Here is a 115,343-nt window from a genome sequence, read left to right as displayed (position 1 = left end):
CGCGTTCTTCGTCGACATTGACGCGCCGGCGCAGCGCCCGATCCCCGCCGCCGCCTCGTCTCGTGACGCTTCGGCGTCGTCTAGCTCCTCCGTCGTCGGCTCTGATCCCGTGGACCCGCCCGTCGCGCGATTCACCCGACCCGTCGCCGCCGGCACGTATTGTCGCGCTCGCGGAAGCGATATCGCGGCGGGCAGCCTGCTCCTCGCCGCCGGCACGCGACTGGGGGCCGCCCAATGGGGTGTCCTCGCCGCATCCGGCGTCGCCACCGTGCCCGTGCGTCGCCGCGTGCGCGTCACGGTGCTCTCGACGGGCCACGAATTGCGCCAACCCGGCGACGCCCTCGGCCCCGGCCAGATCTTCGACGCCAACAGTGCAGCCCTGACGCGCGCGCTCGCCGAGGTCGGCGCCGACGTGCGCACGGTGGCGGCAGTTTCCGACGATCCCGAGGCATTCTCCCGTCAACTGGCGGGCCTCGGCGCCGAGACCGATCTGCTCGTCACCACGGGCGGCGTCAGCGCGGGCGCCTACGAGGTGGTGCGCGAAACCCTGGCGGGTGCCGGGGTCGACTTCGCGGGCGTGCGCATGCAGCCGGGCGGTCCGCAGGGGTCGGGCGCCCTGCGCGACACGGGGATGCCGGTCGTCACGTTCCCGGGAAACCCCGTGTCCGCGCTCATCTCCTTCGAGGTGTTCCTCAGACCGGTGTTGCTCGAACTCGCCGGGGCTCGAGCATCCCATCGTCAGCGCCTGCGCGTGACCATCGCCGAGAACGCGACGTCGCCCGTCGACAAACACCAGATCCGCCGCGGGCGCCTGCGCGAGGACGGGCGCGTCGAGCTCGTCGGCGGCCCCGGATCCCATCTCTTGCATGCCTACGCCGCCTCGGCGTTGCTCGTGCACATCCCCGCCGGTGTGGCATCCGTCACGGCCGGCGACACTCTCGAAGCCTGGAGGATCGATGACTGATCAGCCCCTCACCCACCTGCGACCCGACGGTTCGGCCCACATGGTCGACGTCAGCGACAAGCCGGTGACGACGCGCATCGCCACCGCCCAGGCCGTGCTGCACACGCGGGCCGACGTGGTGGCGCAGGTGACGTCGGGCACGTTGCCGAAGGGGGAGGCGCTCGGCACGGCGCGCATCGCGGGCATCATGGCCGCCAAGCAGACGTCCACGCTCATCCCGCTGTGCCATCCACTGCCGATCAGCTCGGTCACGATCGACATCGAAGCGCAGGGGGCCGATCTGCTGGTGCTTGCGTCGGTGAAGACGTCGGGTGTCACGGGCGTCGAGATGGAGGCGCTCACGGCCGCCAGCGTCACCGCGCTCACCCTCTACGACATGATCAAGGCCGTCGATCGCGAGGCCGTCATCGGCGAGATCCTCGTGCGACAGAAGTCCGGCGGACGTTCGGGCGATTGGAGCCGGTCATGATCGACGAACGATCGGATGACGTGGGCGATACGCCCTCTGGTCATGCCGCGGGTACACCGGGGGAACACGCCGCGACCGGCGGGGGCACGGGTGCCGGCGCTGGCGCGGCGGACAGCGGCGAGTCGTCGTTCGTGTCGAGCACGGGCGCGTTGTCGCTCGAGGATCTGTCCATGCCCGGCTCTGGCGGCCCCGACGAGGTCGTCGACGGCGTCCCCTCGGCCGCCGCTGCGGGGCGCGCGCGGGTGATCGTCGCCTCCACGAGCGCGGCCGAGGGCACCTTCATCGACCGAACGGGCCCGCTCATCGAGGCGTGGCTGCGGCAACGCGCGTTCGACACCCCCGACCCGCTCGTGGTCGCGGACGGTTCGGCCGTGGGCGACGCGCTGCGTCAGGCGCTCGCGGACGACGTGGACATCGTCGTCACGACGGGCGGCACGGGCATCTCGCCGACCGATGCGACGCCCGAGCAGACATCCGCTGTACTCGACCGGACGATCCCCGGTTTCGCCGAGGAACTGCGCCGGCGCGGGGCCCAGGTGTCGTCGCGTGCGCTGCTCAGCCGCGGGGTCGCGGGGGTTGCCGGGCACACGCTCGTCGTCAACCTGCCGGGTTCGCCGGGCGGGGTCGAGGACGGCCTGCAACTGCTGGGCGAGATCCTCGAGCATGCCCTCGACCAGCTGTCCGGCGGCACGCATGACGCCTGACCCGAGCGCCGTGGGCGTCGTGGCGCTCGCCGATGTCGTCGACCGTCCGATCTCGATCGCGGAGTGCGAGACGCACGTGGCCGACGACCGTTTCGGGGCCGTCGTGACCTTCGCGGGTGTCGTCCGCAACCACGACGAAGGTCGAGGCGTACTCACGCTCTCCTATACGGCTCACCCCACGGCCGCTTCGGTCATCGCGGATGTCGCACGCGACGTCGCCGCCCGTTTTCCCGACGTCTCGCTCGCCGTTCTGCACCGCGTCGGCGACCTCGGCATCGGAGACCTCGCCCTCGCCGCGGCCGTCGCTTCGGCCCACCGGGCGCCCGCCTTCGAGGCGGCGGGTTTGCTCGTCGACCTCGTCAAGGAGCGCGTGCCGATCTGGAAGGAACAGTCCTTCGACGACGGGCAGACCGAGTGGGTGGCCGCCCTCGGTTAGAGCGCTTGCGGTCAGGGTGCGACACCGCCGACGCTGTGTGCGGCGCTGGAGTTCTGGCTCTTCGTCGCCACCGATTCCCGTCCGGTCGGCCGTCGATACTCGCTACTCCGGCCGAGCGCGTTCGCACGGCGCCCGGCCGGAGTCGGTCAGCCCACCTTTTCGGTGATGATCTGCATAACGGTCGTGTCGGCCAGCGTGGTGGTGTCGCCGATCTCGCGGCCTTCGGCGACATCGCGCAGCAGTCGCCGCATGATCTTGCCCGAACGCGTCTTCGGCAACTCGTTCACGACGAAGATCTGGCGGGGCCGGGCGATGGGCCCGATCTGCTCGCCGACATGCGTGCGCAGAACGGCCTGGATGTCTTCGACGGCCTTCGACTCTTCGAGCTGGCTCTCCTTGATGATCACGAACGCCACGACAGCCTGGCCGGTGGTCTCGTCGGATGCCCCGACAACGGCGGCCTCGGCCGTGAACGGATGCGACACGAGGGCCGATTCGATCTCGGCCGTCGACAACCGGTGACCCGACACGTTCATGACATCGTCGACGCGGCCGAGCAGCCACACGTCGCCGTCTTCGTCGAGGCGCGCGCCGTCACCCGCGAAGTACTTGTCGCCGAACTTCTCCCAATACGTCTCCTTGAACCGCTCGGGGTCGCCCCAGATGCCGCGCAGCATGCTGGGCCACGGTTCGGTCACGACCAGCAGGCCGCCGTTGCCCTCGCCGACGGGGTTGCCCTCGTCGTCGACCACGTCGATCGCGATTCCGGGCAGGGGCACCTGCGCGCTTCCCGGCTTCGTTTCGGTGATACCCGGCAGTGCCGAGATCATGATGGCCCCGGTCTCGGTCTGCCACCACGTGTCCACGATGGGGGCCGTCTTGCCGCCGATGACCTTGCGGTACCACATCCAGGCCTCGGGGTTGATGGGTTCGCCCACCGAGCCGAGCAGGCGCAGCGACGACAGGTCGAACTGCTTCGGAATCTTGCGGCCGAGCTTCATGAACGAGCGGATGGCTGTCGGTGCCGTGTAGAAGATCGAGACCTTGTACTTTTCGATGATCTCCCACCAACGACCGGGATGCGGGCTGTCGGGCGTGCCCTCATAGATGACCTGCGTGGCGCCGTTGGCGAGCGGGCCGTAGGTGACGTAGGTGTGGCCCGTGATCCAGCCGATGTCGGCCGTGCACCAGTACACGTCGCTGTCGGCGTGCAGGTCGAAGACGTTCTTGTGGGTGAAGGCCGCCTGGGTCAGATATCCGCCCGAGGTGTGCAGAATTCCCTTCGGCTTTCCGGTGGTCCCCGAGGTGTAGAGGATGAACAGCGGGTTCTCGGCGGGAAAGGCCTCGGCCGTGTGATCGGGGGATGCCGCGGCGATCTCGTCGTGCCACCACCGGTCGCGCTCGGGGTTCCAGTCCACGGTGTTCTCGCCGCGCTTGACGACGAGCACGTTCGTGACGGTGTCCTGCGGTCCGAGGTCGCCGCGCGCCTCGAGCGCCGCGTCGACCGCGGGTTTGAGCGGCGAGACCTTGCCCTTGCGCCAGCCGCCGTCGGCCGTGATGACGAGCTTTGCCGAGGCGTCGTCGATGCGCGAGCGCAGGCTGTCGGCGCTGAAACCGCCGAACACGACGGAGTGCACGGCGCCGAGTCGCGCGACCGCGAGCATGGCGATGACGGCCTCGGGGATCATGGGCAGGTAGATGGCGACGCGGTCGCCCGCTCGGATGCCGAGGCCGGTCAGCACGTTGGCCGCGCGCTTCACCTCGGCTGTCAGCTCGGCATAGGTCAGGCTGCGGCTGTCGCCCGGCTCGCCCTCGAAGTGCAGGGCCACGCGGTCGCCGTTGCCCTGTTCGACGTGGCGGTCGAGGCAGTTGTAGGCCACGTTGAGCGTGCCGTCGTCGAACCACTTCGCGAAGGGCGGGTTGGTCCAGTCGAGCGTCTGCGTGAACGGCTTCTCCCACGTCACGAGCTCGCGCGCCTGCCGCGCCCAGAACCCGAGACGATCATCGGATGCCTCGGCATAGAGTTCGGCGTTCGCGACCGCATTGGCGGCGAAATCGTCGCTCGGCGCGAACCGGCGGTCTTCGTGTAAGAGGTTGTCGATCCTGTTGCTCATTGCGGCTCGGCGCTCCTTTGCGTTGCTGTTCGGACGGCGGTGTCCTGGCTGCAGACGACTGTACTCCGATTCGACGAACGGCTTGCCGACGTCCGACGAGGGTCTCCGCGCGCTAGTAAAAAACCGACCAGTTTGTTCTCAGGAAGCTCCCAGACGCTTGTCGGCATTTAGGGGGACACGCGGGTTTGCGCATCTGGTGTTTCCGCGTACACTTGAACACGGCCGAATCTTCGTATTCGTGCATGCGGCGCCCGGATTCCCCCCAATCCCGCGTCGCATCTGGCGGCACCCATTCCCCCCAATGGGTGCCGCCCCCTTCTTTTAAGCACTCGTTCGCGCTGCCGGGGCACCGCACATCGGGCCATCTCCTCGGGTCGTCCGCGTCTGGCGGCTTGCGCGTGCCTTCTCCGCCGATTTCAGTTGCCCCAATTCGGGTGTTCCCCGTTCGGGTCGGCAATTCGTTCTCCACAAGCGGCATTTGCTGGATTTGTCCACAGCTGGGCCCTCTCCGCCTCCTGCGGTAGCAAGCGCGCATACCGTCACAGGCATGAACCTTCTCCTCGAGCAAAAGCGCGTCAGCGATCGTGCCCGGGCCGCCTTCGGCTCCCGGTCGCGCCCGGCGCCCGGGCTCTCGGCGCCGCACACCCCCGTGACCGTGCGGTCCATTGTCGCCGACCCGTCGCCCATCGCCGAGCGGTCGCGGCCGGACGGGCGGGCGCTTCCCCCCGACCGGTCCCTCCTCAGCGAGCGGTCCCTCCTCACCGAGCGGTCTCCCCTCACCGAGCGGTCCCAAAAGATCGCGCGCTCCCTTCTCGCCGAGCGGTCGACGGCGATTGCACGGTCTCTGCTGGCCGAGAAGTCACAGTCGGTCCCGCGGCCGCTCCTCATCGAGCGATATCGCGATCGTGCTCTGTGCTGTAGCGGCGAGGGCTGTAGCGGCGAGGGCGGCAGCGGCGAGGGAGGCAGCGGCGGGGGAGGCGCTTCGATGTCGAGCGTCGTTCCGGCCGTGCCCGTTGCCCCGCTCCGTATCGATACGGCGTCGCGCTTCGGCGACCTCGGCCCCTACCTTCTCCTCGACGACGTGACAGATATCGTGATCACGGGGTCGAGCGGCGCCTGGGTCGATCGCGGCCGGGGCTTCGAGCGCATCGACGAATGGAGCGGGGGCCACGAGGTCGTCCACCGCCTGGCCGTTCGTCTCATCGCCGAGGGTGGCAGGCACGTCGACGAGGTGAGCCCGTTCGTCGATGTGCGCCTGCCCGGGGGCATCCGTGTGCACGCCGTGCTGCCGCCTCTCTCCGTCGGGGGTGCGGCACTCAGCATCCGGGTCCCGGCGCAGCGGCCCCTCCTGCTCGAGCATCTCCAGGCACGCGGCATGTTCGCTCCGCGCGGCGATGCCCTGTCGCAGCGGTTGCGCGAGGCCGTGTCCTCTCGCACCAACGTGCTGATCTCGGGCGGTGCCGGAACAGGGAAGACCACCTTGCTCGCCGCCCTCCTGTCCCACGCCGACTCTTTCGAGCGCATCATCTGCGTCGAGGATGTCTCCGAACTCGTGGTCGATCACCCCCATGTCGTCTCCCTCGAAGCGCGCCAACCCAACGCCGAAGGCAGCGGAGGTGTCGACATCGCCCGGCTCCTCCGCGAGTCGCTACGCATGCGACCCGACAGGCTCGTGCTGGGTGAATGTCGCGGCAGCGAGATCCGAGACATGCTCGGTGCGCTGAACACCGGCCACGAGGGCGGTGCCTGCACGGTGCACGCCAACTCGCTCACCGATGTGCCCGCGCGCCTCGAATCGCTCGGTGCGTTGGCTGGGCTGTCCTCTGAGGCGGTCGCTCGGCAAGCGGTCAGCGCCATCGGTCTCGTCATTCACCTGCAGCGCGTCCGCGGCATACGACGCGTCGCGGCACTCGGGCGCTTCACACGCGACGAACACGGCCGCCTCACCATCGCTCCGGAGGTCTCCTCGTGACCGTCCACCGCCTGTCGGCTCGTCGCATCCCCGCCGTTCGACGAATCATGCATGCGGCAGCCGTCGACGAACGCCCGCATGCCGAGAACATCGCGACGGTCGTGCAACGGCTCGCCGTCGTTCTCGAGGCAGGAGTCTCGCCCGGTTCGGCCTGGCGCTACCTCGACGACGACTCCGCAGCCGTGTCCTCAGACAGCGTCGCGCCGGTCGTCCGTGCGGTGCGCGAACTCCGCCCAGGGGGAAGCGTCGTGCCCGCGCTCCTCGGGGCCGCGCCGAAGACGGGCCCGGCGGCCCCGCTCTGGCGGGCGGTCGCCGCCGCCTGGCAGGTTTCCGAGGTCACCGGGGCGCCGCTCGCGCCCTGCCTCTCGTCGATCAGTGAATCCCTCCTCGATATCGGATCCACCGAACGTGCGGTTCAGATCGCGCTGGCCGGGCCGACGGCGTCATCTCGTCTCGTGCTCGCGCTTCCCCTCGTCGGCCTCGTCTTCGGAGCCCTCCTCGGTTTCGATACGCTCCAGTTCCTGTTCACCTCGATCGTCGGGGCCGTCTGCGGCATCACCGCCGTCCTTCTCGTGCTCATCGCGCACCGATGGAGCAATCGCCTGGTTCTCGCCGTGGCGCCACGCGGTCGTGCGCCCGGTCTCCTGCTCGATCTGACGATCGTTGCGCTCGCCTCCGGGCGGTCCGCGCTCGCCGCCGTGGCAGCGGTGACGACCGCCGTCTCGGATTGCGAGCTCGAGTCGGCCACCGACGAGGCCGAGCGTCGTGACCGTGAAGCGGTCCTCGTGCTCTCGAAGCGCGCCGGAATCCCGGCATCCCTTCTCCTCGCCTCCGAGGCGCAGGCCTACCGCCGAACGGCCCGCACCGTCGCCGCCCGCAACGCCGAAAAGCTCGGCACTCAACTGCTTCTCCCGCTCGGGCTGTGCATCCTCCCCGCCTTCATCCTCCTCGGCGTCGTGCCCATCGTCGCCGGCATCCTCTCGAGCGCCGTCAGTTCGCTCTAGCCGCGTTCTCGCCACCCGCCCACAACACCGTTCGGAGCCTCATGAATCTCTTTCCGCCACTCACGCCCAACAGCGCACCCACCCGTGGGCTGTCGCCCCGGCCCTCGTCCGTCCCCGGAAGCGGCCGGTCGCTCGCCGATGACACCGGAGCAGCCACCGCCGAATACGTGATCACGACCATGGCCGCCGTTGCATTCGCCGGTCTGCTGGTCGTCATCATGCGCAGCGACGAGGTGAAGGGCATCCTGCTCGACCTCGTCCGCCGCGCGCTGAACGTCGGTTGATCGTGGGCGACGAACGTGCCGCGCCCGGGCCCGTGCGAGCAACCGAGTGCGAACGAGGCTCGGCAGCAGCGGAGTTCGCGGTCACGATGCCCGCGGTGTTGATCGTGCTGGCCATGACGGTCGGAGCGTTGGGCGCCGCGGCGCATCAGGTGCGGCTCGCCGACGCGGCCGCAGATGCCGCGCGCGCGCTCGGTCGCGGCGAGTCTGTAGCCGTCGCCGGTGTCCTCGCCGCGAGGTTGGCGCCCGGTTCCGAGCTCTCCACCTCTACCGAGGGTGAACTCGTCTGCGCCGAGGTCGCGAAAGCCTGGGCGCTGCCCGGCGGTCGCGCAACGGGCATCCGATTGGTCGCCCGCGCCTGCGCTCTCGGGGGTGGGCGATGAACTCGCTACTGCGCAACGTGGCGACAGGGCGGCGGGTCGCCCGCGAACGGCCGCGTCCGCCCTCCCGATTCCCGACGGCGGCGCGGCGTCTCGGCGACATGCGCAATCTCGGCATACGCGGTTCGGGCACCCTGCTGTCCGTTGCAGTGATCGCATGCGGAGCTTCGACCGCTATCGCACTCACCGCGTCGAGCGCGGCGGTGCTGTCTCGGCAGAACTTGATTCACGCTGCCGACGCGTCGGCGCTTGCGGCGGCCGACTCACTCAACGGATTTTCGGCCGGCGCCTCTTGTGACGACGCGGCGCGTGTGGCGGCGGCGTTCGGCACCCGCGTCTCCCTGTGTCAGCCCTGTGCCGACGCGATGTGCGTCGAAGTGAGTGATGTCTTTCTCGGGATCGCGTTCACGGCGCGTGCACGGGCCACCGGGGCGGCGGCATGAACTGCCAGGCCGCGGTCACACGCCGCCTACGAGAAGTTCGTGGTGAGGAACCGATAGGCGACAGCACTCGGCAGAGCCGACCCCTCGGACTCGAACTCCTGGCCGGCAGATCGTGCATAGACATAGGTCTTGCCGCCCGGGGCCGGGATCTCGACCGTGGGCTTCGGCCGACCATCGTCGAGGAAGCCGGTGGCAACCGTGCGACCCTCGAGGGGGCCATCGGTGAGCTTGGCGGTGTACGTCGTCTTCGTCGTGTCACTCATACCTCTTATTGTCCTCACAACCGAAACGGGCACAAGGGGTCAAGGCCGTTCGCGGCGGAATCACGCGGCAGCCGATTAGGTGGAGGCCCAGTGGGTGTGTGTATGGTGTGGCTGACGAGAGGAGTCTGGTGACAGGCACAAAGAAGCTGGTCATCGTAGAGTCGCCCACCAAGATGAAGTCGATTGCCGGCTATCTGGGCGACGGATACGAGGTCCTGAGTTCGGTGGGGCACATTCGTGACCTGGCCGAGCCGAAAAACCTGCCCGCCGACCTCAAAAAGGGCGGCCTCGGCAAGTTCGCCGTCGATGTCGACAACGGCTTCGAGCCGTACTACGTCGTGTCCGACAGCAAGAAGAAAACTGTCGCCGAACTCAAACGAGCCCTGAAAGACGCCGACGAGCTCCTGCTCGCCACCGATGAAGACCGCGAAGGCGAAGCCATCGCGTGGCACCTGCTGCAGGTCCTGAAGCCCAAGGTTCCCGTGCGCCGCATGGTCTTCCACGAGATCACCAAAGACGCCATCCTCGCGGCCACCGACAACACGCGTGAACTCGACGTCGCCTTGGTCGATGCGCAGGAGACACGCCGCATCCTCGACCGGATCTACGGATACGAGATCTCGCCCGTGCTCTGGCGCAAGGTCGGCCCTGCGCTATCCGCCGGGCGCGTGCAGTCCGCCGCCACCCGTCTCGTCGTCGATCGTGAGCGCGAGCGTCTCGCCTTCACCGCGGCGAGCTACTGGGACCTCACGGCCCACGTCGCCGCCGATGACGCCACGCCGTTCGAGGCGCGTCTCGTGCGACTCAACGGCGAACGCGTCGCCACCGGCCGTGACTACGACGACACCGGTGCGCTGAAGAGCAAGGCCGTTCCTCTCGATGAGGCCACCGCCACCAGCCTGGCCGCCGCTCTCTCCGCTCCCGCCACGCCGGTTCGCGTGAGCAAAGTCGAATCGAAGCCGTACTCGCGCCGACCGGCAGCCCCTTTCACCACGTCGACGCTGCAGCAGGAGGCCGCGCGCAAGCTGCGGTTCTCGGCCCGTCAGACGATGAGCGTCGCACAGTCGCTCTACGAAAACGGTTACATCACTTATATGCGAACCGACTCGGCATCGCTGTCGAGCCAGGCCATCAACGCGGCTCGTGCGCAAGCGACCAGCCTCTACGGCGCCGAGACCATCCCCGACAAGCCGCGTCAGTACGCAGGCAAGTCCAAGAACGCCCAAGAGGCGCACGAGGCCATCCGGCCCTCCGGCGACACCTTCCGCACACCGTCGTCGCTTGCGTCGACCCTGCACGGCAACGACTTCAAGCTCTACGACCTCATCTGGAAGCGCACCGTCGCCAGCCAGATGGCGGACGCGAAGGGTCAGACCGCCACGGTCACCATCGAAGCGACCGCCGACAAGGTGGCCGAGTTCACCGCATCCGGCACCGTGATCACGTTCCGCGGGTTCCTCAACGCCTACGAAGAGGGCCAGGACGAAGACCGCAACGCCGACGCCAGCGCCAAAGAAGCGAAGCTCCCGCCGCTGACCGAAGGCCAGCAGGTCGCCTTGCGCGACGTCGAGGCGAAGGGTCACGAGACCAGCCCGCCGCCCCGCTACACCGAAGCAAGCCTCGTCAAACAGCTCGAAGAGCTCGGCATCGGCCGGCCTTCCACCTATGCGCAGACCATCGCGACGATCATGGATCGCGGATATGTGACGCAGCGTGGGCAGGCGCTCATCCCCAGCTGGATCGCGTTCAGCGTCGTGCGTCTGCTCGAGCAGCACTTCGGCGACCTCGTGCAGTACGACTTCACCGCCGCGATGGAAGAAGACCTCGACCGCATCGCCAATGGCAGCCAAGATCGCACGGCCTGGTTGCAGAACTTCTACTACGGCGGAGACGACCACACCGGCCTGCGCCAGGTCATCGACAACCTCGGCGAGATCGACGCGCGCGACATCAACTCTCTGCGCATCGACGACGACATCACCCTGCGCATCGGCAAATACGGCCCTTACCTCGAGGTGCCAGACCCCGACAACGCTGAGGGCACGCCGCGCCGAGTCAACATCCCCGAAGAACTCGCACCCGACGAGCTCACCCCGGCCAAGGCGCGCGAATTGATCGACGCGCCCGTCATCGGTGACCGAGTTTTGGGCGTCAACCCCGAGAACGGCAAGCAGGTCGTCGCGAAGGACGGTCGCTTCGGCCCCTACGTCACCGAGGTCGACCCCGAGCCCGCAGAAGGCGAAACTGCCGAAGCGGATGCTGCCACCGTCGATCAGGCCACCGGCGAAGTGCTCGACGGCGCCAAGAAACCCGCCAAGAAGAAGGCACCCGCCAAGAAGGCCGCCGAGAAGCCGCGCACCGCGTCGCTGTTCAAGTCCATGTCGCCCGAGACGATCGACTTCGATACGGCCATGCAGTTGCTCAGCCTCCCGCGCGTGGTCGGCAACGACCCCGAGAGCGGCGAAGAGATCACGGCCCAGAACGGTCGCTACGGTCCCTACCTGAAGAAGGGTGCCGACACGCGTTCGCTCACGAGCGAAGACGAGATCTTCACGATCGACGTTCCTGGAGCCGTCGAACTCTATGCGCAGCCCAAGTACGGCGCGAAGCGCGCCTCGAGCGCGCTGAAAGAGTTCGAAGCCGACCCCGAGAGCGGCAAGCCCATCAAGGTGAAGGATGGCCGATTCGGGCCCTACGTCACCGACGGCGTCACCAACGCAACCATCCCCAAGGCCGAATCGGTCGAAGAGATCACGTTCGACCGCGCCGTTCAGTTGCTCGCCGACAAGCGCGCAAAGGGTCCGGCGAAGCCGCGGGCGAAGAAGGCCCCGGCCAAGAAGGCGCCCGCGAAGAAGGCACCCGCCAAGAAGCCGGCCGCCGCCAAGCCGGCTGCTGCCAAGACGACCGCAGCGAAGACGACCGCTGCCAAGTCGACCGCGGCCAAGGCGCCGGCCAAGAAGCCCGCCGCCACGAAGCCGGCCGCCGACGCGAAATGAGCGAGCGACCGCATCCCGGCCTCTTCGTGACGATCGAAGGAGGGGACGGCTCGGGTAAATCGACCCAGGCCGCCCTCCTCGAACAGTGGCTGACCGACGAGGGCTACACCGTCGTTCGCACGCGCGAGCCCGGTGGCACCGAGGTCGGGCTGCTGCTGCGCGAGATCGTGCTGCACCATCGGGGAGACATCCCGCCGCGCGCCGAAGCGCTTCTCTACGCCGCCGACCGCGCGCAGCACGTGGCCACGCTCGTCCGTCCCGCCCTGCAGCGGGGCGACATCGTCCTCCAGGACCGGTACATCGACTCGTCGGTGGCCTATCAGGGCGCGGGGCGCACGCTCGGAGGCGAAGAGATCCGCGCGCTGTCCGAGTGGGCGACCGACGGCCTGACCCCGGACGTCACGCTGCTCCTCGACCTCGACGAAGAAACCGCGCGAGCGAGAATGGGTGCCACCGAACGCCGCTTCGACCGCCTCGAGGCCGAGAAACAAGACTTCCACCGACGGGTCCGCGGCGCCTTTCTCGCGATCGCCGACAACGAACCCGAGCGGGTCGCCGTGATCGACGCGGCCGAACCCGTCGAGCTCGTCGCCGAGACGATCGCCGCACGCATCCGCCCGCTCCTCCCGTAGGCCTGCACCGCCACACGCATCCGCCCGCTCCTCCCTTATGGCTGCGCCGCCGCAGGCATCGGCCCGCTCCTCCCGTAGGGCTGCACCGCCGCACGCATCTGCCCGGGTTTGCCTGGGGAGCGCGCGCATCCAGCTCCTGGGGCCGGGGCCGGGGCCGGTGAGGCTACGCCCGCCGGTTGTCGGAGGCCGCCGGTAAGGTGGAACCGTGGGAGCTTGGGACGACATCATCGGGCAGACGGACGCCGTCGAGCTGCTGACCGACGCCAGCCAGAACCCACAGGCCATGACGCACGCCTGGCTCATCACGGGCCCCCCGGGCTCGGGGCGCTCCAACCTGGCCTATGCCTTCGCCAAAGCCCTGCTCAGCCGTGTGCCGGGCGGCGACGAGCAGACCGACCAGCAGGTCGACGCGCGCACACATCCCGATCTGACGTCGCTGTCGACGAGCAAGGTCATCATCTCGATCGACGAAGTGCGGCACCTCGTCACGGGCGCGTCCTACGCGCCATCGGTCGGCCGCTACCGCGTGCTCGTCGTCGAAGACGCCGACCGCATGGCCGAGCGCACCTCCAACGTGCTCCTCAAGGCCCTCGAAGAGCCGCCCGAGCGCACCGTGTGGATCCTGTGTGCGCCGAGCGAAGCCGACCTCATCCCCACCATCCGGTCGCGGGTCCGCAGCGTGCGACTGCGCGTGCCCGACGTCACCGAGGTCGCCGCGCTCCTGCAGCGCCGAGACGGAGTCGACGCCGAGACGGCCGAGCGCGCCGCCCGGCACGCCCAAAACCACATCGGCATGGCACACCGGCTCGCCACCGACGAGACCGCACGCCAGCGGCGCGAAGAAACGCTGCGCGTGGCTTTGACGGTGCGCACCGTCTCGGACGCCGTCGTGGGGGCCGCCACGCTGCTCGAGCTCGCGGGCTCCGACGCGAGCGCCTACACCGAGCAACGCGACGCCGAAGAACGTGAACACGCGCTGCGTTCGCTCGGCATCGAACCCGGCAAACCCGTTCCGCCCGCCCTGCGCGCACAGATCCGCGGCCTCGAAGAAGAACAGAAACGCCGCGCCACCCGCAGTCTGCGCGACGGCATCGACCGCATCCTCGTCGACCTGCAATCGGTCTACCGCGACATCGCGCTGCTGCAATTCGGCATCGACGACACCATCATCAATCGCGAGCTGCTGCCGCACCTGAGACAATCAGCACAATCATCGAGCCAGGCCAGCACCATGGCCACGCTCGACGCCATCGCAACCGCCCGACACCGCATAGAGGGGAACGTCGCACCAGCCCTGGCTCTCGAAGCCATGCTCGTCGCGGCACAACGCTGACATGAATAACGACGACATGGGCAACGAAGACATGCGCAACGCCGACAGCCACAACGCGCCGGGCCCCAGCCGCAACCCGCAGGGCTCCACGCCGTGGGAGCTCGCTTCCGCTGACGCATCCGTCACGGGCCGACGCCCGCGCCGCTCAGTTCGCCGCCGCGCCGCCAGCGTCGTCGCCACCGTCACGGTCGCCGCCCTCGCTCTGAGTGGCTGCGTCACGGCCTTCCTGCCGGGGGATCGCAACGGGGGAGGCAGCAGCACGTCCACGCCCGTTGCCGAAGACGTGGCCGCCGATCTGAAGCCCTTCTACGAACAAACCCTCACCTGGAAGAGTTGCGAAGGCGGCGAGCTCGAATGCACCACCTTCGACACGCCCGAGAACTGGGATGACCCCGCGGCCGGCTCGGTCGAGATCGCCGCCGTGCGCTCCCGAGCGACCGGTTCCGACCGCGTCGGATCGCTGCTCGTCAACCCCGGCGGACCCGGCGGCTCCGGTTACGACTTCGTCGCCGACAGCCTCGACTTCGCCACCGACCAGAAGCTGCAAGAATCCTTCGACGTCGTCGGCTTCGACCCGCGCGGCGTCGGCCGGTCGACGCCCGTCACCTGCTTCGACCCGGAGGGGCTCGACGCGTACCTCTACGACATCCCGGCCAACGCGCGCGGAACAGAAGCCTGGCAGCAGGAGAGCGCCCAGAGCGCCGCCGACTTCGGCAAGGCCTGTGCCGACAAAACGGGTGACTTCCTGCACTACGTGAACACCGTGCAATCGGCCCACGACATGGACCTGCTGCGCGCACTCGTCGGCGACAGCAAGCTCTACTACCTCGGCTACTCCTACGGCACCTTCCTCGGCGCCACCTACGCAGAACTCTTCCCCGACAAGGTCGGCCGCCTCGTCCTCGACGGCGCCATCGACCCCTCCGTCAGCAACTTCGAGGTCACCAAGACCCAGTCGATCGGCTTCGAGAACGCCCTCAAGGCCTACCTCGAGAGCTGCCTCGGCGGCTCCGACTGCCCCTTCACCGGGTCGGTCGACCAGGCCATGACCCAGATCCGGGCGCTGCTCGAATCGGTCGACAAGACGCCCATCCGCAACTCAGACGGGCGCATGCTCGGCTCGGGCACGCTGGTCACCGCCATCATCTACCCGCTGTACTCGCAGTCCAGCTGGAGCTACCTCACGCAGATGTTCGACGACGTCATGAAGGGTTCGGCCAGCGTCGCCTTCACGCTCGCCGACGGCTACAACGGGCGCAACCCCGACGGCACCTACGCCGACAACTCCACCGAATCTTTCACGGCCTACAACTGCCTCGACTACACCTACGACGCCGACCCGGCCGTCATGGCCGAGCAGGCCGCCGAGATCGAGAAAGCCGCCCCGGTCATCGGCAGCTACATGACCTACGGCGACATCGGATGCGCCAACTGGCCCTACACCGACGGTGCCGAACGCGCCGCCATCAACGCCCCCGGCGCCCCGCCCATCATGGTCGTCGGCACCACCAACGACCCGGCAACGCCCTACGAATGGGCCGTCTCGCTCGCCGACCAGCTCGAGAGCGGATTCCTTCTCACCTACGAGGGCGAGGGGCACACGGGTTACAACAAGGGCTCCGAATGCGTGGACGACGCCGTGGATGACTACCTCGTCAACGGCACCGCGCTGACCTCCGATCCGAAATGCACCTGATCAACAAATAAATGACACGCGGATGACCGCGGCGGGGCTGGGCCCGATTCACACTCGGGCCCAGAAACCGCTAAGATCATTCCTTGTGTTGCCGTACACGCGAAAGCGAACGGCAAACACGCCGCCCTAGCTCAGTCGGCAGAGCGATTCACTCGTAATGAATAGGTCAGGGGTTCGATTCCCCTGGGCGGCTCCACTTCTTCATCCCCTCGTGCGACCCGTGCCCACGTACCAAGGCCCACGTACCAAGGCCCACGCACCAAGGCCCACGCACTAAGCTGGCGCCGTGACTAAAGACGGCACGCTCCGCTGGGGCATCCTCGGACCAGGCGGCATCGCACACGCGTTCACCGCAGACCTCATCCAGAACGGCCTCATCGTGCAGGCCGTCGGCTCGCGTCAACTCATCAAGGCGCAAGAATTCGCTGACGAATTCGACATCGCCAATGCGCACGGAAGCTACGAAGACCTCGTGGCCGACCCCGACGTCGACGTCATCTACATCGCCACGCCGCATCCGTTCCACGCCGACAACGCCCTCCTCGCGCTGAACGCCGGCAAGCACGTCCTCGTCGAAAAACCCTTCACCCTGAACCAGGCCGAAGCGGAGCGCGTCGTCGCGCGCGCCGACGAGCTGGGCCTCGTCGTGCTCGAGGCGATGTGGACCCGCTTCCTGCCGCACATGGTGCGCCTGCGCGAGATCCTCGCCGAAGGCCTCCTCGGCGAGCTCGTGGGAGTCGTCGCCGACCACACGCAGTCGCTGCCGCAGAACCCCGAACACCGCATCAACAACCTCGAGCTGGGCGGCGGCGCCCTCCTCGACCTCGGCATCTACCCGGTGTCCTTCACGGTCGACGTGCTCGGCATCCCCGACACCATCCAGGCGTCGGCGGCCTTCGCCGAGACGGGCGCCGACTCCACCGTCGCCACGGTGTTCGGCTATGAGGGTGGGCGCACCGCAACAAGCTTCAGCACCAGCACGGCCAAAGGCACCAACGTGGCCGCGGTGCTCGGCACGCGCGGCCGCATCGACCTCGACGCCGTGTGGTATTCGCCGACCACGTTCCGCCGCTACGACGCCGACGGTGAGCTGCAGGAGACGTACACATCGACGGTCGTCGGCCGCGGCATGCACTACCAGGCGCTCGAGCTCGAACGGCTCGTGGCCGAAGGACACCTCTCGGGCGACATCCTGCCGACCAGCGAGACCATCGCCATCATGGGCGTGCTCGACGAAGTCCGTCGCCAGATCGGGCTCGTCTACCCGGGGGAGCGCAACACGGCCGTCTGACCGTGGGCCCGGTGTGCCGATACGCGCACCGGTTCCACATTCGATGGGGCGAAAACGTGAGCCCCGGTTTAGGATCTTCGGGTGCGCGAAACCTCTGACGACACCACCGAGCAGACTTCAGGACCGTCGTCGAACCCGAGCGGCGTCGGAGCCTTCTTCGCCCGCCACCGCACCGCCTGGCTGATCACGGCCGCCACCGCCGGCTTCGCACTCATCGGATCGGGGGCCGTGGCCGTCGGCGCAGCTACCTCGCCCGTCGTCACGCCGAGCGCTCAAACCGCAGAGGTGCAGGATGTCGCGCCCTCGACATCCGCGAGCCCTGCGCCCACGCCGACCGCCACCACGCCGCCGCCGCGGCCCGTGCCCGCCAACGCCGTGCCGGCCTCGAAACTGCGCACCTGCTCGGTGCAGGGCCTCACCACCGACCCCCGCTTCGGCAACATGCAGGCGCAGGCCCTGAACGCCGACACCGGTGAGGTGCTGTTCGACCGCGACGCCGGCACGCCCAACCGCACCGCCAGCGTCTTGAAGGTGCTGACCACCTCGGCCGCCCTCGCCGCCCTCGGGCCCGACTACCGCGCGACGACGCGCGTCGTTCAGGGTTCCGAACCGGGCACGATCGTGCTGGTCGGCGGCGGAGACGTGACGCTCACGCGACTTCCGACGGGCCAGGAGTCGATCTACAAGGGTGCCGCGCATCTCGACGACCTCGCCGCGCGCGCCAAAGCCGCCTATGAGGCAGCCAACCCCGGCGTGCCCATCACGAAGATCGTGCTCGACGCGAGCTACTTCGGCGGCGACGGCTGGCAGCCCAGCTGGGAGACCTCGGAGCGCTGGAACGGTTGGATGTCCATCATCACGGCGTTGCAGGTCGACGGCGACCGCGACAACCCCGTTCTGCAGGATTCGCCGCGCAGCACCGACCCGGTCGCCCGCGCAGGCACAGCCTTCGCCTCGTACTTCGGCGGCGCGCCCACGGTCGTCGGCACGGCCCCGGCCGGCGCCGCCGAACTGGCACAGGTGCAGTCGCAGCCCGTCTCGGTGCTCGTGAAGCAGACGCTCGTTCCCTCGGACAACTCGGTTGCCGAGATGCTCGGGCGGCTGACGGCCATCAAGATGGGCGTCGGCAACACGTTCGATGCCATCCGCCAGGCCACACCGCAGGCGCTGCAGGCCTATGGAATCGACACGTCGGGCATCGTCACGGTCGACGGTTCCGGCCTGAGTGACAACAACGCCGTGCCTCCCAAGTACCTCACGCAGCTCATGCTCAAGGTCAACAAGCGCGAGGGCAACCTGGGCAACATCTACGACGGCCTGCCGGTCGCGGGTCGATCGGGCACGCTGTCTTTCAGCGACCGCTTCAACGGCGGCAACACCGTCGCGCGCGGGCACATCTTCGCCAAGACCGGTTCGATCAAGACGGGTTACACGCTCTCGGGCATCGTCAAGGCCAAGGACGGCAGCACCCTCGTGTTCGCGATCTTCGCCCTCGGCAAGGTGTCGGCAACGGCCCGTCAGGCCATCGACACCCTCGCGACCGGCTTCTACAATTGTGGAAACAATCTCTCGAACAACTAGAGCAGGGTAGTGAGCGGATGTCGCGGGCACTCTTCATCGTCGACGTACAGAACGATTTCACCGAGGGTGGCGCTCTGGGGGTCGACGGCGGCATCCAGGTGGCGGGCGCGATCACCGAGTACCTCACCGACCATGCCGGCGACTATGCGCTGATCGTGGCGTCGCGCGACTGGCACGACGCCGACAACGACAACGGCGGGCACTTCGCGGTCGAGGCCGACCCGAACTTCGTCGACACCTGGCCCGAGCATTGCGTCGCCGGCACACCCGGGGCGGACTACCATCCGGCTTTCGTCACCGACGAGGTCGACGTGCACGTGCACAAGGGGCAGGGCGAGCCTGCCTATTCGGCTTACGAGGGTGTCGCCGAGGATGGCAGCGCCGTGCCCGCGCTCGTGGAGGAGCGGGGGATCACCGACATCGACGTGGTGGGCATCGCCACGGACCACTGCGTGCGCGCGACGGTGCTCGACGCGCTCGCGCACGGCCGGCGTGTGCGCGTCTTCGAGGACCTCGTCGCGGGTGTTGCGCCCGAGAGCACCGTCGCCGCGCTCGAGGAGATGAAGGCCGCGGGGGCGGAGATCGTCGGTCGTCCCACGCTCGAGCTCGTCGAACCGTCGCTCACGACCGAGCCCCGCTGACACCGCTGGCTCGCTGGCGCCGCAGAGTCGCTGACACCGCTGGCTCGCTGACGGCGGGGCCCCGATATCGGCTGAGCCGCGCCGGCGCCAGAGCCGCGCCGTCCCGCTAGCCTGCCCGCTCGTCAGGCTGCTGGCCCGGCAGCACGCTACTCGCCCTCGTGCCGCTCCAGGAACGCGTACACCTCGGCGTCGTCGACACCCGGGAACGTTCCGCTCGGCAACGGCGACAGCACGTGCGCGTGCAGTCGCGCGCTCGGCCACGCCTGGTCGGCCCAGCGATCGGCCTGCTCGGGCCGCGGGGTCTTGCAGCACGCCGGGTCGGGGCACGTCGAGACCGCACGCGTCACGGTCTCCCGCCCACGGAACCACTTCGCCTGCGCGAACGGAACGCCCACCGAGATGCTGAACTCGCCGTCGCTCGTCGTGCCCGTCTGGGTGGCACACCAGAACGTGCCGGCGGGCGTGTCTGTGTACTGGTAGAGCTCGGTGGTGCGGTTCGTGCGGTCGAAAGCCGCTCGCGCGCTCCACCGCCGGCACAGGATCTGGCCCTCAACAGCGCCCGTCACATCGGTGGGAAGGGGCAGCCCGTCATTCTCGTAGGCCTTCGCGATCGCGCCATCCCCGTCGACCCGCAGAAAATGCAGCGGCATATCGAGCGTGGATGTCGCGAGGTTCGTCATGCGCAACGCCGCCGCCTCGTGCGTCACACCGAAGGCGTCACGAAAGTCCTCGACGGCAAGGTTGCGATCTTTCTTCGCCTTGGCCAGGAACTCGACCGCCGCCGTGCGCGGCATGAGGCAGGCGGCCGAGAAGTAATTGATCTCGAGGCGCTGCTGCAGGAACTCGGCATAGCTGCTGGGGCGTTCGTGGCCGAGCAACCGGTGCGCCATGGCCTGCAAAGCCATGGCGCGCAGGCCGTGTCCGCCGGGGATGGAGGCGGGCGGCAGATAGATGCGACCGTTCGCCAGGTCGGTCACGCTGCGCGTGGAATGCGGCAGATCGTTCACGTAGAGCAGCTGGAAACCGAGTCGCTCGGCCATGATGCTGACCGTGCGGTGGGTGACCGCGCCGATGGTGTGACCGGCCGCCTTGATCTGCTTCTCGGCGAGGGCGTCGATGTCGGGGAGGTAGTTGTTGCGGGCACGCATCCCGGCGCGGAGTTCGGTGTTGGCGCGCCGGGCCTCCTCGGGGGTGGCGATGGCGTCTGAGGCCCGGCGCTGCAGCTCGCGGTGCAGGCCCACGAGCGCCGTGAGCGCGTCATCCGCCATGCCCTTGGTCGGTTTGACGCGGGGGAGCGCCAGGCCGCTGTAGAGGGGGCTGCGTTGTGCGCGGTCGAGTTCGATTTCGAGGGCGGCGCGCGGGCTCGGGGGTGCGCTGTCGAGCAGCGTCGCAAGGCTGACCCCGAGGGCCTGCGCGAGTTCGCCGAGTTGAGACAGCCTCGGTTCGCGCTTGCCGTTCTCGATGAGCGAGAGCTGGCTGCCCGCGAGGCCTACTCGCGTTCCCAGGTCGTCGAGGGTGAGGCCGCGCTCGAGGCGGTGATGGCGGATGCGGTGGCCCAGGGTGACCGGATCGGTGGCGTCGCTGCTCATTTCTTCACGATAGCGAAAGATCAGCGATTCTTAACAGCTCTTTATCGCGAAACTGTGGCGATTGCTGCATCAGGCTGGAGTCACGGATCACCGACGACCGGCCAGACGCCGAGAAGGAGACGCGACCATGACGATCGCCCCCGACCGAAAAGAACGTGCCACGACCGAGCGCGCGAACGCCGGCCTCGGGTACGCCGGGCGTGTTCGCACCGGGTCATCCGCGGGCCGTGTCGGGGACACCGCCACCCGAACCACGGTCGCTCGCGCCACACGGGCTGAGCGCATCACTCAGGCCGGGAACAACCCCTACGAGGGCCGAGGTCTGGCCGGCCTGCGCGCCTGGGTCGCCGAGGTCGCCGCGCTGACGACGCCCGACAGCATCCACTGGTGCACGGGTTCGACGGCCGAGAATTACGAGCTCACGCGCCAGGCCGTCGCCGACGGTTCGCTCCTGCAGCTCAACCCGGAGTGGCGCCCCAACAGCTACCTGGCGCGCTCGGCGGCGTCCGATGTGGCCCGCGTCGAGGCCCGCACGTTCATCTGCTCGGCCGACGAGGCGGATGCGGGGCCCACCAACAATTGGCGAGAGCCATCCGCCCTGCGCGCCGAGCTCGACGGTGTCTTGGCCGGTAGCATGCGAGGCCGCACCCTCTACGTCGTCCCCTTCTCGCTCGGCCCCGTCGGCGGCCCGCTCTCGCTGATCGGCGTGCAGCTGACCGATTCGCCGTACGCCGTGCTCTCGATGGGCATCATGACGCGCACGGGTGACCGCGTGCTCGACCAGATCGCCGCGGGAACGCCCTGGGTGCGCACGTTGCATTCGCTCGGCGCGCCGCTCGAAGACGGTCAAGCCGATGTCGCCTGGCCCTGCAACGACGACAAGTACATCGCCCATTTCCCCGACAGCCGCGAGGTCATCTCCTACGGCTCGGGCTACGGCGGCAACGCGCTGCTGGCTAAGAAGTGTGTGGCGCTGCGCATCGCGTCGGTCATCGGCCGCGACGAGGGATGGTTGGCCGAGCACATGCTCCTCATCCGCATCACGTCGCCCGAGGGCAACCGCTACCACGTGGCCGCGGCGTTCCCCTCGGCGTGCGGCAAGACGAACCTGGCGATGCTGCGCTCGTCGCGCCCCGGATGGCGGGTCGAAACGCTCGGCGACGACATCACGTGGATGAAGCCGGGCGCCGACGGCCGCCTGTGGGCGATCAACCCCGAGGCGGGCTTCTTCGGCGTCGCGCCGGGGACGGGCGAGGCCACCAACCGCACGGCCGTCGACACGCTCTGGGGCAACACGATCTTCACGAACGTGGCCCTGCGAGACGACGGCGACGTGTGGTGGGAGGGCCTCACCGAAACGCCGCCCGCCCACCTCGTCGACTGGACGGGTGAGGACTGGACGCCCGACGCAGGCCGGCCGGCCGCGCATCCGAATTCTCGGTTCACGGTGTCGGCGTCGCAGTGCCCCACGCTCGCCGAGGGATGGGATGAGCCCGTCGCCCTCGACGCGATCGTGTTCGGCGGGCGGCGCGCCACCAACGTGCCTCTCGTCACGGAGGCGAGCGACTGGGCGAACGGCGTTTTCTTCGGCGCCACGATCTCGTCCGAGAAGACCGCGGCGGCCGAGGGCACGGTGGGCGAGTTGCGCCGGGATCCGTTCGCCATGCTGCCGTTCTGCGGTTACAACATGGCCGACTACTGGGCGCACTGGTTGCGGGTCGGCCGCACGCTGTCGCCGTCGGGCACCCCGAAGATCTTCCAGGTCAACTGGTTCCGCAAGGGTGAGGATGGTTCGTTCCTCTGGCCCGGCTTCGGCGAGAACATGCGGGTGCTCGAGTGGATGGTGCGTCGCATCGAGCGCGCCGTGCCCGCCGCCGAGTCACCGCTCGGTCGCGTGCCGGTGCCCGGCGACCTGAACGTGGACGGTCTCGACGTGGCGCCGGATGCTCTCACCGAACTCTTCGCGGTCGACCGCGAGTCCTGGCTGGCCGAGGCGCAGCTGACCGAGGAGTTCTTCGACACCTTCGGGTCTCGGGTGCCCGCTGCCCTGCGCGCCGAACTGGCCGCCCTGCGCTACCGCCTCCGCCAGGCGGACTAGCGCCCCACAGACGACGAAGCCGGACTGCAGCCCGCTGGGGGCATGTGCAGTCCGGCTTCGTTTTGGTTCTCGCGGGGTGCTGGCGGCAGCGTTCGTGGCACAGCCGAGCCGAGCCGAGCCGCGCCGCGCCGCGCCGCTACACGAGCAGCTGGTGCTTCGCGAGGTCGCGATAGAGCGGCGTGGTCTGCACGAGCTCGGAATGCGTTCCCACGCCGACGACCTTGCCCTGGTCGATGACGACGATCTGGTCGCTGTCGACAACGGTGGAGAGGCGGTGCGCGATGACGATCATGGTGCGATCTTCGGCCACGGCGTCGATGGCTTCGCGCATCTTCTGCTCGTTGGCGCCGTCGAGGGACGACGTCGACTCGTCGAGCAGCAGGATCGGGGGAGCGGACAGCAGTGCGCGGGCGATGGCGAGGCGCTGACGTTCGCCACCCGACAGCATGATGCCGTCTTCGCCGACGAGGGCGCTGAGGCCGGCGGGGTCGCGGTCGAGCACGTCGCCGAGGTTCACCGAGCGCAGCACGTGCACGCACGCCTCGTCGGTGGCGTTGGGCGAGGCGAGCAGCAGGTTGTCGCGCAGCGTTCCCGCGAGAACGGGCGCATCTTGTTCGACATAGCCGAGTTGTCCGCGCAGCGCCGTGCGCTCGAGGGTGCGGATGTCGACGCCCCCCATGCGCACACTGCCGGACTCGGGATCGTAGAAGCGCTCGATGAGGCCCAGGATGGTCGACTTGCCGGCTCCGGAGGGCCCGACGAGGGCCGTGCGCTTGCCGCGCGGAACCTCGAAGCTGATGCCCCGCAGGATGGGGTCGCCCGCGACACGTTTGGTGACCGCGGAGGGGGTCGCTGAGGCATCCGGGTCTTCGGCGCCGGCGATCTGGGCCTCGACGGCGGCGAGTTCGGCCGCACGCTTCTCGTCGCGCGCGATCGTGTCGACGCCGCCGATCGCGTCGGCGACGACCGCCGAGGTGGGCTCACCGGCGGGGGCCGACGCAGACTCGTCCGCACCCGGCGGGATGGCCGCGGGGGAGTAGCGGAACGTGACGTCGACGAACTCGATGGCGGGCGCGTCGTGGTTCCACGAGCCGGGGTCGGCGACGGTGCGGGCGATCGCTTCGTCGTTGGCGTTCTCGAGGGGGAGGTCGATGATCTCTTGGATGCGGCCGAGCGCGCCGAGGGCCTGGTTGGTGGCGCTGATGGCTCCGAAGGCCTGCCCGAGCGGCATGATCATCATGAAGAGGAACAGGATGAAGGCCACGAGGTTGGCGACCGTGATGGCACCAGAGGCGACGCGGAAACCGCCGACGCCCAGCACCACGAGGAATGACACCTGCATGGCGACGCCGGCGACGGGCACGACGAGGGCCGAGATCTTGGCCACGTCGATGCCCATGTCGAAGGCACCCTTGGCGTCTTTCTCGACGCTGGCGATCTCGCGCTCGGTGGCGTTGGAGGCGCGCACCGTGCGCACCGAGCTGATGGCGCGTTCGACGGCCGCGGCGAGGTCGCCGACCTTGGCCTGCGCGCGGGCGCTGGCCTGGCGGATGCGGCCCGAGAGCACGGTGACGACGACGACCGACACGGCAATCACCAGCACGGTGAGGCCGAGGAGGACGGGGTCGATGATGAGCATGGCGATGAGCGCGCCGACGAAGGTGAGCGAACCGCCGATGGCCTCGACGAGCCCCTGCGTGAGCACGGCGCGCAGGAGCGTGGTGTCGCTGCCGACACGCGAGACGAGGTCGCCGGTGCGGCGCGTGTCGAACTCGGAGATGGGCAGGTGCAGCATGCGTGCCACCAGCCGGCGACGGCTCGACAGCACCACGCCCTCACCCGTGCGCTGCAGCAGGTAGTGCTGGTAGCCGGAGATGATCGACGACACGACGACGAGCGCGATGAGCGCCCAGACGAGACCACCCAGCCCGTCGCCCTCGCCCACGACCGAGATCACCTGCGACACGAGCAGCGGCTGCGCCAGGGAGGCGGCCGCGCCGAGGATCGACAGGCCGATCACGAAGTAGAGCACCTTCTTGTGCTCGAAGAGATAGGGCAGCAGCTGGCCGAAGGTGGCGCGCGGCCCCTCGGGGGTGTTGCCACGGCGCCCGAAGGGGCTGCGGCGGGCGGAGGACGTGCGCGGGGTCTCAGAGGATGACATCTGTTCTTTCATCTGTCGTGGTTCGTGATCGACCCCTCTAATCTACGTCCCTTTCGTTCTCACGCGGTTGGTGTCGTGACGCCTGGGGAGAACACGCCGCGAACGAGCCTGTGCAGAACAGGCGGACGACGAAAAACGGGGGCGGATGCCGGGCCGAAGCTCCGACATCCGCCCCCGTTCGGCCGCGCGAGGCGGTCAGGAGGTGTGCTGACTAGGCGACGTCGTTCTCGTAGTCGACGTCCTTGGTCTCCTTGCTCAGGAAGAGCGCGATGAGCGTGAGCACGGCGGCGGCGCTCAGGTAGGTGCCCACGAGGAATACGCTGCCGTCGGCGAGCTGCCACAGGAAGACGGCGATGAACGGGGCGACGGCCGCACCGAGGATCGACGACACGTTGTAGCTGATGGCCGAGCCCGTGTAACGCACGTTGCCGGGGAACAGCTCGGGCAGCTGCGCACCCATTGGGCCGAAGGTGAGGCCCATGAGCGTGAAGCCGATGACGAGAAGCGCCATAACGCCCACGAAGCCGGCACCGAACAGGGGCACCCAGAGCAGACCGAAGACGAGGATGCCGAGGGTCACGGTCATGAGCATCTTGCGACGACCGAACTTCTCGGCCAGCGGCCCGGCGACGAGCGTGAAGATTCCGAAGAACACGACGCCGACGATGAGCATGATGAGGAAGTCGTTGCGGGCGTAGCCGAGCCCGGGCACGAACGTGTCGATCGCCTCGGCCGACATGGGCTTGCCCTTCGCCTCGGCGCCCGCCTGAGCGGCCTCGAGCGTGGATGCAGTCGTGCCGAACGTGAGGGTGAACGTGGTCATCAGGTAGAACAGCACGTAGGTGGCCAACATGATGAAGGTTCCGAGGATGAGCTGACGCCAGCTCGTCTTGAACACGCGGGCGAGCGGCAGCTTGGCGACCTCACCCTTCTCGACGACCTTCTGGAACGCGGGCGTCTCGACGAGCTTGAGGCGCACGTAGAGGCCCACGATGACGAGAACGGCCGAGATCAGGAACGGGATGCGCCAGCCCCAGGCGGCGAACGCCTCGGGGGAGAGACCCACGCTCAACCACAGGAAGATCAGGTTGGCGATGATGAAGCCGATGGGGGCGCCCAGCTGCGGGAACGTTCCGTAGATGGCGCGCTTGTTCTTGGGCGCGTTCTCGGTGGCGAGGAGGGCCGCGCCGCTCCATTCGCCGCCGAGGCCGAGGCCCTGCGCGAAACGCATGATGACGAGGAGGGCCGGGGCCCAGAACTCCCAGCCGGGGACCTGGGCGGTGGGCAGGCATCCGATCAGGACGGTGGCGATGCCCATGGTCAGCAGGGAGGCGACGAGCGTGCCCTTGCGGCCGATGCGGTCACCGAAGTGGCCGAAGAGGATGGAGCCGATGGGGCGCGCGACGAAGGCGGCACCGAAGGCGGCGAACGACGAGAGCAGGGCGGTGGCCGGGTCCTGGTTCGGGAAGAAGAGTGCCGGGAAGACGAGCACGGCCGCCGTGGCGTAGACGTAGAAGTCGTAGAACTCGATCGACGTGCCGACGAGGCTCGCGATGACGACGCGCGAACGCGGATTGACGGGGGCCGGGGCGGCGGATGCGGATGACGAAACTGTTGTGGACATTGACCTGTGCTTACCTGCGTAGCTGTGAAGGTTCGCGCGCCGAGCGGCGGCGAAACCACGAAACACCGTTGGGCGGATGCGCCGGTCTCGCGCGGGCCGCCTCGGAAAAGGGGGAGATCCGCTTGTGGCGGACCTGAAAACCATACGCCAGCGCGGCGTGTCGCGCTAATCGGCGCGGATCTCAGGTCCGCCGAGCAGACGACTAGCCGCGCAGCTCGCGCAGCAGCACGGCCGTCGCCACGGCCGCCTGGGCCGCTTCGCGTCCCTTGTCCTCTTTCGAGTCGGCGAGGCCGGCACGGTCGAGCCCCTGCTTCTCGTCGTCGAGCGTCAGCACACCGAATCCGACCGGCTTGCCGGTCGCGATGGTCACCTGCGTGAGACCCGAGGTGGCGGCATCCGACACGTATTCGAAGTGCGGGGTGCCGCCGCGGATGATGACACCCAGCGCCACGACCGCGTCGGCCCCGGATTCGAGGGCCACCTTCGAGGCGACGGGCAGTTCGAAGCTTCCGGCCACGCGCACGAGGCGGTGGGTGACGCCCATCTCGTCGAGCGCCTTCTCGGCCCCCGCGATGAGCCCGTTGGTGATGACCTCGTGCCACTGGCCCGCGATCACGACCACGTTCAGGCCGGTTCCGTCGACGTGCAGATCGGGCTGTCCTTCGCCACTCATGTGTTCCTCTTTCTCTGTTCGGTGTTCTGTGTTCTGTGTTCGATGCAGACCGCATCGGATGTCGGGTGTCTAGTTGTCGTGCAGCGCGATGATGTGTCCCATGCGATCGCGCTTGGTGTTCAGGTAGGCCTCGTTGAACGCGCCGACGCCCACGATGAGCGGCACGCGTTCCGACACCGCGACGCCGTGCATCGTGAGCTGGCGCTCTTTCTCGGGGTTGTTGGTCAAGAGGCGCACGGATGTCATGCCGAGATCGTCGAGGATGGCCGAGGCGGCCTCATAGTTGCGGGCGTCGGCGGGCAGCCCGAGCGCGATGTTGGCGTCGAGCGTGTCGAGCCCGTCCTCCTGCAGGCGGTAGGCGCGCAGCTTGTTGACGAGTCCGATGCCGCGCCCCTCCTGCCCGCGCAGGTAGATGACGACGCCGCCGTGGCGTTGGATGGTGTCGAGTGCGGTGTCGAGCTGCGGCCCGCATTCGCATTTCAGCGACCCGAAGGCCTCGCCCGTCAGACATTCGCTGTGCACGCGCACGAGCGCGCCCTCGGCGGCCGGGTTGCCCGAGACGATGGCCACGTGATCGGCGCCCGTGCGGCGGTCGTGGTAGGCGCGCATGCGGAAGCTGCCGTGCGTGGTGGGCACGGTCGTTTCGACCTCGAAGCGCACGGCCGGGTCGGCGGGCGTCTGGTCTTCGCCGGGGGCCGTGCCGTCGCACACGGCCTGCGCGTCGGGGTGTTCGACGATGTAGGCGATGAGGTCGGCGATGGTGATGACGGGCAGGCCGAATTCGGCGCCGAGCGCGATGAGCCCGGGCAGGCGCGTCATCTCGCCCGTGTCTTCGACGACCTCGCAGATGGCTCCGACGGGGGTGAGGCCCGCGAGGCGCATGAGGTCGACGGCGGCCTCGGTGTGGCCGGGGCGTTCGCGCACTCCGCCGTCCCGCGCGCGGAGCGGCACGATGTGGCCGGGGCGGATGACGCTCGTGGCGGTCGACAGCGGGTCGCCCAGCACGCGCAGGGTCTTGGCCCGGTCGGACGCCGAGATGCCCGTCGTCACGCCCGTCGCGGCATCCACGGTCACGGTGTAGGCCGTCTGGCGCAGGTCCTCGTTGCGCGCCACCATGGGCGGCAGCTCGAGCCGGTCGGCGTATTCGTTCGACATGGGCGCGCAGATGTAGCCGCTCGTGTGCCGGATGGTCCACGCCAACCACTCCTGCGTCGCATATTGCGCCGAGAGGATGACGTCGCCCTCGTTCTCGCGCCCCTCATCGTCGGCCACGAGCACGGGTTTGCCCGCGCGCAGCGCTTCGAGCGCCTCGGGAATCGTCGACAGGCTCATGAGTGGGTTTCCGTTCTGCGGGTGGTGATGGCCAGCATGCGTTCCATGTGGCGGGCCAGGATGTCGGTCTCGATGTTCACGGTGTCGCCCACGACGCGCTCGCCGAGGGTCGTGGCCGCGAGTGTCTCGGGAATCAGCGACACCTCGAACCACTGCGCGGGTTCGGCCGGGTCGCTGACGGCCGAGACGGTCAGCGAGACGCCGTCGATCGCGATGGAGCCCTTGTCGACGACGAGCGGGGCGTGCTTCTCGTCGAGGCTGAAGCGCAGCACACGCCAGGCGCTGCCCTCGGTGATCGAGAGCAGCTGCGACGTGCCGTCGATGTGTCCCTGCACGATGTGGCCGCCGAGACGGTCGCCCACCTGGGCGGCGCGTTCCAGGTTGACGCGGCGCCCGACATCCGCCCCGGAGAGGGTCGACATGGCCAGGGTCTGCGCCATGACATCCGCCGTGAACGAGTCGGGGGTCTGGTCGACGACCGTGAGGCAGACGCCCGAGACCGAGATGGAGTCCCCGTGCGCGGCGCCCGTGACGGCGAGTGGCCCGCGCACGGTGAAGCGCGCGGCGTCGCCCGTGTGCTCGATGGCCGTGATCGTGCCCGTTTCTTCGATGATTCCGGTGAACATCAGTGCGTCCCTTCTGGGCGGGCGGTGACCACGAGGTCGTCTCCCAGCCGTTCGATCCCGTCGATGACGAGGCGTCGTTGTGCGTCGATGGTGCCGACCCCGAGGTCGGTGGTGGCGAGGCGCCCGCCGCCCAGCAGCGTCGGCGCGAGATAGATGAGGTAGTTGTCGACGAGGCCCGCGCGCACGAAGGCGCTGGCCAGGGTGGGCCCGCCCTCGACGAACAGGGTGCGGATGCCTCGGGCGCGCAGTTCGGCGAGATCGGCCGCGAGGTCGCCTCCCGACAAGGTCACGAGCTCGTGCGGATGCCGGCGCACGGCGGCGTCGGCCGGAACGGGTCGCGTGCCGAACACCACGGGAACGGGCTGCGCGCCGAGTAGCGAACCGTCGTCGGCGCGCGCCGTGAGCGAGGCGTCGTCGGCCAGGATCGTGCCCGTGCCGACGGCGATGGCATCGGATGCCGCACGCCGGCGGTGCACATCGGCCCGCGCTTCCGGGCCCGTGATCCACTGGCTGGTGCCGTCGTCTGCTGCGGCGCGCCCGTCGAGGCTCGACGCCCACTTCACCGTCACGAGCGGACGACCCAGGCGGGCCGTGACGAGCCAGTCGCCGAGCAGCGCTGTAGCCGCTGCCTCTTCGACGCCGGCGATGACCTCGACCCCGCCGGCGCGCAGCCGTTCGGCGCCCCCGCCGGAGTGGCGACCCGGGTCGGCGACGGCGTACACGACGCGTGCGACCCCAGCGGCGAGCAGAGCTTCTGAGCAGGGCCCTGTGCGGCCCGTGTGGTTGCAGGGCTCGAGCGTGACGACGGCCGTGGCGCCGGCCGCGGCGCCCGCGGGCAGCTGCGACAGCGCGTCGACCTCGGCGTGCGGCGTGCCGGCGCCGCGGTGCCAGCCTTCGGCGATGACGGCGAATTCGCCCGTCGCGGCATCGGGCCGGGCGGCCAGGATGACGCAGCCGACCTGCGGGTTGACCCCGCGCGCCGGCCCGTTGCCCGCATCGTCGATGGCGCGGCGCATGGCGCGTCGAAGCTCCGCCTCGGTGGGGGCTGGATTCCCGGTCATGTCGTCCTTGTGGTCTCTGTCGAGACGGACTCCGGGTGCGTTCTGAGCGCTCGCCGTCTGGGCGCGCGCTCTCGCCGGCCGTCGACATCGGTCGACGACCCGTGCTTCCTCTCATCCGGACTCGAGCCTGCTGGTGCAGACCCATAACCGTCGGTTCCGGAATTCCACCGGATCGGCCCTCGACGCGTTCTCGTCGCCGTGGGCAGGAGCCTCGGGCGGCAGGAACGTTTCTCGGGTTCGCGGACTATAACCGCCGGTTCGGACTCTCACCGACCCCGGAGCACGTTTCTGTTGCTGACTCTACCGAACGCCGCCGGCCACAGGGTTATTCCAAGCGTCTTCGCGGCCTAATCCGACGAATTGTGACGGCGCCAGCGCTCGGCCTGCGTGGCGTCGGCGGGCGCCCCGTCGACCAGTTCGCGCGCCGTGCGGGAGTCGAGGATCAGGTCGGTGATGAGGCCCGCGGCGAGGGCTCCGCGCAGGCTCGCGAGCTTCGAGGTGCCCGCGACGATGCACACGCGGCGCGACACACGGCGCAGCACCTGCAGATCGGGGCCCGAGGAGCGTTGGTTGAGGGCGATGCCGTCGTCCGAGCCGTCCTCGCGGAAGAAGACCGTCGCCACGTCGCCGACCACCTTGGCTTCGGCCAGGGACGCGAAGTCGTCGTCGTCGAGATAGCCGCCGATGTAGACGTGGCTCGGCACCCCGGCGAAGGGCGAGCCGAGGCCGAAGACCGCGACATCCATGCCGGCCTGGATGTCGATGACGCGGTGGATGCTGCGCTCACGCCACAGCGCCTTCTTGGTGCCCGGGTCGTCGAAGAACGCGGGCACGGGGAACTGCTGCACGTAGGCGCCATACGCCCCGCCGAAACGTTGCAGGATCTCGCTGGCATAGAGGATGCCCGTGGTGCGCGGGTTCGCGGCGCCGTTCAACTGCACGATCGACGAGTTGTGGGTCGCCTTGGCCACGAGGTGTCGCGAGACGGCGCTCATGGTGCTGCCCCAGGCCACGCCCATGGTCATGTTGGAGTCGAAGAAGCTGCCGAGAATCCGTGCAGCCGAGATGGCCACGCGTTCAAGCCGGTCGACGTCGCTCGTGAGTTCGGGAACGGGCACCACGTGGGCGACCACGCCATACCGTCGACGGATGTCTGCTTCCACCTGCCGCGGCATGTCGAGGGGTGAGCGCACCTGAATCTCGACGAGGCCGGTTTCGCGGGCGTGACTGAGCAGGCGGGAGACCGAGGAGCGCGAGGTGTGCAGCTCGGAGGCAATGGCCTCCATCGTGAGGTCTTGCATGTAATACAACTGCGCGGCGGTCAGTGCGTCACGCGTTTTCGGCGTCAGTGCCGTGGTGGGCGAAGGAACCATGAGGCCATCCTTGCACGTTTGTGCACGAGATTTGACCGAGTGTGATCGAGGGCGTTCACTGATACGGACACAGACACAGTGCCGTGCTCCACACCCCCTGAAGCAATGGCGCGTAACAAGAGGAGTGACCGTCGTGAACGCCGCATCATCTTCATCCGCAACCCGTTCCAGCGTCCAGAGCCTGACCGAGCGTCCCCACGCCCAGGTTCTCGTCATCGGCGGCGGCATCAACGGCATCGCAACTTTCCGTGACCTGGCGCTGCAGGGCGTCGACGTCGTACTCGTCGAGCGCGGCGACTACTGCTCGGGCGCCTCGGCCGCCTCGTCGCACATGATCCACGGTGGCGTGCGCTACCTGGAGAACGGCGAGTTCCGCCTGGTCAAGGAGTCGGTCACCGAGCGCAACGGTCTGCTCAAGATCGCGCCGCACTACGTGAAGCCGCTCGAGACCACCATCCCCATCTTCACAACCGTCTCCGGCGTGCTGTCGGCTCCCGGCCGCATCCTCACCCACAAGGGCGGCAAGCCGAAGGAGCGCGGGGCTGCGCTCATCAAGATCGGCCTGACCATGTACGACTCCTTCTCGCGTGACGGCGGCGCCGTTCCCCGCCATCGCTTCCACGGCCACAAGAAGTCCATGGCCGACCTGCCGAAGCTCAACGACAACCTCAAGTACACGGCCACCTACTACGACGCCTCGGTGCACGACCCCGAGCGTCTGGCCCTCGACGTGCTGCGCGACGGCCTGGCCCAGGGTCCGCACGCCCGCGCCGCAAACTACGTCGAGGCCGTCGGCGCCTCGGACGGCGGTGTCGTGCTGCGCGACGTCGTCTCGGGCGAAGAATTCACCGTGAAGGCGGATGTCGTCGTCAACACGTCCGGCCCCTGGACCGACCTCACCAACGAGGCCCTCGGCGAGAAGACGGCCTACATGGGCGGCACCAAGGGTTCGCACATCGTGCTCGACAACCCCGAACTGCTCGCCGCCACCAAGGGTCGCGAGATCTTCTTCGAGAACAACGACGGCCGCATCGTGCTGATCTACCCGCTCAAGGGCAAGGTCATGGTCGGCACCACCGACCTCGAGGCGGATGTGCGCGAACCCGCCGTCTGCACCGAGGAAGAGGTCGACTACTTCTTCGGGCTCGTGAAGCACGTCTTCCCGACCATCGACGTCAACCGTGAGCAGATCGTCTACCGCTTCTCCGGCATCCGCCCGCTGCCCGGCCACGGAGACACGGCCCCCGGCTTCGTGTCCCGCGACTACCGCATCGTGCCGTCGACCTTCGGCACCGCCACGCTGCTCAGCCTCGTCGGCGGCAAGTGGACCACGTTCCGTGCCCTGGCCGAGCACCTCAGCAACGAGGTCCTCGAGCGCCTGCACCAGACCCGCAGTGTGTCGACGCTCGGCATGCCCATCGGTGGCGGCCGCGACTACCCGACCACGGATGACGCGCGCACCGTCTGGGTCACGAGCCACGGCCGCGAGGTGAGCCGCGCCCGCGCCGACATGCTGCTCGAGCGTTACGGCACGCGCGCCGCCGCCGTGATCGACGAGCTCGCCGAGTCGGGTGACACCCCGCTCGAGAACGCCGCCGAGTACAGCGTGCAGGAGATCGAATACCTCGTGCGCACCGAATCGGTCGTGCACCTCTCCGACGTGCTGCAGCGCCGCACGAGCCTCGCCTTCACGGGCCAGGCCACCGACGCGCTGCTCGCCGAGCTCGGTTCGATCACGGCCGGTGTCCTCGGCTGGTCGAGCGACGAGACCGCCGCCGAGATCGCCGAGGCCGCGCGCATCCTGCGCGAAGCACACGGTGTCGCGGTGGGCAGCACCAGCGCCAAGGAGGACGCGCTCAGCAAGTAGTCGGTCTGCGGGGAGGCCCGACGCCCTCGGGCGCGGCCTCCCCGCAAACCAACATTGAACGCATTCTCACGCGGAAGTCTTGTTTGCACGCTAGCGCGGTCGCTAGCGTGCAGATAGGTCGATATATAACCCGGAAGGGTCCCCCGCCAGGGGAGGCCCGAGAGTACTCGCAAGGAAGGTCAACGTGGACGTCAATTTGGGAACGATATTCCTCTCGGAAACCGTGGGAACGGCAATGCTGCTCCTGCTCGGTGGAGGTGTAGTCGCAAACGTAGTACTCGCTAAGTCCAAGGGCTTCGACGGCGGTTGGTTGCTGATCAACTTCGGATGGGGCCTCGCGGTCTTCTCCGGTGTGATCGTCTCCTACGCCTCAGGGGCCCACCTCAACCCGGCCGTCACGGTCGGCATCATCACGTCGGGCGCCGAGAACTTCGTGCCCGGCATCCCCGTCGACTTCTTGTCGACGATCGTCTATCTCGCGGCGCAGATGCTCGGTGCCATTATCGGTGCGGTGCTCGTGTTCCTCGCCTACAAGAAGCACTTCGACGAGACGGAAGACGCCGGCGCCAAGCTCGGTGTGTTCTCGACGGGCCCCGGCATCCGCAGCTACGGCTGGAACTTCCTCACCGAGGTCATCGGCACGTTCGTTCTCGTTTTCGTCGTTCTCGGCTTCGGCCGCAACGGTGACGCCGCCGGTCTCGCCTCGCTGGGTGCCCTGCCGGTCGCCCTCGTCGTGATCGCCATCGGTGCCTCGCTCGGTGGTCCCACCGGTTACGCCATCAACCCGGCCCGTGACCTCGGACCGCGTATCGTGCACGCCCTCCTCCCCATCAGGGGCAAGGGCACGAGCGACTGGTCCTACGCGTGGGTTCCGGTCGCCGGCCCCCTCGTCGGTGGTGCCATCGCCGGTCTCGCCTCGCAGGTCCTCCTGCCCGTCCTGACCTGATCTGATTTCTCTTCACCTGATCGACCCGGTGCGGATGCGCGCCTCAACCCCGACGCGCATCCGCCCACCCGAATAACCCTCTACAAAGGAGTAACTCTCATGACGGACTACGTCATCGCCATCGACCAGGGAACGACCTCGACGCGTGCGATCGTTTTCGACAAGAACGGCAACATCATCTCGACCGGTCAGCTCGAGCACGAGCAGATCTTCCCCAAGGCCGGTTGGGTCGAGCACGACCCGAAAGAGATCTGGAACAACACGCGTGAGGTGATCGGTACCGCGCTGTCGAAGGCGAACATCACGCGTCACGACATCCAGGCCATCGGTATCACCAACCAGCGCGAGACCGCCGTGGTGTGGGACAAGAACACCGGCGAGCCCGTCTACAACGCCATCGTCTGGCAGGACACCCGCACGCAGTCGATCGTCGACCGCCTCGCCGGCGACGAAGGCCTCGAGCGCTTCAAGCCCAAGGTCGGACTGCCGCTCGCCACCTACTTCTCGGGCACCAAGATCGTCTGGATCCTCGAAAACGTCGAGGGTGCGCGCGAAAAGGCCGAGGCCGGCGACCTGCTCTTCGGCACGACCGACAGCTGGGTTCTCTGGAACCTGACCGGCGGCACCGACGGCGGCGTGCACGTCACCGACGTCACCAACGCCAGCCGCACGCTCTTCATGGACCTCGAGACCCTCAGCTGGGACGACGAGATCCTCGAGATCTTCGGTGTGCCGAAGTCCATGCTGCCCGAGATCAAGTCCTCCTCCGAGATCTACGGCCACGCGTCGGGCCACAGCCTGCTGCGCGAGGTTCCCATCGCCGGCATCCTGGGCGACCAGCAGGCCGCCACGTTCGGTCAGGCGGCGTTCCAGCAGGGCGAGGCCAAGAACACCTACGGCACCGGTAACTTCCTCATCTTCAACACGGGTGAGGAGATCATCCACTCGGAGAACGGCCTGCTCACGACGCTCGGCTACAAGCTCGGAGACGCCAAGCCGCACTACGCGCTCGAGGGTTCGATCGCCGTCACCGGTTCGCTCATCCAGTGGTTGCGCGACAACCTGGGCATCATCAACTCGGCGCCCGACGTCGAGAAGCTGGCCGCGACCGTCGAAGACAACGGTGGCGCCTACTTCGTGCCCGCCTTCTCGGGTCTCTTCGCGCCGTACTGGCGTTCGGATGCTCGCGGCGCCCTCGTCGGTATGACCCGTTACGTGAACAAGGGTCACATCGCTCGTGCCGCCCTCGAGGCCACGGCCTACCAGACCGCCGAGGTGCTGGATGCCGTCAACGCCGACTCCGGCGTTCCGCTCACCGAGCTCAAGGTCGACGGCGGCATGACGGCCAACGACACGCTCATGCAGTTCCAGGCCGACATCCTCGGCGTTCCCGTCGTGCGCCCTGTCGTCGCCGAGACGACCGCGCTCGGTGCCGCCTACGCGGCCGGCCTCGCCGTCGGTTTCTGGAGCGACCTTGACGACCTGGCCAAGAACTGGCAGGAAGACAAGCGCTGGGAGCCCTCGATGGACAAGGGCGAGCGCGACCGCCTCTACCGCAACTGGAAGAAGGCCGTCACGAAGACCTTCGACTGGGTTGACGAGGACGTGCAGTAATTCTCAGGCAGTGATGCTCGGATCGGTTGCGATCCGCTGAGACAGAGAAGGAGCCCCGAGGCAGATGCCTCGGGGCTCCTTCGCGTGCGTGCGGGGACGCCGCGCCGGAACCGTACGCGGGGATCGCGCGTTGAGACCGGTGGCGCGGCCGCGCAAGGTGACTGCGCGCACGGCGGGGCGCCCACGCCGACGCCTGATGCGCAGACTCCGCGCGGAGACGTGCGGCGCGGGGGAGTGCCAGAGCCGGTCGGTCTAGAGGACGCCGGCGGTGGCGAGGCCCGCGAGGGCGATGAGGGTGGTCGAGACGGCGGCGATGCCCGCGGCGGCCTCGAGGATGCTCTGACGGCGCTGGCGCAGTTGAAGGGTCTTTTCGAGCGAACCGGGTTCGAGGCTGGCCTGCGCCTCGCGGCGGGTGTCGAAGGTGCCGATGACGTTGCCGCGCGCGTCGGTGGCGATGTAGCGACCGTTGAGATGCTCGATGAGGCCCGCGTAGTTGCCACCGGCGTTGCCGACGGTGAGTCGGTCGTCGATCTCGGTCCAGCTCGCGGGGGCGAAGGTCGTGCTCATCGTCGGTGATCTCTCTCTGTGTGCGCCAGTGCTGACATCACTCAGAGTATAGGTAGTTAGAGACTCTAGCTAAATAAAAAGTGGTGGTTGCGGAAGCGGCCGTTGTCGTGCGAGTGGCGCGCCGACGTGCGCCGTTGGCCGTCCTCCACGTCGCCTAGCGGCGGGGGAGGAGCCCGACCCGGTCGTAGACGGTGCGCAGGGTCGTGTTGGCGTGCTCGGCCGCGCGATCTGCGGCGGCGGCGAGCAGCCGGTCGAGCTCGGCGGGGTCGGCAAGCAGTTCGTTGGTGCGCGCGCGGATGGGCTCGAGAGTGGACGTGACGACCTCGGCGACGCCCTTCTTGAGGTCGCCATATCCGCGGCCCGCATACTCGTTCTCGAGCGTCTCGACCGAGGTGCCCGAGAGAGCGGAGAAGATCGTGAGCAGGTTGGAGACGCCCGGCTTCTCGTCTCGGTCGAAACGGATGGTGTTGTCGGTGTCGGTGACCGCACGCATGATCTTCTTGGCCGTGACCTTCGGATCGTCGAGCACCCGGATGAGACCCGCGTCGGTGTCGGCCGATTTCGACATCTTGGCCGTCGGGTTCTGCAGGTCGTAGATCTTGGCCGTGGCCTTCAGGATGTAAGGCTCGGGCACCGTGAACGTCTCGCCGAAGCGGTGGTTGAATCGGCCCGCGAGATCGCGCGTGAGCTCGAGGTGCTGGCGCTGGTCTTCGCCCACCGGCACCACATTGGTCTGATAGAGCAGGATGTCGGCTGCCATGAGCACGGGGTAGGTGAAGAGGCCGACAGAGGCTTGGTCGGCACCCTGCTTCTGCGACTTGTCCTTGAACTGGGTCATGCGCCCGGCCTCGCCGAAGCCCGTGATGGTGTTCAGGATCCACGCCAGCTCGGGGTGGGCCGCCACGTGCGACTGCACGAACAGCGTCGACTTGGCGGGGTCGATGCCCGCAGCGATGTATTGCGCGGCCGTGGTGCGCGTGCGCTCGCGCAGCTCGGCGGGGTCTTGCGGCACCGTGAGCGCGTGCAGGTCGACGACGCAGTAGTAGGCGTCGAATTCGTCTTGCAGCGCGACCCACTGGGTGAGCGCGCCGATGTAGTTGCCGAGGTGCAGCGACGACGACGACGGCTGCATGCCGGAGAAGATGATGGGCTTGGTCATGAGGTTCTGGTCTCTCTAGAGGGCGTAGTCGACGACGACGGGGGCGTGGTCGGACCAGCGCTTGTCGTAGGCCTCGGCCCGGTCGACCGTGTAGTTGGTGGCGACGGCCGCGAGGGCCGGGGTGGCGAGGTGGTAGTCGATGCGCCATCCGGTGTCGTTGTCGAAGGCCTGACCGCGCCACGACCACCAGGTGTAGGGGCCTTCGACCTCGCCCGCGGCCTGACGGCCCACGTCGACCCAGCCGAGGCCCGTGCCGGTCGACCCGTCGGCGCCCTCGACCGGCTCGCCCTCTGCGCCCAGGAAACGGTCGAAGTAGGCACGCTCGCGCGGCAGGAACCCGGAGCGCTTCACGTTGCCCTTCCAGTTCTTGATGTCGAGCTTCTGGTGGCCCACGTTGAGGTCGCCGAGCACGAGCGCGTAGTCGGAGTGTTTCGCCAGCTCGGGCAGGCGCTCGGACATGGCGTCGAGGAATTTCCACTTCTCGTCTTGTTTCGGCGTGTCTTGTTCGCCCGAGTGCACGTAGGTGCTGACGACCGTGACGACCGTGCCGTTGACCTCGTAGTCGGCCTCGAGCCAGCGACCCGCGCTGTCGAACTCGGCGGCACCTAATTCGACGCGATGGATGTGGGCGCGATCGCGGCTGGCGAGTGCCACGCCCGCGCGGCCCTTGGCGGTTGCCGGGTCGTGCAAGATGTTCCAGTCGGGGCCGAGCAGGCCCTCGAGGTCTTCTGTGGAGGCACGAACCTCTTGCAGCGCGAGGATGTCGACGCCGCGCCCGTCGAGCCACTCACCCATGCCCTTGCGGAACGCGGCGCGCACGCCGTTCACGTTGACACTGGCGATGCGGAGGGGAGCTTTCGACGACATGGACCCAGCTTATAGGGGCCCTCCGACACCCGTTCGGCCGGTCGTACGGGCGGATGCGGTGCCGACCGGCGAGCCGTTCGGGGAGGCCTCGGCGAGGGCGTCGCGCGCGGCCTGCCACTCGCGGTGGGCCTGACGGAGGCGGCGACGGGAGAGGGGCCGCGACATCCATGATGCGTGTTCGTATTCGTCGCGGGCATCGCGCAGTTCCGCTTCGGCCACGACGAGGCGCGCGCGGCGTTCGGCGTCGAGACGCTCGGCGCGCGACATCCGATGCAATTGCACACCCTTGTCTTCGACGCCCACGGCGATCCACGACGCGGCCAGCAGGATGATGCGGCAGATCGCGTTGAACCAGATCAGCAGACCGATGAAGACCGCGAATGTGGCGAGCAGCGGGTTGCGCGACGCAGCCTGGATGACCCACCCGCTGAACACGCTGAGCGCGGAGAGGGCGACGCTGCCGATGAGGGCCCCACCGGCCAGATCGCGCCAGGGAATGGGGATGCGGCTGAGGATGCGGTACATGGACCCGATGGTGATCAGGTTGACCATGACGGCGACGAGCAGGCCGATCGCGCCCGCGGCGACAGTGCTCCCGCCCGCGTTCGAATCGACGCCGATGAGGAAGAGGAGCCACGTGACGGCCTGTGTGCTCAGCACCGAGAAGACCGCCGAGGCGAACAGCATGACGCCGAAGACGAGGGCGAGCCCCAGGTCGACAGCCTTCTGAAGGAGATAGGGGCGGCTGTCGCGGGGGAGCGAGAAGACCGAGCGAATGGCCTGACGCGTGTAGGCCAACCAACTGATGGCGGTCCAGAGCAAGCCGACGAGGGCGACCGTGCCCGTCCAGCCATAGAGCCCGAGCCCCAGCAGGTCGTCGGTGTTGATGAGGCCGCCGGGGCCGATGAGGCCGGGGATGGCGCGGTCGATGATGTCGACGAGGGCCGAGTAGATGGCCGCATTCGAGGTGAGCCAGATGCCGGCCACCGAGAACACGACGACGAGGGCCGCGAAGACGGCGAAGAGGGACTGGAAGCTCATACCGGACGCCAGGAGGTTGCCGTCGTTGAGGTTGTAGTTCATGACGACGCGGTAGATCTTTTGGCGCTGCACCCAGCGGGTCACGCGCGTGGCCTGTTTCACCGGGCGATCGAGGCGTTTAACGAGCGCGTTGTCGCTCTGCTCGATGGCGCGTTCGAGGGGTGTGACGCCGGGGCCGTCGGATGCGGCGGGCGAAACACTCTCGTCGCGGGGTGCAGGCACCGTCACAGCGTAGCGAAACCGTTCGGCGGATTACCCGGCAGAGGCGGCGAACTCTTGGCAGAATGGGGGAACCGCGACTCGCCCAGGGTGGCGGGCCGCATCGACAGAGGCCACAGGGATCATCACATTGAGCATCGCCGACACCACCACATCTTCGTCATCGACGTCGTCGCCGACCGCGCCGGCTGGCGACGCCCGGGCCGTTCGTTACACGCTGGCCGAGCAGGGCTCGCCCTGGATCTTCGTGGTCGCCGAGCGCAGTGCCGTCGCCATCAAGGCGCCCTCCGAGCCCGATGTCGTCGAGGGTTTGTGGGCCCTGATGCGCAGCGGCGAGGCTCGTGCCGACGCGTTGGCCGCCGTCATCCCCGAGTTCGCGGGCGAGCGGCGCACAGCCTTCGCCGTCGTGGGTGACGACGAGCCGAACGCGGTTTCCGGCACCGTCGACGGCGCCGAGAGCTTCACGGTGATCGCGCACGGCCGGGCGGCCGTCGACGCCCTCCTGGCGTCCGACGAGCAGCGTGCCGGGCGCGCGGGTGGCGGCTGGAAGCGCATCGAGGCCGACGGCGACGCGCCGTGGGCTCGCGAGGTTCTCACGGGTTCTCGCAAATTCGCACTGGGTGATCTTGCACAAGAGGTGGGCGTGGATGCCGCGGGCGTGTCGTTCCCGCTCGACGCCGGTGTCGTCGTCGCGAACCGCCTCGACGTCGCTCTGGCTGGGGCTTCGCTCGAGGGTGAGGCCGAGGCGTTGGCGGCGGCGGTGGCGGCCGAGCGCGAGCCCCAGCCGCAGGCGCAGCCGCTCGAGGCAGAGCCCGAGGCAGAGCCCGAGCGTGAGCCCGTGCCCGATGCTCCCGATGAGACCACCCGCATCCAGCCGCTCGAGCAGAGTCGGGGCGTCGAGGACGACGTGTTCTCGGAGGAGACGATCCTGACCCGCCGTCCGGCGCCCGCGGCCGAACCGCGCGTGCTCGACGTGAGCGAGCAGGCCGGTGGAATGGATGGCGCGCCGTTGACCAAGGCGCCGGGCGTCGCCGCATCCATCGAGGCCGAGACCGAGACGGTTATCCGTCCGCGCCGCAGCGTCGTGCCGCGCCTGGCCGACGACAGCCTGCTGCAGCACGACGGCGAGACCGTGCTGCGCCCCGACATCGCCCGCCCGGTCGAAGACGAGACCGTTTTTCGCCACGTGCCGTTCGTGCCCGACGACCCGCAGACCGTCATGTACGGATTCCGCGTCAACGGCGGGCAGGCCTACCCGCTCGACGCCGTGCACTACTTCGGGCGCAACCCGCGGCAGCCGCGCATCCCGCTGCCCGACCCGTCGCGGCTCGTGCCCGTCGTGTCGTCGACCAAATCGGTGTCGGCCACGCACCTCGAGATCAAGCAGGTGGGCGACTCGATCGTCGCCACCGACCTGAAGTCGACCAACGGCACGAGCGTCAACCTGCCGCATAAACACTGGCAGCGCCTGCGTCAGGGAGAATCGATCGTGGTCGTGCCCGGCACGCTCATCGACATCGGCGACGGTAACGTGATCGAGATCCTCCCGCCTTGGCGCGGCGAGTAGGAACGCGCCGCCAGAACCAGAGCCAGACCCGAACAAGGAAAGAGAACCGTGGGGAGACGACTGCCGTCACAGCCGCCGACGCTGCCCGGTTTCTCGTTCGTGCGCATTCTGGGGTCGGGTGGGTTCGCCGACGTGTTCCTCTATGAGCAGGACAGCCCGCGGCGGCAGGTCGCCGTCAAGGTGATGCTGGCCGAATACGTGAACAATCACGTGCGGCAGATGTTCGCGGCCGAGGCCGACCTGATGGCGCAGTTGAGTGCGCATCCGTCCATCCTCACCGTCTATCAATCGGGTGTTGCGGGCGACGGTCGGCCCTACCTCGTGATGGAACTGTGCTCGCAGACGCTCGGCACGGGATATCGCAACAACCGGCTCTCGGCCGCCGAAGCGCTGCGCGTGGGCATCAAGATCGGCGGCGCAGCCGAGAGCGCCCACCGCACCGGGGTGCTGCACCGCGACATCAAACCGTCCAACATCCTCATGACGGCATATGGCAATCCGGTGCTCAGTGACTTCGGCATAGCGGGCGCGGTCGACGAGATCGACGACGACGCGGTCGTGGGCATGAGCGTGCCATGGACCGCAGCCGAGGTGCTGCGCGCCGACACCAACGGCACCATCGCGAGCGAAGTCTTCTCCCTCGGCGCCACCGTCTATACGCTGCTCGCCGGGCGGTCGCCGTTCGAGATCGACGGCGGCGACAACTCGTCCGCGCAACTCATGTCGCGCATCAACCGCGGGGTCGTCACACCCATCGGCCGCGACGACGTGCCCGAGAATTTCGAGCGCGTGCTGCGCAAATCGCTGGCCCGCAAACCCGAGAACCGACACCGCTCGGCCATGGAGTTCATTCGCGAACTGCAGGCCGTCGAGGCGTCGATGGGATTGGCGCAGACACAACCCGATGTGAGTGTCGACGAGTGGGCGGATGTCGCGCCCGACGACCCCGACGACCGCACGCGTGTGAACCCCATCCGCGATGTGCAGCCCGTCGCGCGCCGACGCCGTGCACGCGGTGGGCAGTCGGTCGGTGAGCCGAGCGGGGTCGCCGGGGCACCGGTCGCACCCGCGACGGGAACGGTGGGCGCCGGTGCACGGGCCGCCGGCCGCGACGTCGCCGCATCGACGGGCACACGGGCGCGCGGCACCGCCGCCGATGCGCAGTCACGCTCGCGCCGCCGGGGAACGGCGACCGGGGGCCCCGGGGCTTCGTCCGTGCCCGCCGCAACGTGGCGATCGGGCCGCTGGTTCGTGGCCGCCATCGTCGCGTGCGCGGTTCTCGTGCTCGCCTTGGCCGCGACGGCCGTGTACGTCGTCGTGCGGGCGGGAAGCGCCGAGGCGGTGCCGGCGGTGCGGGATGTGTTCGCGACATCCGCCGACGGATCGTTGACATTCAGCTGGCCCGACCCGGGCATCGGAGCCGACGACCTCTATGAGATCGAGGTCGACGACAGCAGCTCGAGCACCCAGCGCAGCACCACCTTCGTCGTGGCGGGCGAACCGGGCGATACGGTCTGCATCACGGTGCGCGTCAACCGCGACGGCTCGCTCGGCGATCGCAGCCCCGAGAGTTGTGGCGTGGTTCCCGAGGCGGGCACGGGCGCCGGATGATCCGCGCATTCCTCGCTCGACGCGGCGCGGCCCTCGCCACCGTGCTGGCCGGCGTGCTCGTGGTCGCGCTCATCGCCGTGATCTCCCTCGTGAGCACGGGCTATCGTGCCGACAAGCTGAGCCTCGACGACGACTCGGTGTGGGTCACCAACCAGAGCCGGCAGGCGATCGGGCGCGCCAATGTGCGCGTGGGCGAACTCAACGCCGCGCTCGCCGTCGAACGCGCGGGCACCGGCGAAACGGGTGTCGACGTCGTGCAAGACGCGTCGACCGTCCTGCTCGTCGACCGTGCGGCCGGGAGCGTCGGCCGCGTCGATCTGGCCACGGCCACCGTCGACGAACCGATTCCGCTGCCGCCCGGTGCGTCAGAGGTGCATGTGGCCCGTGGCCGCATCGTCATCGCGCGCGGTGGCGACCTCTGGCTTCTTCCCACGGCCTCGCTCGAGGATTTCCGCTCCGACGACGAGCCGACGGTGTCGCTCGGCGCCGATGCGCTCACCGCGGTGGCGCCGACGGGAGACATCTTCGTCTACCGCGCCGAGACGGGCCGTTTGTCGCACCTCGGGCCGGGAAGCGACCGGGTCGACGACGCGACGACGATCGACACGGGCGCGACCGATGCCCCTGAGGACGGGGGAGTCGACGGTGGTGCGGATGGCGGCGCGGAGGGGACGCCAGCGGTGGCCGATTCCCCGGGGGCCCTGCAACTCACGGCCACGGGCGATCGGTATGCGCTGCTCGACCGCGATGCCGGGCTGCTGCACACGCCATCCGGCCAGATCGACCTGAGCCGGATCAACGGGTTAGATGCCGCAACGGCGGTCCTTCAGCAACCCTCGGCCGCCCGCGACGGCGTGCTCGTCGCAACCGCCGAATCGCTCATCGATGTGCCCCCCTCTGGCGCGGCGCGCGTGCTCGCGACGGGAGCCTTCGGACCGGCCGTTGCCCCCGCTATCGCTCCGAACCCCGCCGCGGGCACCGTCGGCGAATGCCTCGTGGGTGCCTGGCAGAGCGGGACCGTCGCAACCCTCTGCGGCCGGCCGTCGAGCGACGCCGACGCCCGCGTGTCGACCGTCAGCGGCATGGCTCCCGGCGCCGACCTCGCCTTCCGGGTGCTCGAAGACCGTGTCGTGCTGAACGACCGGGTGGGCGGTGGTTCGTGGGCGGTTCTCGACGGCAACCGGTCGATCGACAACTGGGACGACCTGCTGGCCGATACCGAGACCGAGGAACAGGTCGAGGAGAACACCGACGACACCCCTCCCGAGTTCGACGAGCAACAGAAGCCCCCGGTTGCGGTCGCCGACAGCCTCGGGGCGCGGCCCGGACGCTCGACGCTGCTGCCCGTGCTGCTGAACGACTACGACCCCAACGGCGATGTGCTCGTCATCGGCAGCGTCGGGGAGGTGCCGACGGACGCCGGGCGTGTCGACCTCGTGAACGACGGCCAAAGCATCAAGCTGACTCTGACACCCGAGGCCCGGGGCGACATCCGTTTCGCCTACTCCATCAGCGACGGCCGGGGCGGCACGGCGACGGCCGATGTGACCGTGACGGTTCGGGGGGATGACGAGAACGGCCCGCCCGCGCAGGTGCGGCCGACGCGCACGACCGTCGCGGCCGGCGGACGGGTGAGCACGCAGGTGCTCGGCGACTGGGTCGACCCCGACGGCGACCCGCTCTACCTGACGCGGGCGAGTGTCGACGCACCCGACCTGACGCAGTTCACGCCCGCGGGTGAGGTCGTCTACACCGACGGCGGCACGGGAGCGGAAGCCCGCGACATCCCGCTGCTGGTGTCGGACGGCCGGGCCGAGGGCGCTGGCGTGTTGACGGTGAGCATCAAACCGACGGGTCAGGTGCCCATCGTCGCCGACGGGTTCGCCGTCACCGCCTATGCGGGCGAGGATGTGCGCATCGCGCCGCTCGATCACGCGCGCGGAGGCTCGGCACCCCTGCGTCTCGTCAACGTTCCGAGCCGCGACGGATCGACCGTCGTGCCCGACTACGACCTCGGCACGTTCCGATTCACGAGCGGCGAGGCGCGCACCCACCTGCTCGAATACACCGTGACCGACGGCGTGCTCACCGAGACCGGCCAGGTGCGCATCGACGTGCTGCCGAATCCCACCGGCGCGGCACCCGTCACGGTTCCGCACACGGCTTTCGTGCGCGAACAATCGAGTCAGGACGTCGCCGTGCTCGAGCAGGACTTCGACCCGGCCGGTGGCGTGCTCGTCGTCACGGGCGTCGACGACGCGCCCGCCGAGAGCGGCATCCGCGTGGAGGTCGTCGAACAGCGGCTCGTGCGCATCACCCTGACGCGGCCGGCCTCGGCGCCGACGCCCATCGGCTACCACGTGTCGAACGGCACGGCCGAGAGCGCCGGCACGATCACGGTCATCCAGGTGCCGACGCCCGCCGTGCGACAGGCGCCCATCGCCAACCCCGACTCGGCGTCGGTGCGCGTCGGTGACGCCATCGACATCCCCGTGCTCGCCAACGACCGGCACCCCGACGGCGACGCCCTCACCCTCGACGCCACCCTCAGCCGACAGGTTCCGGGCAACGCGGGTCTGCTCTTCGCCTCTGGCACGGTTCTGCGCTACCTCGCTCCGCGCGAACCCGGAAACTACACGGCGACCTATCGCGTGCGCGGGCCCGACGGGCAGTGGGCCGACGCCGACGTCACCCTCACCGTGCGCGAGGCCGACGCGGCCGGCAACCGTCCGCCCGTGCCCAAGACCGTGACGAGCCGCGTGCTCGCGGGCGACACCGTCCGCGTGCCGATCCCGCTGCAGGGCATCGACCCCGACGGCGACTCGGTCAAGCTCGCGGGGCAGGCCAGCAACCCCGAAAAGGGCGCGGTGACGGCATCCGGAACCGATTGGTTCGAGTACGAAGCGGGCGCCTATTCGACGGGAACCGACGAATTCTCGTACACGGTCGTGGACACACTCGGCCAGACCGCGACGGGAACCGTGCGCATCGGCATCAGCCCGCCGCGGGACGGCGCCCGCAACCCCGTCGCGACCTCCGACGAGGTGACGACGCGGCCGGGCCGCACCATCACGGTGCGCCCGCTCGACAACGATTCCGACCCCGATGGCGACACCCTCACCATCACGGGCGTCACGCCGACGACTCCGGGGGCTGCGGCCGAGGTGCGCGGCAGCACCATCCGCGTCACGGTTCCCGACGGGCGCGGTCGCTACGGTTTCGTGTACGACATCGAGAACGGGCGCGGCGGCACGGCATCCACCTTCCTCACGGTCGTGGCCGACCCGGATGCTCCGGCCGCCAGGCCCCTCGCCCGCGACACCGTGCTCTCGCTCAGCGATATCCAAGACGCCGACGAGGTGACCGTCAACGCGCTGAAGAACGTGTTCTTCGCCGAGGGCGAGGTGTCCTCGCTCGACCTCACGATTCCCGGTGACTTCGCCCAGGCGGCGCGCGTCACCGGGGCGAAACGTGTCGTGGTCGCGGTCACGAACGAGAGCCAGATCATCCCCTTCGTCGTCGCCCACCCCGACGACGCCGACGTCACGGCCACGGCTTTCATCTGGGTGCCTGGCACGCAGGATGCCGTGCCGCAGCTCAAGGCCGGCGTGAAACCGATCAGCGTCACGAGCGGCGAGAGCGTCGACATCCGGCTCGCCGACTATGTGATCGCGCCAGACGGACGCGACGTGCGCCTCACCGACACCGCCACGGTGCGGGCCACCCACGCCGACGGCTCGGCCCTCACAGTGGATGATCGCACGCTGCGTTTCCGCAGCGCCGACGGGTACTTCGGGCCGGCATCGATCTCGTTCGAGGTCACCGATTCGGGCGGGGGCGGCGCAGGGGGTGCGGCGAAGGCGGCCACGCTCGTCCTGCCCATCGACGTCGTGCCCACCGAGAACCAGCCACCCGTCTTCACGGGGGGCCAGATCGACTTCGAACCCGGGCAGTCGAAGGACATCGACCTCACGAAACTCACGCGCTATCCCTACGCCGACGACCTGGACCAGCTCGCATTCAGCGTGCTCGACCCGCGCGCCACCGGTTTCGACGTCGCGCTGTCGGGCAGCACCCTGACGGTCACGGCCCGTGCCGACACGCCGAAGGGGTCGGCATCGAGCGCGCTCATCGGCGTGCGTGACAACGCGAACCCGGGTCAGAACGGGCGCCTCGACCTGCGCGTCGTCGCCTCGACGCGTCCGCTGGCTCAGCCCGCCACCGACCAGGTCATCGCGCCCCGCGGCCAGACCACCACGGTCAACGTGCTGCAGAACGACCAGGCCACCAACCCCTTCCCGGGTGAACCCCTCACGGTCGTCGCGGTGCGCGGCGCCGACGGGCAGAACGTGCCGGCGGGCGTCAGCATCACGCCGTCGGCCGACCGCTCGACGCTCTCCATCCAGGTCTCGGGCGATGCGGCCGCGCGCGACACCACGGTGCAGTACCAGGTCGCGGATGCCACGGGAGATCCGGCCAGGCACACGTGGGGCACCGTGCGCATCAGCGTTCAAGACGCGCCCGACCCGGTCAGCGCCGTGCGCGTCACCGGGTTCGACGACCGCGGCATCACCGTCACATGGGTTCCGGGCGCCGCCAACAACGCGAGCATCACCGGATTCCGGGTGGGCGTGCGTCCCGCGGGCGGCGGGGCCGCAACGACCACGGCCTGTGCTGCGACCACCTGCCGCGTGCCGACCCCCGGCAACGGCAGCGACAACGCCGTCACGCTCGAGGTGGTGGCCGAGAACAGCATCGGGGCGTCGACGCCGACCGGGCTGGCCGAACGCGTCTGGTCCGACGTCATTCCGGCCGCACCCGCCGGCATCTCCGCCGAACCCCTCGACGGTGGCCTCCGTATCGGCTGGGATGCCGTGAGCATGCCGTCCGGCGCAAGCCCCGTGCGCACCTATGTGGTCACGGTCGGCGGCCGCGAACGCAGCATCGCCGCCGCCGGAAGCTGTTCGGGCGGCCGGTGCACGACCGAGGTGCAGGGGCTGCCCAACGGCAGCCGTGTCGACCTCACCATCTCGGCGCGAAACGACGCCTATCCGGCCCTCTCGAAGTGGAACAGCGCCGCAAGCCAGGGCACACCCTTCGGCGCCCCGAGCGGCGGCGGCGTGCGCGCCGACGGCGACTCCGGCAGCGGCACCGTGACGGTGTCGTGGTCGGGCTTCGGGTCGAACGGCGACCCCATCGCCGGGTACTTCGTCGAGCGGCTCGCGAACGGACAGACCCCGACGGGTTCCGGCGCCTGCCGCGTGTCGAGTCCCGCGCCCGGCACCGTCACACCGCCCGTCGCCGGGGGATCGGTCGTCGAGGTCCGCTCAGAAGGGGCGGGCGCGTCATCCACCGTTTTCACCGGTCTCGACGAGGCGAACGCGACCTACTACTTCGCCGTCTGGGCCTACAACCGCGCGGGTTGCGCCGTCTCGAACGTGACCGAGGTGCGCATCCGGCCGACGCCTGGCGACGCCCCGCGCGCCGACGGGGTCATGGTCGAGACCGCGCGCTCCACCTACGACTACCGCGTCACCAACCTGCAGCCACGGGCCGACCGCTACCAGATCGCCACGGTCGACGCGGCCGGCAACCGGGGAGGATCCTGGGTGTCGTTCGCCGCCGGATCGTTCCCGCGCGAGGTGCTCCAACTGCCCACCGGTCAGCGCGTGCAATTCGCGCTGCGCGCGTGTAACGTCTACGCCGTCGTCGAGGTGTGCGGCGACCCCGCGGTCATGACCGCGCCCGAGACATCCCTCGCCTTCCGGCCCGTCGACCTGCGTTACGACGGCGCGGCCGGTGCCTACAGTTGGACCGCGCTGCCCGTGAACGGGCCGGACTACCCGGCCGCCAGCGCGTGCGTCGACCAAGCCAACCCCGAGAACACGGGCACCAGCACCGCAACGGGATGCACGTTCCCTGCGCCGCCCGTCGATCCTGCGCTGTTCATCACCATCGGCGGCAAGAGGGTCCAGGTGACCCCGTGACGCGCGCCCCGGCATCCCACCCCCGAAAGGATCCCTCGTGACCCTCACCCCCGAAGAGGCGCGCTGGTTCGCCGGCACCTTCGACTCCCTCGTCGCGAACGTGGAGCAGGTGCTGCTCGGCAAGAGCCACGTCGTGCGGCTGGCCTTCACCACCCTGATGAGCCGCGGCCACCTGCTGCTCGAAGACGTGCCCGGCACCGGTAAGACGTCGCTCGCGCGGGCCATCGCGGCATCCATCGACGGCACGCATTCGCGCGTGCAGTTCACGCCAGACCTGCTGCCCGGCGACATCACGGGTGTGAGCATCTATGACCAGCGCAGCGGCAGCTTCGAGTTCCACCGAGGCCCGATCTTCGCGAACATCGTGCTCGCCGACGAGATCAACCGCGCGAGCCCCAAGACCCAGTCGGCGCTGCTCGAGGTCATGGAGGAATTGACCGTGACGGTAGACGGGACAACGCACCCCGTGCATCCGCCGTTCATGGTGCTCGCCACCCAGAACCCCATCGAACAGGCCGGAACCTACCGCCTGCCAGAGGCCCAGCTCGACCGGTTCCTGCTGAAGACGTCGATCGGTTACCCCGACCACCAGTCGACGATGCAGATCCTCGAGGGGGCGGCGGCTCCCGCGACTATCTCGCCCGTCGTGCCGGCGTCGACCATCCGTGACATGTTGGCCATCGCGCGCACCACCTTCGTCGACCCGACGATCAACGACTACATCGTGCGCATCGTCGAGGCCACCAGGCAGGCCGAAGAGGTGCGGCTCGGCGCGAGCGTGCGCGGAGCCCTGGCGTTGCTCGCCGCGGTGCGCACGTGGGCCGTGTCGCAGGGTCGCACGTTCGTCACCCCCGACGACGTAAAGGCGCTCGCCGAACCCGTGCTCGCGCACCGGCTCGTACTCGACGCCGAGGCGGAATACGACGGGGTGACGCCGTCGAGTGTCATCTCGCAGGTGCTCATCGACGCGCCGCCGCCCGGAGACGGGGTTGGCCGTGCCGGCTGAAGAACGGATGACGGGGGAGGGGACCGAGCGGAACACGAGCGGCCGCGCGAGTGTGCCCGTCGTCGCACGCGCGAGCGCCGAGACGCGCTCGCGTTCCCACTCCCACTCCCACTCGCGCACGAACGCCCGCGCATCGACGCGGACCTCGGCGCGCGGCGCGACAGGTCTGCGCGACCTGACGTCCACGTCCCTGCGAGCCGATGCCGCAGACGACGCGGGGCGGGCCGCTAGTGCTCGCCTGAGTGTGGCCCGCACGCTCCGTCGCGCACGCCGCGCCCTCGCGCACGCCTGGTCGGCCGTCACGGCGGTCGTCACGCCCCTCGGCTGGGCCGTCGCCGCGCTCGCCGTCGCCGGGCTCGGCGCCGGTTACGCGCTCGGGTGGGCCGAGTTCGTGGTCATCGGCTGGGCCGCCGTCATCGCCGCCGCGGTCGCCGCGCTGTTCCTCATCGGCCGCATCCGCCACCGGGTCACGCTGCACCTCGCCGACGACCGGGTCGTCGTGGGGTCCACAGCCGTCGGCCAGCTCACGATCGAAAACCCCGGCCTCCGGCTGTTGCCGGCCATCACGGTCGACGTGCCCGTAGGCGAGGCGACCCTCGACGTGTCCGTCCCGCCACTGGCCCCCCGGCAGCAGATCGAAGAACTCTTCCGTGTGCCGGCGACCAGGCGGGGGGTGTTCCCCGTCGGGCCTGCACGTGCCACCCGTCGCGACCCGCTCGGGCTCGTGCGCCGCGAACACGCCTGGACCGACGCATCCGCCCTGTACGTGCATCCGCTCACCGTGTCCGTGCCGAGCCTCAGCACGGGTTTAGTCCGCGACCTCGAGGGCAGTCCGACGCGCGACCTCACGAGCGACGACGTGTCGTTCCACGCGCTGCGCGAATATGCACCGGGCGACGAGAGGCGCAGCATCCACTGGCGGTCGACGGCGAAGACCGGGCGTTTCATGGTGCGCCAGTACGAGGAGACCCGCCGCAGCCACCTCATGGTCGCGCTCTCGGGCCGAGCCGACGAATACGCGAGCGACGAGGAGTTCGAGCTGGCGGTGAGCGTTGCGGCGTCGCTCGGCGTGCGCGCCATCCGTGACACGCGCACCGTCTCGGTCGTGACGGGTGAGGTGACCCCCGAGTTCTCGCGTCGCACCGTGCGGTCGGTGCGGGCCTTCGCCTCGGTCACGCCCACGCGCCTGCTCGACGATCTGGCGGCGGTCGAGCTCGAGGACCGCGCACTCGACCTCGCCGCCACGGCCCGCGCGGCCGCCGACACGATCGGTGGCATCTCGCTCGCGTTCCTCGTGTGCGGCAGCGCCACCGAACCCGCCGCCATCCGCGAGGCGGCTCGCCAGCTTCCCCTGGGTGTGGATGTCGTCGCCATCGTGTGCGAATCGGAGGGCGTGCCCACGCAACGTGTGTCTGCCGGCCTCACGGTCGTGACGATCGGATACCTCGACGACCTCCGTCCGGCCCTCAACCGCGCGGTGGCCCGATGAGCCGCCCTGACGCGCAGAGGGGCGCGCCGGGTCAGGCTCCCGCCTCGGGCGGCACGCCGCGGCCGACCCCGCGATCAACCCTTCGGGCGCGCGCCGAACGTCCGGGCTGGGCCCGGCTTCTCGTCGGCGCGCTCGCACCGCTCCTCGCGACGGCCGTCGCGCTCGCCGCCTTCTGGCCCGTCTACCAGTCCGTCGAGTTCACGCGGATGGCCGCCCTGACCGTCGTCGTCGCCGGTATTCTCGCGGTGCTGGGCGCCCGTTTCCGCTGGTCGCCCCTCCTCGTCGCGGCGCTCACGGCTGCCGTCGTCCTCGTCGCGGGTGTGCCCCTCGCCATCCCCAGCGAAGCCACCGCGGGTGGATGGCTGCCCACCGGGCCGTCGCTCCTGCATCTGCTCGAGGCCACGGCGCTCTCCTGGCGGCAACTCGTCACCATCGTGACCCCCGTCGGCGCCTACCAAGCCCTCCTCGTGCCCGCGTTCCTCCTCGGCCTCGTCACGGCTGTCTTGTCGGCCTCGCTGGCGTTGCGTTCGCGGCATCCTCGTCTGGCCCTCCTGCCCCCGTTACTCCTCCTCGCGGCCGCGATCGCGCTGGGGCCGACCGATGTGACGCCCGCCTGGACGATCGGCGTCGGCGCCCTGCTCATGCTCGTGTCGGCCGTCTGGGCGGTTCTCCTGCCCGCCGGTCCGACCGCCTCCGGGATCCCCGGCTCACGCCGCGCACGGCAGCATGCCGACCAAGCCGCCGCAACACCTCTCATCGGCCACTCGGTGAGTCGCCGCCGCTCCCTCCGCCTCGCCATCACACGTGTCGCCGCCATCGCCGTCGTCCTCGCCGTCGCCCTCGCGGGCAGCACCGTCTTGGCCACAACTCTCGCCCCGGCCTCCGATCGGGATGTCATCAGGGCCCATGTCGAGCAGCCGTTCGTGCCGCGGGACTACCCGTCCCCGCTCGCCGGGTTCCGCTCCTATCTCGACCCTGCCACGCGCGACGAGACCCTGCTGACGGTCGAGGGGCTTCCGGCCGATGCGCGCCTGCGTCTCGCGACCGTCGACACCTACACGGGAGTGGTCTACGCGGTGGGTGACGCCTCGGCTGGCGCGGGCAACGCCTCTGACTCCGGCAACGCCTCCGATTCCGGCAACGACGCCGGCGGTGAGACCGTTTCATCGTCCTCGGCGGATGCCGCGGGCTCGGCATCCGCGTCCGGCTCTGGCGTTTTCACGCGCGTCCCCTACCGCCTCACGCCGACCGCCACCGGAACCCGCGTCGACCTCACGGTGCGCGTCGACGGGTTCAGCGACGTTTGGGTTCCCGACGCCGGCGCGCTCGAGCAACTCCGCTTCCACGGCCCCCGCGCCGACGCTCTGACCGACAGCTTCAGCTACAACTCCGCCACTGGAACGGCCGCGGTCTCAGCAGGCCTCCGACCGGGAGACTCCTACCGCCTCACCGCCATCCTCCCGCCCGCGACAGACGATGTGGATGTCGCGAGCCTCCGCCCCGGCACCGCGCCCCTGCCCGAACCGGCCGCCGTGCCCGATGCGCTCACCGAGTGGTTGACGCGCAACGCCGCCGCTCCCGCTGCGGGCGACGAGCCTGCCGCCAGCGCGGATCCCGGCGCTCCCGGCGCGTCCCTGCAACGCGCCCTCGACGCCCTCGCTTCCAACGGCTACGTCAGCCACGGCATCGACCCCGACACCCCGCGCAGCGTCTCCGGCCACGGTATCGCCCGCCTCGAGACACTCTTCACCGAACAGCCCATGGTCGGCGATCAGGAACAGTACGCGACGGCCGCCGCCCTGATCGCGCGCCAGCTGGGGTTCCCGGCGCGCGTCGTCCTGGGTTTCCGTCCCGACGGGCCCGCCGCGGGCGATACCACCAGTCCCGTCGCCATCACGGGCGCCGATATCGACGCCTGGGTCGAGATTCAGGACTCCTCGGGCCGCTGGGTCACGATCGACCCCACGCCGCCCGTCCGCGACATCCCCGAGCGCGCGCCCGACGAGCCGACGCCCATCTCGAAACCGCAGACGGTCGTCCCCCCGCCCGTGGTCGAAGACCCGGAGGACAGCACCCCAGCGGCCCCCGACAGCGAGGTCTCCGACCCGCCCGCCGAGCAGCCGTGGTGGCTCGGGGCGCTCCGCATCATGCTCACGGTGGCGGGCTGGACGCTCCTCGCCGCAGCGATCCTGGCGGCCCCGTTCCTGGCCGTCATCGCCGCGAAGGCCCGTCGCCGCCACACCCGGCGCCGGCGGGGGAGTGCCGACGCCCGCATCCGCGCCGGCTGGCTCGAAGCCCGCGATACGGCCGTCGACTACGGCATCGACATCCCGGCCTCGGCGACGCGTCGCGAAGCCGCCGCCCGCATCGGCAGCAAGACCGCGGTCACGCTGGCCTCGGTCGCCGATCGGGTGTCGTTCTCACCCGCCCGCCCCGACGCCGACGACGCCGACAAGGTCTGGCAGGGCGTCGACGAACTCCGCCGCCGCGTCGCCGAACGACACACGCGACGCGAACGCCTCCGCGCCCGCATCGCCCTCACGTCCCTCCGCCGCCCGCGCTAGCCCGCCCGCGCAGAATGCCTGCTCGCGCCGGCCCGCGCCAACCCGCCCGCCCCAACCCGCCCACGCAAAACGCCCGCCCGCACCTTTCGGCACGAACGGGCGTTCTCAGCGGGGCTGACGCGTCAGGCGCGACCGCGCATCACGGCCTGCTTCACTTCGGCGATGGCCTGCGTTACCTGGATGCCGCGGGGGCACGCGTCGGTGCAGTTGAAGGTGGTGCGGCAGCGCCACACGCCTTCCTTGTCGTTGAGGATGTCGAGGCGCACGTTCGAGGCGTCGTCGCGTGAGTCGAAGATGAACCGGTGCGCGTTGACGATCGCGGCGGGCCCGAAGTACTGACCGTCGGTCCAGAACACGGGGCAGCTCGACGTGCACGCGGCGCACAGGATGCACTTGGTGGTGTCGTCGAAGCGCGCACGGTCGGCGACCGACTGGATGCGCTCTTTGCCGGCTCCGGGCTTCGACGTGGCCTGCAGGAAGGGCTGGACTTCGCGGTAGGAGGCGAAGAACGGCTCCATGTCGACGACGAGGTCTTTCTCGAGGGGCAGACCCTTGATGGCCTCGACGTAGATCGGCTTCGAGATGTCGAGGTCTTTGATCAGGGTCTTGCAGGCGAGACGGTTGCGGCCGTTGATGCGCATGGCGTCGGAGCCGCAGATGCCGTGGGCGCACGAGCGACGGAACGTGAGCGAACCGTCCTGGTCCCATTTGATCTTGTGCAGCGCGTCGAGGATGCGGTCGGTGGCGAACATCTCGACGTCGTAGTCGACCCACTTGGGCTCTTCGTCGACCTCCGGGTTGAACCGGCGGATGATGAGCGTGACGGTGAAGGGTTTGAGGGCGTCGTCGGCGGGGGCGTCGGCGGGAGCGTCGAGTGTGGCGGTGGCCATGTCTAGTACTTCCTCTCCATCGGCTGGTAGCGCGTGATCGTGACGGGCTTCCAGTCGAGCGTGATGTGGTCTGCCGCGTCGGACGACAGGGGGTCGCCGGTCAGGTAGGCCATGGTGTGTTTCATGTAGTTCTCGTCGTCGCGCTTCGGGTAGTCGTCGCGCATGTGGCCGCCACGGCTTTCCTTGCGGTTGCGGGCCGAGTAGACGACGACCTCGGCGAGGTCGAGCAGGAAGCCGAGTTCGATGGCCTCGAGCAGGTCGGTGTTGAACCGGCGGCCCTTGTCCTGCACGGCGATGTTGCGGTAACGGTCGCGCAGGTTGTGGATCGTCTCCGTGACCTCGGCGAGCGACTCGTCGGTGCGGAACACCTGGGCGTTGCGGTCCATGTGCTCTTGCAGCTCTTTGCGGATGGTCGAGAGGCGCTCGGTTCCGTTCGAGTTGCGCGCGTTCTCGACGAGCTCCTGCACGAAGGCGGCCGGGTTCTCGGGCAGCGGCGTGAAGTCGACGTTCTGCACGTATTCGACGGCGTTGTTGCCGGCACGCTTGCCGAACACGTTGATGTCGAGCAGCGAGTTGGTGCCGAGACGGTTGGACCCGTGCACGGACACGCAGGCGCATTCGCCGGCGGCGTAGAGACCGGGCACGACGGTGTTGTTGTCGCTCAGCACCTCGGCGCGCACATTGGTGGGGATGCCGCCCATGGCGTAGTGCGCGGTGGGCATGACGGGCACGGGCTCGACGACCGGGTCGACGCCCAGGTAGGTGCGCGCGAACTCGGTGATGTCTGGCAGCTTGGTCTCGAGCACCTCGGCGCCGAGGTGCGTGCAGTCGAGGTAGACGTAGTCCTTGTGGGGGCCGGCGCCCCGACCCTCTGCCACCTCTTGCACCATGCAGCGGGCGACGATGTCGCGCGGGGCGAGGTCTTTGATGGTGGGGGCGTAGCGCTCCATGAAGCGCTCACCCGATGCGTTTCGAAGGATGGCTCCCTCACCGCGCGCACCCTCGGTGAGCAGGATGCCGAGGCCGGCCAATCCGGTCGGGTGGAACTGGAAGAACTCCATGTCCTCGAGCGGCAGGCCCTTGCGCCAGATGATTCCGACGCCGTCGCCCGTGAGGGTGTGCGCGTTGGAGGTGGTCTTGTAGATCTTGCCGAAACCGCCCGTGGCGAAGATGATCGCCTTGGCCTGGAAGACGTGGATGTCGCCCGTGGCGAGCTCGTAGGCGACGACGCCCGACGGCTTCTTGACGCCGTCGACCTCGGTCATGATGAGGTCGAGCGCGTAGTACTCGTTGAAGAAGTTGATGCCGAGGCGCACGCAGTTCTGGAACAGTGTCTGCAGGATCATGTGTCCCGTGCGGTCGGCGGCGTAGCAGGCGCGGCGCACGGGCGATTTGCCGTGGTCACGCGTGTGGCCACCGAAGCGGCGCTGGTCGATCTTGCCCTCGGGTGTGCGGTTGAACGGTAGACCCATGTTCTCGAGGTCGATGACGGCGTCGATGGCCTCTTTCGCGAGGATCTCGGCCGCGTCCTGGTCGACCAGGTAGTCGCCACCCTTGACGGTGTCGAACGTGTGCCACTCCCACGAGTCTTCTTCGACGTTGGCGAGGGCTGCTGCCATGCCGCCCTGTGCCGCACCGGTGTGCGACCGCGTCGGGTAGAGCTTCGAGATCACGGCCGTCTTGGCGCCCGGGCCCGCCTCGATGGCGGCGCGCATTCCGGCACCACCCGCTCCGACGATGACGATGTCGAATTGGTGGTAGTGGACTCCGTCGATGACGGTGGATTCAGCGGTCGTGTCGGCCGAGAATGATGAGGTCACAGGTACATCCGTAATTCTGGTGGGTGGTGAAGCGGGGCCGGAACGCGTCGTGCAGAAGGACTAGCTCGTGGGGCAGAAGGACGCGACCAGGTCGGCGGGGGCGCCGGCGGGGCACGGGTCGAACGTGAAGACCACGAGCGTGCCGAGCACGATGAGCACGACGGCCGAGACGAAGATGGCGCCCTTCAGGATCTTGCCGACCGTCTGGTTGCGCGAGTAGTCGTTCACGAGCGTGCGCATGCCGTTGGAGCCGTGGATGAGCGCGAGCCACAGCATCGCGACATCCCACCACTGCCAGAACGGGCTCGAGAGCTTGCCGCCCACGAACGCGAAGTCGATGGCGCTGACGCCGTCGCCCACCATGAGGTTGACGAATAGGTGGCCGAAGATGAGCACGACCAGCACCACACCGGAGGCGCGCATGTAGATCCAGCCCCACTTCTCCCAGTTGACACCCTTCTTGGGTGCCGGGCGGATGGGGGTGCGGGGGGCGTCGATTGTCGTCGTCATGATCTGACCCCTTCTAGTGCGAGAACACGTTGATCAGGTGCCGGGGCACGAAACCGATCATGGTGACGACCCAGAGGCCGATGACCACGTAGAACATGACCTTCTGGTACTTCGAGCCCTTGGACCAGAAGTCGATCAGGACGATGCGCAGGCCGTTGTAGGCGTGATACGCGATCGCGCCGACGAGGGCGACCTCACCGAGGCCCATGATGGGCGTCTGGTAGGTGCCGATGACGGCGTTGTAGGCCTCGGGGGAGACCCGGATGAGGGCCGTGTCGAGGATGTGGACCAGCAGGAAGAAGAAGATGGCGACACCCGTGATTCGGTGAAGCACCCACGACCACATGCCTTCGCGACCGCGGTACAGAGTACCTGCGGGTCGTTTGGGACCGGACTGAGTTATCGGTGGAGTCCCTGCCGTCTTCAGTGACACGAACGACCCTCCCTGACTTTTGCGGCTGACGGTGGCCGTCATGGCCTCCGTCGCGTCAAATCGGCGCGTAATGCAAGTCTATGTCGTTCACCTGGGGAGCGCCGGTTAGGTGTGCCTAAGAAGGGGGGTCGAATGCGGGGAATAGACACGCGCCGCCGCTATGGTGAGGGCATGACGACTGCCCTCGAACGCTTCTACAGTGTGATCCCCGCCGGTGGGATCGGTTCCCGCCTCTGGCCCCTGTCCCGTGCCGATGCGCCGAAGTTCCTGCACGACCTCACGGGGTCGGGTCAGTCGTTGTTGCGCGCCACGTGGGATCGCCTCGAGCCGCTCGCCGGCCCCGATCGCATCATGGTCGTCACGGGCCGGGCCCACCGCGCGGCCGTCGAGGGGCAGTTGCCAGACCTCCACGATCACAACATCGTCCTCGAGAGCGACCCGCGCGACTCCACGGCCGCCATCGCCCTGGCTGCAGCCATCCTCATGAAGCGCGAACCGGATGTCATCATCGGCTCCTTCGCCGCCGACCACGTCATCCGCGGCGACCGTCTCTTCCGCAGCACCGTCACGCAGGCCGTGCAGACGGCCGAGGCGGGTTACATCACGACCATCGGCATCCAGCCCACCGAACCGGCCATCGGCTTCGGCTATATCAAGACGGGCACGCAGCTCGACGTCCCGGGTGCCGAGCTCGCCACCAAGGTCGACTCGTTCGTCGAGAAGCCCGACCTGAAGACGGCCAAGCGCTACCTGCACTCGGGGGATTACCTCTGGAACGCGGGCATGTACATCTCGCGTGCCGACGTGTTGCTCGCCGAACTCGAGCGGCACGAGCCCGAGATGCACGCGCTCGTCATCGAGCTCGCAGAAGCGTGGGACGATCCGGCCACGCGCGGACCGGCCGTCGACCACATCTGGCCGCGCCTGAAGAAGATCGCCATCGACTACTCGGTGGCCGAGCCCGCCGCCGCCGCGGGTCGCCTCGCCGTCATCCCCGGGCACTTCGACTGGGACGACGTGGGCGATTTCGCCTCGCTCGCCAAGCTCAACTCCTCGGGCCGCAAGACCGACCTCGCCATCCTGGGTGAGAACGCCCGCGTGCTCTCGGATGCCTCGAGCGGAATCGTCGTCAGCCAGTCGAACCGCGTCATCAGCCTCATCGGCGTGACCGACATCGTCGTGGTCGACACCCCCGACGCGCTCCTCGTCACCACGAGTCAGAACGCGCAGCGCGTGAAGAGCGTGGTCGACGCGCTGAAGCTCTCGGGCCGCGACGACGTCCTCTAACCTTCCGTATCGGTTTCGGCCGGGGTCTGGCATCGCGCCGCCCCGGCCGTTATCGTTGGTGCCATGAAGTTGTAACGTCGGCACATCCGGCCCGTTCGCGGTTGCGCTCCCCGTCCCCGTTCCCGAGGTCGTCGGTCGAGCAGAGCACCCGGCGGGCATTTCACATCCGGATGCCGACGCACGTGCCCAGCCCCGGGCGCCGTGTCTTCTGCCGCCGCCCGTCGCTCGTTGGCGCGTCCCCGTGCCCGAAGCGTCGTTCGCGCCCGGCCGAAAACGGCGACGTCCGGCATCCGCACGTGACGACCCCTCGGGTTCGTCGGCTCCGCCCCACGAAAGGCGGTCCCCATGCGACCACAGAACGACACCCCTTCATCCTCCCCGCGAGCGAACGAGGACCGCCCTGCGGCCGTGCCAGAGACCGCGGCCGCGACCGCGACCGCGCCCCGAACGTCAGCGCTCGTCGACCACCTCAAGGTCAGTCACGTCGACCGCCGCTTCGGCGACCGCCGCGTGCTCGCCGACGTCTCGTTCGCCGTTGCAGCGGGCACCCGCACGGGCCTCGTCGGCGAGAACGGCTCGGGAAAATCGACCCTGCTCAGCATCATCGCGGGCGAGGCAGAAGCGGATGCGGGAGACATCCTGCGCCCCGTTCGCACCGGCTACCTGCCGCAAGAGGTCCGATACGAACGCGGCGAGAGCGTCGGGGCGCTGCTCGAACGCGCGCTCGCCGAGGTGCGCGGTCTCGAACGCGAACTCGAAGAAGCGGCGGCGGCGCTGGGCGAGGGCACCGAGGCATCCGCCCGCCGTTTCGATCGAGCGTTGGCGGCGGCCGAACGCGCGGATGTCTGGTCGGCCGATGCGCGTCTCGCCGAGGCCGTGCAAGCGCTCGGGGTCGACTCGATTCCGCGGCGACGTTCGCTCGACGATGTCTCGGGCGGCCAACGCTCGCGCCTGGCCCTGGCGGCTGTGCTCACCTCGCGGCCCACGGCCCTGCTGCTCGACGAGCCGACGAACCATCTCGACGACGAAGCCGCGGCGTTCCTCACGCGCGTGCTGCACGGATGGTCGGGGCCCGTGCTCTTCGCGAGTCACGATCGTGCCTTCCTCGACGAGGCGGCGACGGCCCTTGTCGATCTCGACCTGCGCGATTCGGCTGACGGGGTGACCCAGTTCGGGGGCGGTTTCTCGGAGTATCTCTCGGAGAAGCGGCTGGCCCGGGAGCGCTGGGAGCGCCGCTTCGCCGACGAGCAGGACGAGCTGAACCGGCTCCGCGGGGAGGCGCAGGAGACGGCCCGCGCGGTCTCGCACAACGCTCCGATCTCGGACAACAACAAGATGGCGTTCGGGATGCGGGGCGACCGTGTGGTGCAACAGATCAGTCGCCGCATCCGCAACGCCGCCGGCCGGCTCGAACGCCTCGAGGCTGAGCAGGTGCGCAAACCTCCGGCGCCGCTCACCTTCCACGGGATCCCGACGGGCACGACGGTGTCGGCGAACGAGGGCGCGCTGGTCGACCTGCGCGACGTCGAGGTGCCCGGGCGTCTCTCGCTCGAACGCCTGACCGTCGCGCCGCGCACGCGGCTGCTCATCACGGGTGCCAACGGCTCGGGCAAGTCCACCGCGCTCGCCGTCCTCGCCGGGCATCTGCCGCTCGCCGCCGACCGGGGCACACGACGCCAGCGCCCGGGCCTCCGCATCGGCTTGCTCGAACAAGACGTGCGCTTCCCCGACGCGGATGCCTCGCCACGAAGTCTCTACGAACGCACGCTGGGCGAGCAACGAGCCGAGCGCACGCCCCTCGTCTCGCTCGGCCTCGTGGCGCCGCGCGACCTCGACCGCCCCGTCGGCGTGCTGTCGGTGGGGCAGCAGCGACGCCTCGCGCTGGCGCTCATCATCGCGCGGCCGCCGCACCTGTTCCTGCTCGACGAACCCACCAACCACCTGTCGCTCGCGCTCGCGACGGAGCTCGAGGAGGCGCTCGATTCCTACCCGGGCGCCGTGGTGTTGGCGAGCCACGACCGGTGGCTGCGGCGGCGCTGGGAGGGGGAGGTGCTCTCGCTCGTCTGAACACCGCGGTGCGCAGGCGCGCGGGCGACTTTCGTCAGCTGCTCATGTGAGCAGACCCGTGCACCACCCAATTGTTTCGGCCTAATATCCGGTGAGGAACTGCTTTGTAACGCTTCTGCGGCAAAGCCCGACCCGGCATCGTGGCCTCCGTAACATTGGGTAACGTATGCCCATATGGCTCCGAGAAATCTTCCGGAGCAGCATTCATGGAGGAAACCTTGACAATCACATTCCGTAAGGCAGCAGCGAGCTCCCTCGCCGGTGTCGGACTCGTGGCACTTCTGGCCGGCTGCGGATCAGCACCGTCGTCGGACAACACCTCCGGTGGTGCCGCCGCTTCCGACTTCCTGCCGTGCATCGTCTCCGACGCCGGTGGCTTCGACGACAAGTCCTTCAACCAGTCCTCGTACGAGGGCCTGGTCGAGGCGGCCGACACCCTGGGCGTCGAGCCCAAGGACGTCCAGTCCGACAAGGAAGACGACTACGCTCCCAACATCACCAACCTCGTCGACCAGGGCTGCGGCCTGATCGTCACGGTCGGATTCGCCCTCGCCGACGCCACCAAGGCCGCCGCCGAAGAGAACACCGACGTCGACTTCGTCATGCTCGACGACAACTCGATCGACCTCGAGAACGTCAAGCCCGTCGTCTACGACACCGCCCAGGCCGCATTCCTCGCCGGCTACACGGCCGCCGCCTACTCCAAGACCGGCGTCGTCGGCACCTTCGGTGGCAGCCAGTTCCCGACCGTCACCATCTTTATGGACGGCTTCGCCGATGGCGTCGCCTACTTCAACGAGCAGAAGAGCAAGGACGTCAAGGTCGTCGGCTGGGACGTCAAGGGCCAGACCGGTTCCTTCACGGGCGGCTTCGAGGCCAACGACACGGCCAAGCAGCTCGCCAACGCGCTCATCGACCAGAACGCCGACGTGCTGCTGCCCGTCGGTGGCCCGATCTTCCTGTCGGCCATCGAGGCCGTCAAGGACTCGGGCAAGGACATCGCGATGATCGGTGTCGACGCCGACCTCTACGAGACGGCTGCCGCCGACAACGGCCTGTTCCTGACCTCCATCCTGAAGCAGATGAAGTCCGGTGTCACCGACATCGTCGAGGCCGCCGGTAAGGGCGACTTCGACGCCACGCCGTACGTGGGCACGCTCGAGAACGACGGCGTGGGAATCGCCCCGTTCCACGACTACGAGTCCAAGGTCCCCGCCGACCTGCAGGGCGAGCTCGACACGATCAAGGCCGGCATCATCGACGGCTCGATCACGGTCGAGTCGCCGTCGTCGCCGAGCACCAAGTAACACCCGCACACAGCACCAAGGCGAGGGGGGCCCAGCCGCAGGCTGGGCCCCCCGACCCGTTCTCTACGACGTAGGATTCAACAACATGAAGCTCGAACTGCGCGGCATCACGAAGAGATTCGGATCTCTCGTAGCCAACGACCACATCGACCTGGTGGTCGAACCGGGAGAGATCCACTGCCTGCTCGGCGAGAACGGTGCCGGCAAGTCCACCCTGATGAACGTGCTCTACGGCCTCTACCAGGCCGAAGAGGGCGACATCCTGCTCGACGACAGCGTGCAACACTTCGAGGGCCCCGGTGACGCCATGCGCGCCGGCATCGGCATGGTGCACCAGCACTTCATGCTCATCCCCGTGTTCACGGTCGCCGAGAACGTCATGCTCGGGCACGAAGAAACCAAGGCCGGCGGCCGCCTCAACCTCGACGCCGCCCGCGCCCGCGTGCGCGAGATCTCGGCCCGCTTCGGCTTCGACGTCGACCCTGATGCCCTCGTCGGCGACCTGCCCGTCGGCATCCAACAGCGCGTCGAGATCATCAAGGCCCTGTCTCGGGATGCCTCGGTCCTCGTGTTCGACGAGCCCACCGCCGTGCTCACGCCGCAAGAGACCGACGAGCTCATGACGATCATGCGCCAGCTGAAGAGCGAGGGCACCTCGATCGTCTTCATCACCCACAAACTCCGCGAGGTGCGCGAGGTGGCCGACCGCATCACGGTCGTGCGTCTCGGCAAGATCGTCGGCGAAGCATCCCCGACCGCCTCGAACTCCGAGCTCGCCGCCCTCATGGTCGGCCGCAACGTCGAGCTCACGGTGCACAAAGAACCGGCGCGCCCGGGCGCCGCCAGCCTCGTCGTCGAACACCTCGACGTGATCGACGCCAACGGCATCAAGGTCGTCAACGACGTCAGCTTCGAGGTGCACGAGGGCGAGATCCTGGCCATCGCCGGCGTGCAGGGCAACGGCCAGACCGAGCTCACCGAAGCCATCCTCGGCATCCAGCCGCGCACCAACGGCTCGATCAGCCTCAACGGCACGCGCCTCAACGGCCAGAGCGTGAAGAAGGTGCTCAACGCGGGCGTCGGCTTCGTGCCAGAAGACCGCACGCACGACGGTCTCGTGGGCGAGTTCACGATCGCCGAGAACCTCATGCTCGACCGCAGCGACCAGCAGCCCTTCGTCAAGGGCGGCACGCTGCAGCTGAAGGCCCTCAACGACTTCGCCGAGGAGAAGAAGCGCGAGTTCGACATCCGCGCCGAATCGATCAACACGCACGCCGGCCGCCTGTCGGGCGGAAACCAGCAGAAGGTCGTGTTGGCGCGCGAACTGAGCCGCGAGCTGAAACTGTTCGTGGCGTCGCAGCCCACGCGCGGCATCGACGTGGGTTCGATCGAGTTCGTGCACAAACGCATGGTCGAGACGCGCGACGCGGGCGTTCCCGTGATCGTCGTGTCCACCGAACTGGACGAGGTGGTGGCTTTGGCCGACCGCATCGCCGTGATGTACCGCGGGAGCATCGTCGGCATCGTTCCAGGGGATACCCCGCGAGACGTACTGGGCCTCATGATGGCCGGAGAAACGGGAGTAGCCGCGTGAGCGACAACAACCAGCAGAACACCCCGGCGCCGGCCGCCACGGCCGCATCCGCGCCGAAGCCCGACACCGAGGCGCCCCGCTCGAACAAGATCCTCAACGAGATCCTCGGCGGCAGCTTCCTCATCTCGATCCTGGCCGTGCTGCTGGCGCTCATCGCCGGCGCCATCCTGATCGCCGCCACCAACGAAGACGTGCAGACGGCGTCCGGCTACTTCTTCAGCCGCCCCGGCGACACGCTCGGCGCGATCTGGCAGGCCGTCTCTGGCGCCTACTCGGCGCTCTTCCAGGGCTCGGTCTACAACTTCCGCCGCGACAGCTTCGCCGACGGCATCAAACCCCTCACCGAGACGCTCACCTTCGCCACGCCGCTCATCGCGGCCGGTCTGGGTGTCGGCCTCGCGTTCCGGGTGGGTCTCTTCAACATCGGTGGCCGCGGTCAGATGCTCATCGCGGCCGCGTGTGCCGGATGGGTGGGCTTCTCGTTCCAGCTGCCGGCGCCGTTGCACATCACCCTCGCCGTCCTGGCGGGTATCGCGGGTGGTGCCATCTGGGGCGGTCTCGTCGGCTTCTTGAAGGCCCGCACGGGAGCCCACGAGGTCATCCTGACCATCATGCTCAACTACGTGGCGTTCTACCTGATCAGCTACATGCTGCGCACGCCCGGCCTGCTGCAGGCCCCCGGTTCGCCCAACCCGAAGTCGCCGCCCATGGCCGAGACGGCCGTGTTCCCCGCGCTCTTCGGCTCGAAGTACAACCTGCACCTCGGGTTCATCCTCGTCATCATCGCGACTGCGCTGGTGTGGTATTTGCTGAACCGCTCGAGCCTCGGCTTCCGGTTCCGCGCCGTGGGTGAGAACCCCAACGCCGCCAAGGTCGCGGGTATCGACGTCAAGAACACCTACGTCTACGCCATGCTCTTCTCCGGCGGTCTCGTGGGTCTCGCCGGCGTCTCGCAGGTGCTCGGCACCGTGACGGGCGGATTCTCGGGCGGCATCGACGCGGGCATCGGCTTCGACGCCATCACCGTGGCGCTGCTCGGTCGTTCGAAGCCCATCGGCATCTTCTTCGCCGGCATCCTGTTCGGTGCGTTCAAGGCCGGCGGATTCTCGATGCAGGCCGCCGAGGGTGTCCCCGTCGACATCGTCGTGGTCGTGCAGTCGCTCATCGTGCTGTTCATCGCCGCGCCGCCGCTTGTGCGCGCGATCTTCTTCCTTCCGAAGCCCGGCGGCCGCGCCCGCAGAGTGCTTCCCAACGTTTCGAAGGAGGTGGCCGCGAAATGAGCGTCACCACACCCAACACCCCGCACGAGACGGTCGACCCCGTCGACGACGGCCTCGAGAAAGCCGTCGTCAAGAAGTGGAAGGCGCCCATCGCCTTCGCCATCTTCGTCGTCATCTCGGCTCTGCTGTTCTTCGTGGCCCGCCGCGACGGTGTCACCGAGCTGCGTCTGTCGGCCGAGAACGACGCCATCCAGCTGCCCTCGATCGAGGCCCCCGTCATGCCGACGGGCATCGTGGTCGTCATCCTGCTCGCGCTGATGACCGCCGCGGCGTTCTGGCTCGCGAATCAGGCCAAGCGCATCCCGCTGTGGCTGACCGCGGTCTTCGGCTTCGTCTTCATGTACGGCTTCCTCACCTGGGCCGGCGCCGACAAGTCCATCCCCATCACGGGTCTGCTGCTCGGCAGCGTCGCTCTTAGCGCGCCGCTCATCTTCGGTGCACTCGGTGGTGTCATCTCCGAGCGTGTCGGCGTGGTCAACGTGGCCATCGAGGGTCAGCTGCTGGCGGGCGCGTTCCTGTCGGCGTTCGTCGCCTCGATCACGCGCAACCCGTTCGCGGGTCTGCTCGCGGCCATCGTGGCCGGTGTGCTCGTGAGCTTCGTGCTCGCGGCCTTCGCCATCAAGTACCTGGTCGACCAGGTCATCGTCGGCGTCGTGCTCAACGTGCTGGTGGCGGGGCTCACGAGCTTCCTCTACTCGACCGTGCTGTCGTCGAACACCGAGGCCTTCAACACGCCCCCGCGTCTGCCGCGCATCCCCATCCCGCTGCTGAGCGACATCCCCATCTTGGGCCGCGTTCTGTTCGACCAGACGATCATCATCTACCTGATGTACATCGCCATCGCGCTCGTCTTCTACGGCCTGTTCTTCACCAAGTGGGGCCTGCGCCTCCGCGCCGTCGGTGAGCACCCGCAGGCCGCCGACACGGTCGGCATCCGCGTGAACTCGACGCGCTTCTGGAACGTCTCGATCGCGGGCGCCATCGCGGGCCTCGGCGGCGCCTACTTCACGCTCGGCTCGGTCGGCGGGTTCACGAAAGAAATGACGGCGGGTGCGGGCTTCATCGCCCTGGCCGCCGTGATCTTCGGCCGCTGGGACCCCATCCGCGCCACGCTCGCGGCCCTGCTCTTCGGTTTCGCGACCAACCTGCAGAACACGCTCGGCGCCATCGGCTCGGGCGTGCCGAGCGAATTCCTGCTCATGCTGCCCTACCTCGTGACGATCTTCGCGGTCGCCGGCCTCGTGGGCCAAGTGCGAGGGCCCGCGGCATCCGGAAAACCGTATATCAAGTCTTAGCAAGCGACAGGTCGGAGAACCACACGATGAGTCAATCAACCATGCATTCGAGCGACGAGGTGCACTCGGGCGATATCGACTGGGGCCAGCTGCGGGATGCCGCCATGGAGGCCATGCAGAAGGCCTACGTGCCCTACTCGAAGTTCCCCGTCGGCGTGGCCGCCATCGCCACCGACGGACGCATCATCGCGGGCTGCAATGTGGAGAACGCCAGCTACGGCCTGACGCTGTGCGCCGAATGCGCGCTCGTCTCCACGCTGCACCTGACGGGCGGCGGCCAGCTCGTGGCATTCACGTGCGTCGACGGCCAGGGCAACACGCTCATGCCGTGCGGCCGCTGCCGCCAGCTGCTGTACGAACACGCCGTTCCGGGCATGCTGCTCGAGACCCTCAGCGGAATCCGAACCATCGACGAGGTGCTGCCGGATGCGTTCGGCCCCCGCACCCTCAACGCCTACACAGAAGAGAACCATGAGTAACACGACCCCCGCCGCATCCGCTTCGTCCGCCGTCGAGTCCTTCGACGCCGTCGACCTCATCCGCACCAAGCGCGACAAGGGCGAGCTGTCGACGGCCGAGATCGACTGGCTCATCGACGCCTTCACGCGACGCTATGTGGCCGACGAGCAGATGTCCGCCCTCGCCATGGCGATCCTCTTGAACGGTATGACGCGCCGCGAGATCCGCGACATGACGCTGGCGATGATCCGCTCGGGCGAGACCATGGACTTCTCGAACCTCGGCAAGGTCACGGTCGACAAGCACTCGACGGGCGGCGTCGGCGACAAGATCACGCTTCCCCTGATGCCCCTCGTCGCGTCGTTCGGCGTGGCGGTGCCGCAGCTGTCCGGCCGCGGCCTCGGCCACACGGGCGGAACGCTCGACAAGCTCGAGTCGATTCCCGGCTGGCGCGCCGAGATCTCGAACGAGGAGATGTTCGCCCAGCTGCGCGACGTCGGCGGCGTCATCTGCGCCGCGGGCAAGGGACTCGCCCCGGCCGACAAGCGGCTCTACGCGTTGCGCGACACGACGGGAACGGTCGAGGCCATCCCGCTCATCGCCTCCTCGATCATGTCGAAGAAGATCGCCGAAGGCACCAGCGCGCTCGTGCTCGACGTGAAGTTCGGCTCCGGCGCCTTCATGACCGACTACGACAAGGCGCTCGAGTTGGCGCAGACCATGGTCGACCTCGGCAAGGATGCGGGCGTCAACACGTCCGCGCTGCTCACCGACATGAGCGTTCCCCTGGGGCTCGCCATCGGCAACGCCAACGAGGTGCGCGAATCGGTCGAGGTGCTGGAGGGCGGGGGACCGGCCGACATCGTCGAGCTCACGGTCGCCCTGGCCCGAGAAATGCTCACCCTTGCGGGCCAGCCCGATGCCGACGTGGAGGCCGCTCTGGCGGACGGTCGCGCCATGGACACGTGGCGTCGAGCCATCCGTGCCCAGGGCGGCGACCCGGATGCCGCGCTGCCCGTCGCGCGCAACACCCACACGGTCACGGCCGACGCCGACGGTGTGCTCGGCAAACAGGAGGCTCTGCCCTTCGGCATCGCCGCCTGGCGCCTGGGCGCCGGACGCGCGCGTCAGCAAGACCCGGTGCTGCACGCATCCGGAATCGACCTGCACGCCAAGCTCGGCGACACCGTCACGAAGGGCCAGCCGCTGTTCACGCTGTCGGCCGACGACGAGGCCCGTTTCCCGCGCGCACTCGAGGCGCTCGAGGGTGCCTACGAGATCCACGCGCCCGGAACCGTGGTGCACCGCTCGCCCCTCGTCGCTTCCCGCGTGTCCTAGTCCACGAGTACGCTGAGACCGTGACTACGACCGAAGAATTCCTGCTCCCCGGCGGCATCGACCTGCGCCAGCTGCCCAAGATCTCACTGCACGACCACCTCGACGGTGGCCTGCGCCCCCAGACCATCCTCGAGCTCGCCGACGCCCACGGCGTCGACGTTCCGGCCGGCACCTCGTCCGAGCTCGCGCAGTGGTTCCTCGACCAGTGCAATGCCGGCAACCTGCCCGACTACCTGAAGACGTTCGACCTGACCATCGCGGTCATGCAGACGCGCGAGGGGCTGGCCCGCGTGGCCCGCGAGTTCGTGCAAGACCTGGCCGAAGACGGTGTCATCTACGGCGAGATCCGGTGGGCGCCCGAGCAGCACCTGCAGCAGGGGCTGTCGCTCGACGAGACCGTCGAGGCCGTGCAAGAGGGCATCGAGCAGGGCATCGACGATGTCTCGCGCGAGGGCTTCGACATCCAGATCGGTCAGCTCATCACGGCCATGCGTCACGCCGACCGCGGCCTCGAGATCGCCGAGCTGGCCGTGCGTCACCGCGAGAACGGTGTCGTCGGCTTCGACATCGCGGGTGCCGAGAAGGGCTTCCCGGCGTCCAAGCACCGCGCGGCGTTCGACTACCTGCAGTCCGAGTTCTTCCCCGTCACGGTGCACGCGGGCGAGGCCGACGGCCTCGAGTCCATCAAGAGTGCCCTGATCGACGGCCGCGCGCTGCGCCTCGGTCACGGTGTGCGCATCGCCGAAGACATCCACACCGTGCGCTCCGATGACGAGAACCAGTACGTCTCGCTCGGCCCGGTCGCGCAGTGGGTGCGCGACCGCGAGATCCCGCTCGAGACGAGCCCGTCGTCCAACCTGCAGACGGGCGCCGTCGAGCAGTGGGGCGAAGACCTGATCGACCACCCGATCGACCTGCTCTACCAGCTGGGTTTCCGGGTCACGGTCAACGTCGACAACCGCACCATGTCGGGCACCACGCTCACGCGTGAACTCGGCCTGCTGTCCGACGCCTTCGGCTACGACCTCGACGACCTCGAGACGTTCCAGCTCAACGCGGCCGCCGCGGCCTTCCTGCCGATCGAAGATCGCGAAGAGCTCTCCGAGGCGATCGAAGAGGGCTTCGAGGACGCCCAGAACTCACTCTCCTAACAGCGGCGCCGACCCCGGACGGGCTACTCTGACAGGGTGGCCCGCCCGGGCCGAGCGCGACAGGATGTGTGATTTCATGACCCTTCCCCCTCTTCCGGACAACGCTGTGCGGTTGGGTGTCACGGTCGACGACTGGCGAGGAGCCATCCGTGCATCGGGTGACGCCCTCGTCGCGGCCGGCGCGACGCTCGACGGCTACACCGACCGCATGATCCAGGTGATCGACGAGTTCGGCAGCTACATCGTCATCGCCCCCGGGCTCGCCCTGGCGCACGCCCGGCCCGGCCCCGACATCCTGAGCGACGCGCTCTCGGTGGTCACGCTCGCCGAGCCCGTGTCGTTCGGCCATCCGCACAACGACCCCGTGCGCGTCATCCTCGGCCTCGCCGTGACGACGCCCGACAGCCACGTGACGAGCGTGGCGAGCCTCGCCAACGTGTTCAACGACAGTGCCGCCATCCCCGCCCTGGCCGACGCGCAGAGCGTCGACGAGGTGCGCTCGGTGCTCGGCATCCCGGCAGCGCCCATCGCCCTCGCCGAATCGGCCGCCCCCACCGGCGCCACCGGCCACCCCGAAGCCTGACCGTCTTTTAGGAAGAGAGACCACGATGAAGATCGTCGCCATCTGCGGTGCCGGGGTCGGCACCTCCGCCATCCTCAAACTCAACGCCGAGCGCGCGCTCGAACGTCTCGACCTCGAGGCGGATGTCTCGGCCACCGACGTCGCGAGCGTGCAGACGGTCGGCGCCGACGCGCAGATCATCCTCACCTCGCCCGAGCTGGTCGACCGCATCGGCAAGACCTATGCCGACATCATCGTCATCGAGAACTACTTCGACCTCGACGAGCTCACGCGCAAGCTCGAGATCGCGCTGGGCTGAGGGCCGGTTCGCAGACGACACGCCGCAACAGGAAAGGCCGCCCGATGGTATTCGGGCGGCCTTTCCTGTTGCTAGAAGCGACGGTGCTGCCCCCGCGCTCGCGTCTAGCGCGCGATGACCTCGTCGGCGATGCGCTGCAGATCGCTACGCAGGGCTTCGATACGGTGCGCCGCGGCTTCTGGCTCGCTCTGCTCGCTGCGCGCGTCGAGATAGAACTTCAGCTTCGGCTCGGTGCCGGAGGGGCGTGCCATGACACGTGACCCGTCGGCCAGGTGGAAGCGCAGCGCATCGGTGGGAGGCAGCTGCTCGAAACCGTCGCTCAGGTCGTCGATCTGCTCGACCTTCACCCCGCCGAGCTCGGCGGGCGGCTGGTCGCGCAGCGCCGCCATGATGCGGCCGATGATCGACAGGTCCGTGACGCGGATGGACAGCTGGCCGCTCGCGTAGACGCCGAACGTTTCAGCGAAGCGCGCGAGCAGCCCCGCAACGTCGGTGCCGGCCGTGTGTGCCTCGGACGCCAGGTCGAGGAACGCGAGCGCGGCCGAGATGCCGTCCTTATCGCGCACCACGCTCGGGTTCACGAGATAGCCGAGGGCTTCTTCATAACCGAAGACGAGCCCGGGCACGCGGGACACCCACTTGAATCCCGTGAGCGTCTCGGCGAAGCGCAGACCGTGCGCCTTGGCCACCTCGCCGAGGGCGGGGGAGGACACGATCGAGCAGGCGAGCACGCCGTCCACGCCGTCGCGTTCGGCCTGCTGTGCGGCGTGCCAGCCGAGCAACCAGCCGACCTCGTTGCCGGTCAGCTGACGGAAGCCGGCGGGCGCGGCGGTGTCGGGGATGGCGACCGAGAAGCGGTCGGCGTCGGGGTCGTTAGCGATCACCAGGTCGGCGTGCGCGTCGCGGGCGGCCTGGAACGCCAGGTCGAGCGCGCCCGGTTCTTCCGGGTTGGGGAACGACACGGTCGGGAACGCGGGGTCGGGGTCGCGCTGCTCGACGACCGGTTCGACGGGCGGGTAACCGGCGGCGTCGATCACGCGCGAGAACGTCTCCCATCCGACGCCGTGCATGGCCGTGTAGACGACGCGCAACGGCGAGTCGAAGGAGCGGACGGGGCCGGCGGTCGCGGCGACATAGGCGTCGACGACATCCTCGCCAGCCGTTTCATACGCCGTCGAGCGCGGCAACTCGAGCACATTGCCCGTCTCGGCGACGCGCTGGATGTGGGCGGCGATATCGGCGTCGGCGGGGGACACGATCTGCGAGCCGCGGTCTTCGTCGCCCAGGTAGACCTTGTAACCGTTGTCGGCGGGCGGGTTGTGGCTCGCCGTGACCATGACGCCGGCCGAGGCGTTCAGGTGCCGCACCGCGAACGCCAGCACGGGCGTCGGCAGCAGGCGGGGCAGCAGGATGGCGCGCACGCCGGCACCGGCCATGAGCTCGGCCGTATCGGTCGCGAAGACGCGCGAATTCTTGCGGCCGTCGTAGCCGATGACGACGCTCGCCGTCTGGCCGGGCGCCGCGCGCTCGATCAGGTAAGCAGCGAGACCCGCAGCGGCCTGCGACACGAGCACGCGGTTCATGCGCGCCGAACCGGCCTCGATGCGCCCGCGCAGACCGGCCGTGCCGAACTCGAGGCGCGTGTCGAACCGCTCGTGCAATTCGTCGAGCGCGATCTCGTTGCCGGCTTCGGCATCTTTCAGCAGCAGCTCGATCTCGGTGCGCGTCTCGTCGTCGGGGTCTTGCCCCGCCCAGGCGCGCGCGGCCTGCACCACCTGGTCGCGGTCGAGCGTCATTACAGCGCCCCCACGATGCGGGCGAGCAGGGCGCTGATCACGGGCTCGGCTTCGCGGCCGGCCTCGATGACCTCTTCGTGCGACAGCGGCGTCTTCTGGATGCCGGCAGCCAGGTTGGTGATGAGCGACATGCCCAGGATCTCCATGCCGGCCTGGCGGGCGGCGATCGCCTCGAGCGCCGTCGACATGCCGACGATGTGCCCGCCGATGGCCTTGGCCATCTGCACCTCGGCCGGGGTCTCGTAGTGCGGCCCGCGGAACTGCGTGTACACGCCCTCGTCGAGCGACGGCTCGATCTCGTGCGCGAGCTGGCGCAGGCGGCTCGAGTACAGGTCGGTCAGGTCGATGAAGGTCGCGCCCTCGAGCGGAGAGTCGGCCGTGAGGTTGATGTGGTCGCTGATCAGCACGGGCGTGCCGGGCTTCCAGTGTTCTTTGATGCCACCGGCGCCGTTGGTCAGGATCATGGTGGTCGCACCCGTCGCGGCGGCCGTGCGCACGGAGTGCACGACGCGGCGCACGCCGTGGTTCTCGTAGTAGTGGGTGCGGGCGCCGATGACGAGCGCGCGCTTGCCGCTCGGCAACAGGATGCTGCGCAACGTGCCGGGGTGGCCGGCCAGGGCGGGCTTCGAGAACCCGATGATCTCGTCGGCCGGGATGGTGGCCGTGGTCTCGCCGAGCAACTCGGCGGCCTTGCCCCAGCCGCTGCCGAGGGTCAGGGCGATGTCGTGGCGGTCGACGCCGGTCTTCTCGGCGATCTGGGCCGCAGCGTTGCGGGCGATCTCGAAGGGATCGGTGGCCGGATCGTCGAGGGGGTGAGAGAAGTGTTCAGACATGAATCCACTCTATTGGCTGGCGCGGGCGGGGCCAGGGCTTGACGCTCGCCTGAGCCGGTGTGGCGGCATCCGTGCGCGCGTGAGCGAATCCGTTTTGGTGCGCATCCGTGTCACCCGCGAGAATGGACCAATGGCATATGAGTTCGAGCGCAAACAGCGAATCGCCGTCCTGGGTGGCGGCCCGGGCGGTTACGAGGCGGCCCTCGCGGGCGCTCAACTCGGGGCGGATGTCACGCTCATCGAGCGCACGGGCGTGGGCGGTTCGGCCGTCATCACCGATGTCGTGCCCTCGAAGTCGCTCATCGCCACGGCCGAGGCCGCCATCAGCATCTCCGAGGCCGAAGATCTGGGCGTGCAGTTCTTCAGCCGCAGCGCCGAGGGTCGACCCGTTCGCCCCGAGGTGGCCGTCAACCTCGCGGCCGTGAACAAGCGCCTGCTGGGCCTCGCGCGCCAGCAGTCCGAAGACATGCGCACCAACCTCGTGCGCGAGGGCGTGCGCATCATCCAGGGCGAGGGCCGACTCGACGGGCGCAACAACGTGGTCGTCTCGACGGGCGGCGAGGCCGGCACCGACTTCGACGGCGTCGAGGCCGACACGATCGTCATCTCGGTGGGCGCGAGCCCGAGACAGCTTCCGTCGGCCAAACCCGATGGCGAACGCATCCTCACGTGGACGCAGCTCTACAACCTGAAGAGCGTTCCCGAGCACCTCATCGTCGTGGGCTCGGGTGTCACGGGCGCCGAGTTCGCCAGCGCCTACACGGCCCTCGGCTCGAAGGTCACTCTCATCTCGAGCCGCGACCAGGTGCTGCCGGGCGAGGACGCCGACGCGGCCGCCGTGATCGAGAAGGTCTTCAAGCGCAACGGCATGACGGTGCTCTCGAAGTCGCGCGCCGACAGCGTGGCCCGCACCGAGAACGGCGTCGTCGCCACGCTCTCCGACGGTCGCACGGTCGAGGGCAGCCACTGCCTCGTGGCCGTCGGGTCGGTGCCCAACACCTCCGGCATCGGGCTCGAAGAGGCGGGCGTCCAGCTCACCGAGTCCGGTCACATCCGCGTGAACCGCGTGGCGCGAACATCCATGCCCAACATCTATGCGGCCGGCGATTGCACCACGCTGCTGCCGCTCGCCTCTGTGGCTTCGATGCAGGGCCGCACGGCCATGTTCCACGCCATGGGCGACGCCGTGAGCCCCATCGAGGTGCGCAACGTGGCCGCCAACATCTTCACGCAGCCCGAGATCGCGACCGTCGGCTGGACGCAGAAGCAGATCGAAGAGGGTATCGCGCAGGGCGACATCTACAAGCTGCCCCTGGCCTCCAACCCGCGCGCCAAGATGATGGGCATCAAGGACGGCTTCGTCAAACTGTTCGCGCGCACCGGGTCTGGCACCGTCATCGGCGGCGTGATCGTGGCGCCCAAGGCATCCGAACTCGTCTTCCCGCTGGCTCTCGCGGTCGAGCACCGCCTCACGGTCGACCAGGTGGCGCGCGCCTTCGCGGTCTACCCGTCGCTCACGGGTTCGCTGGCCGACGCGGCTCGCGCCATGCACATCGTTCTCTAACGTATGGGTGGTGTGCTGGTCGGTTTCGGCATCATCGGCTTCGTCATCCTGGTGGGGTATATCGCCGGGCGGCTGAAGATCGGTGGGCCCGATGCCGGCTACACGCTCAACCGCATCGCGTTCTTCGTCACCAACCCGGCGCTGCTCTTCACGGTTCTCGCGCACGCCGACCTGCACGTGGTGTTCTCGTCGTTCATCCTGGTGGCCGGCATCGCGGCCGTCGCCATGGCGCTCATCTACGTGCTCGTGGCGCGGCTGTGGTTCAAGTCCGGTGCCTCCGAAACCACAATCGGCGCCATGGCCTCCGGCTACGTGAACGCCAACAACATCGGCATCCCCGTGGCCGTCTACGTGCTGGGAGACGCGCAATACGTGGCGCCCATCCTGCTGCTGCAACTCATCGTCTTCGCGCCCATCGCCTTGGGCGTGCTCGATGTGGCCGACCGCGGTTCGGCGTCGTTCCGCACCATCGCCACGCAGCCGTTCCGCAACCCGATGATCATCGCGTCGGTCATCGGCGTCATCGTGGCGGCGACGGGGCTGCCCGTGCCCGACGAGGTCTATGCGCCCTTCGAGCTGCTGGGCGGCGCAGCCGTTCCCCTCATCCTGCTGGCGTTCGGCATGTCGCTCAACGGCCAGCGCCCATTCCAGGCGGGCACGGGTCGCAAAGCCGTCCTCGTGTCCTCGCTGCTCAAGTCTGTGGGCATGCCTGTGGCGGCCTACCTCCTGGCCCATTTCGCTTTCGGGATGTCGGGGGCGCCGCTCTTCGCGGCCGTCGTGCTCGCGGCCCTGCCCAGCGCGCAGAACGTCTTCAACTTCGCGAGCCGCTACGGTCGCGGAGTCGTCCTCGCCCGCGACACGGTCCTCCTGACGACCATCGCCTCGGTCCCGGTGCTGCTCGTCATCGCCGCGCTCCTCGCGCCGCTCTAGCCCGCTAGTCCGCTAGCCCGCTGGCCCGCTAGCTCACGGGCGCGTCGCACCACGCAGAAGGCCGCCCCGGCTTTCGCGGGGCGGCCTTCTGCGTGATCGGGGCGAAGAGGTGGCTCTTACTCCGAGATGGTGAGCAACTGGTGGCCGCTCGACACGGTCGTGCCGACCTCGGCCTTGACGTTGCCGACGACGCCATCCTTGTGCGCCGTGATGGGCTGTTCCATCTTCATGGCCTCGAGCACGAGCAGCAGATCGCCCTTGACGACGCGTTCGCCCTCGGAGACCTGCAGCTTCACGATGGTGGCCTGCATGGGGGAGGAGACGCTGTCGCCCGTGGCGGTGACGACGGAGCCGGAGCCGCCGCCGCGACGACCGGGAGGCGTGGCCGAACGGCCCGCGCCCGATGCGCCGGCCGAACCGACCTGGCCGAGGCCTTCGGGCAGGCTCACGGCGATACGCTTGCCGCCGACCTCGACGACCACGGTGTCGCGGCCGCCCTGCGGCGACGAGGGCTCGAGTTCGCCGTTCCAGGGCTCGATGTCGTTCTCGAACTCGTTCTCGATCCACAGCGTGTAGACGCCGAAGGTGCCGTCGGCAGCCGTGAAGGCGGGCTCGCGCACGATCTTGCGGTGGAAGGGCAGCACGGTGGGCAGGCCGGCGACCTCGAACTCGTCGAGGGCGCGGCGGGCGCGCTCGAGGGCCTGTTCGCGCGTGGCACCCGTGACGATGACCTTGCCGAGCAGCGAGTCGAAGGCGCCCGAGATCTCGTCGCCGGCCGTGACACCCGAGTCGACGCGCACGCCGGGGCCGCCGAGCGAGGAGAACACGTGGATGGGGCCGGGCTGCGGCAGGAACCCACGGCCCGGGTCTTCGCCATTGATGCGGAACTCGAACGAGTGCCCGACGGGTGCGGGGTCGCCGTAGTCGAGCGTGCCGCCCGCGGCGATGCGGAACTGCTCGCGCACGAGGTCGATGCCCGTGACCTCTTCGGAGACGGGGTGTTCGACCTGCAGGCGCGTGTTGACCTCGAGGAACGACACCGTTCCGTCGCCGCCGATCAAGAATTCGCACGTGCCGGCACCCACATAGCCGACCTCTTTCAGGATGGCCTTGGATGCGCGGTAGAGCTCGGTGTTCTGCGCCTCGGTGAGGAACGGCGCGGGGGCCTCCTCGACGAGCTTCTGGTGGCGGCGCTGCAGCGAGCAGTCGCGCGTCGACACGACGACGACGTTGCCCTCGGCGTCGGCGAGGCACTGCGTTTCGACGTGGCGCGGCCTGTCGAGGTACTTCTCGACGAAGCATTCGCCGCGGCCGAAAGCGGCGACGGCCTCGCGCGTGGCCGATTCGAACAGCTCGGGGATGGAGTCGCGGTCGCGGGCCACCTTGAGGCCGCGCCCGCCACCGCCGAAAGCGGCCTTGATGGCCACGGGCAGGCCGTGCGTGTCGACGAAGTCGAGCACCTCCTGCGCGCCCGAGACGGGGTTGATGGTGCCGGGGGCGAGCGGCGCGCCCACCTTCTCGGCCACGTGGCGGGCCGAGACCTTGTCGCCCAGGCGCTCGATGGCCTCGGGGGAGGGCCCGATCCATACGAGCCCGGCGTCGATGACGGCGCGCGCGAAGTCGGCGTTCTCGGCGAGGAAGCCGTAGCCCGGGTGCACGGCGTCGGCGCCGGACCGTCGGGCCACCGAGAGCAACTTCTCGATGGAGAGGTAGGTGGTGGCGCTCGTGGCACCCTCGAGCGCGTAGGCCTCGTCGGCGAGTTTCGCGTGCAGGGCGTCGCGATCCTGATCGGCGTAGACGGCGACACTGCCGAGGTTGCTGTCGCGCGCGGCGCGGATCACCCGAACGGCGATCTCGCCCCGGTTGGCAATGAGGACTTTGGAGATAGCTGGCACAGTCCCTTAGCCTATTGCCCTTTTCGCGAGGCCCTTTGGTCATTCCTCACAAAAATGCCCGGCAAACCAGGGCGCACATCGACAAGCCGACGGTGGGCTTCAGCGGTTGCGCAGCGACGACCAGGAGCCACCCAGGGCGTTCACGGTGCGCCGGAGCGCGGGCAGCGACATCCCGACCACGGTCGACGGGTCGCCCTCGATGCGTTGGATGAACGGGGCCCCGAGGCTGTCGATCGTGAACGCGCCGGCGACCTGGAGCGGTTCGCCCGTCGCAATGTAGTCGTCGATCTCGTCGTCGGTGATGTCGTCGGCGAAGGTCACGGTGGCCGAGGTGGTGCCGCCCGTCGCGCCGTTTACGCGGCCGCCTCGGTGGTCGATGACCCAGAGGCCAGAGTGCAGGGTGCCCGTCGCGCCGCGCTGCAGCTGCCAGCGTTCGCGCGCCCGCTCGGGCGTGTGCGGTTTGCCGTAGGCCACACCGTCGATCTCGAAGGCCGAATCGCCCCCCACCACGAACCCGTCGAGCACGTCGGATGCCTCGGCCGCCGCCTCGACGACCGCCTCCGCCTTCACGCGCCCGAGCAGGGCGACCATCTCGGCGGGGGACAGGGCGCCGTGTTCGGCCTCGTGGCGTGCGACCGCGGCATCCTCGTCGACCTCGGAGGGGATGACGACGGGTTCGACGCCCGCCTGGCGCAGCAGCATGAGCCGGGCGGGGGAGGTGCTTGCCAGGTAGAGGGTCACGACGATCCTGTCTTCTTGTCGGGTGGGGCGGCCGGGCGTGGGCGCAGCAGTGTTGGTGTGCCGCGGCATCCGTGTAATGCTCGACGGATGAGCATTTCAGGTGACACCGCCGACAGCATCGTTCTCGAGATTAGCAATGTGGCCCACGGGGGCGTCTTCGTGGCGCGCCACGAGGGCCGCGTCGTCTTCGTGCCCGACACCATGCCGGGCGAGACGGTGCGCGCGCGCATCACGGATGACTCGAAGAAGAGCTTCTGGCGCGCCGAGACGCTCGAGGTGCTCACACCCGCGCCCGAGCGTGTGCCGCACATCTGGTCGGCGGCCTCGATCGACCGTGCGCCCGACGAGCGTGCCGGCGGAGCAGAATTCGGCCACATCGCGTTGCCGCACCAGCGCGAACTGAAGCGCCGCGTGCTCGTCGACGCCCTGCAGCGTTTCGGCGGCATCGAGCGCGACGTCGAGGTCGAGGCGGCCCCGGGCGACGACGAGGCAAACGGTCTCGGCTACCGCAGCCGCGTCAGCCTCCACGTCGACGAAGAGGGCCGCGTCGGTCCGTTCGCCGCGCGCAGCCACCGCGTCGTGCCCGTCGACGACCTGCCGCTCGCCACGAGCGCCGTGCAGCAGGCCGCGCCGCTCGGCACGCCCATGCCGGGCCTCGAACGCGTCGACGTCATCGCGCCGTCGGTGGGCGCCACGCGCGTCGTCGGCACCGACCCCGACGGCCGCCGTCGCGCGGGCGAGCCGCTCATCGAACGCGTCGGCACGCGCGAATTCCACGTCGCCGAAGAGGGTTTCTGGCAGGTCCACCGCCACGCGGCCGATGTGCTCACGCGCGCCGTGCAAGACATCCTCGTTGCCGACGAATTCGACCCCCAGGCCTTCAACCTCGACCTCTACGGTGGCGTCGGCCTGTTCGCGGCCGCGCTGGGCGACAAGTTCGGCCGCACCACGCGCATCACGACCGTCGAATCCGAGACCACGGCCACCGATTGGGCCGCCGAGAACCTGGCCGAGTGGGTGGGCGCTCAGGCCATCACCGACCGCGTCGACCGCTACCTGCAGCGCCTCGTGCGTTCCGTGGGAGCATCCGAGCGCCGTCGCCTGCAGGCCGCGACCGTCGTGCTCGACCCGCCCCGCTCGGGCGCCGGCAAGAACGTCGTGTCGGCCCTCGTCGACCTGCACCCCGCCCAGATCGTCTACGTGGCGTGCGACCCCGTCGCCCTCGCGCGCGACCTCGGTTCGTTCCGTGACGCGGGCTACGAGCTCGACCGCCTGCGCGCCTTCGACCTGTTCCCGCACACGCACCACCTCGAATCGGTAGCGCTCCTCCGCCCGACGAACCGTTAGGCCCGCCGTGTCGGGCTACGATGAGCACGTGGTACGCGTGGCGATTATCGACGATCATGAATCGGTCCGACTGGGGTTGGCCGCCGTGTGTGCGGCGTCCGGCTACGACGTGGTGCAATCCGTGGCCACGGTCAACGACTTCCTGAGCCGCTCGCAGGCCACGCACGGCCCCTCGGCCGATGTCGTCATCCTCGACCTCTCGCTCGGCGACGGTTCGCGCATCGCCGACAACGTGCGCCGCGTGCACGACACGGGTTCGGCTGTGCTCATCCACTCGATAGCCGATCGGATGGCCGGTGTGCGCGAGGCTCTGGCAGCTGGCGCGGCAGCCGTCATCCCCAAGTCGTCGCCCACGGGAACGGTCGTCTCGGCCATCCGCACCGTTGCCAACGGACAGGTGCTGAACAACCTCGAGTGGGCCAGCGCCATCGACGCCGACTCCGAGTTCGCGCAGGTGCAACTGGGGCGGCGCGAGCGCGACGTTCTGCACCTCTATGCATCCGGTCTGCCCATGAAAGACGTCGCCGCCCAGCTCGGCATCGCGCAGTCTACGGCCAAAGAGTACCTCTCCCGCATCCGCACCAAGTACGTCGATGTGGGACGCCCCGCGCCCACTAAAGTAGATCTATTGCGCCGGGCCGTCGAAGACGGCATCCTGCCGGATCTCGGTCCGAGCCAGAACGACGCGTAGCAACGCGGCTGACGGACGACGCAGCGTAGACACGCGGGCCAAAAACACACGGGGGGTGCTGGGTGACAACGGGAATTCCCGACAACATCAACCGGGTCGTGGCCCCACGGCAGCGGCTGTTCAGCACCGAGCGCGTCGAACGTCTCTACGACCGTTCCGTCGCCGCCATCTCGCTGTTGTTCGGGTTGCAGACCTTCTCGGTCGTCCTGAGCGATGGCAGCCTCATCGAGGGCCCCGCGGGCAATGCCACCCTCATCCTGGTCTTCGGCACGCTCACGCTCTTCATCGCCGCCGGTTTCGCAGGTCGCTTCGCGCGGCCGACGGCCACCCTGTTCGCGATCGTCTATCTCGTCGCCGTCATCGCGTGGCCGTTCCTCACGGGTGGCGCCCACGCGGCCTCCGACACCGAGCCGTGGTTGTGGTACCTGTGCGGCGCTGTCGCCTGCGCCACCGCCGCACTCGCCTTCCCGACCACCCTGGCCATCGTCTACAGCATCGTCACGCCCGTCGCCTACGGCGTGGCTCGCACCATCGGCCCCGGTGGCCAGATCGTCAACGCCGAGATCGGTGTTCTCGATGCGTCCTACGGCGCCATGATCGGCCTCATCATCGTCATGCTGGGTGTCACGTTCCGACATGCGGCGCGCGCGGTCGACGAGGCGCGCGTCACGGCTCTCAACCGCTACGACGAGGCCGTGCACCAGCACGCGCGCGAGGTGCAGCGCATCGAGGTCGACGCGCTCGTGCACGATATGGTGCTCGCCGCGCTGCAGGCCGCCGAGCGCGCCACGACGCCCGCGCAGTCTCGGGCCGCCGTCGCGCTCGCCGAGAACGCCATCAAACACCTCGCCACGCACGGCGACACGCTCACGGCATCCGCGCGCGACGACGGCGACCTCGAACCCACCTACGGCACGGGCGAACTGGTCGCCGCCATCTCGCGCGCGGCCCGCGCCCACCGCGTTCCCTTCGAGGTGCGCGACGAGACGAGCGAGCACTTCCCGCTGCCGGCCCGCGTGCTCGCCATCCTGTCGAGCGCCACCGAACAGGCCATGGCCAACAGCGCGCAGCACGCCGGCACCCGCGTGACCTCCCGCACCGTGACGCTCCGCACGACCGCGGGCCGCGTCGAGATCATCGTGCACGACGACGGCGTCGGCTTCGACCCCACGCGCGTCGACGAGAGCCGCCTGGGCCTGCGCGTCTCCATCATCGAACGCGTCGTGAAATCCGGTGGCAGCGTGACCATCGACAGCACGGCCGGGGCGGGCACGACCATCGTCATCCGCTGGGCGCCCAACCAGACCATCCAGGCTTCTCGGCCCCCGGCGGCCCCCGGCGAGCTGACCGAGCAGGGGGCAGCCTCGTGATCGCCCTCAACCGCTACGCGCTGTTGGCCCTGGCCGCCGCGTTCTCGATCTACAACGTCATCCGCGGCGTCATCACCTTGCCGCAGGCCGATTCGCCCTGGCCGAGCATCGTGGGCATGGTGCTCTACCTCGTCGTCACCATCATCAGCCTGTGGCCGTCGTCGCCGACCGCCATGCCGCTGTGGCTCGCGAGCCTCAACCTCGGCACGGCCGTGGCGCTGCCGTTGCTCGTCACGTCGCAGCTCGATCCGTCGGTCAACAACGGCTACGCCACCTGGCACGTCGCGTCGATCGGCGCGCTCATGACCATCACGGCCGTGCGGCGTCGCGAGGCGTTCGCCTGGATCGGCATCATCTTCCTGACCGCGCAGTCGATCCTGTGGGCCGGCGCGGGCGTGGCGCTGCAGATCGGCATCCCCGGCAGCATCCTGTGGGTGGCGCTGGCATCCATTCTCACGCGGTCGCTCGTGCGGGTCGGGCGCGACGAACAGAACCTCGCCATCGCCGAGCGCGAGGCCGCCCAGTGGCAGGCCGCGCAAGACGCGCACCACGAGGAGCGCCGCGTGCGCCTCAAGCAGGCCGAACGAGTGGCTTTGCCGACGCTCCGCAACATCATCCTGGCGGGCGGCTCGCTGAGCCAGCAGGAGCGTGCAGAGGCCAAGGTGCTCGAGGCCGGGCTGCGGGATGAGATCCGTGGCCGCATGCTGCTGAACGACGCCGTGCGGGCGCGCGTGGCCGAGGCCCGCCGCCGCGGAAGTGTCATCTCGTTGCTCGACGAGGGAACGCTCGACGAGATCGCCGAGGACGATCGCCAGCGCGTGCTCGACCGGGTGGCCGACGCCGTCGCGTCGACGAGCGCACACCGCATGATCGTGCGCACGGCGCCCGTCGACTCTCCGACGGCCGTGACGGTCGTGGCACTCGACCCGTCGGGCGACCCGGACGACGACGAAGACGAAGTGCAGCTGTGGCTCGAGATCCCGCGCAAGGCGACGGCCGACTCACACACCGAGGCTTAACAGTCGGAAGGGCCGGTTCCAGAGGAACCGGCCCTTCACAAACCCCAGGTCGAACGGTAACCCGAATACCAGTTCGACCCGCCCCCAGCCATTCGTACATACCCTTGTTCACACGAGTGGCTGGTGGTGAATCTCTTGCGAGAGCCACCTAGCAATACTCATTCTGGCGGTCGGCCGCGAAGCGTACCAGTCGGCATTTCGGAGGACACCCCCGCGTTCGCGGGACGATGTCGAGCGCCGGTCAGCGGAATCAGCCGCTGAAGCCGCGCCAGTGCCCGGGGCCGGGCACATGGGGTCGACGCAGACCGCGCTGGCTGCGCTGCCAAGCCGTCACGCGCACGGGTCGCGGCGTGGCGGCAGCGGCGGCCTCGCGCGCCCGTAGCGTGGCGAGCAACACGGCGGTCACGGCGGCGAGCTCGACATCGCTCGGGGCTCCTGAGACCACGCGGAAAGCGGGCGATGCCGCAGACGTCGTGGCCGCGGCATCCGCCGTCGTGTCGGTCGGAGAAGAACTCACAGCGGGATGTTCCCGTGCTTCTTGGCCGGCAGGCTCGCGCGTTTGGTGCGCAGGGCACGCAGCGCCTTGATGACCGATACGCGCGTGGCGGCCGGCTCGATGACGCCGTCGAGCTCGCCGCGCTCGGCCGCGAGGAACGGGCTGGCCACGTTGTAGGTGTACTCGTTGGCGAGCTTGGTGCGCACGGCCTGCACGTCTTCACCGGCCTCTTCGGCGCGTTTGATCTCGCCGCGGTAGAGGATGTTGACGGCGCCCTGGCCGCCCATGACGGCGATCTCGGCGGTCGGCCATGCCAGGTTGATGTCGGCACCCAGCTGTTTCGAGCCCATGACGATGTACGCGCCGCCGTAGGCCTTCCGCAGGATCACGGTGACGAGCGGCACGGTGGCCTCTGCATAGGCGTAGAGCAGCTTGGCGCCGCGACGGATGACTCCGGTCCACTCCTGGTCGGTGCCGGGCAGGTAGCCGGGCACGTCGACGAGCGTGAGGATGGGGATCGAGAACGCGTCACAGAAGCGCACGAAGCGCGAGGCTTTCTCGCCCGCCTCGATATTGAGCGTTCCCGCCATGGCCTGAGGCTGATTGGCGATCACGCCGACCGTGCGGCCCTCGACCCGGGCGAACCCGATGACGATGTTGGGCGCGAACAGCGGCTGCACCTCGAGGAAGTCGCCGTGGTCGACGACGTGCTCGATGACGGTCTTCACGTCGTAGGGCTGGTTGGGGGAATCGGGGATGAGCGTGTTGAGGCGGCGGTCCTCGTCGGTGGTCTCGAGCTCGACGACGGTGTCGAATTCGGGCAGTTCGGCCAGGTTGTTGTCGGGCAGGAAGCTCACGAGCGAACGCGCGTAGTCCAGGGCATCCTGTTCGTCGCTCGCCAGGTAGTGCGCCACACCCGAGCGCGTGTTGTGGGTGAGCGCGCCGCCCAGTTCTTCCATGCCCACGTCCTCGCCCGTGACGGTCTTGATGACGTCGGGGCCCGTCACGAACATCTGGCTGGTCTTGTCGACCATGATGACGAAGTCGGTGAGGGCGGGGGAGTAGACGGCGCCGCCGGCCGCCGGGCCCATGATGAGCGAGATCTGCGGGATGACACCAGAGGCGGCCGTGTTGCGGCGGAAGATCTCGCCGTACTTGCCGAGGGCCACGACGCCCTCCTGGATGCGGGCTCCACCCGAGTCGAGGATGCCGAGGATGGGGACGCCCGTTTTCAGCGCGAGGTCCATGACCTTGATGATCTTTTCACCGGCCACCTCGCCGAGAGACCCGCCGAAGACCGTGAAGTCCTGCGAGTAGACGGCCACCTGGCGGCCGTGGATGGTGCCCGTTCCGGTGACGACGGCGTCGCCGTAGGGCCGGGACTTGTCCATGCCGAAGGCGTGCGTGCGGTGGCGCACGAATTCGTCGAGCTCGACGAAGCTGCCCGGGTCGAGCAGCAGGTCGATGCGCTCGCGAGCCGTCATCTTGCCCTTGGCGTGCTGCTTCTTGATGGCGGCTTCGCCCGAGGCGGTCACCGCCTCGTGGTAGCGACGGGAGAGGTCGGCCAGCTTGCCGGCCGTCGTCATCATGTCGGGGGTGTCAGGGGCGCCCTGGACCTCGGTCGGTTGAGCAGCGTCTTTGGCGTTCACGTCAAGGTTCTCCGTCACGGGCTTCACTCTACCGTGCACGGAGGGGCCCCAACCGTTGGAGGAACCCCACAAGGTGCGCGCGCGAGCCTTGTCGGTATCGCGTTTCGGGGTGCGCCGGGGACCCGATCGCGTACGCTTCCGTACTCTTGGGCGCATGCCTCTCACCTCAGCCCTGCTTCCGCGGTCGTCGGCCGTGGCCGGCCGTCTCCTCGCGCTGCCGCACGCCCTGTCGACGAACGACGAGCTCACGGAGCGTGTCCGCACGGCGCCGTCGGAATGGCCACACCTCTCGGTCGTGGTCACCGACGATCAGCGTGCGGGAAGGGGGCGACTCGGGCGCGTCTGGACGGCGGAGGCGGGGACATCCCTGGCCGTCTCGGTCGTGCTGCGCCCGCATCCGGCATTCTCACCCGACGTCTACGGTTGGATCCCCCTGGCGGCGGGGGCCGCGATGACGGTGGCCGTGCGAGAGGCGGTGGCCGGCGCATCCGACAGCACTGCGCAAGCGCATGCGCAGGCGACGGCGCCAGGGCCAGGGCCAGCGACGGCGCCAGGGCCAGGGCCAGCGACAGAGCCAGCGGCATCCGCATCCCCATCCGCATCCCCATCCGCATACGCATCCGCATCCGCATCGGAAGCCGAAACCGCTGCCCGCCGGGTGCAACTCAAGTGGCCGAACGACGTGCTCATCGAGGGCCGCAAGGTGGCGGGAGTGCTGTCCGAGATGCTCGCCCTTCCGAACGCCCCCGCTGTGGTCGTCGGCGTCGGCGTCAACCTGACGATGACTGCCGATCAACTGCCCGTGCCCACGGCGACGTCGCTCGCGCTCGCCGGGGTGCACGAGATCGACGTCGACGCCGTGCTCGCCCGCTTTCTGACAGAACTCGATGGGATGCTGCACGCCCTCCAACGGGCGCACGGTGACGCGGTCGCGGCCGGTGTGCACGCGCGCGTCGCCGCACTGCTCGGAACGGTGGGCCGCGACATCCGCGCCGACCTGCCGGGGGGTGACGCGCTCGAGGGCCGGGCGACGGGTCTCGCCCCCGACGGCCGCCTGCTCGTGCGACGCCGTGACGTGCGGCCGGGACACCCCGCCGAGGTCGCCGTCGCGGCGGGGGACATCACCCACCTGCGGCTGACCGGATCGGGCGAAAGCCTCGGCTGACCGGCGCGTGCACCCGCCGCGGCATGCGCTGTGCGGTACAAAGGAGACATGGCCCAGCAGCAGACGAACACGGAGACTTCTGCGTTCGATGTGCTCTCGCGACCCGTGGTTCCCACCGAACGTGTCGTCGCCCGGCTGCGTCCACACGGTCGCGTGCTGCTCTGGCCGGCGCTCGCGTTGATCCTCGGATCGGGTGCCGCCGCCTACGCGTTCGGCCTCTTCACCGAGACGTGGCAGCTGTGGACCATCGCGGGAGTTCTCGCCGCCTGGGTGCTCTTCGCCGTTCTGCTGCCCTATGCGCTGTGGCTGAATCGTCGCTACATCATCACCACGCGGCGGGTCATCTCGCGCCGCGGTTTCTTCGTGCGTGAACGCACCGAGATCTTCCACGGCCGTGGCTATTCCACGGCACTGCGACGCGGGCCGCTGCAGTCGATGTTCCGTTCGGGCACGCTCGTGCTCACGTCCGGGATCGACAAACCGCTCGTGCTGGCCGATGTGCCGCGCGCCGACCTGGTGTCCGAGGCGCTCAACGAACTCGTCGAGCGCAGCCAGACCGCCGGCGCCTCGCTGCGTTCGTCGGCCGGTTCCATCGTGCCGCCGCGCCCGCCGCTGCCCGGTAGCTGACCGACTATCCCGGTCGGCAGCGCGGTCACCGCGTGGGCTCCGCAAATGCGGCAGGATGGTTCCTGGCGGAACGGCCGACCCCAGGCCGTGCGACGTGAGGAGCGATGATGGTGACAGTCGGTGTGATCGGCGGCGGACAGCTGGCACGGATGATGATCCCCCCGGCGGTGAACCTCGGGCTCGACATCCGCATCCTCGCCGAGCAGGACGGCATGTCGGCGGCACTCGCAGCGACGGCCGTCGGCGACTACCGCGACCTCGACACGGTTCTGGCGTTCGCCGAAACGGTCGACGTCGTCACGTTCGACCACGAGCACGTGCCGGCCCCGATCCTGCGCGAACTGCAGGCCCGCGGCATCCCCGTGCACCCCGGCCCCGACGCCCTGCACTTCGCGCAGGACAAGATCGCCATGCGCGAGAAGCTGTCCGAGATCGGGGTGCCCGTTCCCGAGTGGGCGGCCGTGACCGACGCCGACGAGCTGGCCGCTTTCCTCGCCGACAACGGCGGCGCTGCCGTGCTCAAGACCCCGCGCGGCGGCTACGACGGCAAGGGCGTGCGCGTCGTGCGTTCGGCCGATGACGCCGCCGACTGGTTCGCCGCCCTCGACGAAGACGGCCGCGGCGGCGCACTGCTGGTCGAAGAGCTCGTCGATTTCCGCCGCGAGCTCGCACAGCTCGTGGCCCGCCGCCCGAGCGGACAGATCGTGGCCTGGCCCGTCGTCGAAACCGTGCAGAAGGATGGCGTGTGCAGCGAGGTCTTCGCGCCCGCCCCGCGTTCCGCCGGCCGCGTCGCCGAGATGGCCGAGCAGATCGCCCTGACGATCGCCGAAACCCTCGGCGTGACGGGGGTGCTCGCGGTCGAACTCTTCGAGACCACCGACGACCGCATCCTCGTCAACGAACTCGCGATGCGCCCGCACAACTCGGGCCACTGGACGCAGGATGGCTGCACCACCAGCCAGTTCGAGCAGCACCTGCGCGCCGTGCTCGACCTGCCGCTCGGCGCAACCGGATGTCACGACGACTACACGGTCATGGCCAATATTCTCGGCGGCCCCACCGAGGGCACGCTCGCCGACCGCTATGCGGCCGCGCTCGAGGCCCACCCCACCGTCAAGGTGCACAACTACGGCAAGGAGCCGCGCCCGGGTCGCAAGGTCGGCCACCTGAACGTTTCGGGGCCCGATCTCGACGAGGTTGCCTACCAGGCGCGTGCCGCAGCCGCCTTCTTCCAGGACTGAACCTTACGATGGGGGCTATGTCTCAGCTCTCCTCAGCTTCTCCCGTCGTCGGCGTCGTCATGGGCAGTGACTCCGACTGGTCCGTCATGCGCGACGCGCGCGACGTGCTCGAGGAGTTCGGTGTGCCCTACGAGGTCGAGGTCGTCTCGGCCCACCGCACGCCCGAGAAGATGATCGACTACGGGCGCGAGGCCCGGGGCCGCGGCATCCGCGTCATCATCGCCGGAGCCGGGGGCGCTGCTCACCTGCCCGGCATGCTCGCGGCCGTCACGGTTCTGCCCGTCATCGGTGTGCCCGTGCCCCTCGCGCGCCTCGACGGCCTCGACTCGCTGCTCTCGATCGTGCAGATGCCGGGCGGCGTTCCCGTCGCCACGGTGTCGATCGGCGGCGCCAAGAACGCGGGGCTGCTGGCCGTCCAGATCCTCGGCACATCGGATGACGCGCTCGCCGACGCCATGGCCGCCTACCAGGTGGGGCTCGCCGACACGGTCGCCGAGAAGAACGACGCCCTCAAAAAGACCCTATGAGCACGTACACCGCGCTGCCGATCCGGCATCCCAACACCCAGTCGCGCACGGTGATGACGCGGCGTGCCTGGTGGCTCGTCGCCATGAACTTCCTCATCCCGGGCTCGGCCCAGGTGCTCGCGGGCAACCGCCGCCTCGGTCGCATCGGCCTCATCGCCACTATCACCATGTGGGTGCTCGTCGTCGCGGCCCTGCTGCTCTATCTCGCCACACCGCAGACGATCTACAACCTGGCGACGAACTCCTATGCGCTGCTGCTGGCCCAGATCGTGCTCGTGGCCTACGCGTTCCTGTGGATCGTGCTCACGATCAATACGCTCTCGCTCGTGAAGCTCATCCGGGCGCGGCCATCGTCCCGCGCGTGGATCGCGCTCGCCACGGTGGCGCTGCTCGTGGTCTCGGTCGGTGGTGCCGGCGCTGGCGCCTACTACGCGGGCATCACCCGCGGAACGCTGCAGTCGATCTTCGGTGGGGGAGCGGCATCCGTGCCTCCCGTCGACGGGCACTACAACATCCTGTTGCTGGGCGGCGACGCCGGCCCCGACCGCGAGGGTCTGCGCCCCGACAGCATGTCGGTGGTCTCGGTGGACGCCGAGACGGGGGCAGCGACCATGATCGGCCTGCCCCGCGACCTGCACAACATGCCCTTCTCCGACGGCTCTCCCATGCAGAAGCTCTACCCCAACGGGTACGGCTACAACGGCCGCTGCGATGTGAGCGCATGCATGCTGAACTCCGTCTACACCGAGGCCGAGGTGCGGCATCCGGATCTCTACCCCGACGCCATCAAGAACGGCTCGCGGCCCGGCATCGAGGCCACGAAAGAGGCCATCGAGGGCACGCTCGACCTCGAGATCCAGTATTACGTGCTCATCGACATGCAGGGCTTCAGCGACCTCATCGACGCGCTCGGCGGCGTGGACATCACGGTGCCGAAACGTGTTCCCGTCGGTGGCGACGAGAACCTCGTGGGTGTGGCCGAGTGGATCGAGGTGGGCGAGCACCACATGAACGGCTACTACGCACTCTGGTATGCGCGGTCGCGGCACGGTTCGAGCGACTACGAGCGCATGGAACGGCAGCGGCAGTTGCAGGCGGCCATTCTCAAGCAGTTCACGCCCGCTAACGTTCTGAGCAAGTTCCAGGTGATCGCGCAGGCCGGGTCGCAGGTCGTGAAGACCGACATCCCGCAGGACATGCTCGGCTACTTCGTCGAGTTGGCGCTCAAGACCAAAGAGCTGCCGATCACCAACATCGAGCTCACGCCGGCCTCGGGCATTCAGCCGGAAGAGCCTGACTTCGACAAGATCCGCAGCATGGTGGATGCCGCGCTGCACCCCGCATCACCCGCGCCGTCCGGCGGCTAGCGGTCACCGACAACGCTGAAGGGCCCTCACGCAGGATGTGAGGGCCCTTCAGTCGTTGCCGGGGGTTGTGTGGCCCCTAGAGGTCGGCGTGCAACTGCCAGACGCGCTCGGCCGAGTCGCGCCAGCTGAAGGCCCGCGCACGGTCGGAGCCGGCCACGCTGAGGCGCGAGCGCAGGTCGCTGTCGTCGAGCACCTGCGCGATGGCCTCGGCCAGACGCTCGGGGTAGCCCTTCTTGCCGCCGCGTTCGACGACGAGCCCGGCGCCGCCGGCTACCTCGACGAGCGCGGGGTCGTCGGAGTGCACGACGGGCGTGCCGAACGACAGCGCCTCGACGAGCGGCAGCCCGAAGCCTTCGCGAATGCTCGGGTAGACGAAAACGGTCGCACGGTCGAGCACGACGGCCAGGTCGGCGTCGGAGAGGAAGCCCAGCGAACGCACGCGGCCCTCGGGCAGCCCGGCCTCGTCGGCGACGGACGCCAACGTGAGGTCGCCCCAGCTGTCGGGCCCGATCACGAGCACGGGCAGGTCGGGAGCATCCGTCGCACCCAGGCCGCTGATGAGCGACAGCAGGCCGCGGCGCGGGTCCAACGTGCCAAACGTGAGGATGTATTCGTCAGGAAGTTCGAGGTTGCCCGCGCGCCACTCAGCATCGCTGGTGAGCTGCAAGCCCGAACCGACGGCACCCGGGATGACGCGCACGCGGTCGCCGAAATCGATGATCTCAGCGAGCTGCTCGGCCACGGCGTGCGTCGGCACGACGATGGCGTCGGCGTGCTTCTTGGCGCGCTTGGCCATCGACTTCGTGAACGACACCGAGGTGGGCGTCAGAGACTTCGGATGCGTCCACGCCAGGGTGTCGTGAATCGTGACGACCGTCTGCTTGCGGTCGTAGGCCCGGTTGTGTCGCACCAGGGGAGCGAGCAGCGTGGGCGAGTGCACCATGCCGTCGCCGTAGCCCGCCACGAGGCCTAGCTGCCAGGCGGCCGACAATTCGCGCCGGGCCAGCGTGGTCTTGTGCAGCTCGGCCAGGCCGGGCAGCCGCGTCTCGACGTCGGCGATCTTCTCGGGCGGCAGACTCGACACGATGCCCTCGACCTGGCAGTTGCGCGGGGCCGTGAGGATGAGGGCCTTCGTCATCTCTTCGGTGTAGCGGCCGATGCCGCCGGGAACGGGTGCGACCATTTGGTCGACCACCATGGTCAGGGTCGTGGGCATGAGTGCTCCTGCTCCGGCCGGGGGCCTAGGACTGGCTCGCGGCGGGGGCAGCGGTGTCGGCCGGGCGCGCGACGGCACCGGTCTCGACGGCCTCGTGCAGGGCTTCGCGCCAATCGCGCAGGGGCGACAGCCCGGCGGCGGCCCAGCCGTCGTGACCGAGCACCGAGTAGGCCGGGCGGGGAGCCGGGCGCACGAAGCTCGCGCTGTCGGTCTTGCCCACGCGCTCGGGGTCGAGACCCACCTCGGTGAAGATGGCGCGCGTGAAGTCGAACCACGAGCCCTGGCCCGCGTTGGTGCCGTGATAGACGCCCGCGGGGGCGTCGGCGTCGGCGAGGGCCACGATCTGGCGCGCGAGGTCTTTCGTCCAGGTGGGCTGGCCCAGCTGATCGGTGACGACGCTCACCGTGGGGTGGCTCGCGGACAGGCGGATCATGGTGGCCGCGAAGTTGGGGCCGTGCTGGCCGTACAGCCACGCCGTGCGCACGATGTAGGTGCCGTCGGGGTGCTCGTCGAGCGCGAGCTTCTCGCCCGCGGCCTTGGTGCGGCCGTAGGCCGAAATGGGTGCGTGCGGGGTGTTCTCGGCGTAGGGTGTCGTCGCCGAGCCGTCGAAGACGTAGTCGGTGGACACCTGGATGAGCTTGGCCCCGGCTTCGCGCGCCGCGATGGCCAGGTTCTGGGCCCCGAGTGCGTTCACCGCGTAGGCGGCATCCTCGTTCGTCTCGGCGTCGTCGACCTTCGTGTAGGCGGCGGCGTTCACCACGACATCGTGGCCCGCGACGGCCTGGCGCACCGCGTCGAGATCGGTCACGTCGAGGTCGGCGCGCCCGAGGGCGGTCACCTCACGGCCCTGCAGAACGTCGATCAGGTCGGTGCCGAGCATGCCGGATGCTCCGGTGATGAGGTAACGCGTCATGGTGTCCTTCGCCAGCTGAGTCGGCGACGAAATGGCCGCCGAATGTGCGACCCCAGTCTAGCGAGGGGCCACCCTAGCGTCGGCTGAACAGGCCGGTGAGCTGCCGCATCCGACGCTGGAAACCCCACAGCGTGACCTTGCCCATGGCCTCGAAGATGATGTTGCCGCTCATCTTCGATTCGCCGATCTCGCGCTCGCGGAAGACGATCGGGACCTCTTCGATGCGGTAGCCCGCCGTGTCGACGCGCAGCGTCATATCGATCTGGAAGCAGTAGCCGTGCGAGTTCACGTTCTCGAGCGACAACGCGCGCAGCACCTCGGCGTTGTAGACGCGGTAGCCGGCCGTGGCGTCTTTCACGCCCACACCGAGCGCCAGACGCGCATAGACGTTGGCCGCGCGGCTGAGGATCTCGCGGCGCTTCGGCCAGTTGACGACACTGCCGCCCGGCACCCAGCGCGAGCCGATGACGAGGGCGGAGCCGCCCTGGGCAATGGGTCGAGCTTTGGCGCGTGCCACCATCTCGGGCAGCGTTTCGGGCGGGTGCGATCCGTCGGCATCCATCTCGATGAGGTAGTCGTAGCCTTCGCCGAGGCCCCAGGCGAAACCCTGCAGATAGGCCGAGCCGAGGCCCAGCTTGCCCGTGCGGTGCTTGACGTGGATGTGCGGGTCGGCCGCGGCCATTTCGTCGGCAACCCGGCCCGTGCCGTCGGGGCTGCCGTCGTCGACGACCAGGACATGCCCGTCGGGCAGAACCTCGCGCACGCGGCCTACGATCTTCGGCAGATTCTCCCGCTCGTTGAAGGTGGGGATGATGACGAGCGCGGATGCTCCGGAATCGCTGGGGGTCACGGTCGGGCAGCTCCCTTGTCGCTGGTGGGCGCGGCGGTCTCGGCGCCGTCGATCGGATGTCCGGGCTCCTCGAACAGCGAACGCTGCCCCTCTTCGACGCGGGCCCGGGCCGACAGACCGTCGCTGCGGTGCATGCCGTAGACCCAGTAGCGGTAGAGCAGGAAGCGGAAGATGGTGCCCAGCACGAGGCCGATCACATTGGCCGAGATGTTGTCGGCGATGATGTTGTCGAAACCGAGCAGGTGGTGCGAGACCCACAGGCAGAGCAGGCTGATGAGCAGACCGCCGACGGCCACGACGACGTATTCGAGCAGCTCGAGGACGAAGTTCTTGCGGCGGTGCTCGCGGAACGTCCAGTACCGGTTGCCGATCCAGTTGAAGACGATGGCGACGCTTGTGGACAGCACCTTTGCGCCGAGCGCGGTGCTCCACCATCCCTCACCGAACACGCCGAGGCGCAGGAGGTTGAACAGGCCCGTGTCGATAGCGAAGCCGATGAGGCCGACGACCCCGAATTTCAGGGCGTACAGCACGATGCCGTGCCAGGCGCGTTCGGCCAGCTGGCGTATTCTTCTCATCAGACCTCGGAGGGGATCGTCGCGTGAAAGCGACCTCATTCGGTGACCTTCGTCGGTCTCTTCCGGACAGCGTCGCCGTGCAGATGCACGATGACAGACTCATCATCGTATCCGATGAGCGCCTGCATATTGGCTGACCATTCGGCGTGCGTCGCGGGTTCGGCGCGCGCATATCGAGACGGGCCGCTCATCTCTGCGCTGATCAGCCCGGTCTTGCTAGGATTTCGAGCGTGCAGATACGCGAACTCCGAGTCCCCGACAGTTACGAGATCACCCCGAAGCAGTTCGGCGACGACCGGGGCGTGTTCCTCGAGTGGTACCGCTTCGACAAGCTCGAAGAGACCATCGGGCACTCGCTGAACCTCGCCCAGGGCAACACGTCCGTGTCGAAGCGGGGCGTCGTGCGCGGCATCCACTTCGCCGATGTGCCGCCGAGTCAGGCTAAATACGTCACGGCCACGCACGGCGCCGTGCTCGATTACGTCATCGACATCCGCGTGGGTTCGCCCACCTTCGGCGAGTGGGACACGGTCCTGCTCGACGACACCGACCGCCGCGCCATCTACCTGGCCGAGGGCCTCGGTCACGCTTTCGTCGCCCTCACCGACGACGCCACCGTGAGCTACCTCGTCACCTCCACGTTCAACGCCGAGCGTGAGCACGGCATCAACCCGCTCGACCCCGAGATCGGGCTCGTGTTCCCCGAAGAGGCGGGCGAACCGCTGCTGTCGCCGAAGGACACCGACGCCCCGGGGCTCTCCGAGGCCGCCGCCCAGGGGCTCCTGCCCACCTGGGAGGCCGCCCGCGCCTACTACGAAACGTTGAACAAGGGACAGGGACACTAGATATGCGCGGAATCATCCTCGCCGGCGGGTCCGGCACGCGGCTGTGGCCGATCACCAAGGGCATCTCGAAGCAGCTCATGCCCATCTACGACAAGCCCATGATCTACTACCCCCTGTCGACGCTCATGATGGCCGACATCCGCGAGGTGCTGATCATCACCACGCCCGAATACAACGAGCAGTTCAAGGCGTTGTTGGGGGATGGCTCAGAGCTCGGCATGCGCATCGAATACGCCGTGCAGCCCTCGCCCGACGGTCTCGCCCAGGCATTCATCATCGGTGAAGAGTTCATCGGCGACGAGAGCGTCGCGCTCGTGCTCGGCGACAACATTTTCCACGGAACGGGCCTCGGCTCGTCGCTGCGTACGCACAGCGACATCGAGGGCGCCACCATCTTCGCGTACCACGTGGCCAACCCGAAGGCCTATGGCGTCGTCGAGTTCGACGAGAACTTCACGGCCGTGTCGATCGAGGAGAAGCCCACCGAGCCGAAGAGCAACTACGCGGTTCCCGGCCTCTACTTCTATGACAACAACGTGGTCGAGATCGCGAAGACCATCGAGCCCTCCGCGCGCGGCGAGCTCGAGATCTCGACCGTCAACGAGCGCTACCTCGACGCCGGCAACCTCAGCGTCAAGGTGCTCGACCGCGGCACCGCGTGGCTCGACACGGGCACATTCGAGTCGATGATGCAGGCCTCCGAATACGTGCGCGTGATCGAAGACCGCCAGGGCTTCAAGGTCGGCTGCATCGAGGAGATCGCCTGGCGTGCAGGCTGGATCGACGACGAGCAGCTCGCCAAGCTCGCCGCGCCCCTCGTCAAGAGCGGCTACGGCACCTACCTGCAGGGCCTCCTGAGCGCCTAGCCGTCCGGAGCTGCATCAGGTTCAACACGAAGAGCGCGTCCCCGAGGGGGCGCGCTCTTCGTTGTGGTGAGGCCAGGTTGCCGCGGGCGGGCGGGCGCTCTACGGCAGGTAGGGGTCGCGCTCGGGCACGCCCCAGCGGTCGTGGACGAGGGCGTATTCGGCATCCGTGATGGTGTTCACGCGCGTGCGGGACTCGTAGTGGAAGAGGACGACGTCGCGCAGCCACAGGAGGCGGAGGCCCAGCAGGTCGTGCACCTTCTTGCTCAGGTCGACGTCGTTGTAGTTGATGGCGAATTCTTCGGAGAAACCGCCGACCTGCTCGACGGTCTCGCGTCGCATGGCGATACACGCACCCGTCAGTCCGGACGCCTCGCGGTTGACGAACAGTGCGCTGAACTCGCCGGGGTAGATCTCGGGCGTGCCGAGGTAGGCGTGCGTGAATTGGCCGTTGCCGTAGCGGTGTCCGCCGTGCTGCAGCGTGCGATCTTCGAACAGCAGGCGCGCACCCGTCATGCCGATGTCGCTCTCCCGCAGGGGCGCGATGAGGTTCTCGATGACACCCTCGCTGATGGCCTCGACGTCGTCGTTCAAGAAGATGACGACATCGCCGCGGGATGCCAGGAACCCGGCGTTGCACTTGCGGCTGAAGTTGAAGGGCTCGTCGTAGCGCACGAGGGTGAGTCGGTCACCGGCGATCTCGGCCAACTCGTCGAGCACGGCATCCGGTGTCTCGGGGTCGTAGACGATGACGATCTCGACGTCGGTGTGGGCGCTGGTGGCCAGCACGGAACGCACGGCGTCGACCACAAATACACGCTCGACACCGTTGATGGGGCCGGCCGAACCGCGCGTGGGGATGATGACGCTCACGCTCGTGGTCAGATCGGGGTCGCGCACCACGCGGTAATGACTGGGCGCTGGACCGCGCTCGGCGCGACCCAGGATGCCCACGCGCTTGACGTGATCGTCGACGGCCTTGACGCCCGAATCCCAGGCGTACGGCTTTGCGTCGATGTCGGTGGCCGCCGAACCGGGGATGGCGCGCCAGTGGTAGAGGACCTCGGGGATGTGCACGATGCGCCGGGCCTTTTCGGTGACGCGCAGGGCGAGGTCGTGGTCTTGCGAGCCGTCGTAGCCGTCGCGGAACGCGCCGACCTCGTCGACGATGGAGCGGCGGAGCACCGACAGGTGACCGGTGTACATGTGGCCGCGCAGGCGCTCGGGCGACCACTCGGGCTTCAGGAACGTGTCGTAGTGGGTGCCGTCTTCACCGACCTTGTCTTCGTCGGTGTAGATGTAGTCGGCGTCGGGCTGCAGGTCGATCGCCTCGGACACCTTCTGCAGCGCCTCGGGGTGCAGCAGGTCGTCGTTGTCGACGAGCGCCACGAAGTCGCCCGTTGCGGCCGCGAGCCCCACGTTCGAGGCGCCCACGATGCCCTTGTTCTCGGGCAACTGCACCACGCGGATGCGGCTGTCTTCGGCCTCACGCTGGCGCAGGTAGGGCACGATCGAGGCATCGGGGGAGGCGTCGTCGGCGAGCACGAGCTCCCAGTTGCCGAAGCTCTGCGCGACGACCGAGTCGATCATCTCGCCGAGCACGTCGAGCGGCGGGTTGTAGACGGGCGTGACGACAGAGAATTTGGGGGCCATGCTCAACGCACCTTCGAGACGATGATCCGCACCAGGCTGCGGGCTTTGCGGGGGACGATTTTCGCGCGCAGGGCGGTCGACATGATGGCGTTTCCGACCTTCCACGACTTGGATGCCTTGAGCGCGGCGTTCTGGGCTTCGCTGCGGGCCAGCGCGCGTCGCGTCTCGGCGAGCGTCGCCTCGATGCCGAGTGCGCGGTCGGCGGCGACCAGGCGATCGTGTTCGGGCGAGGACAGCAGGGTGGCGGCGTCGAGCGGCTTTCGGGTCACGGGGTCATCCTATCGGCCGGCTCGTCGGCGGCACCGGGGCGGGCCTGGAGCACGGGGTCGGTGAGCGGGGTGGTGCGCAGCAGGTGCTCGGAGAAGACGGTCTTGAGTTCGAAGATGGCGTGGTGCTGATCGACGTCGCGAAGCACGAACTCGATGGGCGTCTCGACTTTGACGAGGCGCCAGCCGTTCCAGGCGGCGAAGGTCGACATCCACATGTCCTCGAGGAACAGGTAGCGGCGGGGGAGTGCGCGGAAGAAGACATCCGAGCGCACCAGGGTGCTGTCGCAGACGGCCCCGCCTGTGCCCACATAGGTGGCGGCGTCGCCCTGCGAGAGGGCCGCGCGCTGATAGTAGGTCTCGACATAGCTGAACGCCCACCAGCCCGCGATGGTGCGCGGGGCATAGGCCGCGAGCAAGTCGTCGAGAAAAGCGGGGGTGATGTCCTCGTCGTCGTCGAGCATGACGAACGGCCCGTCGTAACCCGTGTCGACCACGCGGCGCATGGCGAGGAAACGACCGACGCCGCCCACATTGACGGGGGCGTTGAAGAGTTCGATGCTGTCGATCGAGCCGAGGTCGAGCCCCTGCACCTCGCGGCGGTAGTGGTCACCGTTTGCCGCGAGATTGTTCCACAGGATGAGCCGGATGCGTCGATCGCCGTGTTGCTCGCCGAGCTGCTTCACGATCTCCGCGATGCGTTGCGGTCGCTTCCACAGGCACATGACGACGGGCAGGGCGTCGTTCGACGGGGTGCCGCGCAGGCGTTCGAATCCGAGGGGACGTTCGAGGTGGCGGCGGTAGGCGTTCCAGCGCCGCGATTCGGTGTAGCCCTCGCGGGCTCCGCGGGCGGCCCGCAGGCCGGCGCGCGCGACGGGTCCGAGCCCGAGGCGTTGGGCGGTGCGGCCGACGCTGTTGCGCAACGCCATCACGCGGCTCCGGCCGAGTGGGACGAACCGGATGAACGCGACGAACGCGTGTTCCACCGCAGGCGCACCCACAGCCCGAGGCGCAGCAGTCCGCGCAGCGGCGCCTGGTACCAGCGCGGGTAGCGACGGGACAGGTAGAGATAGGCGCTCGAGTGGTGGGCCGTCAGCATGCGGACCGGGTTCTGCGAGGTGCTGCGGGCGCCGCGGTGCACGACGGTCGCGGCGGGCACGTAGCGGTTCTCGAAACCCGCCTCGCGCAGTCGGCGGCCGAGGTCGACATCCTCGAAGTACATGAAGAAGCTCTCGTCGAAGCCGCCGACGCGCTCGAAGGCCGCGCGCCGGATGAGCACGCACGCGCCCGATAGCCAGCCGACGGATGCCTCGAGGCCCGTGTCGATGCGCTCGTTGTGGTAGCGCTGCGTCCACGGGTTCGACGGCCAGATGCGCGAGAAGAGGGCGTGGCCGGCGCCCGAGGACAGCGACGGCAGTTCGCGCGCGGAGGGGTAGATCTCGCCCTCCTCGGTGAGGATGCGCGGCCCGGCGGCCCCGGCCTCTGGGTGACGATCGAGGATGTCGACGAGCGCGTCGATGCTGCCGGGCTCCAGCACGACATCCGGGTTCGAGATGAGGAGGAATTCGACATCCGGCGAGACGATGCGCGCGCCGGCGTTGATGCCGCCGCCGTAACCCCGGTTGTCGTCGAGCAGCAGGAACGATGCCCCACGGTCGTCGACGGTGGCCCGGGTGTCGTCGTGCTGGGGCGAGGCGTTGTCGACGACGACGACATCGACGGGCCCGGTCGACGCGCGCTCCACGGATTCGAGGAACGGGCCGATCTGGTCGCCGGAGTTGTACGTCACCGTGACGACGGCGACTCGAGGGGAGCTCATCGGATCAGGAGATCTCCGCCATCTCGGGGCGGGCGTGCAGAATGCCGACGGCCAGCTCGTAGTCGGGCGCGTCGAACGACGTGGCCTGCGGGAAGTCGTGCAGGTGTCGGCCGGCCATGTCCATGAGCGAGGCGTTGATGAAGTACTTGCCCGTGCCCAGGTTGACGTCGTGCAGCGTGAGCTCCACCGTCTTCTGCCCGATCAGGCGCGGGAGCGGCGTGCCGAGGCGCTTCGAGGTGGTGCCATAGACGACCTGACCCATCTCGTTGTCGATCTGCACGGCGGCGACCCACTCGTCGAGGCCGTCCTTGTGCTCGAAGTCGACCTGGATCTTGAGGTCGCCACCGGGGGCGATGGGCTCGCCGACGGTTCCGCCGGCGGGGAAGGCGCGCACGGCGAGCACGCGTCCGTCGTCGCGGCGTTGCACGGCGACGGGCTGTTCCTTCTTCTCGTCGAGGCGGCGGCCCTCGAGGATGTCGCGGAAGTCGGCGACGGCCTCACGCGGGTTGCCGTCGAGCACGATCTTGCCCTTGTTCAGCAGCACGGCGCGGTCGCACAGCTCGACGACCTGACCGAGCGAGTGGGTGACGAGGATGATGGTGCGGCCCTCGGCCTGGAACGAGCGGATCTTGTCGAGGCATTTGCGCTGGAAAGCCTCGTCGCCGACCGCGAGCACCTCGTCGACCAGCAGCAGGTCGGGGTCGGTGTGCACGGCCACCGAGAAGGCGAGCCGCACGTACATGCCCGAGGAATAGAACTTGACCTGCGTGTCGATGAAGTCGCCGATGCCCGAGAACGTGAGGATGTCGTCGAACTTCGCCTCGGTCTCTTCGCGGCTGAGGCCCAGGATGGATGCGTTCAGGAACACGTTCTCGCGCCCCGTGAGGTCGGGGTGGAACCCGGCACCGAGCTCGAGCAGCGCGGCGACGCGGCCGCGGCGGGCCACCGTTCCGCGAGTGGGGTCGAGGATGCCGCCGATGACCTTCAGCAGCGTGCTCTTGCCCGAACCGTTGTGGCCGATGAGGCCGACGGTCGTGCCGGCCTGGACCTTCAGGTCGATGCCGTCGAGGGCCCAGAAGTCCTCTTTGTGGCGGCGTCCGGCGCGGCCGAACGTGACGATGCGCTCCTTGAGCGAGTTGTCCTTGCGAATGGTGAAGCGCTTGGCGACGCCCTCGATCTCGACGATCGTCGGGCGGCCGGGGATCAGACCTTTTTCGGTGTCCGTTGCGGTAGTCATAGGGGAGTCGACCTACAGTTCCTGTGCGAAGTTGCCCTGCAGACGGGCGAAGACCCGCTGCGAGAAGAAGAGGACGATCAGGCCGACGCCGATCGCGATCAGCATGCGCAGCATGAGCTCGGGCGGGGCCGACATCGGGTTGTCGTGGCCGGCTGTCCAGAAGACGCGCTGGAATCCCAGCACGGCCAGGGTGATCGGGTTGTTGGTGTAGACCTCGAGCAGCCAGGCATGGTTGGCCGTGATGTTCTTGACCATCTCCCACGAGTAGACGATGGGGGAGGCCCACATGCCGAGCATCAGGACGACCTCGACGAGGTACTGCACGTCACGCAGGTAGACGTTCACGGCCGAGAGCAGGATGGCGAAGGCCGTGCCCCACACGAGCAGCAATAAGAGCGCGGGGATGAAGTAGATGGCCTCGGCCGAGAAGGGCGGCGACCCGAGGGCGAACGTGGCCGCGAGCAGGATGACGAGCTGGATCAGGAAGTTGAATCCGGCAGAGCCGACGCTCGCGAGCGGGAAGACTTCGCGTGGCAGATAGATCTTCTTGATCAGGCCGGCGTTCATGATGATGGACGACGTTCCGCCGCCCACGATCTCGCTGAACAGGCCGTAGGCCGTCAGGCCCGTGTAGACGTAGATGGCGAACTCGGGGATGCCGCGCTCGGCGCCGAGGATCTTGCCCATGACGAAGTAGAAGATGGCCAGCTGCGTGAGGGGGCGCACGAGCGTCCACACGAATCCGAGGCTGGAGTCCTTGTAACGCGACTTGATGTCGCGCCGCACGAGCAGACCGAGCATCTGTCGGTGCGCCAGAACGCCTTTCAGCGCCGACCAGCTGGAGCCCACCTTGCCGCCGGACGAACCGACGGGGATGAGGGGTTGTTCGGCGAGCGTCTGGAATCGTTCCTGAGCTGTCATACCTGTTTGTTCCGTTCCGCTTCGGGCAGGGAAAAGCCCGTCGCACACTACGACTCAGGTAGCGTACCCCACCTGTTGCTGAGCGGCCCCCGAGTTCGACCGGCCGGTCCGGCTAGCGGCGGCGCAGATTCTTGAGCGTGCCCGGGAGCTTCTTGGCTTCGCGCTGCGCCTCGCGTGCGCGGGCCCCGGCCCAGTCGGCGGCCTTGACGATCTTGCGGTCGTGGAACGCTTGCACCTGGGCCTCGAGCGACCGGATGTGTTCGTCGGCGGCCTTCTTCTCGCGTTCGAGCCTGGCGCTCAGCTCGGCTTCGATCTCGGCGGCCTCGGCGCGCAGGGCGTCGGCGTCGGAGGCGGCGCGGGCGAGGTCATCCTCGAGTTCGGCGATGCGTGCTGCCTCGGCGATGAGCGCGCGGCCGGTCGCCTGGCCGAGCGCCGTGACGTCGTCGGAGAAGAACACGTCGGGCTGTCCGGTCAGGTGCTGGTCCGAAACCGTGCGGTCGAGCGTGAAGCGCCCGTCGGCGAGCCCGGCCTCGAACTCGTCGGCACTCGGATGCCGGACCAGATAGTAGGAGAGTAACGTGCCGCCGAGCAGCCGCCGATAGTCGCGCATGCCGTGGTGGTTGGGGCTCGGGGTGAGCCCGGACACCTCATAGGCCGAGCCGGCGTTCCGCACCTTGTGCTCGTACTGCTTCCACGAGCGCCACGGCAGGTGCAGCACCTCGATCATGTAGGCGGGGTCGGGTTCGCCGTGGCTGGCGAGCGACACGTAGTGGTTGCCCTGGGCCACGTTCACCTCGGGATCGCCGATATGCGCGGCGTCGTGCGTCGAATGCGCGAGCAGGCCCACGCGGTTGAGTTCGTCGACGGGGCGGCTGTCGCGATAGATGAGGCGGTCGAGCCCCGACCCCTCGGCAGCGGGCGCGCCGATCATGTCGATGACGGGCACGGTGAAGGAGTGCAGATCGGTGGGGATGTTCTCGAACGCCTCTTTCAGCGTGAGCGAGCGGTTGTTCGGCACCCAGAACTCGTCGGCGTCGGCGTTGAGCACCCAATCCGCGTCGTGCAGCGTCTTGGCATCGCGCGCCATCTGCGTGACCATCTCGGCCTGTCGCTTGTCGTGCACGGGGTGGTGTCGCAGGTCGACCGTTCCGGCGGCGGCATAGCGCTCGAGGATCTCGGTGGTGCCGTCGACCGAACCGTTGTCGGTCGCGATGATGATGTCGACACCCTGTTGCAGGTGATGTTCGATCATCGCTTCGATGATGTCCGCTTCGTCGCGCACCATCAGGGTCATGGCTAATCTCATGGGTTCAGTTCCTCGTCGGGGGCCGCATTTCGCGGGCTTGCCGGGTTCGGGGGCACCGGCCGTGCCTCTATTATTGGCGGATACCGAAGGCCGGGCGTCGTGCCGCGCGGAACACGATCGTCGAAGTTTCTCAGAATGCTCTGGAAGACTCGGGGGATTGTGCCGTGCATCGACGTGCGGCGCCGCCAGCCAGCACAACGGACACCTCAGTCAACGGGAGAACATCCACACCATGGTTCAGACGACATCGGGCACCGTATCGGTCATCCTGGTCAATTTCCGGGGCACGCCCGACACGCTCGAGGCCATCCGGCACCTGAATGCGCTCGACTGGCCGGCCGACAAGCTCGAGATCGTGGTCGTCGAAAACGGCTCGGGCGATGACAGCGCCGAGGTGCTGGCGCGCGAGGCCCCGCAGGTGAAGCTCGTCGTCTCGAACGAGAACCTCGGCTTCGCGGGCGGTTGCAACCTGGGTGTGAGCCACAGCACGGGCGAGTTCGTCGCCTTCCTCAACAACGACGCGAAACCGGATGCCGGGTGGGTGCGCGCCGCGGTCGACCGCTTCGCCACGTCGCCCCGTGTCGGTGCCGTCGCCAGCCAGGTGCTCGACTGGGACGGCGAACGCGTCGACTTCATCGGCTCGGCCATGACCTGGTTCGGCATGGGCTACAAACCGCTCACGGGCCAGCCGCTGCCCAAGAAGCAGAACGATGTGCCCGAGAACGTGCTGTTCGGCACCGGCTCGGCCATGTTCGTGCGCCGCTCGGTCTTCGACCGCCTGGGCGGTTTCGACGAGCGCTACTTCATGTTCTTCGAGGACGTCGACCTCGGCTGGCGCCTCAACCTGCTGGGCTACCGCTTCGCCTACGAGCCCGCCTCGCTGGCCTACCACAAGCACCACGCGTCGATGGCGTCCTTCGGTGAATACAAGGAGACCTACCTCCTCGAGCGCAACGCGCTCTACACCCTCTACAAGAACCTCGGCCAGGAGGCGCTCAACAACACGCTGAGCGCGACCCTCGCGCTCGCCGTGCGTCGGGCGGTCGCCCGCAGCGGCCACGACTCCACCGAGTTCGACCTGCGCAAGGTCGGCGGCGACCGCGACGAGAACATCGAGATGCCGCGCGATTCGATCGCCACACTCTACGGTCTCGACCAGTTCGTCGAGCACCTCGGCGACCTCACCGAGACGCGCACGCACGTGCAAGAGACCCGCGTCGTGTCCGACCAGGTCATCTGGCGCCTGTTCGGCGAGACCGACGCACCCTCGTTCGGCGGCGACCACTTCCTGCGCGGCTACAGCACCATCGTCGAGACGTTCGATGTGCTCGACGCGCCCGACTCCACGCGCGTGCTGATCATCACGGGCGACCCGATCGGTCCCAAGATGGCGGGCCCCGCCATCCGTGCCTGGCACATGGCCGAGGCCCTGTCGGCCGACAACGACGTGCGCCTCGTGACCCTGTCGGGCATCACACCCGTCGGTGCGCCCTTCGACATCGTGCACGTGGCCCCGGGCAACGAGAAAGACATGAAGAAGCTCGAAGAGTGGGCGGATGTCATCGTCTTCCAGGGCTTGGCCATGACCATGTTCCGCGCCATCCGCGATTCGACGAAAATCATCGTCGCCGACATCTACGACCCCATGCACCTCGAGCAGCTCGAGCAGGCCCGCGAGCTGGGTGACGCGCAGTGGACCATGCAGGTCGAGAGTGCCACCAACGTGCTCAACCAGCAGCTCGAACGCGGCGACTTCTTCCTGTGCGCCTCGGAGCGTCAGCGTCACTTCTACTTGGGCCAGCTCGCCGCCCTCGGCCGCATCAACCCGCTGAACTACAAAGACGACCCCGATCTCACAGGACTCATCAGCGTGGTGCCCTTCGGCCTCGAGGCCACGCCTCCCACGCACGAGTACGACGTGCTGAAGGGTGTCGTCGCGGGCATCGAGAAGAAGGACAAGGTGCTGCTCTGGTCGGGCGGCCTCTATAACTGGTTCGACCCCAAGACGCTCATCCGCGCCGTCGCCCAGCTGAGCGAGACGCACGACAACATCCGCCTGTTCTTCCAGGGCACCAAGCATCCGCACCCCGGTGTGCCCGAGATGGCCATCGTGGGGGAGTGCCGCCGCCTCGCGACCGAGCTCGGCGTGCTCAACCGCTCGGTGTTCTTCAACGACTCGTGGGTCGACTACACGGCTCGCCAGAACTTCCTCACCGAAGCCGACGCGGGCGTCTCGACGCACTACTCGCACGTCGAGACCACGTTCTCGTTCCGCACGCGCATCCTCGATTACCTGTGGGCCGAGCTGCCCATGGTCGTCACCGAGGGTGACCACTTCGCCGACCTGGTGCAGGCCGAGGGCCTCGGCATCGCGGTTCCGGCCGAAGACGTCGACGCGTTGACCGCGGCGCTCGACAAGGTGCTCTTCGACGACGCGTTCCACGCCGAGTCGACCGAGAACATCCGCCGCGTGCGCGAGTCCTATAAGTGGCAGCGTGTGCTCGAGCCGCTGACCTCCTTCGTAGCCGAGGCGCGGCATGCCAACGACCTGGTGGCCTCGGGCCTGATCGGGGCGGGAGCATCCGAAGCCCGTGCGCGCGTGCGTCGCCAGCCGACGCCCTTCGGACCGCTGCGCGACGTGCAGCTGGTCTGGTTCTACGTGAAGCAGGGCGGCCCGCGCATGCTGCTCAGCAAGGTCAAGGGGCGCCTGCTCAAGCGGCGTTAAAACTAAAGTTCTACTCAGGCTTGAAGGTCGGGTTATCATTCACATGGATAGACCGTGACCTCGAAGGGCCAGAGCCTTGCAACTCCGCAGAATTTTCACAGCAGTGCTGGCTCTTGTCGCGCTCGTCGCCGGCATCGCGTTGACGGCTCCGGCCGCCCCCGCCGAGGCCGCGAACAACGCCGACTTCCGCGCCGACAACATCATTTCGGACAGCGTGTTCTTCAACAGCAACACGATGTCGGCCGGTGACATCCAGAACTTCCTGGCCGACAAGGGCCGCAACTGCGTGGCCGGAAGCGCCCCGTGCATCAAGGACTTCCGCGCGGATTCGCCCAGCCGCCCCGCGCAGGGTGCCGGACACTGCGGCGCCTACCCGGGCGGCAGCAACGAGCTCGCCTCGACCATCATCTACAAGGCCGCGAAGGCCTGCGGCATCAACCCGCAGGTGCTCCTCGTGACGCTCGAGAAGGAACAGAGCCTCATCACGGGCTCGCGCCCCTCGTCCACCCGCTTCGCCATCGCCATGGGCTTCGACTGCCCCGACACGCGTGCCTGCGGCTCCAGCTCGATGGGCTTCGAATACCAGATGTACAAGGCGGCCTGGCAGTTCCGTCAGTACACGCTCACCCCCAACTACTTCCGCTACAAGCCCGGCAACATCGCCGTGCAGTTCAACCCGAACGCGGCGTGCGGCTCGACCATCGTCAACATCAAGAACCAGGCGACGGCCAACCTCTACAACTACACGCCCTACCAGCCCAACGCGGCGGCGCTCCGAGCGGGCGCCGGCGTCGGCGACAGCTGCTCGGCCTACGGAAACCGCAACTTCTTCCGCTTCTTCACCGACTGGTTCGGCAAGACGACGACGGCCAACAACCCCGTCGGCGGCTTCTCGCTGCAGGCCGAAAAGGGCGGGTTCCACGTCGAGGGCTGGGCTCTCGACCCCGATGACAAGACGAAGTCGTTGCGCATCGACGTGTACGCGAACGGCGTCGGCGCCGGCTCGTTCACGGCGAACGCCTGGCGCCCCGACATCCCCGTGAGCTACCCGGGGGCCAGCAACAACCTGGGTATGGATGCTTCGCTCGACAACGAGGGCGGCGCGCAGAACATCTGCGTCTACGCCATCAACATCGGCTCGGGCGACAACACCCTGCTCGGCTGCAAGGACCTCACCATCGAGACGGCCTCCCCGCACGGCGGCACCTCGCTCGACGTGCAGCCCGGCGGCGTGCGCCTCACCGGATGGACGCTCGACACCGACACCAAAGCGGCCCTGGCCGTGCACGTCTACATCGACGGCAAGGGCCAGCAGATCCTGGCCAACACGTCCCGCCCCGACGTGGGTCGCGTGTTCCCGGGCTTCGGCGACAACCACGGCATCGACGCATCCTTCGCGCTCAGCCCCGGCAAGCACAACCTATGCGCCTATGGCATCAATGTGGGCCGGGGCACCAACAAGACCCTCGGATGCTACGACTTCACGATCGACAACCCGAACCCGTTCGGCGGCATGGACGTGACCGCGATGCCCGGCGGCGCACAGCTGCGCGGCTGGACGATCGACCCCAACACGACCGCGCCCATCCAGGTACACGTGTACACGGACGGCAAGGCTCAGGCCGTCACCACGGCCAACGCCAACCGCACCGACGTGGGCCGCGTCTACCCCAAGTTCGGCGCCAACCACGGTATCGACACTTTCCTCCCCATGTCGGCCGGCACGCACCAGGTGTGTGCATACGGAATCAACGTCAACTACGGCGTGAACACGCTGCTGGGTTGCTCCACGGTGACCGTGCAGTCGGGCTCGCCGTTCGGCGGAACCGACATCACCCCCGTCGCGGGCGGCGCCCAGCTGCGCGGGTGGGCGATCGACCCCGACACCGCCAACCCGATCCAGGTCCACGTCTACGTCGATGGTGCCGCGCGCGCCATCACGGCCAACGCATCCCGCCCGGATGTCGGACGCGCCTACCCGATGTACGGTTCGAACCACGGCATCGACACGACGCTCAAGCTGTCGAAGGGCACGCACCAGGTGTGTTCCTACGGCATCAACGTCGGGCCCGGCGGGAACAACCTGCTCGCCTGCCACACGGTGAACGTCACGTCGTAGTGCGGCGCGCGTCCAGGGGGCGTGAGGATCGATCGGTAAGCTCCTACGAGGGTGCGTGACGCTCGACCCGAACGACCGCTTCTTCGAGCGGCAGACAGCCGAAGGAACCATGACGAACCGAACAATCGACTCTGCCCGCGCCCGCTTCGCCGCGGCCCGAGACCGTTTCGACCGCGCCGTGCAACCGACGGCCGACGCCCTGCCCAACCGCCGGGTCTTGTGGTCCTTCCCGGCGCTGATCGCCGTGTTCTTCGTCATCATGGTCGCGACCGGCATCTCGGGCACTTCGTCGGGCACCTACTGGGCGACCTTCGGCGACGGGCAGAAGGACCCGGCGCTGATCTCGGGCGAACCGCGCGGCATCCGCAGTGACGAGTGGCTCGTGCAGTCGAGCTGGATCGTCTCGCAGGAGGAGCAGGGCTTCCCCGTCGAGAACCAGACGCTCCCGGGCGGCATGGACCTCACGGTGCAGAACGACGCGCCCACGTGGGATTGGTCGACGGCCTTCCGCCCGCACATCGCCGGTTTCCTCGCGCTGCCGCTCGATCAGGGCATGGCCGTGCGCTGGTGGTTGCCCGGTCTCGCGGTCATCGTCGCCACCTACCTCTTTTCGGTCACCATGATGCCCCGACGGCCGGTCACCTCGGTGCTGCTCGCGGTGGGCCTCTTCTTCACCCCCATCCTGCAGTGGTGGTTCGTGCCGACGACCTTGTGGCCCGTGGCGCTCGCGTTCACCGCAATGGCCGCGATCATCTGGATCTTCCGGCACCCGCGCCTGGGGGTGCGCATCGCGTGGGCTGCCGTGACGGGTTATCTGGCCGTCACGACCGCCATGTCCATCTACGCCCCGTTCATCGTTCCCGCGGCCCTCGTCGTGCTGTTCTTCTTCATCGGCGCGTGGATCAGCGAGGCGCGTCGCCAGCAGCTCTCGTTCCGGGCATCCCTCGTGCGCATCAGCCCGCTCCTCGCCGCGGCCGTCGGAGCCGGTGTCGTCATGGTGCTGTGGATTCTCACGCGCCTCGACACCATCAAGGCGCTCTTCGGCACGGTCTACCCGGGCCAGCGGCTCGAGGGTACGGGGTTGCTGTCGGCCAAGGGGCTCGTGTCCCTCTTCGCCGGCCCCTTCAACGAGGCCCTCACGAACTCGGCGTTCAGGCAGGACCAGTCGAACTATCTCGGGGCCAACCAGTCCGAGGCTGCCGGCGTCGTGCTGTACGCGTTCTTCTTCCTCATCCCGCTCGCCTGGATCGTCGTGGCCGACTGGCGGGCGTCCCGCCGCCTCAACTGGATCGCGCTGGCCGTCATCGGCTGCACCGTTTTCGTCACGGCCTATCTGCTCATTCCCGGGTGGGATGCGATCGCGCACCTGCTCTTCGTCGATCGCACGACGGTGGCGCGCATCCGTCTGGCCTACGCCATCCTCGGCATCGTGTCGATCGTCGTGCTGCTGAAGCGACTCGACAAGCGCGACATCCGCCTGCCGGGGAGTGTCGTCTGGTCCACCGTGGCGCTCACGGCCGGCAGCATCCTCTTCACGGCCGTGGTGCTGACCGTGGTCGACCCGCTCGTTCCGAACCTCGCGGCGCATTGGCGCATCACCGCCGTGCTCATCGTGCTGGGCGTCTTCTTCATCCTGAAGCGTTGGGCGGTGGCCGGCGCGGCCGTCATCCTCGTGGCCGCGCTGTTCATCGGCTCGGGCGTCAACCCGCTCTACCGCGGCGTCTTCGACCTGAACGACACCGAGATCGGTGAGGCCGTCGACCGCGTCAACGCCGAAGACCCGGGCACCTGGGTGGGCATCGGTTCGTATGTGCCGACGGCCGTGCTGGTCGAGTCGGGCGTGCGCGCGATGAACGGCGTGCAGACCTACCCGCCGACCGAGATGTGGGACCAGATCGACCCCGACGACCGTTACGAAGAGATCTGGAACCGGCTGGCCAACGTGAACTGGGTTCCCGGCGAAGGCGAGCCCGTGCCCACCAACCCGGTGCGCGACCAGATCCACGTGTCGTTCGACGCCTGCAGCGACTTCGCCGAGGAGCACGTCTCCTACGTATTGTCAGAGGTTCCGATCGACGAGACGTGTGCAACGCCCGTCGAGACGGTCACAGAAGGCGGATCGACTCTCACGATCTACGAGGTACAGCCCGGAAAATAGGGCGGATGCTCGCTCGCCGATGCCCCTGAGCCGGCGTCTGCCTCCGAGCCGGCCTAGGCTTCGGAGCCGGCCGGGCGGGTAAACGGGTCGTCCGAGCCGGGATCGGTCGACGGACCGGGCTGCGCGGGCCCATCGGCCTGCTTCGGGAAGACGAAGCGGCCATAGGTGACGTAGCGGAACGCCGTTGCGACGATCTGGCCGATGACCGTGCCGAAAATGTTGTCGGACACGGCGTCGTCGAGGTGCAGCACGTAACGCGAGAAGCCGAGGCACGCGAGCTGCAGGCCGCCCGCGATGAGGTTGATGACCACGAAGATCGCGATCTGCCGGGCCGAAACCCGTGTGGGCCGGTCGCGGTAGGTGAGGAACTTATTGCCCACATAGGTGGCGACGGATGCCGTGGCGATCGAGATGATCTTGGCGACGAGCGGCAGGTCGTGCAAAACGCCGTGCCCACCCCAGTAGACGAGCAGGTTGTAGAGGCCCGCGTCGACGAGGAAGGCCAACCCGCCGATGACGAGGAACGAGCTTCCTCTGGCGATCTCGATCAGAGCGCGGCTTCTCGCCATGGGTTTCTTCTCCTCGACACGTGGGACGACCGATGGTCGGCGGCCCTGCACGATTGTACGGGGCCGCCGCGCGGGTCGACTATGCCGGGCGGGAACGACGCGCTTGGTAGGCTGCATAGCGCACAGCACGACCTGGGGGATTGAGTAGCATGGCACTGAAGGCCGACGTATCAACGCGCATTGACGCGGTCGAGATGGACCCGTCTCCCCAACGTCGCGCGCGGTGGTACGGACAGGCTCACGGCATCTTCGCCGTCCTGGCGTCGCTCCTGATCGGGGCTTTCGTCTTCATCATCCCCGCGGGGTGGGGTCTCGACGAACAGTCCCACGTGAACCGCGCTTACCAGATCGGCCAGGGCAATCTACTGCCCGATGCGCTCGAGGGTGGCCTCACCTACGGCGGCACCGTGCCGCGCGCCCTGCAGGACTACCAGATGCTCGGGCACGCGTGGTCGAGCGGTGCCGAGACGCAGAGGCCCTACTACGAGCGTCGTGACTTCCGTGACCTGGACGCCTATCGCGATCTCGGGGGCGAACGGCTCGATCGCTCCGATCTCGTCAGCGTCGATTTCACGAATGCCGGCGCATCAAGCCCTCTGGCTTACACGCCCGCGGCGGCAGGTTTCGCCATCGCGAGCGCGCTCGATCTCTCGGCGGGGGCGGCCACCATCCTGTCCCGGTTGCTGAATGCCCTGTCCTACATCGCGGTCGTCTGGGCGGGCCTGTACGTGCTGCGTCGGCTGCGCGCACAGTGGGTGTTCCTGACTGTCGCGCTCGTGCCTACAGCGATCTTCTATGCGGGCTTCGTCACCGCCGACACCCTGACGAACGCGGTGTCGCTCACCTTCGTCGCCCTCTGCCTGCGAGCGTTCCTCGATCCGGCCTGGATGCTGCGGCCGGGGCCGCGTATCGGTTTGCTCGCCGCGGCGGTCGGGCTCGCTCTCGTCAAACCGACCGTCGTGCTGCTCGTGGTCCTCGTCCTCTTCCTTCCCGCCGGTGGTTTCGCCTCCGTGCGGCGTGCCTGGTTCTACCGAGTGGGTGTCGCGGGCCTCGCGGTGGCCATCACGGGGGCGTTCAGCCTTGTCGTGCGCCCGATCTCGTCGGCGATCCGCTTCCAGCGCCCCGACGTGGCCGATCAGATCGATCCCGTCGGGCAGGCCTTTGCCATGCTCGGCGATCCGCTCGGCGCGGTCGGCATGTTCTGGCGGTCGCTCGCCACCGAGGGAGCCTCGTGGTTGGGTAGCGCCGTCGGTTTCTTCGGGTACAACGCAGTACATGTGGGATTGCCCATCATCGCTCTGTTCGTCGCCGTTGTGACTGTCTTGGGGCTGAACTCCGAGCGCGTCGACCGTTTGCGCGGGATCGCGCTGCTCGCCGCGGGCATCCTGCTCGCCCTGGCCATCATCGGGGCCCTCTATCTCACCTTCACACCGATCGGATCGCCCGTCGCGGAAGGCGTCCAAGGGCGCTACTTCATCCCGGTCTTCCTTCCTCTCGTCCTCGGTGCCGCCGCACTCCTTCCCATCCGAGTGCGGATGAGCGACAGGACGGCGCTCGTGGTCAGCACGTTCGCCTCGGCCGGCAGCGGAATCGTGGCGATCGTGGTCTGGCAGAGCTATCTGCTGTGATCGGATCGATCTCGAGACAATCGCGAGGGGGCGTTCTAGTAAGCTCGTCCCCGGCGCAGCCGACCGAACCCGTGAGGGTCGCCGCCGTTACCACCTTTTTATGGAGTTGCCCCCGTGCCTAATTTCGACGGTTTGACCATCGCCTGCATCGTTCCCTGCCACAACGAAGAAGTTGCCGTTGGAACGGTCGTCGCCGACCTCAAGCGCGCGCTGCCGACGGCCGACATCTACGTCTACGACAACCGTTCCACCGACAACACGGTCGAGGTCGCCCGCGCGGCCGGCGCCATCGTGCGGCACGAGCACATCAAGGGCAAGGGCAACGTGGTGCGCCGCGCTTTCGCCGACATCGAAGCCGATATCTACCTCATGATCGACGGCGACGACACCTACGACGCCTCGGCCGCCCCGCGCATGATCGAGACTTTGCTCGAGGGCCCTTACGACCACGTGCTGGGTGTGCGCAAAGAGACGACCGCCACGTCCTACCGTCCCGGCCACTCCACGGGCAACAAGGCATTCAACAACCTCATCTCCGGTGTGTTCGGCGCTCGCGTCAACGACATGCTCTCGGGCTACCGCATCTTCTCGCGGCGCTTCGTCAAATCGTTCCCGGCCGTCTCGCGTGAGTTCGAGATCGAAACCGAGCTCACGGTGCACAGCGTCAGCCTGCGGGTGCCGCAGACCGAGGTCGAGGTGGGCTTCAAGGACCGGCCAGAGGGCAGCGAGTCCAAGCTCAGCACGTACCGCGACGGCTTCAAGATCTTGAACCTCATCGTGAGCCTCGTGCGTCACGAGCGCCCCGTGCTGTTCCACGGCCTCATCGCGGCGCTGCTCGCCATCATCTCGATCATCGTGGCGATTCCCGTGATCATCGACTTCTTCCAGACGGGGCTCGTGCCACGGCTGCCGACGGCGGTGGCGGCATCCTCGCTCTTCGTGATCGCGGCGCTCGTGTTGTTCCTCGGCTTCGTGCTCGACGGCATCACCAAGTCGCGGCACGAGAACGCGCGGTTGACCTACCTCGAGTTCCCGGCCGTCGGCCACAAGTCCCGCTAGATTCACTCATTCCCTTCGCCCCCGATTCGTTGACCCGCCGACTCCTGACGAGAACCGCTCCGTGACCCTCACCGTTTCCGTCGCGCTGTGCACCTATAACGGCGCACAGTTCATCGGCGAGCAGCTGTCGAGCATCCTGGCGCAGAGCCGGATGCCGGACGAGATCGTGGTGTCCGACGACGGTTCTCGTGACGAGACGCTCACGATCGTCGAGCGGATGTCGGCCACGTCGCCCGTTCCCGTGCGCGTGCTCTCGGGGCTCGAACCGCTCGGTGTGACGCGCAACTTCGAGCGCGCCATCCGGGCCACGGCGGGTGAGATCATCGTCTTGAGCGATCAGGACGACATCTGGAAGGCCGACCGCGTCGAGCGCTGCGTGCGCCTCTTCGAGCAGCAGGACGACGTCGACTTCGTGTTCGGGGACGCGCAGATGGTCGACGCAGACGGCGCCGACCTCGGCTACACGCTCTTCGAAGCCCTCGAGTTCCGGCCCGACGAGCGCCGCGACGTGCAATGCCCGTCGGCCTTCGACACGCTGCTGCGCCGCAACGTGGCCACGGGTGCGACCGCGGCGTTCCGCCGGCGGTTGGCCGACGCCGCCATGCCGTTCCCCGCCGACTGGGTACACGACGAATGGCTCGCCATCATCGCCTCCTTGACCGGCCGCCTGGCCGTGATCGACGAACCGCTCATCGACTACCGCCAGCACGGTGCCAACCAGATCGGCATGCGCAAGCCCGGGTTCGGGCAGAAGGTGTCCCGCGTGCTCGAACCGCGGGGCGACCGCAACCGCGCGCTCGTGCGCCGGACGGAGGCGCTCGTCGAGCGCATGCTCGAAGCCGACTTCCCGGCCGAACACGAACATCTCGAGGCGGCCGAGGGCAAGCTGCGTATCGAGCGCGTGCGCGCGGGCCTGCCGAAGAACCGCCTGCTCAGGCTGCCCACCGTGCTGCGCGAGGCGAAGACGGGCGACTACGAGCGCTACACGAGCCAGGGGCGTGCCGAGGTCTTGCGCGACCTTCTCCAGCCCGCGTAGGTCCGGCTCAGCCCACCCTGGCTGACAGTGCACGACTCGACGGATTCCGCTGGGGCGGGGCGTCCGCTGGGGTGGGCACTGAGCGCCGAGCCTCGGCCGAGCGGCCCTACTCGAGCGGCGGCTGCGGCACGAGCGCCTCTTTCGAGCGCAGGCGTCGGCGCCAGCTCTGACCCTGGGACGCATTCGCTGCACACACCACGAGCAGCAGCCAGCCGGCATCCAGCAGGGCGAAGCTCTCGGCGGCCGACGTGGCGATGACGACGACGAGCACGAGCGCCGGCCAGGTGTAGGTGACGACGCGGCGGTTGGACGCCAGCAGCCAGGAGCGCACGAACGCGAGCCCGACGAGCGCGACGAAGGCCAGCAGCCCCACGAGACCCACCTGCAGATACACGTCGAGGAACGCGTTGAGGCCCGTCGAGTGCCCCTGCGAGAGCGCGAAGTCGATATTGGCGAACGGCGGGATGCCGGTGCGCCAGAAACCTGCCCACCCCCAGCCCTCGAGAGGATGCACGGGAATGAGCTGCCACATCTGGATCCACAGCGAGTAGCGATACTCGAACTCGCTGCCGACGTTCAGCAGGTTGATGACGCGCGCGCGCGCGAGATAGGTGGCGACGGCCCCGACGACGGTCAGGCCGAGGAGCGCCCACTGCAGCCGCAGCCGCACATCGGGTTTGGCCTTGCGCAGCCCGTAGAGGGCCAGTGTGGCGAACAGCAGCACCGTGACGACCAACCAGGTCACGGGGGAGCCGCTGAAGAGCAGGGCCGCCCCGCCGAGGATGGCCGAGAAGATGAAAAGGCCTCGCGTGATGGAGCGCGTGCGCCACTCGATCACGAACGTGACGATCGCGATGAGGGCCACGAAACCGAGCATGTTGCGCGTGCCGAAGATGCCCTGGATGGGTCCGCCCAACGCGAGCGCGCCGTCGACCCCGAGGAAACGGAACGGCACGTCGAGAATGAGACCCGAGAGGATCTCGACGCCGAAGGAGAGCACGAGCAAGAACCGCAGCACCGTGCCGACCGAGCGCACGATCTGGATCAGGTCGCGCGTCAGGACGATCGTGATTCCGAGGAACGCGAAAGCGGCCTGGTAGAGCACGCTCGACGCCGTGACCCACTGGTACTCGGTCCAGAACGCCGAGAGCCCACACCATCCGATGAAGATCAGAATGGAGATGGGCAGCAGGCCGTGCCACTCGATGGCGTCGCGCCGGGCGATGAGAATGCCGATGCCGAGCACCACGAGCACCACGAGGGCGCCGATGAGCCCGGGCCAGCCAATGATCGAACGGATGGCGGGCGTGGCAAACGCCAGGCCGAAGGTGATCAGGCTGAAGGCGGCCGCGGCGTGGGGGCTCTGAAAAGCCTCGGGCACCTCGCGTACGGCCCGCGGCCCGCGACGATCACTCACGCCGGTTCGACCTCGTAGCGCACGGGGTCGGCGGCTGCGGCATCCGAGTCGATCACGGGGTGCTGCTTCGATTTGAGGGCGAAGAGCGTGAGCAGCACCCATCCGGATTCGATGAGGATGCGGCTCTCGGCGAAGCTCTGCACGATGAGCACCGTGATGATGAGCAGGGGCAGCAGGCTGAGCGCCGTGTAGGGCCGGTCGTCGCGCAGGTCGAAGCGCGGCCGGTCGACGGCGAGGAACCACACGCGCCAGAGCGTGGCGAACACGACGGCCGCGAAGACGATGACGCCCAGGATGCCGAGCTGCAGCCAGACGTCGAGCCACGCGTTGTGGGCCTGCAACTGCACCACGCCG

The 115,343-nt window shown here is 68.5% G+C and carries 94 protein-coding genes, 1 tRNA gene and 1 riboswitch (2 of these 96 running past the window's edge); of the genes, 57 read left to right on the top strand and 38 right to left on the bottom strand.

The features are described from left to right. The 4 genes in view from ACZ6IE_RS10550 to ACZ6IE_RS10535 are tightly spaced (each overlapping or abutting the next) and all read left to right on the top strand, a layout consistent with a single transcriptional unit that may run on beyond the window. Positions 1 to 964, top strand: the 3' portion of a protein-coding gene (locus tag ACZ6IE_RS10550; RefSeq protein WP_464607905.1) for a molybdopterin molybdotransferase MoeA. The gene continues 425 nt to the left of window position 1, outside the view; the window shows 964 of its 1,389 coding nt (coding positions 426-1,389); its start codon lies beyond the left edge, outside the window; the stop codon is at positions 962 to 964. Next, positions 957 to 1,433: a cyclic pyranopterin monophosphate synthase MoaC gene (gene moaC, locus ACZ6IE_RS10545; protein WP_464607904.1), complete on the top strand. Its 477-nt coding sequence runs from the start codon at positions 957 to 959 to the stop codon at positions 1,431 to 1,433. Before ACZ6IE_RS10550 ends, moaC begins: the two co-directional genes overlap by 8 nt. After that, on the top strand, positions 1,430 to 2,137 hold the full coding sequence (locus tag ACZ6IE_RS10540; RefSeq protein ID WP_464607903.1) for a MogA/MoaB family molybdenum cofactor biosynthesis protein: 708 nt from the start codon (positions 1,430 to 1,432) through the stop codon (positions 2,135 to 2,137). The genes moaC and ACZ6IE_RS10540 overlap by 4 nt, the downstream gene beginning before the upstream one ends. Next, on the top strand, positions 2,127 to 2,573 hold the full coding sequence (locus ACZ6IE_RS10535) for a molybdenum cofactor biosynthesis protein MoaE (RefSeq protein WP_464607902.1): 447 nt from the start codon (positions 2,127 to 2,129) through the stop codon (positions 2,571 to 2,573). The genes ACZ6IE_RS10540 and ACZ6IE_RS10535 overlap by 11 nt, the downstream gene beginning before the upstream one ends. Positions 2,574 to 2,719: 146 nt before the next feature. On the opposite strand, the gene acs is transcribed toward ACZ6IE_RS10535, so the two are convergent. Further along, positions 2,720 to 4,687, bottom strand: coding sequence for an acetate--CoA ligase (gene acs / locus ACZ6IE_RS10530; protein ID WP_464607901.1), 1,968 nt, complete (start codon positions 4,685 to 4,687; stop codon positions 2,720 to 2,722). A 547-nt stretch (positions 4,688 to 5,234) separates the two neighbouring features. On the opposite strand from acs, the gene ACZ6IE_RS10525 reads away from it, so the two are divergent. From ACZ6IE_RS10525 to ACZ6IE_RS10505, 5 genes are read left to right on the top strand one after another with little or no spacing between them, the layout of a single operon-like run. After that, the gene (locus tag ACZ6IE_RS10525; protein ID WP_464607900.1) at positions 5,235 to 6,659 is read left to right on the top strand and encodes a TadA family conjugal transfer-associated ATPase; all 1,425 of its coding nucleotides are present in this window, start codon (positions 5,235 to 5,237) and stop codon (positions 6,657 to 6,659) included. Then, entirely contained in the window at positions 6,656 to 7,663 is a 1,008-nt protein-coding gene (locus ACZ6IE_RS10520) for a type II secretion system F family protein (RefSeq protein WP_464607899.1), read from the top strand. Before ACZ6IE_RS10525 ends, ACZ6IE_RS10520 begins: the two co-directional genes overlap by 4 nt. Positions 7,664 to 7,704: 41 nt before the next feature. Continuing rightward, positions 7,705 to 7,947 carry a DUF4244 domain-containing protein gene (locus tag ACZ6IE_RS10515; RefSeq protein ID WP_464607898.1) on the top strand — a complete coding sequence of 81 codons (243 nt, stop codon included), beginning with the start codon at positions 7,705 to 7,707 and terminating at the stop codon, positions 7,945 to 7,947. Between the two features lie 2 nt (positions 7,948 to 7,949). Further along, positions 7,950 to 8,327, top strand: coding sequence for a TadE family type IV pilus minor pilin (locus ACZ6IE_RS10510; protein WP_464607897.1), 378 nt, complete (start codon positions 7,950 to 7,952; stop codon positions 8,325 to 8,327). Next, the gene (locus ACZ6IE_RS10505) at positions 8,324 to 8,767 is read left to right on the top strand and encodes a hypothetical protein (protein ID WP_464607896.1); all 444 of its coding nucleotides are present in this window, start codon (positions 8,324 to 8,326) and stop codon (positions 8,765 to 8,767) included. Before ACZ6IE_RS10510 ends, ACZ6IE_RS10505 begins: the two co-directional genes overlap by 4 nt. Positions 8,768 to 8,793: 26 nt before the next feature. Here the strand turns inward: ACZ6IE_RS10505 and ACZ6IE_RS10500 are convergent, their stop codons facing one another. After that, on the bottom strand, positions 8,794 to 9,030 hold the full coding sequence (locus ACZ6IE_RS10500; RefSeq protein WP_464607895.1) for a hypothetical protein: 237 nt from the start codon (positions 9,028 to 9,030) through the stop codon (positions 8,794 to 8,796). Positions 9,031 to 9,158: 128 nt separating this feature from the next. Here ACZ6IE_RS10500 and topA point away from each other — a divergent pair, with 128 nt between their 5' ends. The 8 genes from topA (at position 9,159) to ACZ6IE_RS10460 (ending at position 19,200) form a co-directional block, all read left to right on the top strand. After that, entirely contained in the window at positions 9,159 to 12,026 is a 2,868-nt protein-coding gene (topA, locus tag ACZ6IE_RS10495) for a type I DNA topoisomerase (protein ID WP_464607894.1), read from the top strand. After that, the gene (gene tmk / locus ACZ6IE_RS10490; RefSeq protein ID WP_464607893.1) at positions 12,023 to 12,658 is read left to right on the top strand and encodes a dTMP kinase; all 636 of its coding nucleotides are present in this window, start codon (positions 12,023 to 12,025) and stop codon (positions 12,656 to 12,658) included. Before topA ends, tmk begins: the two co-directional genes overlap by 4 nt. Positions 12,659 to 12,863: 205 nt before the next feature. After that, positions 12,864 to 13,991, top strand: coding sequence for a DNA polymerase III subunit delta' (locus ACZ6IE_RS10485; protein ID WP_077055235.1), 1,128 nt, complete (start codon positions 12,864 to 12,866; stop codon positions 13,989 to 13,991). Between the two features lies 1 nt (position 13,992). Continuing rightward, positions 13,993 to 15,687: an alpha/beta hydrolase gene (locus ACZ6IE_RS10480; protein WP_464607892.1), complete on the top strand. Its 1,695-nt coding sequence runs from the start codon at positions 13,993 to 13,995 to the stop codon at positions 15,685 to 15,687. A gap of 120 nt (positions 15,688 to 15,807) precedes the next feature. Then, positions 15,808 to 15,883 (top strand) — tRNA-Thr (locus ACZ6IE_RS10475). Between the two features lie 90 nt (positions 15,884 to 15,973). Next, a complete protein-coding gene (locus ACZ6IE_RS10470) occupies positions 15,974 to 16,978 on the top strand; it encodes a Gfo/Idh/MocA family protein (RefSeq protein WP_464607891.1) in 1,005 nt (334 codons plus the stop codon). Positions 16,979 to 17,059: 81 nt separating this feature from the next. Continuing rightward, positions 17,060 to 18,559 (top strand): D-alanyl-D-alanine carboxypeptidase/D-alanyl-D-alanine endopeptidase, encoded by a 1,500-nt coding sequence (dacB, locus tag ACZ6IE_RS10465; protein WP_464607890.1) that lies wholly within the window; start codon positions 17,060 to 17,062, stop codon positions 18,557 to 18,559. Between the two features lie 17 nt (positions 18,560 to 18,576). Beyond that, on the top strand, positions 18,577 to 19,200 hold the full coding sequence (locus ACZ6IE_RS10460) for an isochorismatase family protein (RefSeq protein ID WP_464607889.1): 624 nt from the start codon (positions 18,577 to 18,579) through the stop codon (positions 19,198 to 19,200). Positions 19,201 to 19,346: 146 nt separating this feature from the next. Here the strand turns inward: ACZ6IE_RS10460 and ACZ6IE_RS10455 are convergent, their stop codons facing one another. Next, positions 19,347 to 20,789: a helix-turn-helix domain-containing protein gene (locus tag ACZ6IE_RS10455; RefSeq protein ID WP_464607888.1), complete on the bottom strand. Its 1,443-nt coding sequence runs from the start codon at positions 20,787 to 20,789 to the stop codon at positions 19,347 to 19,349. Positions 20,790 to 20,916: 127 nt separating this feature from the next. Between ACZ6IE_RS10455 and ACZ6IE_RS10450 the strand changes: the two genes are divergently transcribed. Then, a complete protein-coding gene (locus ACZ6IE_RS10450) occupies positions 20,917 to 22,887 on the top strand; it encodes a phosphoenolpyruvate carboxykinase (GTP) (protein WP_464607887.1) in 1,971 nt (656 codons plus the stop codon). Positions 22,888 to 23,023: 136 nt separating this feature from the next. Here ACZ6IE_RS10450 and ACZ6IE_RS10445 read toward each other — a convergent pair whose 3' ends face one another. The 7 genes from ACZ6IE_RS10445 to ACZ6IE_RS10415 all read right to left on the bottom strand — a co-directional run bounded on the left by ACZ6IE_RS10445 (position 23,024) and on the right by ACZ6IE_RS10415 (position 31,737). After that, complete coding sequence (locus ACZ6IE_RS10445) at positions 23,024 to 25,048, bottom strand: ABC transporter ATP-binding protein (protein ID WP_464607886.1); 2,025 nt, start codon at positions 25,046 to 25,048, stop codon at positions 23,024 to 23,026. A gap of 211 nt (positions 25,049 to 25,259) precedes the next feature. Next, complete coding sequence (locus ACZ6IE_RS10440) at positions 25,260 to 26,672, bottom strand: MFS transporter (RefSeq protein WP_464607885.1); 1,413 nt, start codon at positions 26,670 to 26,672, stop codon at positions 25,260 to 25,262. Positions 26,673 to 26,874: 202 nt separating this feature from the next. Beyond that, on the bottom strand, positions 26,875 to 27,345 hold the full coding sequence (gene ribH / locus ACZ6IE_RS10435) for a 6,7-dimethyl-8-ribityllumazine synthase (RefSeq protein WP_464607884.1): 471 nt from the start codon (positions 27,343 to 27,345) through the stop codon (positions 26,875 to 26,877). A 69-nt stretch (positions 27,346 to 27,414) separates the two neighbouring features. After that, on the bottom strand, positions 27,415 to 28,677 hold the full coding sequence (gene ribA, locus ACZ6IE_RS10430; RefSeq protein ID WP_464607883.1) for a GTP cyclohydrolase II: 1,263 nt from the start codon (positions 28,675 to 28,677) through the stop codon (positions 27,415 to 27,417). Further along, on the bottom strand, positions 28,674 to 29,303 hold the full coding sequence (locus tag ACZ6IE_RS10425; protein ID WP_077055244.1) for a riboflavin synthase: 630 nt from the start codon (positions 29,301 to 29,303) through the stop codon (positions 28,674 to 28,676). Before ACZ6IE_RS10425 ends, ribA begins: the two co-directional genes overlap by 4 nt. Continuing rightward, on the bottom strand, positions 29,303 to 30,364 hold the full coding sequence (gene ribD / locus ACZ6IE_RS10420; RefSeq protein WP_464607882.1) for a bifunctional diaminohydroxyphosphoribosylaminopyrimidine deaminase/5-amino-6-(5-phosphoribosylamino)uracil reductase RibD: 1,062 nt from the start codon (positions 30,362 to 30,364) through the stop codon (positions 29,303 to 29,305). Before ribD ends, ACZ6IE_RS10425 begins: the two co-directional genes overlap by 1 nt. A gap of 98 nt (positions 30,365 to 30,462) precedes the next feature. Then, a riboswitch (FMN riboswitch) is annotated at positions 30,463 to 30,651 on the bottom strand. Between the two features lie 60 nt (positions 30,652 to 30,711). Next, entirely contained in the window at positions 30,712 to 31,737 is a 1,026-nt protein-coding gene (locus ACZ6IE_RS10415; protein ID WP_077055246.1) for a sugar-binding transcriptional regulator, read from the bottom strand. A gap of 133 nt (positions 31,738 to 31,870) precedes the next feature. On the opposite strand from ACZ6IE_RS10415, the gene ACZ6IE_RS10410 reads away from it, so the two are divergent. From ACZ6IE_RS10410 to glpK, 3 genes are all read left to right on the top strand, one after another. After that, complete coding sequence (locus ACZ6IE_RS10410) at positions 31,871 to 33,604, top strand: glycerol-3-phosphate dehydrogenase/oxidase (protein WP_464607881.1); 1,734 nt, start codon at positions 31,871 to 31,873, stop codon at positions 33,602 to 33,604. A gap of 235 nt (positions 33,605 to 33,839) precedes the next feature. After that, positions 33,840 to 34,550, top strand: coding sequence for an MIP/aquaporin family protein (locus ACZ6IE_RS10405; RefSeq protein ID WP_464608627.1), 711 nt, complete (start codon positions 33,840 to 33,842; stop codon positions 34,548 to 34,550). Positions 34,551 to 34,649: 99 nt separating this feature from the next. Next, complete coding sequence (glpK, locus tag ACZ6IE_RS10400; protein WP_464607880.1) at positions 34,650 to 36,164, top strand: glycerol kinase GlpK; 1,515 nt, start codon at positions 34,650 to 34,652, stop codon at positions 36,162 to 36,164. Between the two features lie 252 nt (positions 36,165 to 36,416). Here the strand turns inward: glpK and ACZ6IE_RS10395 are convergent, their stop codons facing one another. The 4 genes from ACZ6IE_RS10395 to ACZ6IE_RS10380 all read right to left on the bottom strand — a co-directional run bounded on the left by ACZ6IE_RS10395 (position 36,417) and on the right by ACZ6IE_RS10380 (position 40,020). Continuing rightward, positions 36,417 to 36,731, bottom strand: coding sequence for a hypothetical protein (locus ACZ6IE_RS10395; RefSeq protein ID WP_077055249.1), 315 nt, complete (start codon positions 36,729 to 36,731; stop codon positions 36,417 to 36,419). Between the two features lie 154 nt (positions 36,732 to 36,885). Next, positions 36,886 to 37,890 carry a tryptophan--tRNA ligase gene (gene trpS / locus ACZ6IE_RS10390; protein ID WP_464607879.1) on the bottom strand — a complete coding sequence of 335 codons (1,005 nt, stop codon included), beginning with the start codon at positions 37,888 to 37,890 and terminating at the stop codon, positions 36,886 to 36,888. Positions 37,891 to 37,905: 15 nt separating this feature from the next. Beyond that, positions 37,906 to 38,757 (bottom strand): exodeoxyribonuclease III, encoded by an 852-nt coding sequence (locus ACZ6IE_RS10385; RefSeq protein ID WP_464607878.1) that lies wholly within the window; start codon positions 38,755 to 38,757, stop codon positions 37,906 to 37,908. Positions 38,758 to 38,766: 9 nt separating this feature from the next. Continuing rightward, on the bottom strand, positions 38,767 to 40,020 hold the full coding sequence (locus ACZ6IE_RS10380) for a YihY/virulence factor BrkB family protein (protein ID WP_464607877.1): 1,254 nt from the start codon (positions 40,018 to 40,020) through the stop codon (positions 38,767 to 38,769). Between the two features lie 127 nt (positions 40,021 to 40,147). Here ACZ6IE_RS10380 and ACZ6IE_RS10375 point away from each other — a divergent pair, with 127 nt between their 5' ends. From ACZ6IE_RS10375 to ACZ6IE_RS10350, 6 genes are read left to right on the top strand one after another with little or no spacing between them, the layout of a single operon-like run. Then, positions 40,148 to 41,584 carry an FHA domain-containing protein gene (locus ACZ6IE_RS10375; protein WP_464607876.1) on the top strand — a complete coding sequence of 479 codons (1,437 nt, stop codon included), beginning with the start codon at positions 40,148 to 40,150 and terminating at the stop codon, positions 41,582 to 41,584. Positions 41,585 to 41,632: 48 nt separating this feature from the next. Continuing rightward, positions 41,633 to 43,195 (top strand): serine/threonine-protein kinase, encoded by a 1,563-nt coding sequence (locus ACZ6IE_RS10370; protein ID WP_464607875.1) that lies wholly within the window; start codon positions 41,633 to 41,635, stop codon positions 43,193 to 43,195. Beyond that, on the top strand, positions 43,192 to 49,182 hold the full coding sequence (locus tag ACZ6IE_RS10365) for an Ig-like domain-containing protein (protein ID WP_464607874.1): 5,991 nt from the start codon (positions 43,192 to 43,194) through the stop codon (positions 49,180 to 49,182). The genes ACZ6IE_RS10370 and ACZ6IE_RS10365 overlap by 4 nt, the downstream gene beginning before the upstream one ends. Positions 49,183 to 49,219: 37 nt before the next feature. Then, on the top strand, positions 49,220 to 50,188 hold the full coding sequence (locus tag ACZ6IE_RS10360; RefSeq protein ID WP_464607873.1) for an AAA family ATPase: 969 nt from the start codon (positions 49,220 to 49,222) through the stop codon (positions 50,186 to 50,188). Between the two features lie 7 nt (positions 50,189 to 50,195). Then, positions 50,196 to 51,677 (top strand): DUF58 domain-containing protein, encoded by a 1,482-nt coding sequence (locus ACZ6IE_RS10355; RefSeq protein ID WP_464607872.1) that lies wholly within the window; start codon positions 50,196 to 50,198, stop codon positions 51,675 to 51,677. After that, the gene (locus ACZ6IE_RS10350) at positions 51,674 to 54,241 is read left to right on the top strand and encodes a transglutaminase-like domain-containing protein (protein ID WP_464607871.1); all 2,568 of its coding nucleotides are present in this window, start codon (positions 51,674 to 51,676) and stop codon (positions 54,239 to 54,241) included. Before ACZ6IE_RS10355 ends, ACZ6IE_RS10350 begins: the two co-directional genes overlap by 4 nt. Before the next feature lie 122 nt (positions 54,242 to 54,363). Here ACZ6IE_RS10350 and ACZ6IE_RS10345 read toward each other — a convergent pair whose 3' ends face one another. From ACZ6IE_RS10345 to sdhC, 4 genes are read right to left on the bottom strand one after another with little or no spacing between them, the layout of a single operon-like run. Continuing rightward, positions 54,364 to 55,131, bottom strand: a complete 768-nt coding sequence (locus ACZ6IE_RS10345; RefSeq protein ID WP_077055258.1) for a succinate dehydrogenase iron-sulfur subunit — start codon at positions 55,129 to 55,131, stop codon at positions 54,364 to 54,366. 2 nt (positions 55,132 to 55,133) lie between these two features. After that, positions 55,134 to 56,951 carry a succinate dehydrogenase flavoprotein subunit gene (sdhA, locus tag ACZ6IE_RS10340; protein WP_077055259.1) on the bottom strand — a complete coding sequence of 606 codons (1,818 nt, stop codon included), beginning with the start codon at positions 56,949 to 56,951 and terminating at the stop codon, positions 55,134 to 55,136. A 60-nt stretch (positions 56,952 to 57,011) separates the two neighbouring features. Beyond that, entirely contained in the window at positions 57,012 to 57,461 is a 450-nt protein-coding gene (locus ACZ6IE_RS10335; RefSeq protein ID WP_077055260.1) for a succinate dehydrogenase hydrophobic membrane anchor subunit, read from the bottom strand. A gap of 13 nt (positions 57,462 to 57,474) precedes the next feature. Continuing rightward, positions 57,475 to 57,894, bottom strand: a complete 420-nt coding sequence (sdhC, locus tag ACZ6IE_RS10330; protein ID WP_464607870.1) for a succinate dehydrogenase, cytochrome b556 subunit — start codon at positions 57,892 to 57,894, stop codon at positions 57,475 to 57,477. A 171-nt stretch (positions 57,895 to 58,065) separates the two neighbouring features. On the opposite strand from sdhC, the gene ACZ6IE_RS10325 reads away from it, so the two are divergent. From ACZ6IE_RS10325 to ACZ6IE_RS10275, 11 genes are all read left to right on the top strand, one after another. Continuing rightward, on the top strand, positions 58,066 to 59,181 hold the full coding sequence (locus ACZ6IE_RS10325; protein WP_464607869.1) for a mannose-1-phosphate guanylyltransferase: 1,116 nt from the start codon (positions 58,066 to 58,068) through the stop codon (positions 59,179 to 59,181). A 345-nt stretch (positions 59,182 to 59,526) separates the two neighbouring features. After that, positions 59,527 to 61,248: an ABC-F family ATP-binding cassette domain-containing protein gene (locus ACZ6IE_RS10320; protein WP_464607868.1), complete on the top strand. Its 1,722-nt coding sequence runs from the start codon at positions 59,527 to 59,529 to the stop codon at positions 61,246 to 61,248. A gap of 218 nt (positions 61,249 to 61,466) precedes the next feature. Continuing rightward, positions 61,467 to 62,555 carry a BMP family lipoprotein gene (locus tag ACZ6IE_RS10315; RefSeq protein WP_079728475.1) on the top strand — a complete coding sequence of 363 codons (1,089 nt, stop codon included), beginning with the start codon at positions 61,467 to 61,469 and terminating at the stop codon, positions 62,553 to 62,555. An 85-nt stretch (positions 62,556 to 62,640) separates the two neighbouring features. Next, the gene (locus tag ACZ6IE_RS10310) at positions 62,641 to 64,149 is read left to right on the top strand and encodes an ABC transporter ATP-binding protein (protein WP_464607867.1); all 1,509 of its coding nucleotides are present in this window, start codon (positions 62,641 to 62,643) and stop codon (positions 64,147 to 64,149) included. Beyond that, positions 64,146 to 65,429, top strand: a complete 1,284-nt coding sequence (locus ACZ6IE_RS10305; protein WP_464607866.1) for an ABC transporter permease — start codon at positions 64,146 to 64,148, stop codon at positions 65,427 to 65,429. Before ACZ6IE_RS10310 ends, ACZ6IE_RS10305 begins: the two co-directional genes overlap by 4 nt. Beyond that, positions 65,426 to 66,724, top strand: a complete 1,299-nt coding sequence (locus tag ACZ6IE_RS10300; protein WP_077055262.1) for an ABC transporter permease — start codon at positions 65,426 to 65,428, stop codon at positions 66,722 to 66,724. Before ACZ6IE_RS10305 ends, ACZ6IE_RS10300 begins: the two co-directional genes overlap by 4 nt. Beyond that, a complete protein-coding gene (locus ACZ6IE_RS10295) occupies positions 66,619 to 67,203 on the top strand; it encodes a cytidine deaminase (RefSeq protein ID WP_464608626.1) in 585 nt (194 codons plus the stop codon). Before ACZ6IE_RS10300 ends, ACZ6IE_RS10295 begins: the two co-directional genes overlap by 106 nt. Further along, on the top strand, positions 67,196 to 68,521 hold the full coding sequence (locus tag ACZ6IE_RS10290) for a thymidine phosphorylase (protein WP_077055264.1): 1,326 nt from the start codon (positions 67,196 to 67,198) through the stop codon (positions 68,519 to 68,521). The genes ACZ6IE_RS10295 and ACZ6IE_RS10290 overlap by 8 nt, the downstream gene beginning before the upstream one ends. 20 nt (positions 68,522 to 68,541) lie before the next feature. Beyond that, the gene (locus tag ACZ6IE_RS10285) at positions 68,542 to 69,672 is read left to right on the top strand and encodes an adenosine deaminase (protein ID WP_464607865.1); all 1,131 of its coding nucleotides are present in this window, start codon (positions 68,542 to 68,544) and stop codon (positions 69,670 to 69,672) included. A gap of 76 nt (positions 69,673 to 69,748) precedes the next feature. Beyond that, positions 69,749 to 70,255: a PTS sugar transporter subunit IIA gene (locus ACZ6IE_RS10280; protein ID WP_464607864.1), complete on the top strand. Its 507-nt coding sequence runs from the start codon at positions 69,749 to 69,751 to the stop codon at positions 70,253 to 70,255. 25 nt (positions 70,256 to 70,280) lie between these two features. After that, on the top strand, positions 70,281 to 70,553 hold the full coding sequence (locus ACZ6IE_RS10275; RefSeq protein ID WP_077055267.1) for a PTS sugar transporter subunit IIB: 273 nt from the start codon (positions 70,281 to 70,283) through the stop codon (positions 70,551 to 70,553). A gap of 104 nt (positions 70,554 to 70,657) precedes the next feature. Here the strand turns inward: ACZ6IE_RS10275 and ACZ6IE_RS10270 are convergent, their stop codons facing one another. Continuing rightward, positions 70,658 to 72,349, bottom strand: a complete 1,692-nt coding sequence (locus tag ACZ6IE_RS10270) for a phospho-sugar mutase (protein WP_464607863.1) — start codon at positions 72,347 to 72,349, stop codon at positions 70,658 to 70,660. Beyond that, positions 72,349 to 73,182, bottom strand: a complete 834-nt coding sequence (locus ACZ6IE_RS10265) for a purine-nucleoside phosphorylase (RefSeq protein ID WP_077055269.1) — start codon at positions 73,180 to 73,182, stop codon at positions 72,349 to 72,351. Before ACZ6IE_RS10265 ends, ACZ6IE_RS10270 begins: the two co-directional genes overlap by 1 nt. Positions 73,183 to 73,312: 130 nt before the next feature. Here ACZ6IE_RS10265 and ACZ6IE_RS10260 point away from each other — a divergent pair, with 130 nt between their 5' ends. Then, complete coding sequence (locus ACZ6IE_RS10260; RefSeq protein ID WP_464607862.1) at positions 73,313 to 74,746, top strand: NAD(P)H-quinone dehydrogenase; 1,434 nt, start codon at positions 73,313 to 73,315, stop codon at positions 74,744 to 74,746. Between the two features lie 3 nt (positions 74,747 to 74,749). After that, on the top strand, positions 74,750 to 75,676 hold the full coding sequence (locus ACZ6IE_RS10255; RefSeq protein ID WP_464607861.1) for an AEC family transporter: 927 nt from the start codon (positions 74,750 to 74,752) through the stop codon (positions 75,674 to 75,676). Between the two features lie 116 nt (positions 75,677 to 75,792). Here the strand turns inward: ACZ6IE_RS10255 and ACZ6IE_RS10250 are convergent, their stop codons facing one another. Both ACZ6IE_RS10250 and ACZ6IE_RS10245 read right to left on the bottom strand, forming a co-directional pair. Further along, a complete protein-coding gene (locus tag ACZ6IE_RS10250) occupies positions 75,793 to 77,571 on the bottom strand; it encodes an acetyl/propionyl/methylcrotonyl-CoA carboxylase subunit alpha (protein WP_464607860.1) in 1,779 nt (592 codons plus the stop codon). Between the two features lie 99 nt (positions 77,572 to 77,670). Further along, positions 77,671 to 78,318, bottom strand: coding sequence for a Maf family protein (locus ACZ6IE_RS10245; RefSeq protein WP_464608625.1), 648 nt, complete (start codon positions 78,316 to 78,318; stop codon positions 77,671 to 77,673). Positions 78,319 to 78,399: 81 nt separating this feature from the next. Here ACZ6IE_RS10245 and ACZ6IE_RS10240 point away from each other — a divergent pair, with 81 nt between their 5' ends. The 4 genes from ACZ6IE_RS10240 (at position 78,400) to ACZ6IE_RS10225 (ending at position 82,739) form a co-directional block, all read left to right on the top strand. Continuing rightward, on the top strand, positions 78,400 to 79,659 hold the full coding sequence (locus tag ACZ6IE_RS10240) for a class I SAM-dependent RNA methyltransferase (RefSeq protein WP_464607859.1): 1,260 nt from the start codon (positions 78,400 to 78,402) through the stop codon (positions 79,657 to 79,659). A 28-nt stretch (positions 79,660 to 79,687) separates the two neighbouring features. Next, positions 79,688 to 80,350 carry a response regulator transcription factor gene (locus ACZ6IE_RS10235; protein WP_077055655.1) on the top strand — a complete coding sequence of 221 codons (663 nt, stop codon included), beginning with the start codon at positions 79,688 to 79,690 and terminating at the stop codon, positions 80,348 to 80,350. A gap of 62 nt (positions 80,351 to 80,412) precedes the next feature. Beyond that, positions 80,413 to 81,720 (top strand): sensor histidine kinase, encoded by a 1,308-nt coding sequence (locus ACZ6IE_RS10230; protein WP_464607858.1) that lies wholly within the window; start codon positions 80,413 to 80,415, stop codon positions 81,718 to 81,720. Then, positions 81,717 to 82,739, top strand: a complete 1,023-nt coding sequence (locus ACZ6IE_RS10225) for a hypothetical protein (protein WP_464607857.1) — start codon at positions 81,717 to 81,719, stop codon at positions 82,737 to 82,739. The genes ACZ6IE_RS10230 and ACZ6IE_RS10225 overlap by 4 nt, the downstream gene beginning before the upstream one ends. A gap of 250 nt (positions 82,740 to 82,989) precedes the next feature. On the opposite strand, the gene ACZ6IE_RS10220 is transcribed toward ACZ6IE_RS10225, so the two are convergent. Both ACZ6IE_RS10220 and ACZ6IE_RS10215 read right to left on the bottom strand, forming a co-directional pair. Next, positions 82,990 to 83,256, bottom strand: coding sequence for an acyl-CoA carboxylase subunit epsilon (locus ACZ6IE_RS10220; protein WP_464607856.1), 267 nt, complete (start codon positions 83,254 to 83,256; stop codon positions 82,990 to 82,992). After that, on the bottom strand, positions 83,253 to 84,824 hold the full coding sequence (locus ACZ6IE_RS10215) for an acyl-CoA carboxylase subunit beta (RefSeq protein ID WP_077055657.1): 1,572 nt from the start codon (positions 84,822 to 84,824) through the stop codon (positions 83,253 to 83,255). Before ACZ6IE_RS10215 ends, ACZ6IE_RS10220 begins: the two co-directional genes overlap by 4 nt. A 214-nt stretch (positions 84,825 to 85,038) precedes the next feature. Here ACZ6IE_RS10215 and ACZ6IE_RS10210 point away from each other — a divergent pair, with 214 nt between their 5' ends. The 5 genes from ACZ6IE_RS10210 to ACZ6IE_RS10190 all read left to right on the top strand — a co-directional run bounded on the left by ACZ6IE_RS10210 (position 85,039) and on the right by ACZ6IE_RS10190 (position 89,811). Further along, a complete protein-coding gene (locus tag ACZ6IE_RS10210; RefSeq protein WP_464607855.1) occupies positions 85,039 to 86,049 on the top strand; it encodes a biotin--[acetyl-CoA-carboxylase] ligase in 1,011 nt (336 codons plus the stop codon). A 48-nt stretch (positions 86,050 to 86,097) separates the two neighbouring features. Continuing rightward, on the top strand, positions 86,098 to 86,676 hold the full coding sequence (locus tag ACZ6IE_RS10205; protein WP_464607854.1) for a PH domain-containing protein: 579 nt from the start codon (positions 86,098 to 86,100) through the stop codon (positions 86,674 to 86,676). Positions 86,677 to 86,780: 104 nt separating this feature from the next. After that, positions 86,781 to 87,917, top strand: coding sequence for a 5-(carboxyamino)imidazole ribonucleotide synthase (locus tag ACZ6IE_RS10200; RefSeq protein WP_464607853.1), 1,137 nt, complete (start codon positions 86,781 to 86,783; stop codon positions 87,915 to 87,917). Positions 87,918 to 87,934: 17 nt separating this feature from the next. After that, positions 87,935 to 88,444, top strand: a complete 510-nt coding sequence (gene purE, locus ACZ6IE_RS10195) for a 5-(carboxyamino)imidazole ribonucleotide mutase (RefSeq protein ID WP_077055279.1) — start codon at positions 87,935 to 87,937, stop codon at positions 88,442 to 88,444. Beyond that, positions 88,441 to 89,811, top strand: a complete 1,371-nt coding sequence (locus ACZ6IE_RS10190; protein WP_464607852.1) for an LCP family protein — start codon at positions 88,441 to 88,443, stop codon at positions 89,809 to 89,811. Before purE ends, ACZ6IE_RS10190 begins: the two co-directional genes overlap by 4 nt. 76 nt (positions 89,812 to 89,887) lie before the next feature. On the opposite strand, the gene ACZ6IE_RS10185 is transcribed toward ACZ6IE_RS10190, so the two are convergent. The 4 genes from ACZ6IE_RS10185 to ACZ6IE_RS10170 all read right to left on the bottom strand — a co-directional run bounded on the left by ACZ6IE_RS10185 (position 89,888) and on the right by ACZ6IE_RS10170 (position 93,368). Further along, positions 89,888 to 91,027: a glycosyltransferase family 4 protein gene (locus ACZ6IE_RS10185; protein ID WP_079728259.1), complete on the bottom strand. Its 1,140-nt coding sequence runs from the start codon at positions 91,025 to 91,027 to the stop codon at positions 89,888 to 89,890. A gap of 25 nt (positions 91,028 to 91,052) precedes the next feature. Next, positions 91,053 to 91,940, bottom strand: a complete 888-nt coding sequence (gene rfbD, locus ACZ6IE_RS10180; RefSeq protein WP_464607851.1) for a dTDP-4-dehydrorhamnose reductase — start codon at positions 91,938 to 91,940, stop codon at positions 91,053 to 91,055. A gap of 73 nt (positions 91,941 to 92,013) precedes the next feature. Next, positions 92,014 to 92,790, bottom strand: a complete 777-nt coding sequence (locus ACZ6IE_RS10175; protein WP_464607850.1) for a polyprenol monophosphomannose synthase — start codon at positions 92,788 to 92,790, stop codon at positions 92,014 to 92,016. Continuing rightward, positions 92,787 to 93,368 carry a GtrA family protein gene (locus ACZ6IE_RS10170; protein ID WP_464607849.1) on the bottom strand — a complete coding sequence of 194 codons (582 nt, stop codon included), beginning with the start codon at positions 93,366 to 93,368 and terminating at the stop codon, positions 92,787 to 92,789. The genes ACZ6IE_RS10175 and ACZ6IE_RS10170 overlap by 4 nt, the downstream gene beginning before the upstream one ends. A 230-nt stretch (positions 93,369 to 93,598) precedes the next feature. Between ACZ6IE_RS10170 and ACZ6IE_RS10165 the strand changes: the two genes are divergently transcribed. Both ACZ6IE_RS10165 and rfbA read left to right on the top strand, forming a co-directional pair. After that, the gene (locus ACZ6IE_RS10165) at positions 93,599 to 94,213 is read left to right on the top strand and encodes a dTDP-4-dehydrorhamnose 3,5-epimerase family protein (RefSeq protein WP_077055284.1); all 615 of its coding nucleotides are present in this window, start codon (positions 93,599 to 93,601) and stop codon (positions 94,211 to 94,213) included. Positions 94,214 to 94,215: 2 nt separating this feature from the next. Further along, a complete protein-coding gene (gene rfbA, locus ACZ6IE_RS10160) occupies positions 94,216 to 95,079 on the top strand; it encodes a glucose-1-phosphate thymidylyltransferase RfbA (protein WP_077055285.1) in 864 nt (287 codons plus the stop codon). 99 nt (positions 95,080 to 95,178) lie between these two features. On the opposite strand, the gene ACZ6IE_RS10155 is transcribed toward rfbA, so the two are convergent. The 7 genes from ACZ6IE_RS10155 to ACZ6IE_RS10125 form a co-directional block, all read right to left on the bottom strand. Then, complete coding sequence (locus ACZ6IE_RS10155) at positions 95,179 to 96,729, bottom strand: glycosyltransferase (RefSeq protein WP_464607848.1); 1,551 nt, start codon at positions 96,727 to 96,729, stop codon at positions 95,179 to 95,181. Positions 96,730 to 96,731: 2 nt separating this feature from the next. Then, the gene (locus ACZ6IE_RS10150) at positions 96,732 to 96,998 is read right to left on the bottom strand and encodes a hypothetical protein (protein ID WP_464607847.1); all 267 of its coding nucleotides are present in this window, start codon (positions 96,996 to 96,998) and stop codon (positions 96,732 to 96,734) included. After that, complete coding sequence (locus tag ACZ6IE_RS10145) at positions 96,995 to 97,981, bottom strand: hypothetical protein (protein WP_464607846.1); 987 nt, start codon at positions 97,979 to 97,981, stop codon at positions 96,995 to 96,997. Before ACZ6IE_RS10145 ends, ACZ6IE_RS10150 begins: the two co-directional genes overlap by 4 nt. Then, entirely contained in the window at positions 97,924 to 98,814 is an 891-nt protein-coding gene (locus ACZ6IE_RS10140) for a glycosyltransferase family 2 protein (protein ID WP_464607845.1), read from the bottom strand. Before ACZ6IE_RS10140 ends, ACZ6IE_RS10145 begins: the two co-directional genes overlap by 58 nt. A gap of 4 nt (positions 98,815 to 98,818) precedes the next feature. Next, the gene (locus ACZ6IE_RS10135; protein ID WP_077055290.1) at positions 98,819 to 100,051 is read right to left on the bottom strand and encodes an ABC transporter ATP-binding protein; all 1,233 of its coding nucleotides are present in this window, start codon (positions 100,049 to 100,051) and stop codon (positions 98,819 to 98,821) included. Positions 100,052 to 100,063: 12 nt separating this feature from the next. After that, entirely contained in the window at positions 100,064 to 100,972 is a 909-nt protein-coding gene (locus ACZ6IE_RS10130) for an ABC transporter permease (protein WP_464607844.1), read from the bottom strand. Between the two features lie 112 nt (positions 100,973 to 101,084). After that, on the bottom strand, positions 101,085 to 102,278 hold the full coding sequence (locus tag ACZ6IE_RS10125) for a glycosyltransferase family 2 protein (RefSeq protein WP_464607843.1): 1,194 nt from the start codon (positions 102,276 to 102,278) through the stop codon (positions 101,085 to 101,087). Between the two features lie 232 nt (positions 102,279 to 102,510). Here ACZ6IE_RS10125 and ACZ6IE_RS10120 point away from each other — a divergent pair, with 232 nt between their 5' ends. The 3 genes from ACZ6IE_RS10120 (at position 102,511) to ACZ6IE_RS10110 (ending at position 109,280) form a co-directional block, all read left to right on the top strand. Next, the gene (locus tag ACZ6IE_RS10120; RefSeq protein WP_464607842.1) at positions 102,511 to 105,003 is read left to right on the top strand and encodes a glycosyltransferase; all 2,493 of its coding nucleotides are present in this window, start codon (positions 102,511 to 102,513) and stop codon (positions 105,001 to 105,003) included. Positions 105,004 to 105,106: 103 nt separating this feature from the next. After that, positions 105,107 to 107,122 (top strand): hypothetical protein, encoded by a 2,016-nt coding sequence (locus tag ACZ6IE_RS10115; RefSeq protein WP_464607841.1) that lies wholly within the window; start codon positions 105,107 to 105,109, stop codon positions 107,120 to 107,122. A 109-nt stretch (positions 107,123 to 107,231) separates the two neighbouring features. Then, entirely contained in the window at positions 107,232 to 109,280 is a 2,049-nt protein-coding gene (locus tag ACZ6IE_RS10110) for a DUF7657 domain-containing protein (protein ID WP_464607840.1), read from the top strand. Between the two features lie 53 nt (positions 109,281 to 109,333). Here the strand turns inward: ACZ6IE_RS10110 and ACZ6IE_RS10105 are convergent, their stop codons facing one another. Further along, positions 109,334 to 109,849, bottom strand: a complete 516-nt coding sequence (locus ACZ6IE_RS10105) for a GtrA family protein (protein WP_464607839.1) — start codon at positions 109,847 to 109,849, stop codon at positions 109,334 to 109,336. A gap of 149 nt (positions 109,850 to 109,998) precedes the next feature. Here ACZ6IE_RS10105 and ACZ6IE_RS10100 point away from each other — a divergent pair, with 149 nt between their 5' ends. The 3 genes from ACZ6IE_RS10100 (at position 109,999) to ACZ6IE_RS10090 (ending at position 113,572) form a co-directional block, all read left to right on the top strand. Next, positions 109,999 to 111,477 carry a DUF2142 domain-containing protein gene (locus tag ACZ6IE_RS10100; RefSeq protein WP_464607838.1) on the top strand — a complete coding sequence of 493 codons (1,479 nt, stop codon included), beginning with the start codon at positions 109,999 to 110,001 and terminating at the stop codon, positions 111,475 to 111,477. 114 nt (positions 111,478 to 111,591) lie between these two features. Then, entirely contained in the window at positions 111,592 to 112,536 is a 945-nt protein-coding gene (locus ACZ6IE_RS10095; RefSeq protein ID WP_464607837.1) for a glycosyltransferase, read from the top strand. 61 nt (positions 112,537 to 112,597) lie between these two features. Further along, complete coding sequence (locus ACZ6IE_RS10090; RefSeq protein WP_464607836.1) at positions 112,598 to 113,572, top strand: glycosyltransferase family 2 protein; 975 nt, start codon at positions 112,598 to 112,600, stop codon at positions 113,570 to 113,572. A gap of 106 nt (positions 113,573 to 113,678) precedes the next feature. On the opposite strand, the gene ACZ6IE_RS10085 is transcribed toward ACZ6IE_RS10090, so the two are convergent. Both ACZ6IE_RS10085 and ACZ6IE_RS10080 read right to left on the bottom strand, forming a co-directional pair. Next, positions 113,679 to 114,989 carry an O-antigen ligase family protein gene (locus tag ACZ6IE_RS10085; protein ID WP_464607835.1) on the bottom strand — a complete coding sequence of 437 codons (1,311 nt, stop codon included), beginning with the start codon at positions 114,987 to 114,989 and terminating at the stop codon, positions 113,679 to 113,681. Continuing rightward, on the bottom strand, positions 114,986 to 115,343 hold the final stretch of the coding sequence (locus ACZ6IE_RS10080) for an O-antigen ligase family protein (RefSeq protein ID WP_464607834.1). Its footprint extends 1,013 nt past the window's final position; only the last 358 of its 1,371 coding nucleotides appear in the window; its start codon lies beyond the right edge, outside the window; its stop codon occupies positions 114,986 to 114,988. Before ACZ6IE_RS10080 ends, ACZ6IE_RS10085 begins: the two co-directional genes overlap by 4 nt.

The sequence above is a fragment of the Okibacterium sp. AC114 genome (assembly GCF_979253355.1).
This window is presented reverse-complemented; position numbering and strand designations above follow the sequence as displayed.

Bases quoted from the DNA above. Each gene is read 5' to 3' on its own strand.
- moaC (WP_464607904.1), top strand. From the start codon at position 957: ATGACTGATCAGCCCCTCACCCACCTGCGACCCGACGGTTCGGCCCAC.
- ACZ6IE_RS10540 (WP_464607903.1), top strand. From the start codon at position 1,430: ATGATCGACGAACGATCGGATGACGTGGGCGATACGCCCTCTGGTCAT.
- ACZ6IE_RS10535 (WP_464607902.1), top strand. From the start codon at position 2,127: ATGACGCCTGACCCGAGCGCCGTGGGCGTCGTGGCGCTCGCCGATGTC.
- acs (WP_464607901.1), bottom strand. From the start codon at position 4,687: ATGAGCAACAGGATCGACAACCTCTTACACGAAGACCGCCGGTTCGCG.
- ACZ6IE_RS10525 (WP_464607900.1), top strand. From the start codon at position 5,235: ATGAACCTTCTCCTCGAGCAAAAGCGCGTCAGCGATCGTGCCCGGGCC.
- ACZ6IE_RS10515 (WP_464607898.1), top strand. From the start codon at position 7,705: ATGAATCTCTTTCCGCCACTCACGCCCAACAGCGCACCCACCCGTGGG.
- ACZ6IE_RS10505 (WP_464607896.1), top strand. From the start codon at position 8,324: ATGAACTCGCTACTGCGCAACGTGGCGACAGGGCGGCGGGTCGCCCGC.
- ACZ6IE_RS10500 (WP_464607895.1), bottom strand. From the start codon at position 9,030: ATGAGTGACACGACGAAGACGACGTACACCGCCAAGCTCACCGATGGC.
- tmk (WP_464607893.1), top strand. From the start codon at position 12,023: ATGAGCGAGCGACCGCATCCCGGCCTCTTCGTGACGATCGAAGGAGGG.
- ACZ6IE_RS10480 (WP_464607892.1), top strand. From the start codon at position 13,993: ATGAATAACGACGACATGGGCAACGAAGACATGCGCAACGCCGACAGC.
- ACZ6IE_RS10460 (WP_464607889.1), top strand. From the start codon at position 18,577: ATGTCGCGGGCACTCTTCATCGTCGACGTACAGAACGATTTCACCGAG.
- ACZ6IE_RS10455 (WP_464607888.1), bottom strand. From the start codon at position 20,789: ATGAGCAGCGACGCCACCGATCCGGTCACCCTGGGCCACCGCATCCGC.
- ACZ6IE_RS10450 (WP_464607887.1), top strand. From the start codon at position 20,917: ATGACGATCGCCCCCGACCGAAAAGAACGTGCCACGACCGAGCGCGCG.
- ACZ6IE_RS10445 (WP_464607886.1), bottom strand. From the start codon at position 25,048: ATGTCATCCTCTGAGACCCCGCGCACGTCCTCCGCCCGCCGCAGCCCC.
- ACZ6IE_RS10440 (WP_464607885.1), bottom strand. From the start codon at position 26,672: ATGTCCACAACAGTTTCGTCATCCGCATCCGCCGCCCCGGCCCCCGTC.
- ribH (WP_464607884.1), bottom strand. From the start codon at position 27,345: ATGAGTGGCGAAGGACAGCCCGATCTGCACGTCGACGGAACCGGCCTG.
- ribA (WP_464607883.1), bottom strand. From the start codon at position 28,677: ATGAGCCTGTCGACGATTCCCGAGGCGCTCGAAGCGCTGCGCGCGGGC.
- ACZ6IE_RS10425 (WP_077055244.1), bottom strand. From the start codon at position 29,303: ATGTTCACCGGAATCATCGAAGAAACGGGCACGATCACGGCCATCGAG.
- ribD (WP_464607882.1), bottom strand. From the start codon at position 30,364: ATGACCGGGAATCCAGCCCCCACCGAGGCGGAGCTTCGACGCGCCATG.
- ACZ6IE_RS10415 (WP_077055246.1), bottom strand. From the start codon at position 31,737: ATGGTTCCTTCGCCCACCACGGCACTGACGCCGAAAACGCGTGACGCA.
- ACZ6IE_RS10405 (WP_464608627.1), top strand. From the start codon at position 33,840: ATGCTGCTCCTGCTCGGTGGAGGTGTAGTCGCAAACGTAGTACTCGCT.
- glpK (WP_464607880.1), top strand. From the start codon at position 34,650: ATGACGGACTACGTCATCGCCATCGACCAGGGAACGACCTCGACGCGT.
- ACZ6IE_RS10395 (WP_077055249.1), bottom strand. From the start codon at position 36,731: ATGAGCACGACCTTCGCCCCCGCGAGCTGGACCGAGATCGACGACCGA.
- trpS (WP_464607879.1), bottom strand. From the start codon at position 37,890: ATGACCAAGCCCATCATCTTCTCCGGCATGCAGCCGTCGTCGTCGTCG.
- ACZ6IE_RS10385 (WP_464607878.1), bottom strand. From the start codon at position 38,757: ATGTCGTCGAAAGCTCCCCTCCGCATCGCCAGTGTCAACGTGAACGGC.
- ACZ6IE_RS10365 (WP_464607874.1), top strand. From the start codon at position 43,192: ATGATCCGCGCATTCCTCGCTCGACGCGGCGCGGCCCTCGCCACCGTG.
- ACZ6IE_RS10355 (WP_464607872.1), top strand. From the start codon at position 50,196: ATGACGGGGGAGGGGACCGAGCGGAACACGAGCGGCCGCGCGAGTGTG.
- ACZ6IE_RS10350 (WP_464607871.1), top strand. From the start codon at position 51,674: ATGAGCCGCCCTGACGCGCAGAGGGGCGCGCCGGGTCAGGCTCCCGCC.
- ACZ6IE_RS10345 (WP_077055258.1), bottom strand. From the start codon at position 55,131: ATGGCCACCGCCACACTCGACGCTCCCGCCGACGCCCCCGCCGACGAC.
- ACZ6IE_RS10335 (WP_077055260.1), bottom strand. From the start codon at position 57,461: ATGACGACGACAATCGACGCCCCCCGCACCCCCATCCGCCCGGCACCC.
- ACZ6IE_RS10325 (WP_464607869.1), top strand. From the start codon at position 58,066: ATGACGACTGCCCTCGAACGCTTCTACAGTGTGATCCCCGCCGGTGGG.
- ACZ6IE_RS10320 (WP_464607868.1), top strand. From the start codon at position 59,527: ATGCGACCACAGAACGACACCCCTTCATCCTCCCCGCGAGCGAACGAG.
- ACZ6IE_RS10310 (WP_464607867.1), top strand. From the start codon at position 62,641: ATGAAGCTCGAACTGCGCGGCATCACGAAGAGATTCGGATCTCTCGTA.
- ACZ6IE_RS10300 (WP_077055262.1), top strand. From the start codon at position 65,426: ATGAGCGTCACCACACCCAACACCCCGCACGAGACGGTCGACCCCGTC.
- ACZ6IE_RS10290 (WP_077055264.1), top strand. From the start codon at position 67,196: ATGAGTAACACGACCCCCGCCGCATCCGCTTCGTCCGCCGTCGAGTCC.
- ACZ6IE_RS10280 (WP_464607864.1), top strand. From the start codon at position 69,749: ATGACCCTTCCCCCTCTTCCGGACAACGCTGTGCGGTTGGGTGTCACG.
- ACZ6IE_RS10275 (WP_077055267.1), top strand. From the start codon at position 70,281: ATGAAGATCGTCGCCATCTGCGGTGCCGGGGTCGGCACCTCCGCCATC.
- ACZ6IE_RS10270 (WP_464607863.1), bottom strand. From the start codon at position 72,349: ATGACGCTCGACCGCGACCAGGTGGTGCAGGCCGCGCGCGCCTGGGCG.
- ACZ6IE_RS10265 (WP_077055269.1), bottom strand. From the start codon at position 73,182: ATGTCTGAACACTTCTCTCACCCCCTCGACGATCCGGCCACCGATCCC.
- ACZ6IE_RS10260 (WP_464607862.1), top strand. From the start codon at position 73,313: ATGGCATATGAGTTCGAGCGCAAACAGCGAATCGCCGTCCTGGGTGGC.
- ACZ6IE_RS10255 (WP_464607861.1), top strand. From the start codon at position 74,750: ATGGGTGGTGTGCTGGTCGGTTTCGGCATCATCGGCTTCGTCATCCTG.
- ACZ6IE_RS10240 (WP_464607859.1), top strand. From the start codon at position 78,400: ATGAGCATTTCAGGTGACACCGCCGACAGCATCGTTCTCGAGATTAGC.
- ACZ6IE_RS10215 (WP_077055657.1), bottom strand. From the start codon at position 84,824: ATGATGACGACGGCCGGCAAGCTGGCCGACCTCTCCCGTCGCTACCAC.
- ACZ6IE_RS10210 (WP_464607855.1), top strand. From the start codon at position 85,039: ATGCCTCTCACCTCAGCCCTGCTTCCGCGGTCGTCGGCCGTGGCCGGC.
- ACZ6IE_RS10205 (WP_464607854.1), top strand. From the start codon at position 86,098: ATGGCCCAGCAGCAGACGAACACGGAGACTTCTGCGTTCGATGTGCTC.
- ACZ6IE_RS10200 (WP_464607853.1), top strand. From the start codon at position 86,781: ATGATGGTGACAGTCGGTGTGATCGGCGGCGGACAGCTGGCACGGATG.
- purE (WP_077055279.1), top strand. From the start codon at position 87,935: ATGTCTCAGCTCTCCTCAGCTTCTCCCGTCGTCGGCGTCGTCATGGGC.
- ACZ6IE_RS10190 (WP_464607852.1), top strand. From the start codon at position 88,441: ATGAGCACGTACACCGCGCTGCCGATCCGGCATCCCAACACCCAGTCG.
- ACZ6IE_RS10185 (WP_079728259.1), bottom strand. From the start codon at position 91,027: ATGCCCACGACCCTGACCATGGTGGTCGACCAAATGGTCGCACCCGTT.
- rfbD (WP_464607851.1), bottom strand. From the start codon at position 91,940: ATGACGCGTTACCTCATCACCGGAGCATCCGGCATGCTCGGCACCGAC.
- ACZ6IE_RS10170 (WP_464607849.1), bottom strand. From the start codon at position 93,368: ATGAGAAGAATACGCCAGCTGGCCGAACGCGCCTGGCACGGCATCGTG.
- rfbA (WP_077055285.1), top strand. From the start codon at position 94,216: ATGCGCGGAATCATCCTCGCCGGCGGGTCCGGCACGCGGCTGTGGCCG.
- ACZ6IE_RS10155 (WP_464607848.1), bottom strand. From the start codon at position 96,729: ATGGCCCCCAAATTCTCTGTCGTCACGCCCGTCTACAACCCGCCGCTC.
- ACZ6IE_RS10140 (WP_464607845.1), bottom strand. From the start codon at position 98,814: ATGAGCTCCCCTCGAGTCGCCGTCGTCACGGTGACGTACAACTCCGGC.
- ACZ6IE_RS10135 (WP_077055290.1), bottom strand. From the start codon at position 100,051: ATGACTACCGCAACGGACACCGAAAAAGGTCTGATCCCCGGCCGCCCG.
- ACZ6IE_RS10130 (WP_464607844.1), bottom strand. From the start codon at position 100,972: ATGACAGCTCAGGAACGATTCCAGACGCTCGCCGAACAACCCCTCATC.
- ACZ6IE_RS10125 (WP_464607843.1), bottom strand. From the start codon at position 102,278: ATGAGATTAGCCATGACCCTGATGGTGCGCGACGAAGCGGACATCATC.
- ACZ6IE_RS10120 (WP_464607842.1), top strand. From the start codon at position 102,511: ATGGTTCAGACGACATCGGGCACCGTATCGGTCATCCTGGTCAATTTC.
- ACZ6IE_RS10110 (WP_464607840.1), top strand. From the start codon at position 107,232: ATGACGAACCGAACAATCGACTCTGCCCGCGCCCGCTTCGCCGCGGCC.
- ACZ6IE_RS10105 (WP_464607839.1), bottom strand. From the start codon at position 109,849: ATGGCGAGAAGCCGCGCTCTGATCGAGATCGCCAGAGGAAGCTCGTTC.
- ACZ6IE_RS10100 (WP_464607838.1), top strand. From the start codon at position 109,999: ATGGCACTGAAGGCCGACGTATCAACGCGCATTGACGCGGTCGAGATG.